This is a genomic window from Cognatundibacterium aquatile, from assembly GCF_014699135.1.
Classification (GTDB): Bacteria; Pseudomonadota; Gammaproteobacteria; order Burkholderiales; family Burkholderiaceae_D; genus Undibacterium; species Undibacterium aquatile.
Genome location: NZ_JACOFT010000003.1, coordinates 403,700 through 519,042, shown reverse-complemented (window position 1 = coordinate 519,042; position 115,343 = coordinate 403,700). Strand labels below are relative to the sequence as shown.

General features: G+C 50.6%; 100 protein-coding genes and 1 riboswitch (2 of these 101 running past the window's edge). Of the genes, 41 read left to right on the top strand and 59 right to left on the bottom strand.

Annotated elements, in window-relative coordinates; translation table 11 throughout:
• From H8K26_RS10835 to H8K26_RS10805, 7 genes are all read right to left on the bottom strand, one after another.
• A protein-coding gene (locus H8K26_RS10835; RefSeq protein WP_190479436.1) for a sodium-translocating pyrophosphatase crosses the window boundary here: on the bottom strand, window positions 1–354 show its 5' end (the start). It extends 1,815 nt beyond the left edge of the window; the window shows 354 of its 2,169 coding nt (coding positions 1–354); it begins with the start codon at window positions 352–354; its stop codon lies beyond the left edge, outside the window.
• A 151-nt stretch (window positions 355–505) separates the two neighbouring features.
• Complete coding sequence (adk, locus tag H8K26_RS10830; RefSeq protein WP_186896750.1) at window positions 506–1,162, bottom strand: adenylate kinase; 657 nt, start codon at window positions 1,160–1,162, stop codon at window positions 506–508.
• Window positions 1,163–1,364: 202 nt separating this feature from the next.
• Window positions 1,365–2,120 (bottom strand): 3-deoxy-manno-octulosonate cytidylyltransferase, encoded by a 756-nt coding sequence (gene kdsB, locus H8K26_RS10825; protein ID WP_190479434.1) that lies wholly within the window; start codon window positions 2,118–2,120, stop codon window positions 1,365–1,367.
• 12 nt (window positions 2,121–2,132) lie between these two features.
• Complete coding sequence (locus tag H8K26_RS10820) at window positions 2,133–2,318, bottom strand: Trm112 family protein (RefSeq protein WP_186883146.1); 186 nt, start codon at window positions 2,316–2,318, stop codon at window positions 2,133–2,135.
• Window positions 2,299–3,342, bottom strand: coding sequence for a tetraacyldisaccharide 4'-kinase (lpxK, locus tag H8K26_RS10815; protein WP_190479432.1), 1,044 nt, complete (start codon window positions 3,340–3,342; stop codon window positions 2,299–2,301). The genes H8K26_RS10820 and lpxK overlap by 20 nt, the downstream gene beginning before the upstream one ends.
• A 141-nt stretch (window positions 3,343–3,483) precedes the next feature.
• Window positions 3,484–3,933, bottom strand: a complete 450-nt coding sequence (locus H8K26_RS10810) for an ExbD/TolR family protein (protein WP_190479430.1) — start codon at window positions 3,931–3,933, stop codon at window positions 3,484–3,486.
• A 2-nt stretch (window positions 3,934–3,935) separates the two neighbouring features.
• A complete protein-coding gene (locus H8K26_RS10805) occupies window positions 3,936–4,541 on the bottom strand; it encodes a MotA/TolQ/ExbB proton channel family protein (RefSeq protein ID WP_186883143.1) in 606 nt (201 codons plus the stop codon).
• A gap of 1,145 nt (window positions 4,542–5,686) precedes the next feature.
• Here H8K26_RS10805 and xseA point away from each other — a divergent pair.
• The 3 genes from xseA to H8K26_RS10790 all read left to right on the top strand — a co-directional run bounded on the left by xseA (window position 5,687) and on the right by H8K26_RS10790 (window position 8,907).
• The gene (xseA, locus tag H8K26_RS10800) at window positions 5,687–7,051 is read left to right on the top strand and encodes an exodeoxyribonuclease VII large subunit (RefSeq protein WP_190479428.1); all 1,365 of its coding nucleotides are present in this window, start codon (window positions 5,687–5,689) and stop codon (window positions 7,049–7,051) included.
• 187 nt (window positions 7,052–7,238) lie between these two features.
• Window positions 7,239–7,817, top strand: coding sequence for a superoxide dismutase [Fe] (sodB, locus tag H8K26_RS10795; RefSeq protein WP_186883141.1), 579 nt, complete (start codon window positions 7,239–7,241; stop codon window positions 7,815–7,817).
• Window positions 7,818–8,034: 217 nt separating this feature from the next.
• The gene (locus H8K26_RS10790) at window positions 8,035–8,907 is read left to right on the top strand and encodes a DMT family transporter (protein WP_186883140.1); all 873 of its coding nucleotides are present in this window, start codon (window positions 8,035–8,037) and stop codon (window positions 8,905–8,907) included.
• A gap of 59 nt (window positions 8,908–8,966) precedes the next feature.
• Here the strand turns inward: H8K26_RS10790 and H8K26_RS10785 are convergent, their stop codons facing one another.
• The 3 genes from H8K26_RS10785 to H8K26_RS10775 are packed head-to-tail and all read right to left on the bottom strand — an operon-like array spanning window position 8,967 to window position 11,130.
• Window positions 8,967–9,899: an ABC-2 transporter permease gene (locus H8K26_RS10785; RefSeq protein WP_190479426.1), complete on the bottom strand. Its 933-nt coding sequence runs from the start codon at window positions 9,897–9,899 to the stop codon at window positions 8,967–8,969.
• A complete protein-coding gene (locus H8K26_RS10780) occupies window positions 9,896–10,753 on the bottom strand; it encodes an ABC transporter ATP-binding protein (RefSeq protein ID WP_190479424.1) in 858 nt (285 codons plus the stop codon). Before H8K26_RS10780 ends, H8K26_RS10785 begins: the two co-directional genes overlap by 4 nt.
• On the bottom strand, window positions 10,750–11,130 hold the full coding sequence (locus H8K26_RS10775; protein ID WP_190479422.1) for a GntR family transcriptional regulator: 381 nt from the start codon (window positions 11,128–11,130) through the stop codon (window positions 10,750–10,752). The genes H8K26_RS10780 and H8K26_RS10775 overlap by 4 nt, the downstream gene beginning before the upstream one ends.
• A gap of 384 nt (window positions 11,131–11,514) precedes the next feature.
• Between H8K26_RS10775 and H8K26_RS10770 the strand changes: the two genes are divergently transcribed.
• A complete protein-coding gene (locus H8K26_RS10770; protein ID WP_190479419.1) occupies window positions 11,515–14,205 on the top strand; it encodes an alpha/beta hydrolase family protein in 2,691 nt (896 codons plus the stop codon).
• A 288-nt stretch (window positions 14,206–14,493) separates the two neighbouring features.
• Window positions 14,494–14,805 carry a hypothetical protein gene (locus H8K26_RS10765; protein WP_186883135.1) on the top strand — a complete coding sequence of 104 codons (312 nt, stop codon included), beginning with the start codon at window positions 14,494–14,496 and terminating at the stop codon, window positions 14,803–14,805.
• Window positions 14,806–14,828: 23 nt separating this feature from the next.
• Here the strand turns inward: H8K26_RS10765 and H8K26_RS10760 are convergent, their stop codons facing one another.
• Window positions 14,829–15,866 carry an AraC family transcriptional regulator gene (locus H8K26_RS10760; RefSeq protein ID WP_190479418.1) on the bottom strand — a complete coding sequence of 346 codons (1,038 nt, stop codon included), beginning with the start codon at window positions 15,864–15,866 and terminating at the stop codon, window positions 14,829–14,831.
• Window positions 15,863–16,777 (bottom strand): GGDEF domain-containing protein, encoded by a 915-nt coding sequence (locus H8K26_RS10755; protein WP_190479416.1) that lies wholly within the window; start codon window positions 16,775–16,777, stop codon window positions 15,863–15,865. The genes H8K26_RS10760 and H8K26_RS10755 overlap by 4 nt, the downstream gene beginning before the upstream one ends.
• A 345-nt stretch (window positions 16,778–17,122) precedes the next feature.
• Here H8K26_RS10755 and H8K26_RS10750 point away from each other — a divergent pair, with 345 nt between their 5' ends.
• The 3 genes from H8K26_RS10750 (at window position 17,123) to H8K26_RS10740 (ending at window position 24,198) form a co-directional block, all read left to right on the top strand.
• Window positions 17,123–19,681 carry a TonB-dependent receptor gene (locus tag H8K26_RS10750; protein WP_190479414.1) on the top strand — a complete coding sequence of 853 codons (2,559 nt, stop codon included), beginning with the start codon at window positions 17,123–17,125 and terminating at the stop codon, window positions 19,679–19,681.
• A 196-nt stretch (window positions 19,682–19,877) separates the two neighbouring features.
• A complete protein-coding gene (locus tag H8K26_RS10745; protein ID WP_223826966.1) occupies window positions 19,878–21,773 on the top strand; it encodes a phytase in 1,896 nt (631 codons plus the stop codon).
• Between the two features lie 265 nt (window positions 21,774–22,038).
• The gene (locus H8K26_RS10740; protein ID WP_223826965.1) at window positions 22,039–24,198 is read left to right on the top strand and encodes a metallophosphoesterase family protein; all 2,160 of its coding nucleotides are present in this window, start codon (window positions 22,039–22,041) and stop codon (window positions 24,196–24,198) included.
• Between the two features lie 78 nt (window positions 24,199–24,276).
• Here the strand turns inward: H8K26_RS10740 and H8K26_RS10735 are convergent, their stop codons facing one another.
• From H8K26_RS10735 to nagZ, 4 genes are all read right to left on the bottom strand, one after another.
• A complete protein-coding gene (locus tag H8K26_RS10735) occupies window positions 24,277–24,432 on the bottom strand; it encodes a DUF3096 domain-containing protein (RefSeq protein WP_186896764.1) in 156 nt (51 codons plus the stop codon).
• Between the two features lie 226 nt (window positions 24,433–24,658).
• Entirely contained in the window at window positions 24,659–25,153 is a 495-nt protein-coding gene (locus H8K26_RS10730; protein WP_190479410.1) for a glutaredoxin family protein, read from the bottom strand.
• Between the two features lie 213 nt (window positions 25,154–25,366).
• A complete protein-coding gene (locus H8K26_RS10725) occupies window positions 25,367–27,784 on the bottom strand; it encodes a PAS domain S-box protein (RefSeq protein WP_190479408.1) in 2,418 nt (805 codons plus the stop codon).
• Between the two features lie 463 nt (window positions 27,785–28,247).
• A complete protein-coding gene (gene nagZ, locus H8K26_RS10720; RefSeq protein ID WP_190479713.1) occupies window positions 28,248–29,705 on the bottom strand; it encodes a beta-N-acetylhexosaminidase in 1,458 nt (485 codons plus the stop codon).
• 108 nt (window positions 29,706–29,813) lie between these two features.
• On the opposite strand from nagZ, the gene H8K26_RS10715 reads away from it, so the two are divergent.
• A complete protein-coding gene (locus H8K26_RS10715) occupies window positions 29,814–29,996 on the top strand; it encodes a hypothetical protein (RefSeq protein WP_190479406.1) in 183 nt (60 codons plus the stop codon).
• Window positions 29,997–30,056: 60 nt separating this feature from the next.
• Here the strand turns inward: H8K26_RS10715 and H8K26_RS10710 are convergent, their stop codons facing one another.
• The 4 genes from H8K26_RS10710 to H8K26_RS10695 are packed head-to-tail and all read right to left on the bottom strand — an operon-like array spanning window position 30,057 to window position 33,850.
• Entirely contained in the window at window positions 30,057–31,067 is a 1,011-nt protein-coding gene (locus tag H8K26_RS10710) for an SIS domain-containing protein (protein WP_190479711.1), read from the bottom strand.
• Entirely contained in the window at window positions 31,060–32,166 is a 1,107-nt protein-coding gene (gene nagA / locus H8K26_RS10705) for an N-acetylglucosamine-6-phosphate deacetylase (RefSeq protein ID WP_190479404.1), read from the bottom strand. The genes H8K26_RS10710 and nagA overlap by 8 nt, the downstream gene beginning before the upstream one ends.
• Window positions 32,163–32,897, bottom strand: a complete 735-nt coding sequence (locus tag H8K26_RS10700) for a GntR family transcriptional regulator (protein WP_190479403.1) — start codon at window positions 32,895–32,897, stop codon at window positions 32,163–32,165. The genes nagA and H8K26_RS10700 overlap by 4 nt, the downstream gene beginning before the upstream one ends.
• Before the next feature lie 26 nt (window positions 32,898–32,923).
• On the bottom strand, window positions 32,924–33,850 hold the full coding sequence (locus H8K26_RS10695) for a glucosamine kinase nucleotide-binding domain-containing protein (protein ID WP_190479709.1): 927 nt from the start codon (window positions 33,848–33,850) through the stop codon (window positions 32,924–32,926).
• Window positions 33,851–34,154: 304 nt separating this feature from the next.
• On the opposite strand from H8K26_RS10695, the gene H8K26_RS10690 reads away from it, so the two are divergent.
• The 3 genes from H8K26_RS10690 (at window position 34,155) to H8K26_RS10680 (ending at window position 38,594) form a co-directional block, all read left to right on the top strand.
• On the top strand, window positions 34,155–34,901 hold the full coding sequence (locus H8K26_RS10690) for a YoaK family protein (RefSeq protein ID WP_190479707.1): 747 nt from the start codon (window positions 34,155–34,157) through the stop codon (window positions 34,899–34,901).
• A gap of 384 nt (window positions 34,902–35,285) precedes the next feature.
• Window positions 35,286–37,385, top strand: coding sequence for a TonB-dependent receptor (locus H8K26_RS10685; RefSeq protein ID WP_190479401.1), 2,100 nt, complete (start codon window positions 35,286–35,288; stop codon window positions 37,383–37,385).
• 78 nt (window positions 37,386–37,463) lie between these two features.
• Window positions 37,464–38,594 carry a PepSY-associated TM helix domain-containing protein gene (locus H8K26_RS10680; RefSeq protein WP_223826963.1) on the top strand — a complete coding sequence of 377 codons (1,131 nt, stop codon included), beginning with the start codon at window positions 37,464–37,466 and terminating at the stop codon, window positions 38,592–38,594.
• Between the two features lie 189 nt (window positions 38,595–38,783).
• Here the strand turns inward: H8K26_RS10680 and H8K26_RS10675 are convergent, their stop codons facing one another.
• The 3 genes from H8K26_RS10675 to H8K26_RS10665 form a co-directional block, all read right to left on the bottom strand.
• Window positions 38,784–39,098, bottom strand: a complete 315-nt coding sequence (locus H8K26_RS10675; protein ID WP_186896771.1) for a hypothetical protein — start codon at window positions 39,096–39,098, stop codon at window positions 38,784–38,786.
• Window positions 39,099–39,377: 279 nt separating this feature from the next.
• Entirely contained in the window at window positions 39,378–41,063 is a 1,686-nt protein-coding gene (locus H8K26_RS10670; protein ID WP_190479396.1) for a peptide chain release factor 3, read from the bottom strand.
• A gap of 144 nt (window positions 41,064–41,207) precedes the next feature.
• Window positions 41,208–42,110 (bottom strand): substrate-binding periplasmic protein, encoded by a 903-nt coding sequence (locus H8K26_RS10665; protein WP_190479394.1) that lies wholly within the window; start codon window positions 42,108–42,110, stop codon window positions 41,208–41,210.
• Between the two features lie 342 nt (window positions 42,111–42,452).
• Between H8K26_RS10665 and H8K26_RS10660 the strand changes: the two genes are divergently transcribed.
• Together H8K26_RS10660 and sppA are read left to right on the top strand one after the other, a co-directional pair.
• Window positions 42,453–43,466, top strand: a complete 1,014-nt coding sequence (locus H8K26_RS10660; RefSeq protein WP_190479391.1) for a S1/P1 nuclease — start codon at window positions 42,453–42,455, stop codon at window positions 43,464–43,466.
• A gap of 24 nt (window positions 43,467–43,490) precedes the next feature.
• Window positions 43,491–45,347 carry a signal peptide peptidase SppA gene (sppA, locus tag H8K26_RS10655; RefSeq protein ID WP_190479389.1) on the top strand — a complete coding sequence of 619 codons (1,857 nt, stop codon included), beginning with the start codon at window positions 43,491–43,493 and terminating at the stop codon, window positions 45,345–45,347.
• Window positions 45,348–45,428: 81 nt separating this feature from the next.
• On the opposite strand, the gene H8K26_RS10650 is transcribed toward sppA, so the two are convergent.
• The 4 genes from H8K26_RS10650 to H8K26_RS10635 all read right to left on the bottom strand — a co-directional run bounded on the left by H8K26_RS10650 (window position 45,429) and on the right by H8K26_RS10635 (window position 50,279).
• Window positions 45,429–47,129: a long-chain-fatty-acid--CoA ligase gene (locus tag H8K26_RS10650; protein WP_190479388.1), complete on the bottom strand. Its 1,701-nt coding sequence runs from the start codon at window positions 47,127–47,129 to the stop codon at window positions 45,429–45,431.
• Window positions 47,130–47,478: 349 nt separating this feature from the next.
• Entirely contained in the window at window positions 47,479–48,705 is a 1,227-nt protein-coding gene (locus H8K26_RS10645) for an acyl-CoA dehydrogenase (RefSeq protein WP_190479386.1), read from the bottom strand.
• Between the two features lie 65 nt (window positions 48,706–48,770).
• Window positions 48,771–49,535, bottom strand: coding sequence for an SDR family oxidoreductase (locus H8K26_RS10640; protein WP_190479384.1), 765 nt, complete (start codon window positions 49,533–49,535; stop codon window positions 48,771–48,773).
• A gap of 9 nt (window positions 49,536–49,544) precedes the next feature.
• The gene (locus H8K26_RS10635; RefSeq protein WP_190479382.1) at window positions 49,545–50,279 is read right to left on the bottom strand and encodes a histidine phosphatase family protein; all 735 of its coding nucleotides are present in this window, start codon (window positions 50,277–50,279) and stop codon (window positions 49,545–49,547) included.
• A gap of 94 nt (window positions 50,280–50,373) precedes the next feature.
• Between H8K26_RS10635 and H8K26_RS10630 the strand changes: the two genes are divergently transcribed.
• Window positions 50,374–51,279, top strand: coding sequence for a LysR family transcriptional regulator (locus tag H8K26_RS10630; RefSeq protein ID WP_186883113.1), 906 nt, complete (start codon window positions 50,374–50,376; stop codon window positions 51,277–51,279).
• 147 nt (window positions 51,280–51,426) lie between these two features.
• Here the strand turns inward: H8K26_RS10630 and H8K26_RS10625 are convergent, their stop codons facing one another.
• The 10 genes from H8K26_RS10625 to rpsP form a co-directional block, all read right to left on the bottom strand.
• Window positions 51,427–52,110 carry a hypothetical protein gene (locus H8K26_RS10625; protein ID WP_190479381.1) on the bottom strand — a complete coding sequence of 228 codons (684 nt, stop codon included), beginning with the start codon at window positions 52,108–52,110 and terminating at the stop codon, window positions 51,427–51,429.
• A gap of 505 nt (window positions 52,111–52,615) precedes the next feature.
• A complete protein-coding gene (locus tag H8K26_RS10620) occupies window positions 52,616–52,954 on the bottom strand; it encodes a DUF3579 domain-containing protein (protein WP_186896781.1) in 339 nt (112 codons plus the stop codon).
• A gap of 450 nt (window positions 52,955–53,404) precedes the next feature.
• Entirely contained in the window at window positions 53,405–53,575 is a 171-nt protein-coding gene (locus H8K26_RS10615) for a GNAT family N-acetyltransferase (RefSeq protein WP_190479379.1), read from the bottom strand.
• Between the two features lie 3 nt (window positions 53,576–53,578).
• Window positions 53,579–53,956 carry a GNAT family N-acetyltransferase gene (locus tag H8K26_RS10610; RefSeq protein WP_190479377.1) on the bottom strand — a complete coding sequence of 126 codons (378 nt, stop codon included), beginning with the start codon at window positions 53,954–53,956 and terminating at the stop codon, window positions 53,579–53,581.
• 48 nt (window positions 53,957–54,004) lie between these two features.
• Window positions 54,005–54,955, bottom strand: coding sequence for a CobD/CbiB family protein (locus tag H8K26_RS10605; RefSeq protein ID WP_190479375.1), 951 nt, complete (start codon window positions 54,953–54,955; stop codon window positions 54,005–54,007).
• Window positions 54,956–55,073: 118 nt separating this feature from the next.
• The gene (locus H8K26_RS10600; protein WP_190479373.1) at window positions 55,074–55,742 is read right to left on the bottom strand and encodes a CoA pyrophosphatase; all 669 of its coding nucleotides are present in this window, start codon (window positions 55,740–55,742) and stop codon (window positions 55,074–55,076) included.
• A 97-nt stretch (window positions 55,743–55,839) separates the two neighbouring features.
• Entirely contained in the window at window positions 55,840–56,223 is a 384-nt protein-coding gene (gene rplS / locus H8K26_RS10595; RefSeq protein WP_186883107.1) for a 50S ribosomal protein L19, read from the bottom strand.
• A 127-nt stretch (window positions 56,224–56,350) separates the two neighbouring features.
• A complete protein-coding gene (trmD, locus tag H8K26_RS10590; protein WP_190479371.1) occupies window positions 56,351–57,097 on the bottom strand; it encodes a tRNA (guanosine(37)-N1)-methyltransferase TrmD in 747 nt (248 codons plus the stop codon).
• A gap of 25 nt (window positions 57,098–57,122) precedes the next feature.
• Window positions 57,123–57,665, bottom strand: coding sequence for a ribosome maturation factor RimM (gene rimM / locus H8K26_RS10585; RefSeq protein WP_190479369.1), 543 nt, complete (start codon window positions 57,663–57,665; stop codon window positions 57,123–57,125).
• A 13-nt stretch (window positions 57,666–57,678) separates the two neighbouring features.
• On the bottom strand, window positions 57,679–57,930 hold the full coding sequence (rpsP, locus tag H8K26_RS10580; RefSeq protein WP_110255824.1) for a 30S ribosomal protein S16: 252 nt from the start codon (window positions 57,928–57,930) through the stop codon (window positions 57,679–57,681).
• A gap of 169 nt (window positions 57,931–58,099) precedes the next feature.
• Between rpsP and H8K26_RS10575 the strand changes: the two genes are divergently transcribed.
• Window positions 58,100–58,516 carry a hypothetical protein gene (locus H8K26_RS10575; RefSeq protein ID WP_190479367.1) on the top strand — a complete coding sequence of 139 codons (417 nt, stop codon included), beginning with the start codon at window positions 58,100–58,102 and terminating at the stop codon, window positions 58,514–58,516.
• A 66-nt stretch (window positions 58,517–58,582) separates the two neighbouring features.
• On the opposite strand, the gene H8K26_RS10570 is transcribed toward H8K26_RS10575, so the two are convergent.
• From H8K26_RS10570 to ugpQ, 7 genes are all read right to left on the bottom strand, one after another.
• Window positions 58,583–60,373, bottom strand: coding sequence for an acyl-CoA dehydrogenase (locus H8K26_RS10570; RefSeq protein WP_190479365.1), 1,791 nt, complete (start codon window positions 60,371–60,373; stop codon window positions 58,583–58,585).
• A gap of 147 nt (window positions 60,374–60,520) precedes the next feature.
• Complete coding sequence (locus tag H8K26_RS10565) at window positions 60,521–61,453, bottom strand: electron transfer flavoprotein subunit alpha/FixB family protein (RefSeq protein ID WP_190479363.1); 933 nt, start codon at window positions 61,451–61,453, stop codon at window positions 60,521–60,523.
• A gap of 103 nt (window positions 61,454–61,556) precedes the next feature.
• On the bottom strand, window positions 61,557–62,309 hold the full coding sequence (locus H8K26_RS10560; RefSeq protein WP_186896787.1) for an electron transfer flavoprotein subunit beta/FixA family protein: 753 nt from the start codon (window positions 62,307–62,309) through the stop codon (window positions 61,557–61,559).
• A gap of 457 nt (window positions 62,310–62,766) precedes the next feature.
• Entirely contained in the window at window positions 62,767–62,994 is a 228-nt protein-coding gene (locus H8K26_RS10555) for a sulfurtransferase TusA family protein (RefSeq protein WP_186883101.1), read from the bottom strand.
• A gap of 478 nt (window positions 62,995–63,472) precedes the next feature.
• A complete protein-coding gene (gene alaS / locus H8K26_RS10550; protein ID WP_190479361.1) occupies window positions 63,473–66,088 on the bottom strand; it encodes an alanine--tRNA ligase in 2,616 nt (871 codons plus the stop codon).
• 225 nt (window positions 66,089–66,313) lie between these two features.
• A complete protein-coding gene (locus H8K26_RS10545) occupies window positions 66,314–66,643 on the bottom strand; it encodes a hypothetical protein (RefSeq protein ID WP_186883099.1) in 330 nt (109 codons plus the stop codon).
• 141 nt (window positions 66,644–66,784) lie between these two features.
• Window positions 66,785–67,531 (bottom strand): glycerophosphodiester phosphodiesterase, encoded by a 747-nt coding sequence (ugpQ, locus tag H8K26_RS10540; RefSeq protein ID WP_190479359.1) that lies wholly within the window; start codon window positions 67,529–67,531, stop codon window positions 66,785–66,787.
• 43 nt (window positions 67,532–67,574) lie between these two features.
• On the opposite strand from ugpQ, the gene H8K26_RS10535 reads away from it, so the two are divergent.
• The 6 genes from H8K26_RS10535 to H8K26_RS10510 all read left to right on the top strand — a co-directional run bounded on the left by H8K26_RS10535 (window position 67,575) and on the right by H8K26_RS10510 (window position 74,587).
• Window positions 67,575–68,816: a CaiB/BaiF CoA transferase family protein gene (locus H8K26_RS10535; protein ID WP_190479357.1), complete on the top strand. Its 1,242-nt coding sequence runs from the start codon at window positions 67,575–67,577 to the stop codon at window positions 68,814–68,816.
• Between the two features lie 166 nt (window positions 68,817–68,982).
• Window positions 68,983–70,125, top strand: a complete 1,143-nt coding sequence (locus H8K26_RS10530; protein WP_190479356.1) for a sensor histidine kinase — start codon at window positions 68,983–68,985, stop codon at window positions 70,123–70,125.
• Window positions 70,122–70,925 (top strand): LytR/AlgR family response regulator transcription factor, encoded by an 804-nt coding sequence (locus H8K26_RS10525; RefSeq protein ID WP_190479355.1) that lies wholly within the window; start codon window positions 70,122–70,124, stop codon window positions 70,923–70,925. Before H8K26_RS10530 ends, H8K26_RS10525 begins: the two co-directional genes overlap by 4 nt.
• A gap of 43 nt (window positions 70,926–70,968) precedes the next feature.
• Window positions 70,969–71,445 carry a GNAT family N-acetyltransferase gene (locus H8K26_RS10520; protein ID WP_190479353.1) on the top strand — a complete coding sequence of 159 codons (477 nt, stop codon included), beginning with the start codon at window positions 70,969–70,971 and terminating at the stop codon, window positions 71,443–71,445.
• A 58-nt stretch (window positions 71,446–71,503) separates the two neighbouring features.
• Window positions 71,504–72,379, top strand: a complete 876-nt coding sequence (locus H8K26_RS10515) for a sulfurtransferase (protein ID WP_186883348.1) — start codon at window positions 71,504–71,506, stop codon at window positions 72,377–72,379.
• Between the two features lie 147 nt (window positions 72,380–72,526).
• On the top strand, window positions 72,527–74,587 hold the full coding sequence (locus H8K26_RS10510) for a M13 family metallopeptidase (RefSeq protein WP_190479351.1): 2,061 nt from the start codon (window positions 72,527–72,529) through the stop codon (window positions 74,585–74,587).
• 92 nt (window positions 74,588–74,679) lie between these two features.
• Here the strand turns inward: H8K26_RS10510 and H8K26_RS10505 are convergent, their stop codons facing one another.
• Window positions 74,680–75,249 carry a flavodoxin family protein gene (locus H8K26_RS10505; RefSeq protein WP_186883092.1) on the bottom strand — a complete coding sequence of 190 codons (570 nt, stop codon included), beginning with the start codon at window positions 75,247–75,249 and terminating at the stop codon, window positions 74,680–74,682.
• 262 nt (window positions 75,250–75,511) lie between these two features.
• Between H8K26_RS10505 and H8K26_RS10500 the strand changes: the two genes are divergently transcribed.
• From H8K26_RS10500 to H8K26_RS10490, 3 genes are all read left to right on the top strand, one after another.
• Window positions 75,512–76,429 carry a LysR family transcriptional regulator gene (locus H8K26_RS10500; RefSeq protein ID WP_186897147.1) on the top strand — a complete coding sequence of 306 codons (918 nt, stop codon included), beginning with the start codon at window positions 75,512–75,514 and terminating at the stop codon, window positions 76,427–76,429.
• A 40-nt stretch (window positions 76,430–76,469) separates the two neighbouring features.
• Complete coding sequence (gluQRS, locus tag H8K26_RS10495; protein WP_190479349.1) at window positions 76,470–77,360, top strand: tRNA glutamyl-Q(34) synthetase GluQRS; 891 nt, start codon at window positions 76,470–76,472, stop codon at window positions 77,358–77,360.
• A 62-nt stretch (window positions 77,361–77,422) separates the two neighbouring features.
• Window positions 77,423–77,878 carry a hypothetical protein gene (locus H8K26_RS10490; protein ID WP_190479347.1) on the top strand — a complete coding sequence of 152 codons (456 nt, stop codon included), beginning with the start codon at window positions 77,423–77,425 and terminating at the stop codon, window positions 77,876–77,878.
• 69 nt (window positions 77,879–77,947) lie between these two features.
• Here the strand turns inward: H8K26_RS10490 and H8K26_RS10485 are convergent, their stop codons facing one another.
• The 6 genes from H8K26_RS10485 to H8K26_RS10460 form a co-directional block, all read right to left on the bottom strand.
• Entirely contained in the window at window positions 77,948–79,378 is a 1,431-nt protein-coding gene (locus tag H8K26_RS10485; RefSeq protein WP_190479345.1) for a multicopper oxidase family protein, read from the bottom strand.
• Between the two features lie 24 nt (window positions 79,379–79,402).
• Window positions 79,403–80,830, bottom strand: a complete 1,428-nt coding sequence (locus H8K26_RS10480) for a TolC family protein (RefSeq protein WP_190479343.1) — start codon at window positions 80,828–80,830, stop codon at window positions 79,403–79,405.
• Window positions 80,831–80,945: 115 nt separating this feature from the next.
• Window positions 80,946–81,347, bottom strand: a complete 402-nt coding sequence (locus H8K26_RS10475; protein ID WP_190479341.1) for a hypothetical protein — start codon at window positions 81,345–81,347, stop codon at window positions 80,946–80,948.
• A gap of 45 nt (window positions 81,348–81,392) precedes the next feature.
• A complete protein-coding gene (locus tag H8K26_RS10470) occupies window positions 81,393–82,655 on the bottom strand; it encodes a sensor domain-containing diguanylate cyclase (protein ID WP_190479339.1) in 1,263 nt (420 codons plus the stop codon).
• 8 nt (window positions 82,656–82,663) lie between these two features.
• Window positions 82,664–83,719 (bottom strand): ABC transporter substrate-binding protein, encoded by a 1,056-nt coding sequence (locus H8K26_RS10465; protein ID WP_223826962.1) that lies wholly within the window; start codon window positions 83,717–83,719, stop codon window positions 82,664–82,666.
• Between the two features lie 298 nt (window positions 83,720–84,017).
• Window positions 84,018–84,407, bottom strand: coding sequence for a DUF4260 domain-containing protein (locus tag H8K26_RS10460; protein WP_190479334.1), 390 nt, complete (start codon window positions 84,405–84,407; stop codon window positions 84,018–84,020).
• Window positions 84,408–84,440: 33 nt separating this feature from the next.
• Between H8K26_RS10460 and H8K26_RS10455 the strand changes: the two genes are divergently transcribed.
• Entirely contained in the window at window positions 84,441–84,632 is a 192-nt protein-coding gene (locus tag H8K26_RS10455; protein ID WP_190479332.1) for a hypothetical protein, read from the top strand.
• A 179-nt stretch (window positions 84,633–84,811) separates the two neighbouring features.
• Here H8K26_RS10455 and H8K26_RS10450 read toward each other — a convergent pair whose 3' ends face one another.
• Window positions 84,812–87,070: a putative bifunctional diguanylate cyclase/phosphodiesterase gene (locus H8K26_RS10450; RefSeq protein WP_317889267.1), complete on the bottom strand. Its 2,259-nt coding sequence runs from the start codon at window positions 87,068–87,070 to the stop codon at window positions 84,812–84,814.
• 309 nt (window positions 87,071–87,379) lie between these two features.
• Here H8K26_RS10450 and H8K26_RS10445 point away from each other — a divergent pair, with 309 nt between their 5' ends.
• From H8K26_RS10445 to H8K26_RS10430, 4 genes are all read left to right on the top strand, one after another.
• Window positions 87,380–87,598 carry a hypothetical protein gene (locus H8K26_RS10445; RefSeq protein WP_190479330.1) on the top strand — a complete coding sequence of 73 codons (219 nt, stop codon included), beginning with the start codon at window positions 87,380–87,382 and terminating at the stop codon, window positions 87,596–87,598.
• A gap of 693 nt (window positions 87,599–88,291) precedes the next feature.
• Window positions 88,292–88,582, top strand: coding sequence for a co-chaperone GroES (gene groES, locus H8K26_RS10440; protein WP_186883080.1), 291 nt, complete (start codon window positions 88,292–88,294; stop codon window positions 88,580–88,582).
• A gap of 50 nt (window positions 88,583–88,632) precedes the next feature.
• The gene (gene groL / locus H8K26_RS10435; RefSeq protein ID WP_186896804.1) at window positions 88,633–90,282 is read left to right on the top strand and encodes a chaperonin GroEL; all 1,650 of its coding nucleotides are present in this window, start codon (window positions 88,633–88,635) and stop codon (window positions 90,280–90,282) included.
• A gap of 438 nt (window positions 90,283–90,720) precedes the next feature.
• Window positions 90,721–92,703, top strand: coding sequence for an OPT family oligopeptide transporter (locus H8K26_RS10430; RefSeq protein ID WP_190479328.1), 1,983 nt, complete (start codon window positions 90,721–90,723; stop codon window positions 92,701–92,703).
• Window positions 92,704–92,754: 51 nt separating this feature from the next.
• On the opposite strand, the gene H8K26_RS10425 is transcribed toward H8K26_RS10430, so the two are convergent.
• From H8K26_RS10425 to H8K26_RS10415, 3 genes are all read right to left on the bottom strand, one after another.
• Entirely contained in the window at window positions 92,755–93,468 is a 714-nt protein-coding gene (locus H8K26_RS10425; protein ID WP_190479326.1) for a tRNA-uridine aminocarboxypropyltransferase, read from the bottom strand.
• Between the two features lie 59 nt (window positions 93,469–93,527).
• Window positions 93,528–94,421, bottom strand: a complete 894-nt coding sequence (locus H8K26_RS10420) for a TIGR01777 family oxidoreductase (protein WP_186883076.1) — start codon at window positions 94,419–94,421, stop codon at window positions 93,528–93,530.
• A gap of 160 nt (window positions 94,422–94,581) precedes the next feature.
• Window positions 94,582–96,660, bottom strand: a complete 2,079-nt coding sequence (locus H8K26_RS10415) for a TonB family protein (RefSeq protein ID WP_190479325.1) — start codon at window positions 96,658–96,660, stop codon at window positions 94,582–94,584.
• A gap of 250 nt (window positions 96,661–96,910) precedes the next feature.
• On the opposite strand from H8K26_RS10415, the gene H8K26_RS10410 reads away from it, so the two are divergent.
• Window positions 96,911–97,870, top strand: a complete 960-nt coding sequence (locus tag H8K26_RS10410; RefSeq protein WP_223826961.1) for a 4-hydroxyproline epimerase — start codon at window positions 96,911–96,913, stop codon at window positions 97,868–97,870.
• Between the two features lie 123 nt (window positions 97,871–97,993).
• The gene (locus H8K26_RS10405) at window positions 97,994–98,560 is read left to right on the top strand and encodes a response regulator (protein WP_186883074.1); all 567 of its coding nucleotides are present in this window, start codon (window positions 97,994–97,996) and stop codon (window positions 98,558–98,560) included.
• Here the strand turns inward: H8K26_RS10405 and H8K26_RS10400 are convergent.
• Window positions 98,550–98,708 carry a hypothetical protein gene (locus H8K26_RS10400; RefSeq protein ID WP_190479323.1) on the bottom strand — a complete coding sequence of 53 codons (159 nt, stop codon included), beginning with the start codon at window positions 98,706–98,708 and terminating at the stop codon, window positions 98,550–98,552. The two genes, H8K26_RS10405 and H8K26_RS10400, sit on opposite strands and share 11 nt — an antisense overlap.
• Here H8K26_RS10400 and H8K26_RS10395 point away from each other — a divergent pair.
• From H8K26_RS10395 to H8K26_RS10375, 5 genes are all read left to right on the top strand, one after another.
• On the top strand, window positions 98,707–101,460 hold the full coding sequence (locus tag H8K26_RS10395; protein WP_190479321.1) for an MASE3 domain-containing protein: 2,754 nt from the start codon (window positions 98,707–98,709) through the stop codon (window positions 101,458–101,460). The two genes, H8K26_RS10400 and H8K26_RS10395, sit on opposite strands and share 2 nt — an antisense overlap.
• Window positions 101,461–101,732: 272 nt before the next feature.
• Window positions 101,733–102,233, top strand: coding sequence for a chemotaxis protein CheW (locus H8K26_RS10390; RefSeq protein WP_190479319.1), 501 nt, complete (start codon window positions 101,733–101,735; stop codon window positions 102,231–102,233).
• Between the two features lie 62 nt (window positions 102,234–102,295).
• Entirely contained in the window at window positions 102,296–103,960 is a 1,665-nt protein-coding gene (locus tag H8K26_RS17740; RefSeq protein ID WP_190479317.1) for a methyl-accepting chemotaxis protein, read from the top strand.
• Window positions 103,961–104,126: 166 nt separating this feature from the next.
• Entirely contained in the window at window positions 104,127–106,274 is a 2,148-nt protein-coding gene (locus H8K26_RS10380; RefSeq protein WP_190479316.1) for a sensor domain-containing protein, read from the top strand.
• 66 nt (window positions 106,275–106,340) lie between these two features.
• Entirely contained in the window at window positions 106,341–107,918 is a 1,578-nt protein-coding gene (locus H8K26_RS10375) for a methyl-accepting chemotaxis protein (RefSeq protein WP_190479313.1), read from the top strand.
• A gap of 61 nt (window positions 107,919–107,979) precedes the next feature.
• Here H8K26_RS10375 and ylqF read toward each other — a convergent pair whose 3' ends face one another.
• Entirely contained in the window at window positions 107,980–108,912 is a 933-nt protein-coding gene (gene ylqF, locus H8K26_RS10370; protein ID WP_186883067.1) for a ribosome biogenesis GTPase YlqF, read from the bottom strand.
• 354 nt (window positions 108,913–109,266) lie between these two features.
• Between ylqF and H8K26_RS10365 the strand changes: the two genes are divergently transcribed.
• Window positions 109,267–109,704: a hypothetical protein gene (locus H8K26_RS10365; protein WP_190479311.1), complete on the top strand. Its 438-nt coding sequence runs from the start codon at window positions 109,267–109,269 to the stop codon at window positions 109,702–109,704.
• A gap of 51 nt (window positions 109,705–109,755) precedes the next feature.
• Window positions 109,756–110,127 carry a DUF2798 domain-containing protein gene (locus H8K26_RS10360; protein ID WP_317889266.1) on the top strand — a complete coding sequence of 124 codons (372 nt, stop codon included), beginning with the start codon at window positions 109,756–109,758 and terminating at the stop codon, window positions 110,125–110,127.
• A gap of 166 nt (window positions 110,128–110,293) precedes the next feature.
• Here the strand turns inward: H8K26_RS10360 and H8K26_RS10355 are convergent, their stop codons facing one another.
• Both H8K26_RS10355 and H8K26_RS10350 read right to left on the bottom strand, forming a co-directional pair.
• A complete protein-coding gene (locus tag H8K26_RS10355; RefSeq protein WP_190479309.1) occupies window positions 110,294–112,666 on the bottom strand; it encodes a S53 family peptidase in 2,373 nt (790 codons plus the stop codon).
• Between the two features lie 60 nt (window positions 112,667–112,726).
• A riboswitch (cyclic di-GMP riboswitch) is annotated at window positions 112,727–112,813 on the bottom strand.
• Window positions 112,814–113,182: 369 nt separating this feature from the next.
• Window positions 113,183–114,121 carry a histone deacetylase family protein gene (locus tag H8K26_RS10350; RefSeq protein WP_190479307.1) on the bottom strand — a complete coding sequence of 313 codons (939 nt, stop codon included), beginning with the start codon at window positions 114,119–114,121 and terminating at the stop codon, window positions 113,183–113,185.
• Window positions 114,122–114,263: 142 nt separating this feature from the next.
• On the opposite strand from H8K26_RS10350, the gene H8K26_RS10345 reads away from it, so the two are divergent.
• The gene (locus H8K26_RS10345) at window positions 114,264–115,184 is read left to right on the top strand and encodes an AAA family ATPase (RefSeq protein WP_190479305.1); all 921 of its coding nucleotides are present in this window, start codon (window positions 114,264–114,266) and stop codon (window positions 115,182–115,184) included.
• Window positions 115,185–115,211: 27 nt separating this feature from the next.
• A protein-coding gene (locus H8K26_RS10340) for a DUF58 domain-containing protein (protein ID WP_190479303.1) crosses the window boundary here: on the top strand, window positions 115,212–115,343 show its beginning. 852 nt of this gene lie beyond the right edge of the window; only the first 132 of its 984 coding nucleotides appear in the window; its start codon is at window positions 115,212–115,214; its stop codon lies beyond the right edge, outside the window.

Below are 115,343 nucleotides of genomic sequence, written 5' to 3'. Positions count from 1 at the left end.
TTCATTCATCCCTTTGGTCGCGGCCTGCGCGGTACGCACGTTCGCCCGTACCGATACATTCATGCCGATAAAACCACAGGCACCCGACAATACCGCACCGATCAGAAAGCCGCAGGCAGTTGTCAGCCCTAGCCCGGGAATCGCGGCAATCGCAATGAAAAGGATCACGCCCACCAGTGCTATCGTGCGGTATTGTCGTGCCAGATAAGCCGATGCACCTTGCTGTATCGCCGCCGCGATTTCCTGCATACGCGGTGTGCCAGCGTCCTGCTTTAATATCCAGCGGCGCGACAGCAAACCGTATAGCACGGCAATCATGCCGCATGCGATCACAAACCAGAGACTCGTTACCATGGTGACTCCTCCTGTTGTTGTAGTTGTCAGACAGCGTCATCTGAGGCGTATGCTCAGAGACGACAGAAAAACTCAGTACATGACCAGTTCAGGCACAACAGGAGCAGAGACGAAAAAAAGCGGACATATTGTCCGCTTCCTCTTACTCCTCTTATTCCGCTAATGCAGCGAAGGCGCTGTCGCGTATGGTCTCGACTGGCCCTACTCCCGCAATCTTGCGGTATTTAGGCGCGCCGGGCTGACCTGATTTCGCCCAGTCACCATAATAGCCAACCAGCACTTCTGTTTGTTCGTGATAGACAGACAAACGTTTTTTAACGGTTTCTTCTTTATCGTCGTCACGCTGTATCAGATCTTCACCTGTCACGTCATCTTTCCCTGCTACTTTTGGCGGATTGTATTTAACATGATAAGTACGACCTGAACCCGGATGCACACGACGGCCGCTCATGCGGTCAACAATCGCTTCATCAGGAACATCGATTTCCAATACATAATCAATCGCGACACCAGCTTCTTTCATCGCATCGGCTTGTGGCGTTGTACGCGGAAAGCCATCGAACAAGTAACCGTTTGCACAATCGCTTTCTTTCAAACGATCTTTGACCAGACCGATAATGATGTCATCAGAAACCAAACCACCTGCATCCATGACTTTTTTTGCTTCCAGACCGAGTGCGGTACCGGCTTTGACTGCGGCGCGTAACATATCGCCTGTCGAGATTTGCGGAATATTGAATTTTTCTTTGATGTAATTAGCCTGCGTGCCTTTACCAGCACCTGGCGCTCCTAACAAAATAAGACGCATTTTATTTCCTAAGACGAGTTTGAATTTGCTTGCACGCTCGCAAGGGAGCATGCGGAATCTTTTTTAATTTACTGCGTAACACTACGGAATTGTTTTTCTTTTAGTAGTAATAACACAGAATCTTTTCACGAAACTTACCACAATTTCAGGGCTTATTGCTGTCTGAATATGAAATCAATCCAGAGTTCATCAATGTTTTAGCTCATTTTCCTGAAAAAATACGACGAACCCGTTCCAGATCTTCCTGCGTATCCACACCGGCTGCCGGGCTATCCTGCGTCACGTGCACCGCAATCGGATATCCATGCCACAGCACGCGCAACTGCTCCAGCGCCTCGATCTGCTCCAGAGGCGAGATATCGAGTTGCGGGTATTGTTGTAAAAAATCATTGCGGTACGCATACAGACCGATGTGGCGTAGCGGCGTATAGCCAGCCGGCAAATGATCACGACTCGCGGCAAACGCATCGCGATGCCAGGGGATTGTTGCACGCGAAAAATACAAAGCGCGGCCAGATTTATCCAGCACCACTTTCACCACATTCGGATTAAAAACTTCGGCCACTTCGTGCAAGGGATGTGCGGCGGTCGCCATCGGTACCTGCGCATTCACCAGCGCAGCGGTTGCTGCAATCAGCGCCGGGTCGATTAAGGGCTCGTCGCCCTGCACATTCACCACTACCGCGTCCGCGGGCAACTGCATGCTGGCGGCCACCTCAGCAATCCTATCCGTACCAGATGGGTGATCCGGGCGCGTCATGCACACAGGCACACCGTGCGCCTCGCAGGCAGCGACAATATCGGCGTGATCGGTTGCCACCATGATCGCACTGGCACCGGATGCCAGCGCACGTTCGGCAGTGCGCACCACCATCGGTTTACCAGCGATATCCGCGAGCGGTTTATTTGGCAGGCGACTCGATGCCAGTCGCGCCGGAATAATGGCGATAAAACTCATACGGCGCCCCGTTCAGCGCGCGTCGATTTCTTCTTGCGTCAGGGTGCGCGCCTGATCTGTCCACATGACAGGAATATCGTCACGCACAGGAAACGCCAGTTTATCGGCATAGCAAATTAATTCTTGCGCAGCTTTGTTGTACACCAATGGTCCCTTGCAGACAGGACAAACCAAAATATCAAGCAGGCGAGCTTCCATGCTTTTTCTCCGAAATCATTTGAAGTAGATCTGCTGCAAATGTGCCGCCGAGTTGCGCCTCAACAGGCACAACCCAGATGCGGGCATCGTTTTGCAATGCAGGAATTTGTCGACATTTTACTGCATCCTTTTCCGTGATCAGAATGCAATCGGCAGCGATGGCCTGAAAAGTCGCGGCATCGAAAGCGAAATGATCCGGCAACGCCACGCCTTCACATTGCAGACCCGCGTTGACCAGCGTAGTAAAAAAACGTTGCGGATGACCGATGCCAGCAACCGCGCACAAACGCTTTGCAGCAAAATTGGCGAGGGGCTGACGACATTCCGGCTCCGCCAATTGATACGCCTGTTGCGCCTGTAATTGCATGCGAACCGCGTCAGCAGGAATACCGGGCACCGCTGCGGCGCTGATCTCTGCGGGCGCATTGAGGACGGTGAAATCACGCCTTCTTTGTACCGGTTCGCGTAAAGGGCCCGCAGGTAACATCCAGCCATTACCTGCACCACGCTGATCGAACAACATGATTTCGATATCGCGCGCCAGAAAATAATGCTGCAAGCCATCGTCGGCAATCAGGATATCGACGTCCGTATGCGATGCCAGCAATGCCCGCCCCGCAGCAACGCGATCCCGCCCGACAGCCACCGGAACACCCGTCCGTTGCGCGATCAACAGCGGCTCATCGCCGACCTGGGACGCAAGCGCGCCCGCCGTCAGCAGCGTCACGTTATCGGCTTGCGCCCCATAGCCACGCGAAATAACGCCGGGCCGATAACCCGCCGCCTGCAATTGCTGCACCAGCCAGATCACCAACGGGGTTTTGCCAGTGCCACCGACATAGATATTGCCAACCACAATCACCGGCACACTGAGTTTCGCTTGCGGTTTGTAACCCAGCACAAACAAGCCGAAGCGGAACGTGACAATCAGCTGAAACAGTCTGGACAGCGGCCACAACAAGCACGCCACGACGCCGCGCTTTTGCCACGCCTGCAACAGCCAGGATTCCAGCCAGACCCGCATCTTTCTTCCTCTGCTAAAAAACAAGCGGGGAGTAAGATACTCCCCGGTAGTATGCTATTCAAAAATGAAATTGTCCGCTAAAACATTGGGGTTGTGGGCATCGTATTCACATACTCCCCAAAATCAGCACCCCGGAGAGGCTTATTTGCTGCGGCTTCCAGCCTGGGCTGCGAATGTCACTTTGGCTAATCCGGCGATACGCGCCGCTTCCAGCACATCGATCACCGATTGGTGCGTCGCCGCCCGATCTGCATTGATGATCACAACGGGCTCAGCCTGCGCGCCAGTCGAGCCCTCGGCCAGCGCTGCACTGGCATGCCGCAAATCCTCGGCCAGCGTCGCAGTATCCAGAAAAGAAACCGCCTGATTATTGATCTTGTAGCGCCCTTGCGCATCGATACCGATATCAATCTGATTTGGCTTTTCCTGTGCTTTTTCGGCGTCTGCAGTTGGCAGTGTGATCTGTAATTCGGTGAAACGGCTATACGTTGTCGTCACCATCAGAAAAATCAGGATGACCAGCAGCACGTCAATAAACGGGATCAGGTTAATTTCAGGCTCGTCCCTGCCCTTTCCTTTACGAAAGTTCATATTTACTTTCTGGCGCTATGCACGACATCAACGAATTTGACTGCCTGTTGTTCCATATCGACCACGAGACTGTCCACCAGGGCTCTGAAATGACGATAAGCGACCAGCGCCGGCATCGCGATCAGCAGACCAAAACCCGTGTTGTACAAGGCAACCGAAATACCATGCGCCAATTGCGCCGGATTCGCGCCCGTCGCCGTTTGTGAACCGAAAATTTCTATCATCCCGACCACTGTGCCGAACAAGCCCATCAATGGCGCCAATGAGGCAATCGTGCCCAGTGTCGTCAAGAACCGCTCCAGCTCATGTGCGACCGCCGCACCAGCTTCTTCGATGGACTCTTTCATCACTTCGCGTGGCGCGCTGACGTTGCGCAAACCCGCAGCCAGTACTTTACCCAGAGGGGAATTGCCAGCGAGCTGCTGTATTACTTCCGGCTTTACCTTACCCGACTGATACACCCGTATCACTTCATCGAGCAGGGTCGATGGCAGAATTTTATTGCGGCGCAAGGAAAAACTGCGCTCAATAATCAGCGTTAAGGCGATCACGGAAGAGATCAACAACAGATAAATAGGCCAGCCGGCAGCTTGAATGATGGCGAACAAAGCGCACTCCTAGTAGGTTCAGAAATCCAACCCCGCAATGTAGCGCTTTGTGTGCTGACGGGCAAGGGCACTGATGAAAAAAACGACGTCTGTGCATATCTCCCATGTTTTACACAAAATCTGTGCGCAAGCTTGTGGATAAGTATGGCATAGCACCGTAAGCCTTTGAAATAAAAAAGATTTCCGGTAACGCTCAAGAATTAGGCAACCTTGATCAGGGTAAATACCGGGTTTTCCCGGCCATATTTTTTCTTATTTCTGCACACTTTATGTGGACAAGCTTGTGCACAAGCGCTGCGAAACAAGTTAAGTCCATGATTTATAAATAGATTAATCTTCTGCAAATTATTTAGGCAAAGTGCTTTTTTTCAGCCATTTTGCTCAAAATAACAGCAAGCCTGTACGCGCAGTGGACAACTCCATTGTTTTGCACAAATTATGTGGACAAATTTGTGCAGAATGCTGAAAAAGAGCTGCAATTAATTGATTTATATAGATAAATATAATCAGCTTAAAAATTGGGCAAATCAGGTTTTGAGGCTGTTCATTAGCTTTTTATGATCACAAAACCGAAAGTATCCGGCCTCTGCAGAGGATAACTCTGACTTTTTGCACATTTTTTGTGGACAACATTGTGAAAAAGACTGGGGAATCATGTTAACTCCATGATTTATATCAACTATTTTATAAAGCCTGTTTTTTAAGCACACGCTAAAAAGACGAGATCGCAAAGAAATAATTACTTACAAAGCAAGTTTTTCTGTGAATAAGTCCATTTTTCTCACATTTTTTGTGGACAAGACTGTGCAAAAGGAAAAGAAAACGCACTAACTCCATGATTTTATTCAGAAATACTGTTCTGCATAAAATATAAGCAAAACCTGCTTCCCGCCACTGCGTTGAAGATACCCACAGTTTATGCACTTATTCTGTGGATAAGTTTGTGCACAAGCCTTGTATCGTTCTGTAACTCCATTGATTTGTAAGGATTTTTTCATATTGCCTGATTTATTTGCAGGGAGATTGATAATAAAAATCAAGGACTTATATTCAGAATTTGCATTTCTTTTGACTTATTACTGTCGTAATGACATGCTGGTGACCGCCACAAGCTTCTGTGGACAGCTTTTTTGATTGTATGCCTCATGAACACTGATTCCCGCCCTTCAAACTCAATTGCGACAAGCGCTGTCATCAGTGTTTCGGCGCTTAACAGCGCCGTAGCGCAATTATTGGAACGCAATATCCCGCTGACCTGGGTTTCCGGCGAAATATCGAATTTCACCCGCGCCAGCTCTGGACATTGGTATTTCACCCTCAAAGACAGCGAGGCTCAGGTGCGTGCCGTCATGTTCCGGGGTCGTGCACAATATGCCGATTTCCAGCCGCGCGAGGGCGATAAAGTCGAGGTGCGGGCGCTGGTGACGCTGTATGCGCCGCGCGGTGATTACCAGCTAAGCGTGGAAGCGATACGTCGTGCCGGGGTCGGCAACCTGTATGAAGCTTTTTTACGTCTGAAGGCGCAGCTGGGCCAGGAAGGCTTATTTGATCAGGAACGCAAACGTCCGCTGCCGGTGTTTCCAAAAACCATAGGCATCATCACCAGCCCGCAGGCAGCCGCATTGCGCGACGTGCTGACGACATTGCGCCGTCGTGTGCCACATATTCAGGTCATCCTGTATCCGACGCTGGTACAAGGCGAAGGGTCTGGCGCCAAAATCGCGCAGGCGATAGCCACCGCTGCCGCACGCGAAGAATGTGATGTGCTGCTGGTCTGCCGCGGCGGTGGCAGCATAGAAGATTTATGGGCATTCAATGAAGAAATCGTCGCACGCACCATCGCCAACTGCCCCATGCCAGTGATCGCGGGCATTGGCCATGAAACCGATTTTACGATTGCCGATTTCGCCGCCGATATGCGCGCAGCAACGCCGACGGCAGCGGCAGAGCTCGCGGCCACACCACGTGCCGACTGGATCGCCGGGTTAGAACAGCAACAACAACGCATGCAAAGAGCAACGCACAGACAACTCGCGACCCAGAATCAGACGCTGGACTGGCTTTCACGCCGTCTGCTCAGCCCGGCAGCGGCGATTTCATTAAAACGACAGCAATTACAGCATTGCCTGCAAAGTTTGCGTTACAGCAGCGGAATTCCCTTGCAACGTTCGCGCCACGCACTGACACAACTAAACACGCAACTGAAAAACCAGCGCCCTGATGTGAATTCGGCACGTACACAGGTAAACGAACTCCGGCATCGCTTGCAGCAATGCCAGCGCCACACGCTGTCACAGCAACGCCAGCAACTGAGCGCGCTGCAAACACAGCTGGAATTACTGAATCCGCAACGCACGCTGGATCGTGGATACGCGATTATCCGCGACCACAAAGGCAAACTCCTGCGTTCAACACACGAGTTGCACCCGCAGAGTCTGGTCAACATCCGTCTGGCAAACGGCAGTGCTGACGTGGGCATCAGCAGCGTCCAGACCAGTCTGGATCAATGAGAGCAAACCGGGCGACCCGATGAAGTTGATAGCATAGTCTGAACTGGCCCATGCTATCTGGCGGCACAGACGTAATCCGGAAAACCACACGGCGGCGCTGCAAGCTTTTGCACAAACGCTTACAATGGCTGTTTTACCCGTTCGTCGTTCAAACGGAACCCACTGAAGAAAACTAAAAGGACACATCATGGAACATACCTTACCGGCATTGCCCTATGCATTGGACGCTCTGGCTCCGCACATTTCCAAAGAAACACTGGAATATCACTACGGCAAGCATCACCAGACTTATGTGACCAACCTGAACAACCTGATCAAAGGTACGGAATTCGAAAATTCCACGCTCGAAGAAATCGTTAAAAAATCTTCCGCCGGCGTATTCAACAATGCTGCGCAAATCTGGAATCACACTTTCTACTGGAATGGCCTGAAACCTAATGGTGGTGGCGCTCCTACTGGTGCACTGGCTGACGCGATCAACGCAAAATGGGGTTCTTTCGATGCATTCAAAGAAGCCTTCAATAAATCAGCTGTCGGCAACTTCGGTTCTTCATGGACATGGCTGGTGAAAAAAGCTGACGGTACATTAGATATCGTCAACACATCGAATGCAGCGACACCGCTGACAACAACAGACAAACCACTGATCACTTGCGATCTGTGGGAACACGCTTACTACATCGACTACCGTAATGCCCGTCCAAAATATCTGGAAGCATTCTGGGCGCTGGTTAACTGGGATTTCGCTGCAGCGAACCTGGCGTAAGTTACCGTGTTACCGGGTCTGTTCTGACATCAGTCGGAACAGATGAAAAAAACCTGTGCATGTTTCGGCATCACAGGTTTTTTTTCATCTATGCCCAAAATGCTTTATGCGAAGATATAGAAAAATGGTCGCCAATATCTGGTAGCGACGCTCGCATCCAACACCCGGACAACAACGCAAAACCATTAAACATCCACCCTGAACGAATGAATCTCGTATGCAATCAAACCAGAGCTTGTTACTGAAATCTTTGCCCGCCATTTTCATCTTTATCTGGGCGTCCGGTTACGTGGTCGCCAAGTATGGTCTGCCCTATGCAGAGCCGCTGACGTTTTTATGCATGCGCTATCTGGGCGTGGTCGTTATGATGCTGACGCTCGCCATACTCATGCGTGCACCGTGGCCCGCCCGCAAAGACCTGTTACCGATTGCCATCGCGGGCATACTGATGCAAGCCTTGTATCTCGGCGGTATCTGGTGTGCCGTCAAACTCGGCATGCCTGCTGGTGTGGCGGCGCTGATCGCTAATATCCAACCTATTCTGACAGCGGTCATGGGGCCGTTCATCGGCGAACGCATCCGTGGCAAACAGTGGCTGGGGCTGGCTTTCGGTATCGCTGGCGTGGGTCTGGTCGTGGCGAACAAAATTTCTGTCGTCGCTTTGTCACTGACCAGTGTCAGTCTGGCCGTGATGGCCTTATTTGCGATGACGATAGGTACGCTGTATCAGAAAAAAACCTGCCCTTCGTTTGATGTGCGCACCGGGCAAGTGATTCAATTTGCGGCGTCGCTGTTAGTGACCGCGCCATTTGCATGGATGCTGGAAACGCAAACTATATTATGGACACCACAATTTTTCGGCGCACTTGCATGGTCTGTTCTGGTGCTATCCGGTATTGGTATCTCCGTTTTGTACATCATGATACGGCACGGCGAAGCAACCAAAGTCACCAGCTATATGTATCTGGTACCGGCCGTCACCGCTGCGATGGCGTGGCTGATGTTTGGTGAGCAATTCACCCTGACCGCGTTAGCAGGAATGAGTATTGCGCTGGCAGGCGTGGCCTTGGTCGTCAGACCGGCACGCTGACATAAAAGATTAAAAAATCAAAAGGCCTGAAACCGATGTATTTCAGGCCTTTTTAACGATCACTCGCGGTAAGTCCGCATACGGATAGCACCGTAAATAAATAATGCACCGACCAGCACTCCGCACCAGATATTCAGATGCAGGAATGTATCCCAGCTATCCGTTGGTGCTGAACGCACGATAGAATCCAGCGCATTTTTAAACCCGTTATGCTGCTTGAGTAATTCAGCATTCAATAACCAGCTGAATGGCAAAAGACTAAATAGCAAGCGCCCCAGCCACAAATAGACAAAAGAATCGAGCGTCATATTCAACGATTTGCAGAGCAGAACCAGCAACAAAAAGACGGCGACCGGCCCCAGTACTGCCCACAAACCGACCCGCTTGGTCAGCACGCTGGAGACCAGTAACAACCAGCCCACCGTTGGTAATGACCACAAAATAAACACCGGAAAAACTCTTAAGGTATCAAGAACCGGCGACCAGAGTCCTGCATGACTGAATACCGATAAAAACAGCCAGCGCCCTTGTAAAGCATGGCCGATGCATAAGATGCTTAACGCCAGAATATTGGAAATGATTGAAGCGACCAACATGAAAAGAGGAATCGCCAGCACTCCGAACAACACTTTGGCCATCACCGTTTGCGCGTCAGAGACCGGCAAAGATTTCCAGAACAGAATACTGTGGTCTTTCCTTTCCTCACTCAGGGCTCCGGAAAAATACGAGTACATGAAAAAAATCATGGCAACGCAAAAACCAAACATCCGCCCTGCCAGGCTATGTCCGGCAATGCCATCCACTTCGTTACTCAGTTGCTCGGCTGTCAGTACAGCACCAGGCAAGATACGGGATGCGCCAGGGTCTTGCATCACGATGGCAGAAATAATTGCGGATACGACAGATAAAGCTATCAGGATCAAACCCGTCCGGATAAATAACTGACGGCTCTCCCACCATTCCCGCAATAATAAAAACTTCATCGTTTTCATACTTTCCCCCCCTTCATCATCGCCACAAATAAGTCGGCAACACTCGGTTGTCTGGTTTCTCCAAATTGAGCCAATTGTTCACGGTTGACACCGTCAAACAACATCGTTGTCTGCCCAAATGTTTTCCGTTGATCGATAGGCTGCAAGGCTTGCGCACGATCGACAAATTCATCACGCACAATCAATTCGATAAAACGACGCTCCAGTTCCTCCATACTGGATGAGAGGCGAATTTGCCCATCCTGGACGAACATGACATCGCTGAGTACGTGCTCGATTTCCTCGACCTGGTGCGTGGTGATGATGATGGTTTTGTTCTGATCAAAATAATCTTCCAGTAAATCCTGATAGAACTGTTTGCGATAAAGAATATCCAAGCCCAGCGTCGGCTCATCCAGCACCAGCAGCTTCGCATCAATCGCCATCACCAGTGCCAGATGCAGTTGCACCACCATACCTTTCGACATGGATTTAACTTTCTGTTGCGGTTGCAATTTGGTCTTTGCCAGAAAACGCTCCGCTTTCGTACGATTGAATTTCGGATGCACGCCCTCAACAAAATCGATTGCCTGACGTACGGTCAGCCACGAAGGTAATATCGCCACGTCAGCAATAAAACTGATTTCCTGCATTAAGGCGTCACGCTCACTGCGCGGATTCAGCCCCAGTACCTGCATTTCACCGTCAAACGGGGTCAATCCAAGTATGGCTTTGAGCGTCGTCGTTTTGCCGGAACCATTTGGCCCGATCAGACCAACGATGCGACCAGCCGGAATCTCAAAACTGATATTGTCCAGAACACGCTGCTTACCGTATTTTTTACAAAGATTTTTTGCGGAAACCACGACGCTCATGATTCATCTCCTTTAGTCTGGCCGCGTTTCATTTGCGCCAGCAATTCATCTGCGCCTATCCCTAAACGGCGGATTCGATCCAGCATGGCTGGCCATTCTTCTTCGATAAAACGCTGCCGCTCGGTCGCCAGCAATTTGTCTGATGCACCTTCCGTCACATACATACCTATTCCCCTGCGTTTTTCCACTAAAGATTCATCGACCAGTTCCTGATACGCCTTCGATACCGTGATCGGATTAATCTGATAATCCGCAGCAATCTGTCTGACAGAAGGCAAGGCATCGCCTGGTTTCAGAACACCGTCCAGTATCATGGCTTGCACCTTCTCCTTCAGTTGCCGATAGATCGGCGACTGATCATGCCAGTTGACACTCATATTCCCTCCTCATTTTCATTGACTGCACCAAACGCGATGCCGTCATCCATTCAGCTTCGATATATCGCTACATTCACACTCCACTTCGACATGAATTAGTGTTGTAGTTAACTATAACACCAAAACAATAAGCATCAAGAACTTTTGATAACTTTTATTCTCAGCAATTTCGCGCATCCCAAGCCAAATGAAAGGAACCAGATAAAAATAGTTATATCTGCCAGGAACTCTGTCCACAGGTGCAAGTCTATGCAGTTCGTCTGCAAAATAGATGTCTCTTTTTGCATGTGGAAAATGCAGATACATCCTGTATTTTTCGCATCAGAGAGCAACTGATCAGTTGCTCTCTCCGTTCCAATCTATAAAAAAATGAAGGCAAGTGCTATGTTTCCGAAATTTATCCCCCTCAGTATTGCCCTTGCATGCTCAGGCGCAGCGCTGTTACCGCAGCAAATCGCCCATGCTGCGCCGGCCAGCAATGTCGTTGCTAAAGCCGCCCCTGCCGAGCTGACATTGGAACAGGTTTTTCGTGCCAAGCCCTACGCCGGGCAGTCTGCGAAAGTGATCAGCTTCAGCCACGATGGCCGCTACCTTGCTTACGTCTGGAATCCGTTTAATGAAATCGGCTCTGATTTGTATGTGCACGATACACAAACAGGTGAAACCCGCCGGATCACTTCTCCAGCACTGATGAAGACTTTCGATGCACCGGAAGTGTGGGATCGATTCGAGAAGAAAGCGAAGCAAAAAGAAAAAGAAGAAACAGAGCGTCAGGCAAAAGCAGAAGCCCACGCGGCTTATCTGCGTGGCGAAAAAGTCAATCTGCAACAATGGGAAGAAGCTGGCTTAGAAGAAGTGAAGCGTGAGCTAGCCGATAAAAAAGCCCGCGATGCGAAGAAGAAAGCCGAAGCTGATGCCGAATCCGCAAAAGAAAAAGCGGCTGAAAAAGCAGCAGCAAAAACCAGTGGCACGGCCGATACTGCGGTAGCGAAAGCGGACGACAAAAAAGACAGTAAAGCCGATAAAGACAGCGACAAACAAAAAGAATTATGGGAACTACGCGATGAACTGAAAAAGAAAATCGCCAAAGAAAAACTGAAACCCAGTGACCTCTATCCCGGTGTCGATTATCTGGTCTGGGCAAATAAAAAGAATGAACTGATATTCCAGTATCGCGGCGATTTATTTCGTCTGCAGGCAGCCAGCGGCAAGGTAGAAAGGCTGACGCAAACCGATAAAGCAGAACGCATCGTTGCTTATCGCGCGGACGACAAAGGCTATATCTATATGGATAGCACGAGTCTCTACAGTGCCGCCTTTGACAACAGTGCGATTCGTCAGTTGAATCGCGAACTGATCCATCCCGATGATGCAGAGAAAAAATATAGCATCGCCAACACGGTGCTGAGCGAAGATAAACAATGGATGGCGATCTCCGCAGTGGCACCCGATGTCGACGAAGAAACCGGTAAAGTGAAACCATCTTCTGAGCGTCAGGTTGAAATCATGAATTACAACGAGCGCTTTGCGACAGCAAAAAAAGTGCCGCGCGAAGTCTCGGATGACAAGCGCAAAATCCCGGCAACGGCCTTATACATTCGCCGCGTGACCGATACATCTGTCCGTCAGCCACAACCGGTATTCACTAACAACGGCGGCGATGTCTGGTTTGAAATGAGTAAAGTCAGCTGGGCGAAAGATGGCAGTCGCTATACATTTTCAACCTGGGAACGCGAAAAAAATCTGCTGCGCATTTATGTAGGTAAAGCAGAAGAAGGTGTCAAGCCAGCACTGGTGTTTGAACGTCGCGGCAATGTCGGCCATGAAGTCGTGAATGTGCTGGAGCCAAAATTTACTCCTGACGGAAAACAGTTGATCGCGGTACTTGACGAGCAGGGATATCGCCAGCCCTACATCATCAGTACCGATAACAGCAATGGCAGCGGCAGCGCTAAAGCCATTCTGAAAGGTGATTTTGAAGCGCATCAGATTATCGGCTTTACACCCGACAGTAAATCGATGTTCGTGCTGGCAAATAAAGACGACTTCGCGTCAATGAATGCATACAAAGTCGATATCGCCAGCGGAGAAATGAAAGCGCTGGGACAAACCCGCGACTTCCATCGTGCCAGCGATGTTGCCGACAGCGGCGACAAACTCGCCAGCGTTGCAGGCCAGTGGTCAAACCGTCCGGAATTAAAACTGATCGACGTGAAGACCAGCAAAATCACACTCCTCACGCAAAGTCACGATCCTCAGTGGCAAGCGATTGATGTACAACAACCGGAACGTTTCAGTTTCACCAACCGCCATGGCGACCAGATACAGGCGTATGTTTTCAAGCCAGCGAACTGGAAAACCAGCGATCTGCGTCCCGCCATCGTGTACACCTACGGCGGCCCGTTGAATGACAGACACATCATTGAAACCGACAGCTTCCAACAAACGGCCTATATGTTTGGCATGTATATGTCGGCAAAAAATGGCTATGTTACGGTTGCCGTTGATCCGCGCGGACATTCCAATTACGGTCGCAAATTCAGCGATGCAAACTGGGAACAGGCTGGCAAACCGCAAACCGAAGACCTCGAAGATCTGGCGCAATTCATGCAAAAAAACTTGGGTGTTGATGGCCATCGTATCGGCCTGACAGGATGGAGTTTCGGCGGTTTCCAGACCCAATACACGATGTACACCAGCCCGGACACCTTCGCTGCAGGGATTGCAGGTGCAGGTCCGACCGAATGGGAAAACTACAACAGTTGGTACAGCGGTCGCACCATAGGCAAGACTGAGCGCAGCAAGCCTAATCTGCGCAAATATTCTTTATTGCCACTGACAGCGGGGTTGAAAAAGCCACTGCTGCTGGTACACGGCATGCAAGATCCTAACGTGCTGTATCAGGACACGGTGAACGTCTATCGCGCACTACTGGAAAATGGGAAAGAAACGCTGGTCGATCTTTTCCTCGACCCGGATGGAGAACATGCGCTGGGCGGTGCAATCAAAGCCAAAGCTTGGCACAAAAAATATGAAGCCTTTTTCTTGCAACATTTAGGCTCAGGAAATAAATAAAACAGATAAATCTGAGTGACGTTGACTGAGACAGTTACACGCATCGTCACTCTGTTTTCTCGTACTCCCGCGCAATGCGGGAGTTTTTATTGGGCAACGCATACTGCATTTTCGCAAGTACCAAGTGTCTATGTCTTCCCAGACACAGCGTACGCTGATCTGTAATGAGCTTTTACGATCAATATCGTTACGGCAAATTGGAGAAATTATTACCGTTGTGAACGACACTGATACACGCAATAATCGCTTACACTTTACTCTCGAACAAGACGCTATAAGAAAGTCACTATGAACGCCTTTTCACAATATATGTATTCTGTCCTGCGCCAGGTAACGCAGGAATTCCGCCAGTTCGCATCGAAATGTGCGCTGGCGATGTTGCGTACACCGCTGCCGCGTATTTTCGTCATCTGTATCGCGATTGCTCTCGCGATCAGTCTGATTCCATTTGTACTGAGCTTATTTGTGCTGTTTGTTTTACTGAGAGTATTTCTCGGCCTGCTCAAAACACCGCAGCAAAATCACACTTACGATCAGCAGACATCTCAGTCTTATCAGCAACAACGGATTTACATCAAACGTCTGCGCCGGGATGAATAAAATCGACACGGCGCCATAACGACTTAAATCCATTTCGCCAGATCGGCATGCATACCTTCCCGGATTAAGCTGGGTGTCAGGCCAGTCCAGCGTTTAAACGAACGACGGAAATTATTCGCGTCGTGAAAGCCAAGATGCTGTGCCACCGCCTCATTGTCGATTTGCTGCGTTAAGAACAAATGCAAAGCAGCATGTGATCGCACCTGGTCTAACTCCGCCTGAAAATGCGTGCCGTGTTTTGCAAGATAGCGTTTCAGCGTCGCAGGGCTGCAGAAAAATTCCTGTGCTGCCTGATCCAGCGTCGGTGCACAGCGTATGTGTTTTAAAAGATAGTCGTACAGTGCATTTAATAAACTGGGCGTATTCTGTTTTTGTTCTGCGACACTCGCTTGCAACGCCAGCTTAACCGCCACCGGATTGCCGCGCGGCCATCGTCGGTCGAGCATGTCTTCTTCAATCAGCATGGCATCAAAGTGGCAATTGAATTTCATTTCCGATCCCAGATGTACTTCATATTGTTCGATGTAACGCGGCGCCCTCCGGTTAAAACAAAAGCGCCATGGCAAGCGCTCCCCACTCAGCCAGCGACACATAGCGACCAAAGCGGCCATGTGCATCTCCGTTAATACCGAACGCTGTGCCGGGGCTCCATAACTGTCCATCCAGTAAACGACAACCCAACCTTTACCACGCTTGAGTCTGGGGCACATTAAGGGCGATAGTTGCGTTGCGTATGCAATTAATATCTCGAGTGCTTCACGCAAACTTCCGGCGTGTAATAAAGCATGACTGACACCGTCAATATGACCCGGCAACATCTGCTCACCGATTAAAAAGCTGGTGTCGTTGGCATCCAGGGCTTTAGTCACGTTCATCAGTAAGCGTAAATATTGCTGCGGGCTGATCATCCTATGTGCGTCTTCGGTTGCCGCGATATCGATGCCTGTATCGAGCAATATCTTCGCTTCGCTTACTTCCCGGTTACGGGCAAATTCGATCAGCATCGCCGGATGCTGACGCATAGCGATACGCGCATCACTTATGTGGTGATAAGCAATCATGCTGCACAGGTGTGATTAGCGGTCGCCAGTTCTGAAGGCGTCGCCCCGGGACAGTCAATTCCACGGCTGAGTTCCTGCAACAGACTGTCTGCATCTCCGTCTGATGCAGCGCAGGTATAGCGCAAACCAAGCTGCACCAACTCGCGTTTTGCGAAATGACGCATTCCCTGCACCATCTGGCACAAATGTTTTGCCAGCTCATCAGCATCTGCCACAGTCGTTTCAGGCATGACAATCGCAAAACGATCACCGGCATAACGACACAGCACATCTTCATTTCTTAAATTCAGCAGCAGCATGTGACTGACCGCTTGCAGCACGCGGTCGCCTTCATGCTGGCCGAACTGACGATTAATCTGATGAAAGGAATTGATGTCCAATAAGACGACGGAACAAACCGCCGCGGGGTGATTTTCTTTTTCCAGACGGATTTGCAAGCGCAGATAATCCGCATCACTGAGTTGCGTCACTCTGTCGTACGGTTTGTGTTCTCGAAATAAGCGTTCACGCTTTTGTAAATGTTCATTCAGACTGAATTGCTCTATGCGCCAGTAATACATACCCGCCGTCAAAATCAGCATACCGCCTAAAGTCAGGGTGTCTTCCAGCCAGTTATCCCAGACATCCTCCTTGGGGATCGCAAAAAACTCATCCATACAATCAGCCCAGGAACCCAACATGATAGAGGCGAGGCCAAGCGCCAACAGCAGCGTGACCCGCCCTTTAGGCCGGCTGCTAAGCGTCATCAGCAGCCAGACACCCGCCATGATGGCAGTGCCGCCTTCACCGACAATATCCATCCAATGCCATTTATAGAACGGTTTGAGTACACCGACATAAGCGTACAAGCCACTCAAAGCGATCAGCGCGACGATACTCGCCAGAATCAGATTACGATGTAAGTGCAGCATGCAAGTCCCCGGATAAAAACTGGCGCGAGAATAACTGGCCTGTATGACAAATTCATGACATCAAAATCAATGACCAGCATTGCTGCAGCAAAAAACAACAGGGGTGCAAACAGCTCACGTATTACAGCAAAAAAACAGCGAATTCATCTCTACACTCTTTGCCGTCCCCGGTTACAGCGGCAATGACAGCGATTAACAACGTCAACGCAAGTCAATTCAGCTCATTTTTCCTCGTCGTCGCATCGTTTCCTGGACTATGCCTCTTTCTGTCTGATTCCTGTCATCGAAACGACATATTCGGGCTCCAGAATCCGCTCATTCTTTTTACTGATGAATGACAAAGAAATGAAAACCCGACAAAGACCTGCTGCATACTTTTCCAACCCTGACGTACAGGCAATCTTCCGCCTGTCGGCACTCACCATCGGCGTTCTTGGCCTGATCAGCACAGCGCAAGCGAACGACATCGCCCTCGCTGCTGCCAGTGATGTGGTAATCAGCGGGCAACGCGTGAGCATGCGCAAAGCCATTGAGGCGCAAGAGAAAGCGAATAACATCATCAGCGTCATCAGCAGCGACGACATAGGCAGTCTGCCGGATAAAAATGCAGCAGAAGCGCTTGCCCGCCTGCCGGGCGTGTCAGTACAGCGCGATCAGGGCGAAGGCCGCTATGTGGTTGTGCGCGGTCTCGGTGCAGATTTAAATGCAGTGACGATCAATGGTGCACTGGTGCCTTCGCCGGAAGCGAGCCGGCGTGCTGTCGCACTGGATGTGCTGCCATCGGGTCTGATCCGCTCTCTGGAGGTAACTAAAACCCTGCGTCCCGATCAGGATGCCAACTCACTCGGCGGTTCAGTAGAAGTCAAATCGCTGACAGCATTCGACATGCCGGGGAAAACACTGACTGTGAATACCGGAGCAAGCTACGATCAGGTAACCGGAAAAACCAGCCCAAATGCGGGCGCATTGTGGGCTGATCGCTTTCTGGACGGGAAACTGGGCATTGCTGCCGGCATCAGCGCTGAGAAACGCAGTTTTGGTTCAGACAACGTAGAAACTGGCGGAGCATGGGATAACAACCGGCTCGGAGGCATTGAATTCCGCGATTATCTGCCGGAACGTGAACGCCATGCTTATGCTCTTAATCTTGATTATCGCGCATCCAGAGAGCAGCAATATTATCTGCGCAGTTTCCTCAGTGATTTCAGCGATGACGAGGTACGCGACCGTCTGACTGTCAGCAATTTCAGCGGTGGCAGCATCAGCGAAAGCAACACCTCGACTGCGCGCGCAGAGCGCCGCCTGCGGCAACGTAAATATACGCAACAGATCAGTTCTTTGGTTGCAGGTACAGAGCAACACATCTCAGGCTGGAAAATGGAGGCCGCCGCAGCGTCTAGCCGTGCAACCGACGATACGCCGGAATCAATTAATGATGCACGGTTCAGAGGTACAGCTAACTTTGCCGGCGTGGGATTTACGGATAGCCAGTTACCGAAACTGATTGCACCCGCAAGCCTGTCTGATCCAGCCAGCTACGGATTAAATGCGATCACATTACAGCAGCGCTACTCAAAGGATACCGAGCAGCATGCGCAGCTGGATATGAGTCGCAAACTGACATTCGATCAGCTGGAATCCACCTTAAAATTCGGCGCGAAAGTCAGTCGTCGCGAAAAGACCAATGATACCGATCAATGGACTTATAACAGCAGCAAAACCACCAGCGGAAATTATTGGGGTACCGGTTCTACTTCTCTCAGCAGTTTTGTTCAGGGCACGCTGGAATATCCATTTACGAACATTGGTGCAGCTATCAGCCCAGCTCTGATCCGCGCCCGTATTGCCGGACTCAACCGGGCGAATGCAAAACTCGCGCTGGAGTCCGCGATCAATGACTTCACGCTGAATGAAGATATCGATGCAGCCTATCTGCAGAATACATTTGATTTTGGTCACTGGAATATTCTTGCCGGCGCGCGAGTTGAGCGTACTAAATTTAACGCAGCAGGAAGCCAGGTCAGCGGCAGCACCATCCAGCCTGTTACTCGTGAGCGCTCCTACACCAACTGGTTACCATCGCTGCATACACGCTATGATCTGGACAAACATACCAGCGTGCGCGCTGCCTGGACAAGTGCCGTGGTACGTGCGAATTTCAGCCAACTGGCACCCGGCATCAATCTCGCCAGCAACACAGAAGCGACGATAGGCAATCCAGATCTGGCGGCCTTGAAAGCATCGAATCTTGATCTGGGTATCGAGCGTCAGTTAGCGCACGATGGCGTCGTATCCGCTTACCTGTTTCATAAAGATATTAAAAATTTCACTTATACAACCAACCTTGCTGGCACAGGTCAATGGAAAAACTATACGACAGCAACTTCATACGCGAACGGTGACACGGCCAGCATTCAAGGAATAGAGCTCGCGTATTCACAACCGCTGCGCATGTTACCCGCCCCCTGGAAATATGTACTGATAGGCGCCAATGCGTCGTTTACCAATTCTGACGCCAATATCAGTCGCTTCGATGTTGCCAGTGGTAAAACGCTGGCACGCAGCATACGTTTTCCAGGGCAGTCGAAACGCGTGATGAATCTGATGCTGGGCTATGAACATGGCGCCGTCAGTACGCGCCTCGCGTTGAATTACAAGTCACCGTATCTGCTGGAACTCGGCTCCGATATTCTGCGGGCGGATCAGGATCGCATCGTTGAAACCCAAAAACAGCTCGATTTTTCTTTGTCATATCAGTTAAACAAACGCTTCCAGTTAGTGTTTGAAGCGACCAATCTGAACAATGAAAAATACTATGTTTATCAAGGGTCGCCACAATACAACGCGCAATACGAACAATACGGACGCACCTATAAAGTCAGCCTGAAAGCCAGCGTCTTTTAAGGCTCAGCAACACAGCATGCCTGAGGGCTTCTGTGGCGGGACTTCTCCGGGTGTGCCCGCCGGAGAAGTCCGCGCAGCGCACTCGCCAGACATCTCCTTTCCGTGCTTTTACGCAGTCTGTGAACGCGGCATTCCTTTTTATTTTTTCATTTTATTTATGCGTACTCTTTCTCTACAAGCTCATCTGCTGCTGGCTTTGAGCTTACTTACACTGTCACCGTTGAGCAATGCTGCGTCGCCGGCTCCGTCACTCCATACATACGCGAAAGATGTGCCGGTAGCACTTCAGCGGGCACAGGAACTGGTGAGATTGCCGGATGGCGGCTGGCTGATGCTGGATAAAAACAGCCTGCGCCTGATGAGTGCCGACGGCACGGAACGAGCACGCTTTCCCGTGCGGGCAAAGCATCTCGATACCCGCCCGCATCCACAAGGCGCATATGCGATGTTGCTGGAAGCAGAGACTCAACGCAGCCTGCCTTTTATCGTTGATACACATACCGGCGAATTGCTCGCCCAACCAGCACTGCCATCGCCGGCATTCGCCCTCGAAAGTAGCTGCCTGTATCGTGATGCGCAACAACAGGATCACGTATTTTTGATCGGTAAAGAAGGAATCAGTGAACAATGGATACGCTACGGCAGCAGCTTTCAACTGCTACGCAGACTTGCGTTGCCACCACATATTCGTCATTGCCGCAGCGATGACACCCAACATACCCTGTATGTCAGTACCGCAGAAACAGGTGTATGGGCAGTCAGCGCGGATGCCGAAAATTTATTGCATCACTGGCCTGTTGAAACACAGCGTACCGCAGTAAAAATCTCCGAAGGTGCGTCGACAATCGTTGCCTTAGCGGGCGGCGTCGCAATCGTGGACGAACAAACGCAGCAACTGCATCGCTACCATCAACAAGGAACGCATTGGGAAAAATTAGCATCCCAGCCGCTCCAACAAAGCAATCTCAGCAAGCTGGCACGGGCGACCTCAACGAAGAAAATTACAACGACTACCTCATCTGAGTTGCCTCTTTTGCTGAGAAAAAACAGTGCAACCAAGGCTTGGCAGATGCACACCATTTCCTGGAATAAAACCCCTTCAACAACCGATAACAGCATCATTATTGCAGCCGATGCACAAACTGAGGTTGTCGCCCGCTACGGCGACGCGGCTGATGATCCGGCGATTTGGGTACACCCCTCAGACCCGGCGCAGTCACGCATTCTTGGCACGAATAAAAAGCAAGGTTTGCTGGTCTATAACCTGCAAGGAAAGCAATTGCAGTCGCTGGAAAGCGGACGCCTGAACAATGTTGACGTACGCCAGAATATCCACTTCGAAAACACCGATGAACAGCAGCGTTTCGATCTCGCGCTGGCAACACAACGCGATGACAACAGCCTGGCGTTGTACACAATTGCAAACGATGGCGAAGTACGTGAAGCGGCACGTCTACCAACTACGCTGGAAAAAATATATGGGTTTTGTCTGTACCGTCCGCAAAGCGGAGGACTGGAAGCATTCGTCAATGACAAAGATGGACGTTATCAGCAATACCGGATCAGATACATCGACGGAAATTTCAGCAGTCAGTTAGTACGGAGTTTTAAACTCGCGACACAACCTGAAGGCTGTGTCGTCGACGATCAGCGTGCACGTATTTTTATCGGCGAGGAAAAACATGGCATCTGGGTCACCTCAGCCGACGCAGAGCAAGCGGCGATATTAGATCTGGTGATGCCGGTCGGGAAGCAGCTGGTTGCTGATGTCGAGGGTCTGGCGCTGTATCAGGGGAAAAAATCGTCGTATTTACTGGTATCAAGCCAGGGAGATAACAGCTATCTGGTGCTCAATGCGCAACCGCCATACCAACTGCGAGGAAAATTCCGTATCGGTACCAATCTGAGCGCTGGTATCGACGGCACTTCGGAGACTGACGGCATTGAAGTCAGTTCTGCCTACCTCGGATCACATTTTCCCAAAGGCATGCTGGTCGTACAGGACGGCTACAAACGTTTGCCGGATGGGCCGCAGAACTTCAAATACGTTCGCTGGGAATCAATCGCTGACCGCTTGCATCTGGAAGACTGAATATGGAAACGATCTCAACAATTATTTCCGCAACGATTGCCACAACCATCCACTCACCCGGGAGTATCTGACCTCAGCCATCCGCTTTGACTGTTGCAATTCACCCTGTGCCTGACGGATGAGTCACAGGCTTGTCATTAAGCAACTTTACAATCGGATGACTGAAATTACTCTGTTTTTTCCTTTCTTACGGACCGCTTTCAGTTTTTCTTCTGGCATCTGATCCGTCCTGATGCGTCACTCAAAAAATTTAACAGGAATTATCATGGCTCTTCATTTTTTAAATGAAGGCAAAGCTGCAAAGCATTTGCTTTCATTCTGTTTGCCGTTGGCACTGATCGCTTGCGGTGACAGCAAGGATGCCGCAGTACCGGCACCTGCTGAAGCGGACACACCGGCCGTGGCTGTAATGTCGGACGTGCATTTTGAAAATGTCTACGGCGATCTTAAAAATCCCAAGTTTTCCGGCATCCCTACCGCTGACGGCAAGTTTGCGACTATCCGTACCATGTATGCGCAATTGACTTCGACCCGTCTTTTCAACGAAAACTATTTCGCCTTCCGTGGTGCGCTGGATGATGCGTATGCGCGCGGCATACGACTTGTCGCTTTATCCGGCGACTATTCCGATGATGCCCAACCAGTCAACATTGATGGCATCGCCGCGATACTGAAGGAATACCAGGCAAAAGGCATGCGCTTCTTCATCGCACCCGGCAATCACGATCCTAACGAGCCGTTTGATAATGACGAAGCTGGCAAAAGCGATTTTCTGACGGCGGAAGGTAAAGAACAAAAAGTGTATGCCGTCAATTATTCCGGCTGTAAATCTCAGGATGCCAGCGTCGCCTGTACCAATCAGTTAATGGAACTGGGCTACGAAAAATTGATCGCGCAACTCGGTGAATTTGGCTATATGCCGAACAAGGCTGACGTGTATTGGGAAACCCCGTTTTCCAACTATGGCAACACAGCCTACAGTTATGATGCAGCGCTCACCAGTGCTGACGTCAAAAACCGCCAGTTTGAAATTTGCGCTGAAGGTGAAGGCGGCAGTTATAAGGCAGATGGTGAAAAAAATCTTGGTAAAGCTTTTACCCGATGCACCAGCATTATTGATTCCAGCTATCTGGTGGAGCCGGTTAAAGGTGTCTGGTTATTGTCGATAGACGCGAATGTGCATATCCCTAACAGCGCGTTTGATCCGGTCAACGCCAAAGCATTCAAAGGCTTTGATGGCGCAGGTAATGCGGGCTGGAACAAAGTACTGACGCATAAAAAGCATTTGCTGGCGTGGATCAAAACCGTCACCGCCCGCGCCAAATCGCAAGGCAAACGCCTGATTGCGTTCTCGCATTATCCAACCATGGATTTCTACGCAAACCAAACCGACGCCATGAAAGCCGTCTTCAAATCCGGTGCCTTCCAGGTCACGCGCGTGCCAGATGCAGCCACAACAACGGCGCTGGCAGCCACCGGTATGCAGTTGCACATGGGCGGTCATATGCATTTCAATGGCACCAATGATTACAAAGATGCGGCCGGCAATTATTTCGTCAACGTGCAGTCGCCATCCTTAGCGGTATTTGGTGCGTCGTACAAGGTCGTCAAATACAAAGATCAGGACATAGTGGACATTGAAACAGTGTCCCTGAACAATGTGGCGCGCTACAACGAGCTCTTCAAGTATTACCAGACCGAATACGATTATCTGCAAAACAGCAACCTTGCTTCTGATATCAGCAAACGCTGGAGCAAGGATATTCTCAACACCAAATCCTATGGCGAATTTACGCGCTACTATTTTGGTGAGCTGTCACGTCTGCGCTTCATGGATGATTACTGGCCGTGCGAAATGAAAGAAGCAGCGACGACGCTTGACGCAAAGCAGATGTTGATTCTGTCGCAGTTGCAGACTCAGGTTACTTTCGCCCAATTGAAAGATGTACCGGGAGTTCTGCCATTGACAGCAAACTGTATGGCGAAAGGCAGTGTCAGCGGCACGCCGGTATCCGCCAGCCAGTTGACTGCTGACTGGGCGGTGGCGACGACCAAAGCGGCCGCATTGGCAACCGCGGCCGGTTATAAACTGGATGATTTTGCCAAAATCACGGCGTATGAATTCTATGGCGACTTCCACCGTACCGTGTACGCCGGTGAGCTGGCCTTGCGTGATATGGGAACAGACCGGGTCAAACAGTACAAGGTCTTGATGAATGCCTTCCCTGCCAATCCGACGGCAATCACCATGTTAAGTAAGCCATCAGACCAGAACGCTGTCAACGTGCCGTTCCAAAATCAATTCAAGCAAGTATTCAGTATTCTCAAAGGCCTGGGATCAGGAAAGCCAAGTGATCACTTCACTGTCAATTTCAAAACCCAGACACTGACAAACAGTAATACCAGCTCGGCCAGCTTTAACTAAGACTGACTATTCAGTATCCCCGTTTGCTTCGCGGCAAACGGGGATTTTTTTATTTAGTATTCGTGTGAATGATGTTCTTCAGAACAGATGAAAGCGCCCCAGACCCAGTATGCCGACCAAGCCGACAATAATCAGGTACAAGGCGACAATAAAGCTGACTAATTTCGGTTTAACCAGAATACAAAGACCTGCAACCAGCGCCAGTACGGGCATAAGAGAAAGATGGATATTCATGAATAATCTGTCGAAAATAAAAATAGTAATGAGAGGCCGCTTAAAAATCTGCGCAATCAGCTCAAGCCTGACCTGCTGAGCGATGGCACAGAGAGAGCATAGTAACGTGCCTTGCGTTGACCCGACAGGAAAATCAGAACGGCTTACAGACAACGTTTCTCAGGTGCGACATTCTGTTTATTGTCATGAAAAAAACAGCACAACGAGCGTCTGCACTGCCGTCTGACTAATCCCGGTTTGCGAAGAATGCGTCGTAGCCTTCCTTCGAAAAGCCCTGCATACGCTTAGTGCCGGACAACATGAGCGGCACGCCCCGACCACCACGAACCTCTGCAAATGCGACCTTGCCATAGTTGGTGTCGATATCCACTTCCCGATAAGAAATGCCTTTTCCTGCCAAATAGGACTTCGCTTTTTTACAATATCCACACCAGGAGGCCGAATACAGAATCAAGTCTTTACTCGCGAGAGCAGAATCTGTCGCAGGATTTATTCCTGCTTTTTTCAGGCGTTCAATCTCAGATAGAGTCGATGCAGGAATATCACTGGCAGGCTGATCCTTAAATTGCATCACTTTCTCCAGCCGCCCTTCTCTCGGCTGCTGGTCACTGAATACAACTCGCCCGTCAGGTGTCACCGATTTGTATATCGTGCCGGTCAGAGCGCCATTCAAAGAACAACAAAGCAAACCGACGATACATAAGGGGATCAGTGTACGCAAAATTATTTCTCCTTCGATGGACTTCAGATGAATAACGCGAGCTAATTTCTGGTCAGTGTCACTTTGTGCGTGCGCTGAAAACAGAACGCCGCTCAGTGAAACACACATGGAGGGACTACGTCAAAAAAAGTGAACTCCTGATTCGACAGAACATGCTGGCTTTTCGGCATGTGCGGCATTTGCTAGATGTGCAGATGATGCCGACGGTTTGTATTATCGCGCCGTAAACAAGGCATTGTTCGTATCACCCGGTACCGTATCCGTATGGGGTGCGGTGAGTGGCAGATAAATGATGAAACGTGTGCCTGTGCCAACGATGCTCTCGACTTCCAGCTTTCCACCCAACATTTTTATGACGATATTGTGAACGATATTTAAGCCAAGGCCAGTGCCGCCACGCCCCATTTTTGTCGTATAAAAAGGATCAAAAACACGCGACATATGCGCCGTTTCTATGCCTATACCATCGTCAGCAAAAATAATTTTTACCTTATCCGGCCCGATCAGTTCGGCATGAATAGTCATCGTGCCAGATGATCGTCCCTCGAAAGCGTGTGTGACTGCGTTATTAATCAGATTCGTGACAATCTGTTCGAGCGCACCGGGAAAACTGTCCATCTTCAGTTTTTCCGGAATGTCGACATGGAGTACAAACGGTGTCTTACGCAGCATCGGTTGCAATAAACTGGTGACATCGTGAACCACTGCCCGTAAATCAAAAGGACGACGTTGATCAGATACCTGATCAGCAGCCACTTGCTTGAAATTAATCACCAATTCGCTCGAACGGTTAAGTCCGCGTAACAGTATCCCCATGCCTTGCTCAGTGTCCTGCAAGTATGCTGCGAGTAAAGAACGCTTTAAGCTGCCATCATCAAAAGCGCTGGTAATCTCGCGGGACTTTTCCATCAGCGTGCTGGCAACCGTCAGGCAATTACCGATCGGTGTGTTCAGTTCGTGCGCGACAACAGCGACGACATCGCCAAGCGCGCGCAATTTTTCCGAGCGCAATAACTCGGTTTGCGCCATTTGCAAATGTCCCATCGTCGAAGCGAGTTCATGATTCGCCAATTCCAGCTCTGCGGTTCGTTGTTGTACCCGTGATTCGAGTTCACTGTTCAACTGATTTAAGGCTGCGCGCGCTTCAATCTGCGGCGTGATGTCGCGGGCAATACCAAGGTAACCGGTAATTTCCTGATCGGCATTGGTCAGCGCCGTCACGCTCAGAGATACATGAATTTTTTTACCGTACTTGGTAATGTAAATCCAGTTGCGTGTCTCCATGCCATACATAGTGGCAATGGTTGAAAAAATATCGATACCGGAAATCTCACGCCCGAATTTTTGTGATAATTCACGGCCGCGCTGTTCCAATTCATCGGCATCATGAAAATCTGCCGCATGTAACTGGCCGACACTTTCGTAAGCACGGTAACCCAGCATTTTTTCCGCGCCACGATTAAAGATCGTGACCAGCCCTTCTTTATTCGTCGCGATAATTGAAATTTCTGAGGCCGCATCGAGTACGGACTGCAGATCGCGTCGTGCGGCTTCCACCTTAGTTTCAGCCTCCAGACGATCGGTGATATCCTTACAGATCGCAACGATGTGTCTGGCACCGTCAACCTCAACGATAGCAGCAGACAGCAATCCAGATTTGAATTGGCCGTCCTTGGTCTGCATTTTCCCCTGAAAATCACTCACCATTCCTTGCACGGCGATCATACTGGTCCAGATTTTTCGCTGTTCCGGATCTGACCAGATACCCAATTCCAGTGACGTTTTTCCTATTGCATCTTGCTTGCTATGACCTGTGAGTCTTTCAAATCCGGCATTCGCATAGAGTATGCGGCCAGTATCAAACTGACTCAACGTCATATAGTCAGGCACGGCTTCGAACACCGCCAGCAGGCGATTAGCCGTTTCGCGCTGCTGCTGCTCGCTATGCCGGAGTGCAGCAATTTCGTTCGCCAGTTGATCACTCATTACATTCAGTGCATGACCGACGACACCGATTTCATCCTGACCCGTGTACTGAACTTTTGTATCAAACTCTCCGGCCGAAATAGCATTGGCAGCGGCTTCCAGTTGTCGTAAATGGCGGGTCAGCCACAACCCCAGTAAAAACAGGAAAATCGTCGAGAGTACGACTTCGAAAAAAGAGATCAGAACGGATTCTTCAAATAATTTTTTTTGTGCGTCCTGGACAAACCGGGTTGATAATCCAAATACCAGTTCACCATGATTGATGCCGCCAGACACGATGGGAACGCGCACATCCTGCCGGTCGCTGGCAACGGGCAATTGCAATGCATCGCTGGTGGCGGGCAAGGATTTAGTCCAGCCTGAATGCAGTATCAACTGATGTTCCTGACCGAACAACAAAAAATAATCGACGCCATGTTCATGTGTACGGAAAATATCTCGGATGGCGCCGTAATCTTTTTGCGCCAGCGATGGTGGGATTGCTGTGCTGAGTAAATGCGACATTTCCCGCGCCCGCATGTCTGTCAGTTGCGATAAATTTCTTTCATTGAACCGCAAGCTGTTTCCGACAAGGATAGACAGCATCACAACTTCGACGAGCACGCTGACGAGAATCAGCTTCCAGCGCAAAGACAGCTTCAACATTACCTCGCCTGCTCCACACGGGTGTCAGGCGCGCCCGCTTGCAAGCAAAACGACAACGCGAAAAAAACAGCATGACTGACTGGCGTGCATTTAGATACCGGCATCAGCGGCGTGTGGAATTCCATCGACATCATTAAGACCTTGTCTCCTTTGTCTGCCCGCTATGCCAGCCCCCTCTGATCTGAGTCAGAGGTCAATTCGTCAGGAAGCGAACAGCACATTTATTTGCAGGTATTGCTGCATATTATCCGATAGCAGTTCGCTTTTGCCGATCAGCGCAGGGGAAAAATGACATTCGTTCACATGCGGTGTTCCTGATGCAACAAACCACCTGCTATCCGTAAGTTTAGCGTCAGCATACGGTGAATTTCAGATCGAATATTCAGACCAAATGATTTGCGGAATACCGGCTTTTTGCATTGATATTCCACAATGCTTACTCCGATCTGAACTAAGTCTATGTTCAGTGTCGCTTGCCAGCAATATCCACAGGAATGCGTCCTTGCGCACTGACGTCACCAGCCAGCCACGCGCGCACAGCTTCGATTGCAGGTGATGCGAAACCGTAAGTGATCAGCGCAGGAGCCTGAATATCGAGCATGTGAAATGGATTCCACAACACCAGATGCAGATCCGGCTGCCACGACTTGCGCGCTGACTCACCATAGCGTATGCGCACAGTGGAAGCGAGGATGACGAAGCGATCATCCTGCGGCAGACTGTGCCAGTCAAAGTGCGCTGCGTCGCTGAAAGTCACGGTCTCGACATCATATAAACCGGCCAGCATGGTCGCCACTTTGTCGGCACGGATACCCGATTCAGAAACGCCATCGCTGACCGCATCGGCACGAATCACCAGACGCACCCGGCTGCCCTTTGCGGGCGGCTGCGGATCACCGGTGCTGGTCAGGCCGCGCTGCCACGCATGCGCCATCAACAAGCGATCGGCAGCATCGGTCTGATAGTCCGTGTCGATACACGGATAAGCGTCAGTCAGTTGCCGTATGCGCTGCAGTTTCTGCTGTACTGCCTGGTAAGAAATCTGCCCCGACAGTATGACTTCAGTCAGTGCTGCCAGCGTTTCGGTTTGCGCCTCGCGGCTGCCGATCGCCATCACCATATCGGCACCGGCCAGCAATGCTTTCACCGCCGCATTGCCGACGCCGTAGCGCCCGGCAATCGCCTGCATATCCATGCCATCGGTAATCACGACGCCGCGATACTGCCACTGCTCGCGCAATAAATCCGTCAGTATCGTCGGCGACATGGTCGCCGGATTGTCGGCATCCAGCGCCGGATAAACAATATGCGCCGTCATCATCGCCGGTGCGTTGCGGCTGACAGCGATCTGGAATGGCGCGAACTCCATTGCCTGCAATTCGGCCAGCGATTTATTGACAGTCGGCAGCGCACGGTGGGAATCAACATTGGTGTCGCCATGCCCGGGAAAATGTTTGACACAACACGCCACGCCTTCGGACAGGCTGCCATCCATCCACGCCAGCGCCAGCGTGCTGGCACGCTGCGGATTGGCGCCGAATGAGCGCTCGGCAATCACTGGATTATCGACGTTATTATTCAAGTCCAGCACCGGTGCGAAATTCCAGTTGAAGCCCAGCGCCTTAATGCCACGGGCAACCGCTGCACCAACCTGATAGCACAGATCAGCATCGTCACTGGCCCCCAGCGCCATGGCTGATGGTGGCTGTGGCACCCAGGTTGGCCGCACGACTGCGCCGCCTTCCTGATCGAGCGCGATCAGCGCTTCCGGCCCCATCACAGCGCGCAGATCGGATGTCAGCTTTTTGAGTTGCGCTTCGTCCGTCATATTATTGCGGAACAGGCAAACCGCACGGATATGATGCTCGCGCAAAAATTGCGCCAGACTCTCATCCATATTGGTGACGCTGATGCGCACCATCACCAGTTGCCCGGCCAGACGCATTGCTTGGTCCAGACTCAGCGGCGCGGTATGAGGATGTTGCTGATCAACAGGCAGGGCAGGATTGGTATTTGTCATAGGTATCTGGTGGCTGGTGTTACTGATGTTGCTGATGTTGCTGATGTTGCTGATGTTGCTGATGTTGCTGATATTGCTGATATTGCTGATGTTACTGCTATTGCCGGTCTTGTTCCGACCCGGCACATGCGCCTGAAGATGGATACTCCCCCTGTTTTTATACAAAACACCCCTATTGTCAGCATAGAATAAGGGGCTTAAAACATACTGGGGGGAGTATATATATGGCTCTAATCCGATGATTTCGCTGATTTAACTGGTTCTGGTCACTTTGCTCAAATGGCGCGGCTGATCAGGATCCAACCCACGCGCAACCGCCAGTTGCGCCGCCATCACATAAAACGCCTGAATCGCGACGATGGGATCAAGATCCGGCGTCGCTCCCACGGGCAGAGTCAGGTTGCGTTCGCGTACATTATCTGGCGCGGCCAGCAACACATCGGCGCCGCGGCCACGCATGTCTTCTGCGAGCCGGATCAAACTTTCCTGTGCCGGGCCGCGGGTCGCCAATATCAGCAATGGATAACCTTCATCGATCAAGGCCATCGGGCCATGTTTGATTTCTGCGCCACTGAACGCTTCTGCCTGTATGGCCGAAGTTTCCTTGAATTTCAACGCTGCTTCAAGCGCCACCGAAAAACTGATACCGCGGCCGACCACCATCATGCGTTGCGTCGGTACCAGCACATCCAGCGCTGCCGACCAGTCTGTTTTGCTGGCAGCATCAAGCGCGGCGGGTAATTGTTCTATCGCGTTCAGCAATACCGCATCGTTTTGCCAATGCGCGACCAGACGGGCTGCCGCCACCAGCGAGGTGATGAAACTTTTGGTGGCGGCCACGCTGCGTTCCGGCCCTGCATGCAAAGGCATCGTCCATTCTGCTGCCGCCGCTAATGGTGAGCTGGCATCATTCACCAGCGCCACCGTGGTCGCCCCGGCATCACGGAAATAGCGCATGGGTTCAACCACATCGGGGCTTTGTCCCGATTGTGAAATCGCAATCGCCAGCGCATCGTTGACCTGCAAAGGCGCATGATTCAAGGTCACCAGTGACAGCGGCAACGATGCGACGATACGACCCAGACGCGCCATGATCAGATACGCCGCGTAATTGCTGGCATGATCAGAACTGCCGCGCGCAATCGTCAGCACCGACGACGGTGGCTGCGCCCGCAAATGCGCCCCCAGCTGTGCATAACGATCGCCATCGTGCGTCAGTTGTATGGCGACCTGTTCTGCTGAAGCACAGGCTTCTTTAAGCATTTGCGAATTCAATCTTTTCTCCTTCGGTATAAACGGCCAGCAGTTGCAAGTCCTGATCAAGTACGACGATATCGGCAAATGCGCCCGGCGCTAAGCGGCCACGTTCAGGCAGCCCGAGATAATCAGCGGCATAGGTGGAAACCCGGCGTGCAGCGTCATCCAGCGTCAGGCCTATGCTGACCAGATTGCGCAGAGCCTGATCCATCGTCAGCGCACTACCCGCCAGCGAACCATCGGCCAGACGCACACCGCCCAGACATTTATGCACACGTTGCCGCCCCAGCATGTATTCGCCATCAGGCATGCCGGTGGCGGCGGTTGAATCAGTCACGCAATACAAATACGGTATCGCTCTTAATGCGGCTTTAATCGCGCCCGGATGCACATGCAGCAGGTCGGGAATAATTTCTGAAAACTGCGCATGCGCGAGCGCTGCGCCGACCATGCCGGGCGCGCGGTGATCAAGCCGTGACATGGCGTTGTACAAATGCGTAAAGCCACTGGCACCGTTCTCCAGCGCGGCGACCCCTTCTTCATAACTGCCGGTGCTGTGACCGAGCTGCACCCGTATGCCCAGCGCCGTTAACTCGCGCACCAGCGCCAGATGGCCTTCCATTTCAGGCGCTAAGGTAATCAGTTTGATGGCCGCAATCGCATCAAGCGCCTGCACCTGCGCTACCGAACCTATGCCCGCAAAGGCAGGCTGGGCACCGAGTTTGCCCGGATTGATATACGGCCCTTCCAGATGCACACCCAGCACGCGTGCGGTACCGGCGGGACGCTGCTGTATCAGCGGTTGTATTGCACTCAACGCTGCCTCAATATCGCTCAGCGGTGCGGTCATGGTGGTTGCCAGCAAACTGGTGGTGCCGTGTTGCGCATGCAGGCGGGCGATGGTTTCGACTGCATTTCCCGCTTCCATCGTGTCTTTGCCACCGGCACCATGCACGTGCAGATCAATGAATCCGGGCAGGATGTAATGCGCGGTTTCGCGCAGCGGTGCGCTCTGGATACGCTGTATCTTTTCGCTGAAATTGATCGTGCCGTGTACCCAGCCATCCGGCGTGAGTATCTGTCCGTGTAATTGCTGATCGCTCATCTGAATAACTCCGCGACAAAATCGTAATAATCACTGCGGCAATACGAATGCGTGAGTTCGATTGCGGTGCCATCTTGCAGATAACCGATGCGGGTAATGAACAACATCGCTGCGCCGGGTTTGATATCTGCGAGGTGTGCCTGTTCCGCGGTCGCATTGATGGCGCGGATATGCTGCAAGGCGCGTGTCGGGGCGCAATGATGGGCATCGAGATAGCCGTATAAACTGTCCGTCACCAGTTGCGGCTGCGGCATATACGCCGCCGGAATAGTGGTGGTTTCTATCGCCATAACCACATTGTCTGCGGTGCGTAAGCGCTTCAGGCGCGAGACCGCGGTATTCGGCGATAAACCCAGCGACAAAATTTCCTCCGGTGAAGCGATGCCGCTTTCACGTTGTATCCAGCGCGAACCGGGCACAAAACCACGCTGACGCAATTCCTCGCTGAAGCTGGTGAGGCGGGATAAAGGTTGTTCCAGTTTCGGGGTGATGTAGGTGCCGGAACCATGTCTGCGGCTCAACAACCCACGCTCGCATAACATCGCCAGCGCCTTGCGTGCGGTGACACGCGAAATTTCCAGCGTCTCTGCCAGCAGGCGCTCGGATGGCAAAGCCTCATCTGGCTGCCAGCGCCCGCTTTGTATGCCTTGTGCCAGCTTGTTCGCCAGTTGCAGATACAAGGGCGTGGCATTGTCGCTATCAGGTTTGAAATCGCGCAGGGAAGACAGCATGTCGCCTCGATCTTTTCAGTATGGATTCAGGTTGAACGTAAATGTTGTTGCAGCAAAATCAGTGCACCGCTGGCAGAATCGCCCAGAGGCGCGCGTACCCTTTGCCGCAAGGTATCCGGCAGAAACGGCATCAGCGCAGCGGCCAGCCCGCCGCACAGCGCCAGCGGCAATGTATGTGTGGGATCAAGCGCATCCGCAATCGCCTCTACTTCGCGCCCGGCATCAAGCAACATGCTGCGGGCGAACGCTGATTCTGCCGCGTGTTGAAAGACCAGCGGTGCCACTTCGGCATAACGGGTCTGGTTCGCCTGTGCCAGCCATCGAAAGACGGCATCTTTGTCGCCGCCGCAGTGGGCGTATAGCGCATCGGCAAAGCGGCTAGTGGCGGCACGGCCGTCCAGCACGCGTTGCAGATAATTAACGGCTCGCATTCCCAGCCACGCCCCGCTGGCTTCATCGCTGACAGGAAAACCCCAGCCGCCGACTTCACGCCGTTGTCCATCGCTTTGCAAAACCTCACCGACACTGCCGGTACCGAGTGCAATCACAGCGCCCGGCGCACCCTGATGCGCACCAATCAAGGTTGTACCAGCATCGGTTTCTGTCAGCAACAGCGCAAAGCCGGGATTAAGCGTCTTCAGCTCGGCGGCCCATTGCGCATTATTCACGCCAGAAAGGCCGCATGCTATAGCGATTACAGACAAGGCCGGGAGCGCCAGATTTGCCTGTGCAAATGCATAATCGATGGCCAGCAGAATCGCATCCCATGCCTGTTGACGGCCATGCGCAAGCGCTGAAGGCCCTGCTATGCCGCGTGCCAGTGGCTTTCCATCTGGGTCTGCCAGCACGACCCGCGTACCAGTACCGCCACCATCGACGCCGATCAGGTAAGCGATTGCAGGTGCTGTGTCACAGCACGGTTTTGTCTGCGCTTTTGTCTTCGCTTGTGTCATCAAGAGTTTGTTCATCCTTTTTTGCGGCACGCTGAGAAACGGGTTCCTTCAGCCGATCCGTATTGCGCGTATGCAGAAATTCCGGGCTGAGATTGCTCCACTGAAAAACAAGGTACGAATGTAATTATTTTCATAGTGGTCGTCAATAGGTATTTAAGTGGTATTTCAATTAAGCACAAGCTAAGCATCATCTTTTTCTATTAGCAATGCACACACCGTGCCAGAACATTCACAGCACGCCCCTGTGTCGGTTACACTAAGACCAGGTTTTCATCACTTAAGGCCGTCTGCGATGCCCATCTCCATTCCGATTAATTACCTCGCCAAACTGACATCTCCCAAAAGAACGCCGCGCTCGAATATGCATCTGGGCATTACCCTCGCCTGTATTGCCGGTGCGGTGAATGCTGGTGGCTTTCTAGCCGTCGGCCAATACACGTCGCACATGTCAGGCATGATTTCGAGCGCCGCCGACGATCTGGTATTGGGAAAATTTATTCCGGCGTTTGCGTCTATCTTTATGCTGATTGCATTTGGCTGGGGCGCTGCCTGCACCTCGCTGATGGTGAACTATGCAAAACGTAATCACATGCGTTATATGTACACCCCGGTGCTGCTGCTGGAATCGGTATTGTTGCTGGTGTTCGGTCTGGTCGGCACAGAATTACAGGAACACGCGGTCGTGACGGTTTCTTTCACAACAGTGCTGCTGTGTTATCTGATGGGCTTGCAAAACGCCTTGATTACCAAAATTTCACGGGCCGAAATCCGCACCACGCATGTGACTGGTCTGGTGACTGACATCGGTATAGAAATGGGGAAACTGATTTACTGGAATAAAAATAAAGACGAGCTGCATCCCGAGCAGGAAATCAACGCGAATCTGCAAAAACTGCGCCTGCACTTGCGCTTGGTCATCGCATTTTTTATCGGCGGCATTCTCGGCGCAACCGGTTTTAAACATGTCGGTTTTATTTCTACCGTGCCACTGGCCATCGCGCTGATCATCTTATCCCTGGCACCGAATATCAAAGAACAGCTGAAGCAATGATGAAGTCATTAACTAAAGCCCCCCTCACGCCAGACATATATCCAGGAATGTTCAGTAGCTTGAATACAAAAAAAATGAGATAAAAAGTCAGAGAAGAAGTGCGCAAAAAAGTGTATAAAAAAATGAGATGCGCACACTGACAAACGCTATAAAAGCCACTCCCATCCTACCTAAAAATTTCCTGCCACCAACAATTCCACGCCTGAATCAATAAAACAACACGCACACAATCATTATTGCGAATCATTCTCATTTGCGTTAATATATTCAGCACTTGCTCTTGCTGAATACCCCATCAGGTCGATTCCCGGCTACGTCGCGTTTATTCGCCAACGCAATGTAAGAAGCAGCAACTGTGTAACGACGATCTCTCTCAATTCCGATATGAAGAACTTTCAATTAAAAACGATTGCCGGCATTCTGGCTGGTGGGCTATTTTCAAGCTATGTGCAAGCAGACAATCAACTGCCGGAAATTCAGGTAAAGGTTAAAGCCGAAAAAACAGAGCAATACGATGTTACTGAAGCCAGCAGCGCAACCAGACAAAAAATTGCTCTGCGCAATATTCCACAAATTGTTAACGTCGTGCCAGACATCGTCATGCGCGAACAAAATGCCAGCTCGGTTCAGGACGCCTTGCAAAATGTGGTCGGGCTCAGCTTCAGCGTTGGTGATGGTCAGCGCGATCAGGTCGCCATTCGCGGCTTTACCGCCATTTACGATCAGTACATCGACGGTATCCGCGATGACGCGATGTACTTCCGCGATTTATCGAATATTGAACGTATTGAAGTGCTGAAAGGCCCTGCATCGGTGTTGTATGGCCGTGGTTCTGCCGGCGGGCTGATCAATCGCATCACCAAAAAGCCGCAAGCGCATCCGGAATCTGAGGTTGCACTGAGTCTGAGTTCACAAGGTCAGAAGCGCACTAGCTTCGATGTGGGCGGCGCCAGTGAACAACTGAATTTCCGTATTAACGGCGCGCTGGAAGACAGCAGTAATTTCCGCGATCAGTTTTCACTCAAGCGTCAGGCTGTTGCACCTTCTGTAACCTGGCAGCTGAGTCCTGCAACACGCATCACGGCTCAAGCCGACTATCTGAAAGACAAACGCATCGCAGATCAGGGCTTACCAGCCTACCGTGGCCGTCCCGTAGATGTCCCTGTCAATACCTTTTATGGTGCAGCAAATGCGAGTGATGTTGGCTATGTGCAATCAGATGTCGTCAGCGGCACAATTACCCTCGACCATACAATTAACGAGAGCCTCTCGCTACACAGCGCGATCCGCTCTTATGATTTCAAACTTGACAGAAATTACACCGGTATCGGTGACATTAAAGACGGCGCAACACCGACGGTATCCATCGGCCAATCCAAGCGATTACGTAATGAGAACGGCACTTACTGGCAAACCGAGTTATCTCAAAAAGCGCAATGGGGTGACACGCGCCATCAGTTGATGTACGGCGTGGAATTAGGGGCACAAGACAAAGAAGAAATTCTCTGGAGCCGGAATAACGTCGCGACCTACAATTTATTCCAGCCGGTCAGAGTCAATTTAGCGGCAATGCCGACGACACTTGTTCCGGGAACCAATACATTGAACCGCTACGAGTTTGCTGCGGCGTATGTGCAGGATTTGATCAGCCTGACGCCACAATGGAAAATTCTGGCAGGTCTGCGCTACGACAGTTTGCGCCAGAATCGCGATGACCGCACTTCAAAGAATCTGGATCAATCTCGCCAGGATAATAATTTCGCGCCCCGACTTGGCTTTGTCTATCACGCCAGCGATGCGTTAAGCTTTTACGCCAGCAATAGCACCTCATTCCAGCCACTGGCCGACACCTTTACGATACGTACCAACACCGACAAGCTAGAGCCAACGAAAACGACGAATAACGAGATAGGCTTAAAGCTCGACATCGATGCCAAAGCAAGTCTGACACTCGCCGTATTCGACATGCGCCAGAATAACGTACAGGTACAGGATCCGCTGAATAAAAATGCTTCTCTGCCTGTCGGCAAACAAGGCACGAAAGGTGTAGAACTGCAGTACACAGGCGAGATCGCCAAAGGCTGGGACATACTCGCCGGTTATGCCTACATGCGCGGTGAGATTCTCGAATCCACAGAACTCACCAGTGCCGGCACACCGTTCAAAGGCAATACCTCAGCACTTACGCCGAAACATAGCGCCAACCTGTGGCTGAAATATACAATCAATCCGGCATGGTATGTTGCCGGTGGCGGACGTGCAGAATCGGCACGTTATGCGTCGCCGGACAATCTCGTTACCTTACCGGGCTACACCGTTATTAACCTGGCAACCGGTTATCAGGCCGGAAAACTGGAATTCAATGTCAGCCTGCGTAATCTGTTCAATCGCCGTTATTTTGTCGCCGCTCACAGTGGCGCGAATGACTACAATATGCCGGGTGAAAGCCGGGGTCTGTATATGACGACACGCTACCGCTTTTAACACGCAGACGCGTTGAAATAATCTCCCCCAATCAAACGCACCGCAACCTTGCGGTGCTTTTTTATTTATTACATAGCCATGTCGTATAAAAAAATTTTCCGACGTCTGCACTTATGCTTTGCAATGACGGCAGGCCTCTTCTTTGTGCTGTTGGGACTAACCGGCAGCGTACTCAGCTGGCGGCATGAAATTGATCAGTGGCTCAACCCCGGATTACTGACTGTATCGGCAAATACTCAGAAAGCGCCGCTCGCACAACGTCCTGACGACCTGCAACGTTTGCTGGCAAAACTTTCGGAAACACAAGCGTCCGCACCGAGCCGTATCGAATTGCCGGAAGATAACCAGCATGCGATGGTCGTCTGGTATAAATTAAGCGCTGACAAAGAAAAAGGGGTATCTCGTCAACTCATGCTGAATCCTGATACCGGCGCCATTCTGGGTGAGCGATATTGGGGTAAGAGCGGCTTCAGCCGTGAGCAAATCATGCCAACAATTTTTCATTTGCATCATTATTTGCTGGCAGGGGAAACTGGGAAATTCATTTTATCGATCGCAGCCATCATCATCGTTATGCTGAGTTTATCGGGCATTCTGCTCTGGTGGCCCAAAGCACGCTGGCAAGCGCTGCGACAAGCATTAACCACAGGTAAATTCGTCAGTTGGCGCGCACTGAATTTCCGGCTGCACCGGGCGGCAGGGTTTTACTTTGCACCTGTGTTTCTTACTCTTGCAATAACGGGAATCTACTTTAACTTTCCCCAATGGATAACGCCGCTGATCGCGCAGATCATGCCCATCTCGACGCAAGTCAAAAAAACTGAGCAGACATCTGCAGAAAATCGAGCACTCCCCCTTCACCAAGTTTTATCGGTCGCACAACAACAATTCCCTGCAGCAAAAATGACCCGTCTGACTTTTCCGGCAAAATCCGCAAACGTGCTGGAAGTGCGGATGCGCCAACCCAACGAAGTCAGAAAAGGGGCAGGGTCTACCCGCATCGCTATCGACATGCGTGACGCCAGCATATTACAAATCACAGATGCGGAGCGACTACAAGGCGGGAACTTAGTATTGAACTGGTTTTTCCCCTTACATACAGGAGAAGCATTTGGAATTGCGGGCAGAATTTTTATCAGTCTTACCGGGATAATGCCGCTGCTGTTTATGCTCAGCGGAATATGGTTGTGGCTACGACGTCGCAGCTAAGTCTGAACGATACAGGTGAAAAACACATACAAACAATAACCGAACCATTAGTAAACAACTGCCTTTGCTCTGCATCAGATGACATCTGGTACCGCATCTTTTGCAGAGCAAAGAGCAGAAAAACATTAGACGAATTAGGTGATCCAAACAATTTTACTTTTCAAAGCAGAAGAGTATGAATTGTTGTGCTTAAAAAGACGGCAAATCCTGCAAGCGGATGCCATCACTGCCATTTGCATCACCGCATAGCCCGCGCATACCATCTTCGTACAGCACACCGGTCACTTTCTCGCCCAACACGATGCCATGATCGCCATGGAATTTCGTCACCACCTCATCGCCATTGGCAATGGTATCCCAGACCACACCGACATCAACCTCCTGTGGATCATCCACGATCGCCGGTGGCATCACCTGCCCGCCTTTACTTCGTCCCCAGCGCACTTTTTCAATACGCTTGCCACTGTCATCAAACCTGACTGCTTCAATAAAGAATAATGCCATGATGAATCTCCCTGACGATGAATCAAAAAACGGAAGTCAATTCGATATTTCAGAAGGGTCGTCCGCAGCATACTCTGCCGCAGGCATACCGTTTGCGATATGCAGGTGGAATAGTAGCAAATAAAAACGCGATTTCAACTCTCGTTATCAGTCTCAATAACAAAGCGGCTCGCAAAGGAAAAAACCTTTACGAGCCGCATCAGAATTGAGTCTTTGCTATTGATCTGTGTTTACTTTGTATCGAATTTTTATCTGCTCACCAAATAGCAAGCCGTCGCTTTAACCCAGCTTCGCCGCATGTTCGCGGGTCGCGTGGAACGTGACACCAGGCCAGCGTTCTTGTGTGAGTTTCAGATTCACACCAGAAGTCGCCAGATACGCCATGTTACCTGCCGCATCAAACGCGATGTTCGCACCGGCAGATGAGCGTTCAAAATCAGCCAGCATTTTTTTGTCGTCACAAGTAATCCAGCGCGCGCTGCTGATGCTGGTGCCTTCAAATACAGCATCCACGCCGTATTCATTTTTAAGGCGGCTGGCAACAACCTCAAACTGCAAGACACCGACCGCGCCCAGCACAAGATCACTGCTGACGACCGGCTTGAATACCTGTACCGCGCCTTCTTCACCAAGTTGCTGCAAACCTTTTTGTAGTTGCTTGATTTTCAGCGGATTCAGAATACGTGCAGTGCGGAAAAAATCCGGTGCGAAATATGGAATACCGGTAAATTGCAACAGTTCGCCTTCAGAAAAACTGTCACCGATCTGCATGTTGCCGTGATTCGGTAAGCCGATGATATCGCCCGCATACGCCTCTTCCACTTGTTCACGCGAGGACGCCATGAAGGTCACGACCGACGACACTTTAATCTCACGGTTCAGGCGCAAATGCTTGAGCTTCATACCGCGCTCGAAGCGGCCGGAACACACACGCAAAAACGCAATACGGTCACGATGCGCCGGATCCATATTCGCCTGAATCTTGAATACAAAACCGGAAAACGCCTGCTCGGTCGGCTCGACAGAACGCACGGTGGCATCACGTTCGCGTGGCGGCGGTGCCCAGTCCAGCAAGGCATTCAGAATTTCACGCACACCGAAGTTATTAATCGCGGAACCGAAGAACACCGGCGTCTGCACACCGGCCAGGAAATCTTCCAAGCTGAACGGATGCGATGCGCCATGCACCAGTTCCACTTCCATCTTCAATTGTTCGATTTCCAGCGGGAACATCTCCGCCAGACGTGGATTATCGATGCCTTTGATAACTTCAAATTCCTGATCCGCACGCTCGCTGCCCGGCGTGAACAACAGAATTTCATCGCGTAGAATATGGTACACACCGCGGAAGGTTTTTCCCATGCCGATAGGCCAGGTGACCGGTGAACATTGAATCTTTAAAACCGATTCCAGCTCATCCAGCAATTCCAGAGGATCGCGGGTTTCCCGGTCCATCTTGTTGACGAAACTGATAATCGGCGTATTGCGCATACGGCAAACGTTCAGCAGTTTGATCGTTTGTTCTTCCACACCTTTCGCCGCATCAATCACCATCAGCGCAGAGTCCACTGCCGTCAACACGCGATAGGTATCTTCAGAAAAATCCTGGTGACCCGGCGTATCGAGCAGATTCACAACGTGATCGCGGTATTCAAACTGCATGACGGACGAAGCAACCGAAATACCACGTTGCTTTTCGATTTCCATCCAGTCCGAAGTCGCATGGCGACCGCTCTTACGCGCCTTGACCGTACCAGCGAGTTGAATCGCGCCGGAAAACATCAGCAGTTTTTCTGTCAGCGTCGTTTTACCCGCATCCGGATGGGAAATAATGCCGAAAGTGCGACGACGCTTAACTTCGCGGCTGATCAGATCTTTTGACGCAGCATGGCCTTGCGTTGTGTCCGCCGCTGTTGCCGATGCGGATTCTGGGATGTCGTCTGTGGATTCGTGGTTGGTAGTCATTGCAGATGCCGCAAAAATGGAAGAAAAACACGCAAGTTTAGCTGGTATTGAGAATGAAGTCGAATACGCATCCGCTTTGCAGATCAGAATCGCCTTAGTTTTGCCAGACTTACACCAGCACAGCTGCGGTAGCAGTCCTGCAACTCATGGCCGGAACCATAAGCCGGGTCGATGTAAAGGCATTTTTTCCAGACTCAGAAACGGATTACGCAAGGTGATGACAGTACGGGACTTCAAATTTGCATTTTTAATCGCATCCTGATTGGCCCGCTGAAAAATTTTTTCAAAAGTGCCGTTTTTAATCAGCTCTTCCAACCCGCGTTGTATATCCTGAGCCATTTTTGGCTCGCGTGGACTGACAAAAAAATACAAGGCGGATGGGTAATACAAAACGATGTGCTTATCAATCACCAGGTCGAGAAAGGGCCGCTGATCAAGCTCATTCTGAATTTCAAAAACAGCGCGTGGAAAATAATCAAAACGTCCGGCCTTCAGCATCGTAAATAAAGGGTCATAGGAAGCAGATGTTTTGACTGGCAAACCATTATTTCTCAGAATCGCGACATCGGGCCAGTCCATTTCCTGCCCGGCGCTGAAAGCACTCAGATCTTTCAATGTTCTCACTTCGCGAAAAATCTCTGCATCCGCCGCTCTGACCAGCGCCAGACGCCATCCCAGCAAACCTTTGTCGATAGGGATGCGGATAGGGATCAGTTGTGCTTCTCTCTCATCCGTGCTCATCGTCCACAGGATATCAACGATTCCATTTGGCGACGTCAGTTCATAAATAGCCCGGGCCTGCTGCATCGCGACCTCACTCGCCTGCAACTGGTACGGCTGACCGCTCGCCTTCACAGCATGCCGGAGAATTTCCAACACATAGTCTGCATGCGGGTCGGCATTGAGTGAGACCAGAGGGTAGCGGATCAATGCTGTTTTTTTCGCCGCATCTGCCGCACTGGCAAGCGGTATCGCCAGAAACAGGTTCAGGATCAGTAGCGCTATCGTAGATATCCATGACAACAGAAATAAACAACGTTGTTTCATGCTTGTCTGCTTTCTTTAGCAAAAACCAGGAACAGCAATTATTTTTCAACACGAACACAGTAAGGCTGCCCGCCGTCTGCACCCCAGAGATGATGCTCCAGTGTAGTCGGGCGATGCTGACTTGTGTCAATCATCAATGCAAAGGCTGGTAGATATTTTGATATTTTTTATTACCCACATCAGGGGTAAAACCGCATTCCCGGTCCAACAGAAAAACAAAAAAAGAAAGTTCACGCAGCAAACAACAGCCGTGATCTGAATAAAATTTTTGCAGTTTGCTATACCCTCGTCATCTTTGTGTACTACCATTGATGCTATTTTCCCAACCCTATCTGAACCTCTATGAAAAAGATATTCATTTCAGCCATGATGTTATGCGCGACCAGCCTGCCGCAACTCAGTTTTGCCTGGGGTGCCGATGGTCACCAGACGGTCGGGGCGATTGCTGATCAATTACTGAGCGGCACCAAAGCCGGTGCCCAGGTCAAAGCTCTGCTCGGTGACAACACGCTGGAAAAAATGTCGGTCTGGGGCGACTGCGTTAAAGGCATTTCGCCTGAAAAGGATTATGCGTACACATCAGCCGGGCGCTATCCGGAATGCGCACCGTTTGAAAATCCAGCCGGCATCGCCGCAATGGCCGATTATGTCCGTCGCAACAATACGAATTGCAACCCGGCTTTTGATGAAGAAAACTGCCATAAGCAATATCACTATGCCGATGTCGCTCTGCAGCACGATCATTACAAAACCGGCTATGTCGGCACCAGCGATCATGATGTCGTGAATGCGATTCGTGCCGCTGCGCTGGTCTTGCAGGGGAAACCGCAGCCTAAGCCATTTGCATTTAAAGATAAGCAGGAAGCACTGGCCTTACTGACGCACTATGTCGGCGATATTCATCAACCGCTGCACGTAGGTTCGGTATTTCTGAACGCGGAAGGCAAGATCGTCAATCCGGATGAAGGCGAGTACGACCGTGGCAGCAATACCGTCGGCGGCAATGCTTTGCAGTGCCCTTGCGGCAATCTGCATTCTTTATGGGATGATTTGCCGCAGCAATTTAAACGCGGCCGCATGAATGAAGCATTAACCAAAAAAGCGCGCACGCTGAACGTGGCAAAAGCACCGCTGGAACAATTACCTGCCTTGTGGGCAGATGATGCCGTCAGTGACGCCAAAAAATTATTTGCAGGAACACAGTTCAGCAAAAGCACACCGAATCAGCGCGGCAACAGCTGGTCTATCGCGCTGCCGCTGGAATATGAAAAAACCATGGTCAGCATGAAAGAAGATGCCTTAGTGCGTGCAGGTGCACATCTGGCGCAGATCTTACAAACTGTCTGGCCAGAATAATCACTCCGCTACCAAAGGACTACTATGAGTTTCTCTCCATTTCGCTGGATAGGCCAGGGCTTCCGATATCTGTGGCGCGCGCTGGATTTCAGCCGCCGGGTTTTGTTGAATTTGCTGCTGCTGGTATTTTTCATCGCGCTGCTGATCGGCATTTTTTCCGGTGGAGTCAAAAAGCTGGAAGACAAGACCGCCCTGATTCTGGATTTCAAAGGGGCGCTGGTTGAACAACACTCGGGCAATGCCCGCGAAGCTTTGCTCGCTGAAGCACAGGGTAACGCTAAAAAGAGTACGCAATTGCGCGATATACTGAGCGTGCTTGATAGCGCCGCCAAGGACGACAAGATACACAGCGCCGTTCTGCTGCTTGACGATATGGGTGGCGCTGGCTTGCCGATGTTGCGTGAAGTCGCAGCGGCGATTGACCGCTTCAAAGCGTCCGGCAAGCCCGTGATTGCATGGGGTTCAAATTTCGATCAGCGTCAGTATTTTCTGGCGGCACATGCGAATCAAGTTTATCTGCACCCTATGGGTTCCGTGATGATGACGGGCTTCGGCCGCTATCGTAACTACTACCGCGATGCGCTCGATAAAGTCGGTGTGACCGTCAATCTGCTCAAGGTCGGTACCTACAAAAGCTTTGCCGAGCCTTACATTGCGAACGAGCCATCGCCAGCCGCAATGGAAGCCGATACTTTCCTCTACAACGCGATGTGGAAAACCTATACCGACAATGTAGAGAAAGCACGCAAACTGCCTGCCGGCAGCATCATGCAGGGCATTAATGAACTGCCTGAACAAATGAAGGCCGCAGGCGACGACAGCGCCAAACTGGCGTTAAATCTGAAGCTTGTCGATGGCTTGAAAACCCGCGATGAATTGCGTGATCTGATGCTGAAAAACGGTGCCAGAGACGAACAAGGTAAAACATTCCGTCAGATTGCCTTTGACGATTATCTCGCTCGTCAGAAACCACAGCTATTCGGTAACGCGGTTGGCGTTGTGGTGGCTTCCGGTGAAATCAGCGAAGGAAATGCGACCGCGGGTTCTATCGGTGGTTTGTCGACATCGAAACTGATCCGCAAAGCGCGGGAAGATGACAGTATCAAAGCCATCGTCTTGCGTGTTGATTCGCCTGGCGGCAGTGCTTTCGGTTCCGAGTTAATCCGTCGCGAGCTCGAGCTGACGCGCAAGGCTGGTAAGCCGGTTGTCGTTTCCATGGGTAACGTTGCTGCATCAGGCGGTTACTGGATTTCCATGGCGGCCGACGAAGTGATCGCTGATGAAGCGACTGTCACCGGTTCTATCGGCGTGTTTGCGATTCTGCCGACCGCAGAAAAAGCGCTCGATAAACTCGGCGTGCACACAGGCGGCACCACGACCACTTGGCTGGGCGACGGTTTTAATCCTTTGCGTCCGCTGAGTCCGAAATTCGGTGAACTGGTACAGAGCAGTATCAATCACATTTACTCGGAATTTACCGGTAAAGCCGCAGCCGCCCGTAAAACGACTCCAGAGAAAATTGATGCTGTCGCGCAGGGACGTGTCTGGACTGGTGCGCAGGCAAAAGAACGCAATCTGGTCGATACCGTTGGCAGCTATTCCGATGCCTTAAAATCGGCTGCGAATCGCGCCAAACTCGGCAGCGATTTCCGCGTCAGTTATGTAGAACCGGAAATGTCGAAAGTTGACCGTATTTTTGATTTGCTCGGCTCACAAACGACCAAAGTACTGCAACAGCAATTCAAAGTCGCACTGGTACCGACCGGCGTACCACCGGCAGCAGCATTGCAAATGGCATCCGAACTGAGCTGGCTCGCCGACATCAATAAAGACGGCAAAGGCTATACGGCACTGACGCATTGTCTGTGTACGAATCCTTAATCTAAGGCTAGGGCTAAGCGACAGAGCATATAAAAAAGGGAGCAATCGCTCCCTTTTTTTATGTCGCTTTACATCGCAGTTTTATGCGGCAACGCGTTTCTTCGCTTCTTCATCGTAGAGCTCTTTTTTCGACAATTTGCCGACCGGCGTTTTCGGCAATTCCGGGCGAATTTCCATCGCCTGCGGCATTTCATGTTTGCCGAGTTTGTCTTTCAAAAACTCTTTCAACACATCGAAACTAAACGGCGTCTGTCCTGCTTTGAGTTTGATAAACGCTTTCGCTGCCTGACCACGATATTCATCGGGAATACCGATCACACTGACTTCCGCGACCGCCGGATGCTGGTAAATCGCTTCCTCGATATTGCGCGGATAGACATTGTAGCCGCCCGATAAAATCATATCTTTGGTGCGGTCCACGATGTAGATGAAACCGTCTTCATCCATATAGCCAACGTCGCCGGTACGGAAATAGCCGTCGGCGGTAAACGCATCGCGGGTTGCATCTGGCTTGTTCCAATAGCCTTTCATGACGTTCGCTCCGGCAACGCAGATTTCGCCGCGTTCACCTCTCGCCACAAACGTGCGCGGGTCATCGATGCTGGCAAATTTAAAGCGTATGCCCGGTGTCGGCAAACCGCAGGAACCTGCTTTACGCACACCGGAAACAGGCGTGAAAGTGCCAGTCGGTGAGGTCTCAGTCATGCCCCAGCCTTCCAGCAAAGTGCAGCCGGTAATACTCTGGAATTGCTGCAACACCTCGGCAGGTAAAGGGGCGCCGCCGGAATTACAGAATTTGAGCGAACGCAGATCGAAGTCTTTGATCTGCGGATAATGAATGATGGCGGTATACATCGTCGGCACCCCGGGAAATACCGTAATTTTTTTGGCTGCCAGATCCTTGACCACGGCTTCCACATCAAAGCGGGTATGCAGCACAATTTCTGCCCCGAGGCGGATACCGAACAACATATCCACCGTCAGCGCATAAATATGGAACAGCGGTAACACCGCCAGCAAACGCTCTTTGCCTTCTTCTAACAAGCGTGGCTCGGTCTGCGTGGTTTCTACGATCTGGCTGCAGGCAGCGGTCAGATTCGCATGGGTCAGCATCGCGCCTTTCGCCAGCCCGGTGGTGCCGCCGGTGTATTGCAAGACCGCGATCGTCTCGACAGGATCGGTCGCAGCCACGGCCGTGTACTGGCCATCATTCGCCAGCAAATCAGCAAACAACACATGTTGTGCATCCTGCGGAATCGTGCACAGCTGCGCAGCTTTATCGAGGTTAGCGCGCACCGCTTCAGGATACGGTGTCATTTCAGCGATATTGCCGACGATGAGTTTTTGCAGGCGCGTATGTGTCAGCATTTTCGCCATCTGTGGATACAGCATGCTCATGTCCAGCGTCACCAGCATATCGGTATGGCTGTCTTCTATTTTATGTTCCAGCACTTTTTCGGCGTCGAGCGGCGAGTAATTCACGACCGTGCCGCCAGCCTGCAGAATCGCAAAAAAGCTGATCACATAATGCGGCGTATTCGGCAAAAACAAACCGACATGCACGCCTGGCTTAACGCCAAGCTGCTGAAATCCTTTGGTCGCCTGATCGACCAGTGTCTGCAATTCACGGTAGCTGGTTTTCTTGCCCATGAATTCCAGTGCGGGTAAATCCGGCCAGCGGGCAACTGCATCATGCAGCAATTGCGGCACGCTGCTGAGTGTTAATGCGGCATCCCAGTGTACGCCCGCAGGGTAAGAATTGATCCAAGGTGTGTCGCTCATTTTTGTCTCCTGAATAATGGTTTTTTTGGAAAATTAAGCACAACAGATCGTCGGAGGCATGAAAAATACTCCCGGGGAGTATTTTTTAAACCCCTTTATTTATGCTGAGAATAAGCTGTTTTTTAAAGATACTCCCCTAAAATTCATAAAAATACGGTTTGAATACAGTTTCAATACAGATCGGCTACCGATAGATGCCGGATTTTTGCAGGCGACGCTATGAACGACAAAAGACCGGAAAAACCGGTCTGTGTCACTGCCGCAAAAGTAACGACAAATGCAACGATCAATGCAGAAAAAAATTCCGCCACCGCTGCGCTCCAACCTTCGCAGTGGCAGCGGAATATCGTCACTTCGCAGGCATATATTTTTTCAATTCCATTTTGCCGATCTGGTTACGATGTACTTCGTCCGGGCCATCGGCAAGGCGCAAGGTACGCGCCTGCGCATACGCATACGCCACACCGAAATCATCCGACACACCGCCACCGCCATGCGCCTGTATCGCCCAGTCGATCACCTGACAAGCCATATTCGGCGCAGCGACTTTAATCATCGCGATTTCTTTGGCTGCCGCTTTATTACCAACGGTATCCATCATCTGTGCGGCATTCAGCACCAGAAACCGTGCCTGATCAATCAGGATGCGGGCATTGGCGATGCGCTCCAGCGTCACACCCTGCTCGGCCACCCGCTTACCGAAAGCAACCCGGCTCAGCGAACGTTTGCACATGTCTTCCAACGCGCGCTCTGCCAGACCGATCAGGCGCATGCAGTGATGTATGCGGCCAGGGCCAAGACGCCCTTGCGCGATTTCAAATCCACGGCCTTCACCTAGCAACATATTCGATGCCGGTACGCGCACATTTTCAAACAAGACTTCGCCATGACCATGCGGCGCATCGTCGTAACCGAACACCGGCAAGGCGCGCAATATCGTCACGCCCGGCGTATCGCGCGGCACGATGATCATCGATTGCTGCTTGTGCCGGTTTTCATTCTGCGGATCGCTTTTGCCCATGAAAATAAACACTTTGCAGCGTGGATCATTGGCACCGGACGACCACCATTTGCGACCGTTGATCACGTAATCGTCACCATCGCGGACGATAGAAGATTCGATATTAGTCGCATCGGATGAAGCAACACCCGGCTCGGTCATTGCGAAGCAAGAACGGATTTCGCCGTTCAATAACGGTGTCAGCCATTGCTGCTGTTGCGCAGGCGTGCCGTAACGCGCCAGCACTTCCATATTGCCGGTATCGGGTGCTGAGCAGTTAAACACTTCTGCTGACCACAAGGAGCGTCCCATGATTTCGCACAATGGTGCGTATTCCAGATTCGTCAGACCCGCGCCCTGATCAGATTCCGGCAGAAACAAATTCCATAAACCAGCAGCGCGGGCTTTGGCTTTCAGTTGTTCGACAATTTTTGTCGGTATCCACACGTCGCCCGCCTGACGGTTCGCGGCGATTTCACCGAAAAATACTTTTTCATTCGGATAGATGTGCTCGTCCATAAACGCGATCAGACGTGCTTGCAACTCTTTGACTTTAGGGCTGTACTGGAAATCCATGATGATCCTCTGATATAAAGAAAATCTGCGATGCCTGAAGCATCCGATTTGATTAACTGATGACTTCAGCTGACTAAGTAACCGCCATCGACATTGATGCAGGCACCCGTCGTATAGCTTGACGCGTTGGAAGCGAGATACAACACGGTTCCCGCCATTTCATCCGGTTCGGCAATGCGTTTCATAGGAATCCGGGTCAGGGCTTTTTCCAGAATCGCCGGATTGTGGAATAAAGCGGAAGCAAATTTAGTATCGGTCGCACCCGGCAGCAATGCGTTCACACGCACGCCCATCGGCGCACATTCCTGCGCAAAGGATTTGGTCATCGCAATCACCGCTGCTTTGGTAATCGAATAAATACCCTGCATCGCGCCCGGAATAACGCCATTCACAGAGGCGACGTTGATGATGCTGCCGCCGCCATTTTTTGCCATCAACTTCGCGCCCGCGCTGCACATAAAGAAATAGCCGCGGATATTCACATCCACCGTTTTTTGAAATGCACCGACATCGGTTTCCGTGATGTGGCCGAAATGCGGATTGGTCGCCGCATTGTTCACCAGAATATCGAGACGTCCATGCGCCGCAGTGATGTCAGCAAACAAGGCATCGATCTGCGCCATTTCACCGATGTGACAAGCACGTACCTCTGCCGTGCCGCCAGCAGCCACAATCGCCGCCACGACGGACTCACAGGCTTCCGCCTTGCGACTGGACACAATCACATGCGCCCCGCGTGCGGCCAGCGTTTTTGCAATCGATTCACCAATCCCCCGGCTGGCACCGGTGACCAGTGCGACTTTGCCACTCAGATCAAACATGTCTGTCATTCTTTACTCCTAAACGTAGGTAATGCTTTTCGGGTTATTCAAGACTTCGAGATGAGAAAAATTATTCAGATACGCGAGCGCCAGACGCACTGGCCGCTCCGGCGTTGCAGTCTGTACGTGCAGCCGGGTTACGGCGCTGTTGACCAGCGACCAGTTGAGTTCGGCAAAACGGGGATCGGGAAAACCCAGCACATGCTGGCAAATCGCAGAAATCGTACCGCCGGAAGTGAAAATCGCAATGTTTTTGGCGCCGTCGTCCAGCGCTAGTTGCCGTTGCAAGGCCTGCACACAGCGTGTTTGAAACGCCCGCCAGGTTTCGCTGTAATCGGCATCGTGGTGCCCGGAAACCCAGCGTGCGACGGCTTGCGAAAAAATATCCTGAAACGCTTGCTTGCCGTTCGGCGTATGCATCAGAAAATGTTTGACTGCGGCCGGATCATCGAACTCCGGCACATGACGCGCCAACACTTCATGGTGGTTGTACTCATTAAAATCAGCGTCGGTGTGCCATGCTGAGGTGTCGGTCTGGCTCGCCTCTTGCGATTGCAGCGTGGATATACAAGCGAGTGCCGTTTGCTGATGACGTTGCATGCCGCCGGTAACGATGCGGCCTATGTTCAACTCACGCTGCGCCCACCAGCGTCCCAGATGTTGCGCCTGTTGCTGCCCCAGATCAGAAAGCTGATCGTAGTTCTGACTGCCAAACGATGCCTGCCCGTGACGTACCAGGTAAATCTGTGCCATTGTTTCCTCGTTGTGCCAACTATCTGAGCACTGAGTGTAAGACGACGGATATAATTGATCAAATGAATAGTTATTATCAAACACTATTAATATCATGCATATATCCAGAGTTGATCTGAATCTGTTTACCGTTTTTGAAGCGATTTACAGCGAGGGCAGCGTAACTCGCGCCAGCCAGCAACTGCATCTGACCCAGCCCGCGATCAGCCATGCGCTGAATCGTCTGCGGCAGATGTTTGATGACCCGCTGTTTGTGCGGCAAGGACAAACCATGGTCTCGACGCCACTGGCGCGCAGCATCATCGAACCGGTGCGACAGGCCTTGCGCGGCTTAGAGATGACACTGACCGACAATGGCAATTTCGATCCGGCGCAAGCGGTGAAGCTGTTCAATCTGGCTTTACGCGATGTGCTTGAATCGACGGTTTTACCGCCGCTACTGGAACGCATTACACAGCAGGCACCTGAAATCAATCTGGCCGCAATCCAGGTCGAACGACGTGAGCTGGTGAGTGAGCTGGCAGCAGGCACATTAGATCTGGCAATCGATATGCTGCTGCCCTTGCCGAATGAAATCCGGCGCCAGCAAATTTCACGCGACACGACCGTCGTGCTGGCGCGCCATGATCATCCGCTCATCAAAGGTAAGCTGGATCTGGATACCTATTTGCAGGCCGAACATATCCTCGCCAGCTCGCGTCGCAAAGGAATGGGGTTGGAGGATTTCGAGCTCAGTCGCTTGGGATTGCAAAGAAGAATACGGCTGCGCTGTCAGCATTATTTTGCTGCTTGCCGGGTTGTCAGTCAGACCGATTTATTACTGACCATGCCAGAGGGTTATGCGCGTATTGCGAATCAGCAATTTGGCAATCAGATTCTGCCATTGCCCGTCAGCATGCCGTCGTGGGATGTCTATCTGTACTGGCATCAGAATGTGGAACATGATCCCGCCAACCGCTGGTTACGCGAGCAGGTGATCCAGTCGGTATCGGGGAAATGAGATATGTTTTTGTGCTTGACGTACTGATTTTAGTGATCAGGCAAAACATAAAACAGATGCCGACGCACCGTAAACAATCTGCGATGAGTCGGCAACAGCAAAGAGCAGCTTATCTAGCCTCAGGATATCAATTTGAAGATACTGACATTAAAATCCAGACGCACTTTTAAACACACTACCACCCTGTGCGGTGACAACGGAATTTGTCGTATCAAAGTAAATCAGTATGCCTCTGATGCCATTGTCATACGACATCCAGGAGTTGAGCGTATAAGTCGCGCCCCGCTTGGTTGAGCCCGGCAGGTAAGTACAACCTAAGGTCTGGTTAACTTGCGCCATCGTCATACCAACGGTAATACGATTGTATCTGTCGAGATTGATATTCGCAGACGTGCAGGTTGCTGAAACCGTACCCGGTTGCTGTGGCGTAAAACCAAAACGCACCAATGGCATGACCGTCCCATTTGGCAATTGCAAAGTGGCAGTCGTCGTACTGGTAAAGTTAATCACCACTGAACCTACCGCATCGTTAGTCACTACCGCACTTTTGTACTGCCCATTTAAAGTCTGACCACCGCCGTACGAAATCCACTTACCCTGATATAAAGTGTCAGACGTCATCGGGGCTGGACCTGAGACGTACCAGACTGGTGTGCCGGCATTGTCATACATAAATCCAGCCATAAACATGGAGCCATTTTGCACTTCAATCGCAAAACCGCGACCACTTTCCGCAGGATTCCACCACCAGCCATTTTCCGGCGGAGTAGCGCCAGCTAAACCCGCGCTCAAGAGCAGTGGCGCGATCATTGCGACTTTCAGCATTTTCATTACACGACTCAGCATATAGTTACTTTCATTAAATGACTTGATCAAATCCTTGCAGGGCTGATGCAATACGGACATGCGATTGCCAAGAGTCACCTGAAAGAAACCACTACATTTTATCTAGTTATATTTTTATACATAATTGATACTTTGTAACCAATAATTACAAGGAAACAATGTTATGACGCAGACAGAGAGTGAAAGCTCGGCGGAAGCGGTATCGTCCGGTAACAAAATCCTGAATGCCATCAAAATACAAAGAGGCTCAGGACAATGACGAACTGCGAGAAACGAGAAAATAAAAATTGGAAAGGAATGAAGAGCAAGACAGCAAAGAAAACTTTGCACCTTAAAAGAGTCACAACAGAGTAGGACTACTGAGCAGTGTCGTACGCAATGCCGATCACACAAGCACCACGTTCACGATACCACGGACAATGGCAGGGGGAAAACAGAAGAAAAAAAGACGACGCGGTGGCGTCACAGATCGATGTATAGCACTGATAACTTATTTGCCGGCTGGCGGCTCATCAGGTAACAAACAGGCATCGATGATTTGCAAATCATTGTCTTTCGCAAAATTCACCACGAAATGATATGCCAACGGTTCAATATCACGAATCGCTTCGTTCACCACAACAGAACGCACGCCATTTAAAAGAATCGGGCGAACATAAGGTGAGTATTGCAGATGCGAATGCCGTCCACCGTCCGGGCTGAAACAGGACATGGCGCCGCAAAGACGCTCCGCCCAATCGCTGGGGCGAAATTGTTTTCCATCGCTGGTGATTCCCTGGATGAAAAACTCGCGTACGGGCTTATGATGAGTTTTTTTTGAATCGGCCATGTGCTCGGCTCGCTATGAAGCAAAATAAAAAAGCATCAATGCCATTATGTGACACTAAGCTTTCAAAATACATGAGTATTATATCTTATAGAAGACTTGGATCGAAACCTGAGCGTCAGATAAATATCCAAACAGGCCAACCATGATCACATCACCTCTCAATATAGTGCATTTTCAGCGATGTAAACTTTACAAATAGATACAGTCACGTCGTCAGGGTGTAACGTTTTATTAGCACCGCGGCCATTTATTGTAAAAAGCAACCAGATTCCGGGCATATTCTTTTTGCGTATCGGCATTAACAAGGCTGCAACACCGTCTGGAATAAAAGGACAACAGACCCTCATTAAATCCAGACTTCATGCTAAACAGGAAAACAAAAACATGTCAGAAATTTGGTGTCACACTTAAAAACGACGTCAGAACGACAGAAAGTGTGCAGGTGCGTGGCTAGGCTTGGATCAGGCAAGAGGCCGCACGTACTTCGCCGGGAATTAATGAATATACTGCCGCATCAACACTATTTCCGTTCAGATGCAGGCGGTTGCGCGCCAGACACTCAAGTTGCGCACCGACCTTATCGGCAACACGACGACTCGCCAGATTAGCGATGGCAATCACCAATTAAACTCTGAGCAGTCGTAATTCTGTAAAAGCGTATTGGGTAAGAAAGGACGCTACCGTTGTGGCAATGCCCTGCCCTTGCCAGCGAGGTGCTACCCAGTAACTGAGATTACCGCGCTGGTGGATGCGGTCTATCATATTGACGCCTGCCGCGCCTAACAGTTGGCCTGACTCTTTATCGAACACACCAAATTCATAGCCAGTCTGAAATGCCCGCTCTTGCGCGCAGACCGCGAACCATTCCAACGCTTGCTCTTCTGTGTATTGACGGTCACACCATCCCATCCATGGATCTGCATTGATCGCAGATTCTCGTGCAATGGCGGCAAATGCGGCCGCATCATTTTTTTCCAATGCGCGTAAGAAGATATCAGGCATGTTTCATTGTTTCATCCGTCGCGAACAGATGTGACCACAAAATGGCAATCAGACCCAGACTGAAAACGACAATAATGCCAGCAGCAACATCCACAACAATAGCGCACGCCAGACCAGACCGACGACGCTTTGCAGCGCACGTGGCGTTGCTTCGCTTCCCGGCTGACTTTCCAGCTCGAGGCTGTCAACGTCCACCGCCGTTGCATCTGCTTGCAACACCATGGCTTTTTCTTCGGGCTCACCTAATCGCAAACCCAGCGCACCACCGCCTGCGGACAAAATAATACCAACCGCCTCATCCGACCAGCGATCAGCATAATTGCGCCACGAATACACCGCGTCTTCAAAATTGCCGACAATGGCAAATGCGACGGCAGTCAAACGAGCTGGAACCCAGTCTATCCAATAGAATACTTTTGCAGCATAAACACCGAACTCTTCATTTTTCATATGCTCAGGCTCTGTCCAGGCATGTGCAAGATATTCGGCAACGCGGTACATCACAGCACAAGCCGGCCCGACAGGCATCAGAAACCAGAAAAACACCCCGAATACATTACGGTGCGTGGCGATGAGTGAACGCTCAACCGCAAGGCGGGAAATCTCCGATACATCAAGATCACTGGTATCGCGGTGTATCCAGTCCGCCAGATGACGTCTGGCAGCATCCTCGTCGCCCGCGCTGAGGGCCAGTTGTATCGAGGTAAAGTAATGGCTGTAACGACGGAATCCCAGCGTCAGATAAACAATCACCACATTCCATGCAAATGCGGCAAACGGGCTCAGACGCAGACAAAGCCAGTAGATCAAGGCGGTCGGAATTGTCAGCGAGCCGACCACAATCCACCAGCCCAGTCGGCCATGGGCAACCTTACCAGCATTGAACGAGGCTTCAATTTTATTTGCCAGCGCCTGTATCTGTGCATAGATAGGATTATCTGCACGCAAGGGTTTGAGTTGCTCAAAAAGGAGGGCAAACAAAATAGAAATAAATGTCATGATAGGCTGAACTAGATTCGCAGTCAGGCGACTGTCTTAGAAGAATTTACCGGTGCGGCAAGTGTAAACCGATTTCCCCAGATTATGAAGCTTTGTTCCTCCGAGAAATGCGTTCTCGTCATGCTCGCAGAAAATGAAACAGATTACGCAACATGCCAGCAGTCGCCCCCCAGATAAATCTGTCCTGATAAGGCATCGCATAAAACATTCTGCTCCCGCTTCCATCCGGCATTTGAAATACACGTCGCTGGTGGTGACGCGCATTCATCAGAAATGCCAACGGCACCTCAAATACAGAAGCAACTTCACCGGGATCAGTGACCGTGTCAAAAGGCGGCTTGACTAAAGAAACGATGGGGCTTACCTGATAACCCGTACCAGTTTTATAGTCGGGTAAAGCCCCCAGAATATCAATATGGGAACGCGGCAATCCAACTTCCTCTTCAGTTTCACGCAAAGCGGTTTCAGCAGCACTGCCATCAGCGATTTCAAAACGCCCGCCCGGAAAACTGATCTGCCCGGCATGTTGCTGCAAATGTGCGGCACGTTCGGTCAATAACAACGTCAGTTCTTTTTCACGCATCACGATGGGTATCAGTACTGATGCCGGACGAAATATCCGTCCTACCGCCATCAACTCTTCGTTATTGGATTCCGGAGTCCATATCGGAGGACTGGAAAAACGCTGCCTTAACCACTCTGGTGTCAGCCTATCCGCTTCGATCGCAGCCTCATCAGCAATCGAATGAATCGGTAAATGCTCGGGAGTCAAAATCAATTTAGTCACGGAAATAAACTCTTATTCGCTTAGATTTTATTTTTCAATACAACATAAAAAAAGGGACGCCGAAGGCATCCCTTTTTTGTTACGGCATAAACAGATATTACTCTGCTTTCGCTGCTGCAACTTTACGTGCTGGCAATTTCTCTTTAATACGAGCAGATTTGCCTGAACGTTCACGCAGGTAGTACAACTTAGCGCGACGTACGTCACCGCGACGTTTGACTTCGATAGAAGCGATCAGTGGAGAATACAACTGGAATGTACGCTCAACGCCTTCACCAGAAGAAATTTTACGAACGATGAAGTTGGAATTCAAACCACGGTTACGGCGGGAAATAACAACACCCTCGTAAGCCTGTGTACGTTTACGTGTACCTTCAACAACGTTAACGCTGACAACAACAGTATCACCTGGCGCAAAGTCAGGAATACTTTTACCGAGACGAGCAATTTCTTCTTGCTCTAATTTTTGGATCAGATCCATTTTTATACTCCGATAACCATCTTGCCGACGCTGCAGACATAGTCTGACTTCTGCCCGGTAGAGGATGGGGTTTAACATGCGAACCCAATAGGAACGCTCTTTTACATCCCTGCATACGCAAGGAAACTTACAAACTACTCAAAAATTTTTCATCTGCCCGACTGAGCAAACCTGCTTGCCGCGCGGCTAAAATCAAATCAGGACGTTTCAAGGCACTTGCTTCAAGCGCTCGCTGGCGTCGCCATTTTTCAATTTCAGCATGATTGCCGCTCATCAACACAGTCGGTACAGTTTGCTGCTCAAATATCTCAGGTCTGGTGTAGTGTGGACAATCCAGCAAACCATTCACGAAACTATCTTGCACAGCAGAATCATCATCGTGCAAAACACCCGGAATTTGGCGAATCACAGCGTCCATTAACGCCATCGCGGGCAATTCTCCACCCGATAATACAAAATCGCCGAGGCTGATCTCTTCATCAACGCAAGCATCCAGCAGTCGCTGATCAACCGCTTCATAGCGGCCACACAGTAAGACAACACCGGACAACTCAGATATCTGCATAACCCGCTGATGAGTCAGACGCGAACCTTGCGGTGACAGATAAATCACCTTAGGAGCTGGTTTGGCTAGTGCCATCTGACGCGCTTTTGCGGCTTCAATCGCCGACTGCAACGGCTTAGCCAGCATAACCATACCCGGGCCACCACCATACGGACGATCATCTACAGTACGGTGACGGTCAGTCGTGAAATCACGCGGATTCCACAGTTTCAACTCGCACTTGTGCTGCTCAAATGCCCGTCGTGTGACGCCCGATTGTGTAATGGCGCCAAACATTTCGGGAAACAGCGTGATGACATCAAACTGCATGCAAATGCCTTCTGATTGCATCGTATTAATAATCTGTACCCCAATCAACCTGAATTTTGCGAGCAGCCTGATCGACCTCTTTGACAAAATTATCGACAAAAGGGATCAACTTTTCATGCTTTTGCAATTCAGATTCCGGCACATCGGCAGCAGCAACCCGTAGGATAGGGTGAGCACCATTATCCATCAGATCACGAACCACGCCGAGACTTTCACCCTGCAAATTCTCGACCGCCAAGCCCATCAAATCCTGCCAGTAAAACTCTCCCTCAGACAAAGCTGGGAAGTGTTTACGTGATATTTTGATGGTCGCACCTTTCAGTGCCTCAGCAGCATTCCTGTCTGGAACGCCCACCAGTCTTGCAACTACATCTTCGCCATGAATTTTTGCTTCAAGGCGACTAACATCGTGTAAATCTGGTTTATCTATCCACCAGGTTTTAGCAGACAACATGGCATCAGCATCTGGCGAATAAGGACGAATCTTTACCCACCCATGAATACCAAATGCTCCCGAGATATAGCCCACCAGGACCAGATCTTCAGGAACATGAACTTCAACTGACATTGAGAGCAAACTATTAAGCTGCTGCTTTGCCAGACTGAGCTACCAGACGAGCAACTGCCGGAGACAATTGTGCGCCAACGCCTTGCCAGTAAGCCAGACGATCAGCAGCAACACGTACTGTTTCTGCATTGCCAGTTGCTACTGGATTGTAAAAACCGATACGCTCGATAAAGCGGCCATCGCGACGATTACGGGAATCAGTTGCAACGATATTGTAAAAAGGACGCTTTTTTGCGCCACCACGAGCTAAACGAATAACGACCATAATATTTCCAAAAAAATTGTTCTAAACGCGGAAAAAGCTGTAGATTATAGCCCGTCCAAAACAAAACAAGCAAGGACTATCAGAGATATGTGCCATAAACGTGTTGATTAGGATACCAGTCACCACGTCAGCTACAATCATTCATCTCATAAGATTTAAGAAAAACCTGATGATAACGGCACACAAGAACAAAACGTTCACTACGTTACTGGCAGCACTGGCTGGCAGCGTTGGTGCGCACAGATTTTATTTGTTTGGCAAAAGCGATTACTTGGGATGGGCACATCTCGTCAGTTTACCCATTTCAATCCTGATCAGTCATTTGTACTTCGGCTCACAACCGCTACTGACTTACAGCCTGTTTATTTTGTCATTCTTAATTGCTTTACTCGAAGCACTGGTGACAGGACTGACACCCGATGAAAAATGGGATGCCAGACATAACCAGAATTCAACGAAAACTAGCGCATCATCCTGGCCACTGGCACTAATACTGGTCTTAACCACAGGCATCGGCGCTATCGCTCTGATAGGTGTCATTGCCCGTGCATTTGATCTGCTATATACAGGTGGGGCCTACGGCTAAGTCAGATCAGCAATAAAAAAAGGACTCAGAAATGAGTCCTTTTTTTGGGTTCTGCGTCAGATGAAATCAGAACTGATCTTCATTCAAGGCGAGCACTCCGGCACTACCATCAACGATAGCAGACCGTAATCCTTGAGCAGCAGACAGGATATGGTCAGCGAAGAATCTGGCAGTAGCGATTTTTGCCTGATAAAAAGCCGCGTCACCGGACGCTGATTGCAGCTTCTGCTGTGCGATCAATGCGGCACGCGCCATCTGCCAGCCACCCAGCACGATACCGGCCAGCTTCAGGTACGGCACACTACCCGCAAATACGCCTTTGATGTCTTGCTTGAAATTGGCAACAACATAAGCAACGACGTCCTCCAGCGCAGCAGAACCAGCCGCCAATTGCTTTTGAATCGCCAACAACTCAGGCTGATTGGTAGCAGCTAATGCAACTTCCGTTTCACGAATACGAGCAATTAACGCTTTCGCTGTCGCACCGCCATCACGCGCCGTTTTACGACCAACCAGATCGTTGGCCTGAATTGCCGTCGTACCTTCGTAAATCGTGAGGATTTTGGCATCACGGTAATGCTGTGCCGCACCGGTTTCTTCAATAAAGCCCATGCCGCCATGCACCTGCACACCTGTTGATGTCACGTCCAGCGACATTTCTGTCGACCAGCCCTTGACGATAGGAACCAGATATTCATACACAGCCTGATTGGCTTTGCGAGTCGCTTCGTCTGCATGGTGATGCGCAATATCACTCAACCCGGCCGCCACATACGCCAACGCACGCGCACCTTCGGTCTGTGCACGCATAGACATCAGCATACGACGCACATCCGGATGATTGATAATCGCTACTGGACCAGCGGAGCCAGCCAGATCACGCGATTGGACGCGGTCTTTGGCGTACTGCACCGCTTTTTGATACGCACGCTCTGCCACACCGATACCTTGCATGCCCACGCCGAAACGTGCCGCATTCATCATGATGAACATGTATTCCAGACCGCGGTTTTCTTCGCCGACCAGCGTACCAATCGCACCGCCATGGTCGCCGAATTGCAACACTGCCGTCGGGCTGGCTTTAATGCCCAGCTTATGCTCGATCGAGACACAGTGTGCGTCATTGCGAGCACCCAGACTGCCATCAGCATTGACCAAGAATTTCGGTACGATAAACAGGGAGATACCTTTCACACCTTCCGGTGCATCCGGCGTGCGAGCCAGCACCAGATGGACGATATTTTCGGCCATATCGTGCTCACCATAAGTGATGAAAATTTTGGTGCCAAAAATTTTGTATGTGCCGTCACCTTGAGGAACTGCACGGCTGCGAACCATCGCCAGATCTGAACCCGCCTGCGGCTCAGTCAGGTTCATGGTGCCAGTCCATTTGCCTGAAATCAGATTTTCCAGATAAATTGCTTTTTGCTCATCACTGCCCGCAGTCAGCAGTGCTTCAATCGCGCCGTCAGTCAACAATGGACACAGTGCAAACGAAATGCTGGCCGAGTTCAGCATTTCTATGCATGGTGTAGCGACCAGCTTAGGCAAGCCCTGACCACCAAATTCCTGTGGATGCTGCACGCCCTGCCAACCTGCTTCGCCGAACATCTTGAATGCTTCTTTAAAACCTTTAGTGGTAAAAACCTGTCCGTCCTGCCAGTAACTCGGCGCTTTGTCGCCTTCCCAATTCAGCGGTGCAACGACCTCGCCAGCGAATTTTGCATTCTCTTCCAGTACCGCTTCTACAGTTTCAGATGTTGCATCTTCACAACCGGGTAAAGCATTCACTTCCGACAAGCCCGCAAGTTCGTTCATCGCGAACAGCATGTCTTTCACAGGTGCGACATAAGTCATAACATTTCCTAAAGATAGAAAAGAAAAAAGGACAGAATCAGCAATGTGTCACAACAACAAAAACACTGCTGTCAATGGCGCGACAAACCACTCATTCTGTCCAGTCTGGGCCGGTTAACAAATTAACGGCCCGCGAATTCATTAAAATCAGCCTAATTCAGCAACCAGTTGTGGCACGATTTCAAACAGATCGCCAACGATACCGTAATCAGCGACAGAGAAAATCGGTGCTTCCGGATCTTTGTTGATTGCGACAATCGTCTTGGAATCTTTCATACCCGCCAGATGCTGGATCGCGCCAGAGATACCAACGGCGATATACAGTTGAGGCGCAACGATCTTACCGGTCTGACCAACCTGCCAGTCGTTAGGGACGAAGCCCGCATCGACTGCAGCGCGAGATGCACCCATCGCTGCGCCGAGTTTGTCTGCCAATGGTTCCAGCACTTTGAATGCATCCGCAGAACCCATACCGCGACCACCGGAAACGATGATTTTCGCAGCGGTCAGTTCAGGACGATCAGACTTGGCAACTTCACGCGAAACAAAAACTGATTTACCAGAATCAGCAACTGCCGAGATAGTCTCAACAGCCGCTGAACCACCAGTTGCTGCAGCAGCGTCAAAGCCGGTTGTGCGGACAGTAATCACTTTCACAGCATCGGTGGATTGCACGGTTGCGATTGCATTACCTGCATAAATCGGGCGCTCAAATGTGTCAGGAGCATCGACTTTGGTAATTTCAGAAATCTGAGAAACGTCCAGTTTAGCGGCGACGCGTGGCAGGATATTTTTGCCGTAAGCGGTTGCCGGAGCCAGAATATGACTGTAACCAGCAGCAACAGCCAATACCTGCTCAGCGACGTTCTCCGCCAGGCCATCAGCAAAATGTGCTGCGTCAGCGTGCAAAACCTTGCTGACGCCAGCGATTTTCGCTGCTTCTGCAGCTGCAGTACCGGCATTCGAACCAGCAACCAGTACATGAACATCACCGCCGCATTGAGTCGCGGCAGTAACGGTATTCAAAGTGCTGCCCTTGAGGCCAGCATTGTCGTGTTCAGCGATGACGAGTGTAGTCATGATGTTTTCCACTTAATAAATCACCAGAATGCACTCTGGTGAAAAAATTTGTAAATAAGATGCGATAAAGCAAACTGTCGGTGAATCAGCTGCAAGCAGTTGATCAACCGATGACTTTTGCTTCGTTTTTCAGTTTGGAAACCAATGTCGCCACGTCAGGAACAATAATGCCCGCGCTGCGTTTTGCTGGTTCAACCACTTTCAGCGTCTTGACGCGGGACGCAACATCGACACCCAGATCAGCTGGTTTGACGTTATCCAACTGCTTTTTCTTCGCTTTCATAATGTTAGGCAAAGTCACATAACGTGGCTCATTCAGGCGCAAATCCGTTGTTACGATCGCTGGCAAGGTCAGGGCAACAGTTTCCAGACCGCCATCCACTTCGCGAGTGACTGTTGCCTTACCGTCTGCAACAGTTACTTTGGATGCGAAAGTTGCCTGTGGCCAGCCCAGCAAAGCTGCCAGCATCTGACCTGTCTGATTACAGTCATCATCAATGGCTTGCTTACCCAGAATGATTAATTGTGGCTGCTCTTTGTCGGCCAGCGCCTTGAGCAGTTTTGCCACTGCCAGTGGCTGCAGCTCGGCATCAGTTTCGACCAGAATGCCGCGATCCGCACCGATTGCCATTGCTGTCCGCAATGTTTCCTGACATTGTGCAACGCCGCAGGACACGGCAACAATCTCAGTAACAGCACCAGCTTCTTTCAGGCGCGTTGCTTCTTCGACGGCAATTTCATCGAATGGGTTCATCGACATTTTGACGTTGGCAATATCAACGCCTGTGCCATCAGATTTGACACGTACTTTGACGTTGTAATCGACTACTCGTTTGACTGGTACCAGGACTTTCATAGTTCTGCCTTTTTGTGAGCTAATTGGAAATACAGATGTACTTACTTCTATCGGATTTATTGCTAATTAATGCTAAGTCATGCTGAACAATCAGGTTAACCAAATCGCTGCGCCGACTTTTTGCGCGACACGTACTTTTAAAGCTGATTTAATGCTGATTGACGTATACGTAAAGTAAATCCGTTTGATTATAAATCGAAATGAGAAGATTTCGCACAATTTAGCACGATCGTTCCTTTTTTGTTTGTATTGATACTAGAGCAGAGTATCTAATCAACACCTTTCATGACTTTTTATGCGCATACACCTCACAATTTTTTTTAATTGGGCAGTCAGGTTGCCTTGCTATCGCTGATGCACTACTTAAAATGAAAATAAGCAGTCACTTTAAAAAAGTGAAGAAGCTCAGAATATAAAAAAACCCGCAAAATTTGCGGGTTTTTTTGAAACTTGAGATTTATTTGCGCTTAATAAAATACTCAAATTCGTTACTACTTTCCTGATGCGACAATAATTCATTTCCTGTTTGTTTTGAAAATGCTTTGAAGTCACGAACAGATCCGGGATCAGTTGCAAGTACGTGCAAGACCTCACCGGTAATCATTTCAGCAAGTGCCTTTTTCGTCTTCAAAATAGGCAAAGGACAATTCAGTCCACGAGCGTCAAGTTCTTTATTGAATTGCATGATTTTTCCTGTAGCAGCAAACGATGTAGCTCATTTGCAAAACATTTGACGCACCAATTCTACCGGAATTTTCATTGGCATGGTGCGATGCAGCACACTAACAACATTTACCCTGTTTATTTACTCAAGTTATGCACCAAAATATGGCAAATTGCTTTTTTAAATTTGTTCTATTTTCAAAAAAACATCTTGGCAAAAACAAGGTGAAGAAGAAAATCAGGTGATATCAACGTTAACTAGAATATTAGAATCCAATAGCTAACTTAATGTTTCATCATAGGTGAAATTCAGATATTTTTTAGAAAATAATCTGGTGAAGCAGCGCCCATATCATTACTGTTATTTACCGTTATTGATAAACGAAAGTAAGCGTCAGGTTCACGCATTGAAAATAAAAAAACCGGCACACATGCCGGCTTTTTTTATTGACTAAAATCTACTTTTACATCTGTAGCAATAACTGTAGCGATCTCGACGATCAACCCAGCTTGGCGCTGATCCACTCCGCTACACCTGCGAGCGCATTTGGCAAGCCTGAAGGATCAGTACCACCGGCTTGCGCCATGTCTGGGCGGCCACCACCTTTGCCGCCAACTTGCTGCGCCACAAAGTTAACCAGATCACCGGCTTTCACTTTAGATGTGCTATCTGCTGTCACACCAGCGATCAGACTGACCTTACCGTCGTTCACGGCGGCCAATACAATCGCAGCAGTTTTCAATTTATCTTTCAGCTTGTCCATAGTCTCACGCAAAGCTGTGACGTCGGCACCTTCCAGTGTCGCTGCCAACACTTTAATACCTTTAACATCAACCGCTTTACCGACCAGATCATCGCCCTGACTCGATGCCATTTTGGATTTCAGCGTCGCCAGTTCTTTTTCCAAAGCTTTGACGTGATCTTGTACTTGTCCGATCCGCTGCGTCAATTCTTCTGGCTGTGCTTTCAAGGCTGCAGCCGCTTCATTGATACGGCTGTTCAGACTCTGTACCAGCGCCAGCGCAACTTCACCCGTCACTGCCTCAACACGGCGAATGCCTGCCGCCACACCACTCTCTGCAACGATCTTGAACAGGCCGATATCACCGGTACGGGAAACATGCGTACCACCGCACAACTCGCGGGAAGAACCGATATCCAATACGCGGACTTCATCGCCATATTTTTCGCCGAACAATGCCATCGCACCATGTTTGACGGCATCGTCGTAACCCATCACTTGCGCCCGGGTAGCAGCATTCGCCAGAATTTCACGATTAACAATGGACTCTACCTGACGGATTTCATCAGCAGTCATAGGGCCGTTGTGACTGAAGTCAAAACGGGTTTTTTCAACGTCAACCAAAGAACCTTTTTGCGCGACATGGCTACCCAACACTTCACGCAATGCCTTGTGCATCAGATGCGTGGCTGAGTGATTCCGCATGGTTTGCGCACGAATTTCCGCATTCACTTCAGCCTTGACGTTTTGTACGATCGTCAGGCTACCTGATTTCAATACACCGTGATGACCGAAAACGTCAGCCTGAATTTTTTGAGTGTCTGCAACTTCAAATACCGCGCCATCCAAGCCCATCAATACACCTGAGTCACCGCACTGACCGCCGGATTCAGCATAGAAAGGGGTCGTGTCAAGCACAACGATCGCTTGTTGACCTGCGTTGATTTCATTAACAGCACTGCCATCAACATATAACGCAACAACCTTCGCTTCGTGTTGCAACTGATCGTAGCCGACGAACTTGGTCTTATCGCCGCTGTATTCAATGGCAGTCGCCATTTTGAATTTACCGGCAGCGCGCGCAGTCTGTCTTTGTCTTTCCATCGCGGCATTGAAACCAGCCTCATCCAACACGACATTACGCTCACGACAGATATCTGCGGTCAGATCGAGTGGGAAACCATAAGTGTCATACAAGGTGAACGCAGTTTCACCGTCAAGGTTTTTACCGTCTTTGACGAGTGCTGCTTCCAGAATTTTCATACCGTGTTCCAGCGTCTCGCCGAAACGTTCTTCTTCCGTCTTCAGGACTTGTGCGACACGCTCTGCAACCTCGGCCAGCTCGGGATAAGCGCCACCCATTTCCTTGACCAGATCCGCCACCAGCTTGTAGAAGAAAGGCTGGCTTTGCCCCAGTTTATGGCCATGACGCAAAGCCCGGCGGGTAATACGGCGCAGCACATAGCCACGGCCTTCATTACCAGGAATGATGCCATCAACAATCAGGAAACCAGCGCAACGGATATGATCGGCAATCACACGCAGGGAATTGTTTTCCAGATCGGTACAACCAGTTTCACGCGCAGCCGCCTTGATCAGGTTTTGGAAAGTATCGATTTCATAGTTGGAATGCACGTGCTGTAACACTGCTGACAAACGTTCCAGACCCATGCCCGTATCCACGCATGGTTTAGGCAATGGATGCAGAACACCGGCTTCATCTTTGTTGAACTGCATGAACACCAGATTCCAGATTTCGATGAAACGATCACCGTCTTCATCTGGCGATCCTGGTGGACCACCCCAGATTTCAGGGCCATGGTCATAGAAAATTTCGGTACACGGGCCGCAAGGACCAGTATCCGCCATCTGCCAGAAGTTATCAGATGCGTAGCGCGCACCTTTGTTATCACCGATGCGGATGATGCGTTCTACCGGTACGCCGATCTCGTTTTTCCAGATTTCGTAAGCTTCGTCGTCTTCCTGATAAACAGTGACGGTCAGCTTGTCTTTTGGCAATCCATAAACCGAGGTCAGCAATTCCCACGCATAGTGAATTGCATCTTTTTTGAAATAATCGCCAAAAGAGAAATTGCCCAGCATTTCAAAGAAAGTATGGTGACGCGCCGTATAGCCAACGTTTTCCAGATCATTGTGCTTACCACCCGCACGAACACTGCGTTGCGCCGTTGTGGCACGCGTATAACTACGCTTGTCTTGCCCCAGAAACACGTCTTTAAATTGCACCATTCCAGAATTGGTGAACAATAAAGTCGGGTCATTGCCGGGAATCAGGCTGGATGAACGCACACGGGTGTGGCCTTTAGATTCGAAAAAACTGAGGAATTTATCGCGGATTTCTGACGAGTTCATAGAGAGATAGGCCAAAGCTGAAAATGAGTTAACTTCTGATTATACGGTATAAATTCTGCCTTATAACAGGAGTCAGCGCTGTGAAATCCGAAGATTCGTCAATAAAATAGCGATCGGTGATTGCCATTGCGCCAGCACACAAAACGACTAAAGCTGTTCGCAGACTTTAAAAGAAAAAACCGTCAACGCTGAATGCATTGACGGTTTTTTCTGATAAGGATGATCTTACTGACTGGTTTCAACTTTTCTGGCGTTATGTTTTTTTGTATAAATACGTTTGCTGGCAACATTTTCCTGATGTTCAAGCTTTGCGCGTTCCTGTTTGGTCACAACACCATCAGCCGCGGCAGCCTCTTTGTTTGCTTCAATCTTCGCTTCGCGTTTTTCCAGATTTGCGCTTTCTTTCGCAGTCAATTCGCCATTGCTGATGCCTTTGGCGATCCGTTCCTGCTGACGAGCCTGACGTTTATCGATATTCGGTGTTGCAGTCTGCGCAAACACTGGCGCAACAAAAGCAGTGGCAAGAATGAATGCCGTCATCTGTATCGTTTTCATGTTGTACCTTTCAATATAGAAGCATGTTTCCGGGGAGTGAAATCAATGGGTTGTTCCCATAGACTCCACAACGAAGCGCAAACCTTCAGCGATGACAAGTATTTGTATAGTCATGTAACAAGCGGTAAGCAGACATGAATCTCAGAATCCGGCAGGTATCAGATCAATCCTGTCAGTGCAGAATCCATCGACGCCCCAACGTAAAATTTCCGCTGCGCGCTCGGCACTGTTGACGGTATAGCAAAATAATCCGTATCCAGCATCTTTCACATTTTTTGCCAGCGATGGACTCAGATACTTGTGATTCGTGTGTAGGGATACAGCACCTACTTCCTGCAATTTCGATTTCCAATCCGATGCAATCTCATCCATCAGCAAACCACGTGGAATAGTGGGAGCGGCACGTTTGGCGGCCATCAGGGCAACAAAAGAAAACGAGGAAAACAAAGGCAGGTGCGTTACATCGCTCACAGCTACATCTGCAAATAGTTCAGAACTCCGGTCGGCAACGATATGCCCGGTTTCCTCTTCAAAGCCCGGGGCTGGCTTGATTTCCACGTTCATCCAGATGTCATGCTGACGGCAGAAACGGACGACATCAGAATACAGCGGCACCGGTTCCCCTTTGTAGCAGGAGTTAAACCACGCGCCTGCATCCATTTTTTGCAAATCAGCGGCAAGCGTATCCGCCACATGCCCGCGACCGATGATGGTCCGGCCAAATTCAGGGTCGTGCATCAGCACAGGAACCCCATCCTTTGATAACATGACATCAAATTCCACCGCAGTGAAACCGTGCGCAGCTCCATACTTCATTGCCGCCAGCGTGTTCTCGGGCGCAAGTACCCCGCCCCCCCGGTGCGCAAGAACTTTGGGATACGACCACATATTGATCTCCAGAAAAATATTGCAGACAAAAGGATAATCCAGGATGACAGCGACGTCGCTACAAAAAAAAGCACTCGGCCATATACGCATTCTTGATCTGACGCGTGTGCTGGCTGGCCCCTGGTGTGCGCAGAATTTCGCCGACCTGGGAGCCGAAGTCATTAAGGTCGAACGTCCAGGGAATGGCGATGATACGCGTTCCTGGGGCCCTCCTTATCTGCGTGACGAGAATGGTGCCAATACGACGGAAGCCGCCTACTATCTCGCCGCCAACCGTGGAAAGCAAGCCATCACAGTGGATATTTCCACCCCTGAAGGTCAGGAAATTATCAGAAAACTGGCGGCACAATCCGACGTAGTTCTAGAAAACTACAAAGTCGGTCAGTTAAAAAAATATGGGCTTGATTACGCGTCCCTGAAAGAAATCAAACCGGATCTGATTTACTGTTCGATTACCGGCTTCGGTCAGGACGGCCCCTACGCTCATCGCGCTGGCTATGATTTTATCGTTCAGGGCATGGGGGGGTTTATGTCGCTGACCGGGGAGCGCGACGATCTGCCCGGTGGCGGCCCACAAAAAGCCGGCGTTGCAATTGCCGATCTGATGACCGGCATGTACGCCACTATCGCGGTGATGGCAGCACTGACACATCGGGACCGCACCGGTGAAGGTCAGTACATCGATATGGCTTTGCTTGATGTGCAGGTCGCCATGCTGGCAAACATGAATACGAATTATCTGGCCAGCGGCAAACCGCCGGTACGCTGGGGCAATGCCCATCCCAACATCGTTCCCTATCAGACATTCGCTACGTCCGATGGGCATATTATTGTCGCAGCCGGCAATGACGGCCAATACAAAAAATTTGTCGCGGCAGGTGGCGAAGAACAGCTTGCGACTGATGAGCGCTTCTGCACGAATCCAGCGCGCGTGGCAAACCGTGAGGTACTGATTCCATTGCTGGCGGACATGGTGAAACGCAAATCCAGACAAGAGTGGATAGCGCTGCTGGAGGACGCCGGTGTTCCGTGTGGACCGATTAACCGGCTGGACGATGTGTTTAATGACCCTCAGGTAAAAGCGCGCGGTATGCAGATTACCTTGCCGCATCCAAGCGCCGGCAGCGTGAAGTTAGTTGGTAGCCCAATGAAACTATCGGCCACGCCACCGGATTATCAGTCGCCGCCGCCATTGCTAGGGCAACACACGGATCAGATTTTAAAATCCGTGCTTGGATATGACGATGAACAATTGAGTCAACTTAGGCAGCGCGGCATTATCTGAAGCAGATGACCTGACATGAGGCGAGAATCCGTGCGGTATTTCGCGCCAGATAAAGCGGGCTTGACGACAGATTCTGTACTCTCCATCGCAATCAGATGTCCGACCCCGCTTGTGCGCGCTAACATCAACTCCGGACAAAATATTGCATCAGATACTCAGCGCAAAAATGATAACGCCATCAATTCCTAAGCCAAAGAACAGCAACTCACCTGACCAGAAGCCTTGCGCAGAAACGCAGCTACGGAAATTTCTGCAGGATCTGCCACGGCTACTGCTCATCAATGCCATCTGCACACTGATCGTCACCTATGTGATGCGGACACACAGTCCCTTGCTGCAAAGTTGGGTATTTTCCAATTGCATAGGATTCAGTTGCTATGCGCTGGTACGAATCATCCAGCATTTATTCTGGCGTACACGCAAACCGCAGCCATTCTTTTTTTTCCTGGTCTGCTTGCTCATTACCCCACTGGGATTTGTCGCAGGATCAACGCTTGCTGCCGCTATTTTTTCCTATCCGCTGCTGAGTATTTTTTCAATGCAATGGGCATACTTCAGCAGTTTCATCGGGCTGACCATGGTCATCAGTCTGATTTCGGTCTGGTCGTTCTGGAATAAAGCAAAAATATCAGAACTGGCCGCGGAAGCGGAGGCAGAAAAAGCGAAATCTTCCGCGATAGAGCGACAGGCCTTGCAAGCGCAACTGCAAATGCTGCAGGCTCAAATAGAACCGCATATGCTGTTTAACACACTGGCTAATCTGCAAGGACTGATCGCACTTGACCCACCACGCGCGCAACATATGCTGTCGCAGTTGATTGTGTATCTGCGCAATACACTGAGTGCTTCCAGAGCAGAAAAAACCACCTTACAACAGGAATTTTCTCTGATCGAAGCCTATCTGGAGCTGCTCGCGATACGTATGGGAAAACGTCTGACTTATACCTTATCTCTGCCATCAGAGTTGCGGGAACAAACCATCCCACCCATGCTTTTACAACCGCTGGTAGAAAACGCGATCAAACATGGGCTGGAGCCAAAAATCAACGGTGGAAACATTCATGTTGCAGCAGAAAATGATGCGCATTTTCTGTATCTGACCGTTAAGGATACCGGTCTTGGATTATCTGCGCCTCATGCGGCGTCGCCAGAAACACATCACGCCGGGCTGGGGCTTGGCAATATCAATCTCCGTGAACGCCTGCAAGCACTCTTTGGCCCATCAGCCGCATTCACATTAGAAGCAAATCAGCCGGAAGGCGCGATTGCACGGATTTCTATCCCTTTAATCCTACATACATCATTATGAATATACGCGCCCTGATTGCTGAAGATGAAGTCATACTCTCACTCACCCTGCAAAAAATGCTGGAAAAACTCTGGCCAGAATTAGTATTGTGCAGCGTAGTGGAAAATGGTGTTGAAGCCGTGCGGGAAGCCTTGCATCACGCACCGGACATTCTATTTCTGGATATTAAAATGCCAGGTAAAACCGGCTTGGAAGTCGCACAGGAACTGGCAGAAGAATGGCCGGAAAACCGCGCGTTCCCTTTGATCGTCTATGTGACCGCTTACGACGAATTTGCGATTCAGGCATTTGAACATTCGGCGTCAGATTATGTACTCAAACCAGTCAGTGAAGAACGTCTCAGTAAAACAGTGCAGCGTCTGCAGATGCGTCTGACTGACCAGTCGCAAAGCGGCACAGAACTCGAACGCGTGCTGGGACAATTGCGCAGCTTAATGCCAGATCACATGACCGCCAGTGGCTCTGCTGTGCACAAACCTTTGCATATGATACGTGCCGCCGTTGGTAATCAGATCCGCATGATTCCGGTCGAAGACGTTTTATATTTTGAAGCGACAGACAAATACATTAACGTTGTCACCAAAGAACATTCATCACTGATCCGCAGCAGCTTGCGCGAATTATTGCCGCAAATTGATTCCGATGTGTTCTGGCAGATCCATCGCAGCACCGTGGTTAACAGTAAAAAAATTCTCGCCGCCCACAAAGATGAAAGCGGAAAAATGACACTGAAATTGAGGGATAGCGATGATAAGCTGACCGTCAGCAGAGTTTATTCACATTTATTCAGGCAAATGTAATCGCCATCGCAATACTTCAACTTTGCCTAATTCCCTAACACACATGACTAATCAACTCACTCAACTACGCTGGCAATTATCAGCTTTTTCAGAATTCAACCCTGAGCAGTTACACAAGGTGTATCAGGCCAGGTGCGCCGTATTTATCGTTGAACAAAATTGCCCGTATCAGGATATTGACGGTAAAGATCCGCAATCCCATCATCTTGTAGCCTGGGATGACAACGGTGACATTGCCGCCTATTTACGCATAGTTCCTCCCGGCATCAGCTATGCAGAACCATCGCTGGGTCGTGTTCTGAGTACGCAGACATCGCGCGGGACTGGTGTAGGAAAAGAATTGATTGCGAACGGCATCAAGGCACTGCGCCAGCTTTATCCAGCTGCCTCTGTGCGTATCGGTGCGCAAGCCTATCTTGAGAAATTTTATGCCAGCTTCGGCTTTCAGACAGTTTCCGATATCTACCTCGAAGACGAGATTCCGCACCTGATCATGTTGCTGCCAGCAAGCGACCACTGAATTCAACTATAATTGAGATAAATCAATGACTTACTGAAAATGAGTGAATTCTTCTATTATGCCGGTCGCACAGTTATCCCCAGAAACACCTTACGTCAATATCTCTGCTTACAAATTTATCACCTTCAACGACACCGCTGAAAAGCGGCAGGCGTTTATTGATAAATGCCAGGAACTCAATCTCAAGGGTACCATTCTGCTGACGCCGGAAGGCATCAATATGTTCCTCGCAGGGCTGCGCCATGAGATCGACGCTTACATGGACTGGTTGCATAGTGATCCAAGATTCGCCGACATCGTTGCCAAAGAAAGTTACTCTGATCGTCAGCCGTTTACCAAATTGCTGGTCAAGCTGAAAGCAGAAATCATTACCATGCGCATGCCGCTAATCAAGCCCGAAGAAGGCCGGGCGCCCTCAGTCGATGCGCAAACTCTGAAACGCTGGCTGGATCAGGGCCATGACGATAACGGCAAGCCGGTCGTGATGGTCGATACCCGTAATGATTTTGAAGTCGATGTAGGCAGTTTTGATAATACGATCGATTATCGCATCACCAAGTTCACGGAATTCCCGGAAGTCATCGCTGCCAATCGTGACGTGTTGAATGACAAAACCGTTGTGACCTTCTGCACTGGTGGTATCCGTTGCGAGAAAGCGGCAATTCACATGCAAAACGTTGGCTTTGAAAGCGTGTATCAGCTGGAAGGCGGCATTCTCAAGTATTTCGAAGAAGTCGGTGGCGATCATTATCACGGCGATTGCTTTGTGTTTGACTATCGTACCGCACTGAATCCGCAGTTAGAGGCTACAGATACCAAGCAATGCTTTGCCTGCCGTGCCGTCGTCACACCGCGTGAACAACTGTCGCCGTGGTACGTCCCCGGTAAATCCTGCCCTCACTGCAAAAAAGAATCAGCGCAGACCCAAGCTTGATAATTCCGTTTTTCTTCATAAAAACTCATTTGACGCAAGTCCGTTAAATGAGTTTTTTTCATTCCGGGTCTGAACTTCCGGCGTCACACCATGTCACAATCGCGCTACATTCTTTTCATCTATCCACAATACAAACGAGACTAATCCATGAAACGTTTTTTACTGAGTACTCTCGCCCTTAGCCTGTTGTCTAACGCCGTTTACGCCGCCGAACCAGCCGCTGCACCAACAACTGCCGTCGCATTTACACTCGGTTCCGGGATCATTCCGCGTAATTTTGAACCAACGACTCGTGGCCAGGATAATTTTTTCAGACATGCGCAAGGTGGCTGGTTAAGAGCCAATGAAATCCCAGCCGACAAATCAGACTGGGGTTCCTTCATGGAAGCCCGTGAAAACGTACAGCGACAATTGCACGCGCTGATCAGCGATGTCGCTAAGGACGATAAAAATCCTGCCGGCACAGAAAAACAGAAAATTGCTGATCTTTTCAACAGCTTCATGAATGAAGAAAAGTTGGAAACGCTGGGTGCAGCGGCACTGAAATCTGAACTCGACACCATTGCAGCAGTGAAAAATAAAGAGGGGCTTGCCGTACTTTTTGCTCAGCTTCAGAAAATCGGTGTCACTACCCCGTTCCGGGTGCGTGTTGAACAAGACAGCAAGCAATCCAGTCAATACATCGTCGATATCGCACAATCAGGATTAGGCTTACCGAATCGCGATTATTATCTGAAAACCGACGACAAGAAAATGAGCGATATCCGCGCTGCTTATCTGACGCATGTGGAAAAAATACTGACACTGGCAGGCGATAAAGATGCTGCAGTAAATGCGAAGCAGGTACTGGCGATAGAAACGGAACTCGCTAAAGCACAATGGACGAATGTGGAAAACCGCGATCCGCTCAAGACCTATAACAAAATGACCGTATCAAAACTCGATACGCTTGCGCCGGGCTATCAGTGGAAATCCTATTTCCAGACTAACGGTATCGCCGGAAAAGCAGATCAGGTTCTGGTACAGCAACCAAGTTATCTGAGCGGATTCAGCCATGCACTGAAAAGTTTTCCTTTATCTGCCTGGAAAAGTTATGCCGAATGGCAACTGCTGAGTGCCTACAGCCCCTACTTGTCCAGCGCATTTGCGAATGAAAATTTTGCCTTCCGTGGCACCACGCTGGCTGGTATCAAAGTCAACCGCACACGCGAACAACGCGCCGTTGCATTGACAGATCAGATGCTGGGCGAAGCCGTTGGCAAGCTGTACGTTGAAAAATATTTCGCCCCAGAAACCAAAGTCCGCACGGAAAAAATGGTGAAATATTTTCTGGCAGCATTCAAAGACAGCATAGACTCTCTGGATTGGATGAGCGCCGAAACAAAAAAACAGGCACAGATAAAACTCTCAAAAATCAGCGTCAAGATTGGCTATCCTGAGAAGTGGAAAGATTACTCCGCAATACAAATCAGTAAAGATGATCTGGCTGGTAATCTGAAACGTATCCGCAGCGCGGATTTCGAAAAAAACGTGAAGCGATTGGGTACCCCGGTTGATCGCAGCGAATGGCATATGACACCACAAACCGTGAATGCCTATTACAGCCCGGAAATGAATGAAATCGTGTTCCCGGCAGCGCGTTTGCAAGCACCGTTGTTTAACGTCGAGGCAGAAGATGCGGTTAACTATGGCGCGCTCGGTATTTCAATTGGTCATGAAATCAGCCATGCCTTTGACGATGCCGGATCACAATACGATGGTGACGGCAACTTGCGTGATTGGTGGACCAAAGAAGACCGTGAAAAATTCAACCGCAAAACCAAGGTTCTGGTTGAACAATACAATGGCTACAGCCCGGTTCCAGGTCATTTCCTGAATGGCGAACTGACGCTGGGTGAAAACATTGCGGATAACGTCGGTATCGTGATGGCCTTAAAAGCTTACCGTCTGTCACTGGAAGGAAAGCCATCGCCAATTCTGGATGGTTGGTCAGGCGAACAACGTCTGTTCCTCGGTCTTGCACAGGCGCGCCGGAGCAAATCCCGCGAACAACGTGCGCTCGCCCTGATTAAGACTGACCCGCATTCTCCGGGTGAATTCCGCGTCAATGGCAGCCTCAGAAATAACACAACATTCTATGACGCATTTAACGTGAAACCGGGTGACGGCATGTACCTGCCGGAAAACAAGCGCGTCAGTATCTGGTAACTGAATCTGGCAACTGATCTGGTAACTGAGAAACAAAAAAAGTCCGCTGTTGCAGCGGACTTTTTCATATACGATCAAATAAAAATGAGCGATTAACTAAATTTTTTCGCCACTTCGGCAATACGCTGACCAAACAATTTTGCCGTTTCCAGATCACCTGGCAATGGACCTTCTTCCGGTGAAGAGTCTGATGGAGATTGCGTCATCAGACCACTGAAACTACCGACATAATTAACATCGTTGCGTTGCGCAGCTTTACTGTTCGACGGCATCAGACCAGTACCCACCCAGATCATAGAATGCTGCTGTGAGAACGTGAACAGATATTGCAACGTGCTTAGTTTGTCGCCATTCATCGTTGCGGAGTTAGTGAAACCCGCTGCAATCTTGTTTTTCCATTGCTGGTGATACCAAGGCTTGGATGACGCATCGGCAAATTTCTTGAATTGCCACGAAACGGTGCCCATGTATGTCGGCGAGCCAAACACTATCGCATCTGCCGCAGCAAGGCTGGCCCATTGTGCTTCGGTGATATTGCCCTCGGCATCAATCAGTATCAATTCTGCTGCCGCGCCATTGGCGGCAACGCCCGCCTGCACCGCTTCAGCTGCTTTGGTGGTGTGTCCGTAACCTGAGTGATAAACAATCGCTACTTTTTTCATGTCATATTCCTTTTGGTTCATTAGGTTCATTAAAAATCATCCGCATCCATGACAACCGATGAAGCTCGTCAACAATCTTTTATTCCGATGTTCAAACCATCGTCAGCACATGGCCGATCAGCATCAAGCAAGCACACACAAAGCCAGCCCGGATAAATCTGTCTTATTCAAAATAATTGATGCCGCACCTGCACTATATACATGCAGGGTAAGCAAGATAAGGGTAAAATTTTCTACACATCATTCAAATTAATTGAATAAAATGAATCTGACGCTGGAAGCCTTACAAATTCTCGATGCCATCGCTCGCAAAGGCAGCTTTGCCGCAGCTGCAGCTGCGCTGGATAAAGTGCCGTCGGCAATTACTTACAGCATACGCAAACTCGAAGAAGATCTGGATGTCTTGCTGTACGACCGGCGGGGACACAGAGCAAAACTGACCAGCGCTGGCGAAGAGTTGTTAACTCAGGGCAGAAACTTATTGCATGCGGCACAGGATCTTGAAAATCGCGTCAAACGCGCAGCGAGCGGCTGGGAAGCAGACTTTCATATTGTGATCGATGGCATCATCCGCTTTGAAGATCTGATCCCCTTAATTAAAGAATTTGAACAACAAGGCTGCGGCACCCGCATCCGTATTTCACAGGAAATTTTATCCGGCGTCTGGGAAAGTCTCATCACCGGGCGCGCCGATCTGGCCATCGGTGCCGCATACGATGGCCCCGATGCCATCCGCATGCAGGGAGAGTTTCAGACCCGCTCACTTGGCAACATTGATTGGGTGTTTGCGGTTGCACCCGAGCACCCTTTAGCCAACGCGACGGAGCCACTCAGCCATGCAGTAATCTTGGAGCACCGCGCCGTTGCGGTTGGCGATACCAGCCTGACACTGCCATCAATGACAGCGGGCTTATTGAGTGGACAGGACACACTGACCGTGCCGTCAATACAAGCAAAACTGTCCGCGCAACTGGCAGGCTTGGGTTGCGGGCACTTACCGCGAAGAATTGCTCAACCTTATTTGCAGTCGGGCATGCTGATTGAAAAGAAAACCAACGCCAATCGCCTGCTGGGTAACAACCGCATCGTATGGCGCAGTACAAATAAAGGTAAAGCTCTGCAATGGTTTTTACAAAAACTGAATGACCCGATAGTGCAGAAAATGTTGATGGGTAACTGACGTTGCGCTGAGCCATACTACAAAATGAATTAGACCGAACATGTCTGCTACGACTGATTACATCGGGCGTTTTGCGCCCTCCCCGACAGGCCCGCTGCACATGGGCTCACTGGTCGCCGCCATGGCGAGTTACCTCGACGCTAAAGCGCATCAGGGCACATGGCTGTTACGTATAGAAGATCTGGATTTCGACAGAAATGTCGCCGGTGCAGATCAGCAGATTCTGCAATCACTGCAACGTTGCGGTATGCAATGGGATGGAGAGGTCGTCTGGCAAAGCCAGCGTCAGGATTTGTATGAGGCGGCATTACGACAGTTGGGCGACTATGTTTATCCCTGTGCCTGTTCACGCAAGGAAATCGCTGACTCACGCCTGCGTCTCGGCGATACCGCCAGTCAGATCTATCCGGGCACATGCAGACATGGCATCGCTCCGGGAAAAACGGCGCGCGCATGGCGCCTGCGTGTGCCTGAACCGGAACTAGGCATCATCTGTTTTGAAGATCGTTTATGCGGTTCGCAAAGTCAGAACCTGGCAACGGAAGTCGGCGATTTCGTTTTAAAGCGCGCCGATGGTTTCTGGGCGTATCAGCTCGCCGTTGTCGTTGATGATGCGGCGCAAGGAATCAACCAAATTGTGCGCGGTGCCGATCTGATCGACTCCACTGCGCGTCAGATATATTTGCAAGGCTTGTTGGGTTTACCGACACCCAGTTACCTGCACGTTGCCGTGGTCACCAATGCCAACGGTGAAAAATTATCGAAACAAACCGGCGCACTGGCATTTGATCGCGGCGATAATGACTTATTACATGAAGCGTTACTGCCCGCCGCGCGTTTTCTGGGCTTGCAGCTCAGCCCTGCAAGTAATCTGCATGAATTCTGGCAGCAGGCAGCGATGCTTTGGGCAAAAAAACTGCATATCGCATAGATTCAGCACTGTATTTTGCGCTCCCTTATTCACCCATATCCACCTCTGTTGACTCATCCACCATGCCCACATTAAGCATCCTGCAACGCAGTCTGATCGCCATCGTTCTGTTCATTCTCGCTCTTGTTTTCAGTATTCCATGGGGCTTGTATTATCTTGGTCTGAAAGATATCGACGGTAAGCCAGACTTACCGGCACACATGATCTCCGGTGACATGCAGCAAAAAATCTGGGCCGAGTCCGGCTATGAGGGGCAGCCTGAATCAGTCGCATTAAATCCGGTATCGTATATTTTGTCTGCAGCGGGACAAGACGCGCCGCCGCCGGTGACTTTGTTTGCGTGGCGTGTCGCTTCCTCGTATCAACGCCAGCATCATGCACACGAGGGTGTCATGTGGCAGCAGCTATCCGGCGGTGCGCTGACGATATGGCTGAGCAGACACTGGACGATAGAACAGTTACTCTCCAAGGTGGCCGAGCTCGAAGAAAAAAAACCTCAGACCAGCAAAGCTGACTGACGTTTTGGGAAGCGCATTGATCCTGTTCTGCATGATCAAAATATGGATTCACGACCAAGCTTGCGCATATCAGTGTCCGGCGTGCCCCTTGGGTTTCACGACCTGCACCTCGATTTCTTTTTCCGCAGATGCTGGCGCGTGATGATGGTGCATACCGGCATGATCGGCAGCAGCAGGTCTGACTGGTTCACCTAATCCCGCGGCATCTCCCTGGTATTCATACGCAGCAGTTCCTTTCGGATGCACATACCAACCCGGATCTTTGTAATCACCCGGCTTCTGATCCTTGCGTACTTTCAGAACGCTGAACATGCCGCCCATTTCTACTCCACCAAACGGGCCCTCGCCTGTCATCATCGGCAGGGTATTTTCCGGTAAAGGCATTTCCATCATGCCCATATCCGCCATACCTTTATCGCCCATCGTCATATATGCCGGGATCAAGCGATTGATCTTGTCGGCAACATCTTTATGATCAACGCCTATCATGCTCGGCACACTATGTCCCATCGCATTCATCGTGTGATGGCTTTTATGGCAGTGTAATGCCCAGTCACCCTCTTCATCCGCAATAAATTCGATCTGACGCATTTGCCCGACGCCGATATCGGTCGTCACTTCCGGCCAGCGCGCAGTTTTGGGAATCGCACCACCGTCGGTACCGGTGACCGTGAACTCATGTCCATGAAGATGAATCGGATGATTCGTCATCGTCAGATTACCGACACGGATTCTGACTCTGTCATTTTTGCGGACGTTCAGGGTATCGATGCCGGGAAAGACACGACTATTCCAAGACCACAAATTAAATTCCGTCATCGTCATAATGTTGGGTCGCGATGCGCCCGGTTCGACGTCATAGGCATTGAGCAAAAAGACGAAATCCCTGTCCACATCTGCGATCAGTGGATGTTTATTTTTTGGATGCGTGATCCACGAACCCATCATACCCATTGCCATCTGCGTCATTTCATCCGCATGCGGGTGATACATGAATGTGCCCGGACGACGGGCGACAAATTCATACACAAAGGTTTTACCTGGTTGAATCGCGGGTTGTGTCAAACCGCTGACGCCGTCCATGCCATTCGGTACACGTTGCCCATGCCAATGCACACTGGTGTGTTCCGGCAAGCGATTCGTCACAAAAATACGGACATGATCGCCTTCCACCACCTCTATCGTCGGCCCCGGGCTCTGACCGTTATAACCCCATAAATGTGCTTTCATTCCGGGTGCCATTTCCCGCACGACAGGCTCAGCAACCAGATGAAATTCCTTCACCCCATTTTTCATTCGCCAAGGCAGCGTCCAGCCATTCAAAGTGACAACAGGATTATATGGACGTCCATTACCTGGCACTAAAGGCGGCATGGTATCCGGGCTGGTTTGTGTCGTAATTTCTGGCAATGCGGCCAACGCGACTTTACTCACAGCGCTGGCTGCCAGTGCGCCACCGGCGATGCCGGCAAATTTGAAAAAGTTTCTTCTTGAGTTCATTTTTATTCCTTCTCAATTCCGTTATCAGTGCGCAGCGGCTGATTCATTGACGTTGTTAGTGCCACTCACGCTGATACGTTCGGGCCGCCCGATCAGCGATGCCTGCAAAGCGGCATCTGCGAGCCAGAATTGCTGTTCAGCGTTAATCGCCGCCATCACACTACTGATCTGCTCTCGGCTATCCGCCAACAGATCAAAAACACTGATGAACATGCCGTTGTAGCGGAGTTGATTTTCCTGAGAAATGCGTTTGCGCAAAGGCAGAATTTCATGTTGATAGTGATGTGCAATATCGTAACTGGTGCGATACGCCGAATAACTTTCACGCAACTCAGAGGCCGCGTTACGCACAATATTTTCGAGACGATAACTGGCTGCCAGCGTCGCTGCATTCATCGCATCACGTTGCAATTGTCCGCTGTCAAACACAGGCAGACGCACGCCGATTTCCACGCCTCGTTTTACATCGCTGGTTTTACTTGCATTATCAAAAATCGTATTACGCTTTACCGTGAGTTCGATATCCGTCAAGCTGGTCGCCAGCGTCAAACCTTGCTGCTTTGCGACGGTATCCAGTAAGGCTTGCGCCATACGGACATCGAGGCGATTTTCAGTCGCAACTGCAGCGATTTTTTCAGCTGGATAAACGGCTGCCGGCAAATCGGGCAGACGCTCGGGCAAACGCAAACGTGCCAGCTGATCGCTTGTCAGTCCCAGCAAGCGCACCAATCCCTCGCGAGCCGCTGTATTGTTGTGGCGCGCTGCAGCCAGTTGTGCGACAGCATCCGCATAGAAAGCGCGCTGTCTGGCGGCTTGCAACTGATTGAAATTACCTGCGCTGCGCATACGTTGCGCCAGTTCAGCACCGGCCTCAGCCGCGTCACTGACTTGCATCGCATAACTCAGGATTTGCTGCGCAGCGACTGCCTTTACCCACGCTGCCCGCACCTGCGTGATCCGATCAATCACCTCACTGCTGAACTGCCATTGCGCCGCCTCTATTTTGCTTTGTGCAATCGCGTTTCGGCGCGGTAAGGTCAGTACGTCAAGCAAGCCAAAACTGATCATGCGCACAATTTCAAGTTCATCGACAAAACGGCTACGCTCGATACTGAAGAGCGGGTTAGCAATTCGCCCTTGCTGTGCGGCATTCGCCCCGCTTGCCCAGTATTGCGCAAGCATGGCCTGGAATGCCGGGCTATTCGTCAGTGCAATCTGCACTGCTTCGTTTTGTGAAATCGGTTCTTGAAGCAAACGATCCGCCGTCGCTTGCAAACGGGATTTTTGTTCGGAATTAAACGCTGGTTTCAGCGATGATTGTGTGAACGCAGAAAACTGCTGATTGATTTGATCAACAGATTGTTCCGGTTCAAAACTGGTGCAGCCAGCCAGCAACATGGCTGACACGAATGGAAGTACAACACCAAAAGAACTTGGTAAAGGTGGCGACATGTCGTCCTCGTTAAAAAGTCAAATCTGACCTGATACTCTCAGGCATAGTTGAACTCAGTATTGTCGTGCCTAAAACATGAAGTCTGGCAGCAATCAACTGAGTTACAAAAACAATTTAAACGGGAAAATGTTTAGGCGGACGTTCCAGCGCACGCGCAGGAGCTGATGAAAATGAGTGAAAATCAAGCGGAAACACCGTGATCGTGCCGGGTGAACAGCATTGATCCGCTTGCTGCAGTAGTAAGGCGATGCCAATGCAGCAAGGTGACGCCCCTTTGCAATGATTCTGGGTATCGGGCTTCACTATGTGTGCATCCTGCGCAGATACCTGCTGGCTTTGCTTCATCGTATCGCAATGCACAGGACGACTCACAGTATCGTTTGTCTCTGTACCTGATGCCGTTTGCGTACTATTTCCATGCACAAATGCCCACATGCCAGTGGCTGCAAAGCCTTGCAAAGGCAGCAGCACCAGCATCAGACAAATCAACAGAAAACGCCAGGAACCAGATTTCATGAATGAGAACTTACCATAATTCAGTCTGCGCGACCACCGACGACATCAAAGTGACTCCACATCCCGCGTCACACGGCCACTCACCGGCTGCACCTGATTGCGGCCCAGCGATTTTGAAAAATAAAGCCATTGATCAGCACGTTGAACCAGTGTCTCCAGCGTGTCATCTGCCAATCTTTCGGCAACACCGAAACTGGCGGTGATATTCAGATACTGCCCATCCGGCAAAGGCACCTTCAGATCGCGTTCGACGTTCAGGCGCATTCTCTCGGCGACCTCAATGGCAGCCGGAAGCGAAGTCTCAGGCAAGATAATCAGAAATTCTTCGCCACCATACCGTACCAGCCAGTCGATTTCCGCGCGCAACTCTCTTTGCAAGGACTCCACGAAAACGATCAGCACATCATCACCGACAGCATGGCCATATTGATCATTCACCGACTTGAAAAAATCGATGTCGCAAAACACCACAGCCAAATCCCGCTCATAGCGTATCGCTCTGTGCATTTCGCCGGGCATGCGTTCGTTGAAAAACAAACGGTTATAACAGCCGGTCAGAACATCCGTCACCGATAGTTTTTTTAATCTGTCCATCGCCTGTTGTAGCTGGGTAGTCCGCTCTGACACCAGAGCATCCTGATTTTCTATGTGTTTCTGCAAACGATCCTGCATAGTGCGGAAACCATCCACAACCAGATCAATTTCATTGTAGACGTGCCGCGGCCCGAGCTCTAAATCAAGGCGCGTAGCTATTTTATTTGCCTGAAGATTTTTGACGAAATCGGCTAATTGACGCATAGGACGTTCAAGATCACGTCGTAAGATTGTGAAGACAGCAGCAAAAATAAATACCGTAAGTAAGAGCACTTCAGCGAGGACAATAAAAAAGCTGCGCATCACCTCATGACGTAATACGCTGCGATCAACAACTAATTCCATCGTTCCGACACGCGGACCAACACCGTCCGGCGCCGGAATATCAAACATCAGATGTTCATCTGAAATTGATTGCCCACCATTTCCACCGACAAACTGTTGCCCAGTGCTGGCCTTGATAACAACATAAGCAATATTCGTGTTTTTCGTCAGCAAAGAAATCTGCTTGTGTATTGCCTGTAATTCGATGTCCCAAATCGCCAGAGATAACAAGGGGATATGCGTGTTGGCAACGTCCCTGATGGTCATATCAAAGTTACGCTCTATCGCTCTGTAATTCAAATAGGCTTGCAAACTGCTGAACAGCAAAATACACAGAATGACCCATTTAAACACCCGCCGGAACAGCAGGCTTGCAATAGGTTGTGACAATCGGAGTTTCATTGATGTTTTTCGACCTGCGTTAATATCTGCCGAAAATTAAAGTCGTATTTTTTTAACTTCGGATTCAGCACTTTACTAAATTTTTTAAAATCAACCTGGCTAAAATCGAGTCTGCCAAAATGACGCTGAAATCTGCGCGCCTCATCCTTGCTAAAAAGAATAAACATAGAACGATCCAGTTCCAAACCTTCATCTTTGAAATCTTTACCATGATGATAGTCATACAGCATTACAAGACCAAAGGCACCAGCGATAAAATGCCCGCCAGCCAGAGCAGTCAGACTACCCGATTCCAGCGCAGCCAATGCCTCAGATGAAGTATTGACAGCACTGAAGTAAGCATCCTTGCCTGGTTGCCCGCCTTTATTTTTCCAGCTGTCCATCGCACCGAATGCCATCAGATCACTTCCTGCCCAGATCAGCCTTGCCTGGGGGTGGCGCTGAAAAAGCCACTCACTCTGTTCCTGCGCTTTGGCGCGACTCCACTCTGCATACACTTCCTGATCAACCACCACATCTTTTGCTTCGGCGACCGCACGGCGCATACCTTCATTGCGTTTAAGTGAAGCCGGCGTAGAACGATCTCCGGCAATCGCCAGCATGTGCAGACGACCGTCTGATCCCAGCAGTTGATTTTGCTGCCCGTGTTGAATCAGCGCCCGCGCTGTCAGATAGCCAGCCTCTTCTGCGCGTGGTTCAAGTGAACCCAGCCATCCCGGAAAGTGTAGTCGCGGAACAGTGGCAAGCAGACGCTCACTTTGTTCGCGCAAACCGCTGAATGCCAGGAAAGTCTTGATATTGGCTGCATCCAGAATGCGGATGACTTCAAATCCCACGGCATGATCATTCGACAGAATGACATAGTCCGGCCGGTCTTTCACCTCACGGGCTGCCAGCTGTTTTGCCTGCGTCAAAGTATTGAGGTGATTACGGTTGGCGTACAGCACTTCCAGCCTGACATCCAGATCTTTCGCTGCGGCCAACATACTATTGCTTGCCGTCAGCCAGTAGATTTCATCCGGCTTCCCGGGATTCAGAAATGTAACCGACATCGCAGCGGCGTCACAGCAAAGGAAATATCCCAGACTGAGACTAAAAATGATCACGCTGCGAAGCCAACACATATCTTCTCCCGAAATAAAACCTAGTCAATGCCTATCTGCACAAAATATCGGCACAAAAGCGGGCGATCATCATGCTTCCAAACCTCTATTGCACAATGCTTTGCTGTGCAGACACCGTTGCATAGAAAAGCAAAGTCTGCCGCCTCTTGTGTCCGTTGTGCGTCGCAGATAATTGAACACAACACAAAAAATTTCATAGGCGATCATTTGCGAACATGCCGACCTTTCACCTCGGATCAGATTGAAAACCAATTCTGCCTAAGTGCGTCATGTTGAAATCACCCGGATATTTAAGACCATAGCCCAACGCCCGGTCAAAACCTATGTGTGCGCACCAAATCACACCCGCACAAGAGAACACTGGTAACGCGAACAAGAACCCGGCGACGAGGCAAACAATAGCGCCGGCATAAGAATGCGCCGCGTTGTAAGCGACGGCACCAACACGTGATCCGAACGCATATCCAAGCAGAGAAAGATCGGGCGCAAGAAAGTACAGTGCGAAACATCCCCAGCTAAAATCAGGTGCTGGATAAAAAAAGATGGCGGCAGCGAGCACGCATATCCCTTCCAGCCGCAGAATCCAGCGCACTGCGCCAGTTGTTTCACCCGCCATATCACTCCCCTGACCTGTTCCTCTGAAGAAGCTATGTCAGTTGCACGCGAACGCGCCGCAAGTCTTAGCTTCAGCATTATTCAAAGCGATTCAAAAACCGGACGATATGCCCGGTTGCCGGAACTTTCCTCGTCACCGTATTCACCGCTGGTGAAAGCGGCGGTGCAAGTTCTCTGGATTATTATGTGGAAGCATCTGGCCGGTGCCGGGTTGTTGATCCGGTGATCGATAAACTGACGATGGCGGTGGAATGCTGAAGTTGACTGCTGAAAGCTGAGATTATAAAACACTTCCGCGGCTCAAAGCGGAGTAGTCCGAGCAACATCGACGTTATGCATGCCAACGACGTGCCAGAAAATGATCGATGGCGGACTATCGACGGTAGGATATTTCTTCCGCTGACATCAATGAATTTTCACTGGTGACGAACAGATCAATGGTATGTTTTCCGCAGCGACGGGTCTGGAAATGTAATACCCCTGCAAATAGTGGCATCCCATTTTCTGTAGCATACTGATTTGCTGTTCTGTCTCGACCCCTTCGGCAACCAGTTCCAGATCCAGATTGTGTCCCATCGCAATAATGATGGAAACCAGGCTTTGGTGTCGCGCACTGCTTTCCAGCGCCATCACAAATGACCGATCGATTTTCAGCGTATTTAAATGAAACTGTGTCAGATAACTGAGCGATGAATATCCGGTGCCAAAGTCATCCAACGACAATCGCACCCCCATCGCGCGAAGATGATTTAAGGTCGTTCTCACATGAGCGCCATCGTCGATCAGCACACGCTCGGTCAGTTCCAGTTCAAGCTGCGCCGGATTTAACTGATTTATTTGCAGCGCGCGCTCCACATAGGTAATGAATCGTGTGTCGAGCAACTGACTCGCCGATACATTGACACACATGGTCAGATGCCCGCCACTGCCCTGCCATTCCGCCAGTTGCCGACATGCCTGATTGAGTACCCAGGTGCCGATTTCGACTATGATGCCGCTTTCCTCTGCAATCGGAATGAAATGATCCGGCGAAACATTATTAAGTGTGCGGCTGTTCCAACGGAGTAAAGCTTCCACCTTATCAATTCTGCCCGTTTTCGCGTTCGCGACCGGTTGATATAAAAGATAGAGTTCATCGGAAGAAATAGCGCTGCGCAACGCGGTATCAATGACCGCCTCCCGCGCATGAGAAATCATGCTGGAAGAAAAAAAGCGCAGTTGATTCCGCCCCGCTTTTTTTCCGTCATACATCGCGATATAGGCGTGCTGAATAACGGTGTCGGTATCGGTACCATGTTCAGGAATACATGTAACGCCAATACTTGCCGAGAACTGTATGTTTTGCTGCAACAAAGGTATTCCGCTGGTCAGTATCTGAAACAGATCGTCGCCGCAGAGGGCTGCTGTCTGTGCTGCGGAACCGGGCTCCAGGCCATACATCGCAATTGCAAACTCGTCGCCGCCGAAACGGGCGGCCAGGCTGTTATCTGGTAACGCGCGCTGTAATCGCCCCCCGATTTCCCGCAGCAACTGTTCACCGGCGAGGTGCCCGAAGGAATCATTGATTCGTTTAAACCTGTCGATGTCCACCAGCAACACAGCGCACTCTTGCCCCTTTTCCTGCGATTGTGCGATCACCCGCGCCAGCTCCTGGGAAAAGCCATGACGATTGAATAGCCCAGTCAGATCATCGTAGTGCGCAGCCTTGTGCAGTATCGCCTCTTTTTGTTTGCGCTCGCTGATATCCATCATCTGCACCATGCAGTAAGGACGCCCACGTTCATAATAGGGCGAGGAAATCAGCTCTAAGGGTACTTGTCCTTTGTCTGGCAACAAAACAACAATATTCTCGACCAAAGGATAATTGCCGGCCGCAGCGGTGAATCGTTTGAAATAGCTCTTGACCGCATGAGCATCCAGCCCGTTCACGTGGTTCACCACCGGCGAGCCGGCCATGCCTTTCGTTGAGGAATATCCAAGCAAACGCGCGCCGCGTTCGTTAATGACATGAATGATGCCATCCATGTTCAGTATCAACAGGCCATTACTCAGACAATCAATGGTACTGGCGTAACGTTCACGTATTTTTTCGAGTACCGCATAAATCAGACAAAGCGTTGACGATGTTTTGACGATTAATCCAAACATGAACCAGACGTCCAAACGGTCGGGGATCAGGTTCAGCACCGTGAGCAAATTGTAGCCACCGCGAATGATTAAAATCATCCCCAAAAGACGAAAGTGACGCTGCATGTACAACACACGGATGCCGGACCACAAAATCACGGTGCCAAGCAACATCTTCGTTGTTGCCTCTCTCATGGCTGGCACGTTGAAAAAAAACAGTGTGAGAAGAAGACAAAAAAGTGCAGATACAGCCGCGATAGGCATGACATGCTTACGGCGCAGATTGCCGATGAAATATTCGGTGCCTGCCCAGAATCCGCTGATACTGATGGTCAGCAAACCGGCAGAAAGCAAAGGATTCAGCTGTTGCGGCAATTGCTGAAATGCCAGCCCACTGCCACAGGTAATGCCAGCCTGACCTGCGGCCCAGAACAGCGCATGCCAGTCATCGCGCTCATGTAGCCACGGCAGAATCATGGTGATGATCAGAATGACATCGACCACCAGTGAAAAAATAATAAATGTCTGAGTATCCACGTCTCTCTGTGCATTTCATTGTAGTAAGCAGCAATTGACAGAACGTAAAACCGGTCTTGTTACCACAAGAAATATCCGAACTGTGTTTGATCAGAAAATGAGCTTTCTGAATTTTCCCGGCGCATGTTCGTGCATTGAAGGCTCTTGCCCCCATATTGTCAGAAGTCAACCGGAAAATGAAGCTGGCGAGCGGAAAAGCCTGATATTAAAAAGTACCTTAGTTTCAAAGCGTGCGTATTTCAAAGCGTGCGTATACTAGACAATTAATTTCCACGTGACAACATTTCACGATTCGCATGACTCTTCCTGATGTCGCCTTTGACGCGTTTTCATGCACATGCCTATCCACATTCCAGACACTGGTTGCAGCCAAAACTACGGCATACACCGATAGCGCCAGCCCATCATACACTGACAGATGACGCCGCGCCCTCCAACGCAGGTTTTATCGTTCGCGACCACAACAACGCCCGAAGCCATCACACCAGCCGCAACACAGCAAGCCTGTATGGGCAAACAGCATGGTAAAGAAAAAGCGAAAATCCGCATACTCCCCCCTGTTTTTAGCAAAACACCCCAAATCTCAGCAGAAACATTGGGCTTGTATACATACTCCGGGGAGTATATTTTCCGGGTTTTGAGGGCATGGAACACGCCTAAGGCTGCCTGACACCGCCGGGCACAAAAATACATCGCGCCCATCTGCTTAAAGCGGTCAGTGCGTGAAGAAGGGGAAATCAAAACATGGAATAGGTTTGCCGCGCGGATGCACCTGCCCTAATCGCCTATCAGACTGTTGGCAAGAGCTTGCCGGGCTTGTTATGTGGACGTTGAAAATGATAACCAGCCAAAAGCGTTGCTAAGCCTATGATTTTTAAAATAAAACTGCTTTTTCAACATTCTTCCTTGAAAAAACTTAACCTCGTCCATACAATTAGCACTCCACACAAGAGAGTGCTAACAATGTTAAAATCGACTGGTTTCAGCATTGCAGGCAACTTAGCCGCTGTTAGCGTCGCGGCTCTTGTGCAGCACATGTATGTGTGACGTAAGGGGCTTGAAAGTGGCGAACACTGACACCATCTACGGCGCACATTTTTGTTTGTTTGCTGATGGGACTTATGCAAATCAGGTGATGCTTCAATGTCATTCTGTCTGAATTTGTGATGAGCCCCGTTTTACTTCGGTAGTTTTACTTTTGTAATTATTTTAGGAGTTAATATGAATCTTCGTCCCCTGCACGATCGCATTATCGTCAAACGTCTGGATCAAGAAACAAAAACTGCATCCGGTATCGTTCTGCCTGACGCAGCAGCTGAAAAACCAGATCAAGGTGAAGTATTGGCCGTTGGCGCTGGCAAGCAGTTGGATAACGGTTCGATCCGCGCACTGGAAGTGAAAGTCGGCGACCGCGTTTTGTTCGGCAAATACTCTGGCCAGGCTGTCAAAGTTGACGGCAACGAAGTGCTGGTCATGCGTGAAGAAGATATCTTCGCGATCGTACAGAAGTAATTCTTTCCCTGTAGCACTATAGAAATCCACAAGATTCTGGAGAAAATAACATGGCAGCTAAACAAGTAATTTTTGGCGATGACGCACGTGCGAAAATCGTTAATGGCGTAAATATTCTGGCAAATGCAGTAAAAGTCACTCTGGGCCCTAAAGGCCGTAACGTTGTTCTGGAACGCTCTTTCGGCGCGCCAACAGTAACTAAAGACGGCGTTTCTGTTGCTAAAGAAATCGAACTGAAAGACAAGCTGGAAAACATGGGCGCGCAGCTCGTGAAAGAAGTGGCTTCCCGCACTTCCGACAATGCTGGTGACGGTACAACAACAGCGACCGTGCTGGCACAAGCCATCGTTCGCGAAGGTTTCAAATACGTTGCAGCGGGTTTCAACCCAACAGACTTGAAACGCGGTATCGACAAAGCAGTAACCGCTTTGGTTGCTGAAGTCAAAACACTGTCCCGCCCAACGACAACCAATAAAGAAATCGCTCAGGTTGGTTCTATCTCTGCAAACTCTGATGCTGACATCGGCGACATCATTGCAAACGCAATGGATAAAGTGGGCAAAGAAGGCGTGATCACTGTTGAAGATGGCAAATCCCTCAACAACGAACTCGACATCGTTGAAGGTATGCAGTTTGACCGTGGCTACCTGTCACCATACTTCATCAATAACCCAGAAAAACAATCCGTGATTCTGGAAAATCCATTCATCCTGTTGTTCGACAAAAAAATCTCGAACATCCGCGATCTGCTCCCAGTATTGGAACAAGTGGCTAAATCCGGCCGCCCACTGTTGATCATCGCTGAAGATGTTGACGGTGAAGCACTGGCAACTCTGGTGGTTAACAACATCCGTGGCATCCTGAAAACTGCTGCTGTTAAGGCTCCAGGCTTTGGTGATCGTCGTAAAGCGATGTTGGAAGATATCGCTATCCTGACTGGTGGTAACGTGATCGCTGAAGAAGTCGGTCTGACACTGGAAAAAGCAACTCTGACAGATCTGGGTCAGGCGAAACGTGTTGAAATCGGTAAAGAAAACACGACAGTGATTGACGGCGCTGGTCAGGCTATCGCTATCGAAGCACGCGTAAAACAAATCCGCGCGCAAATCGAAGAAGCAACTTCTGACTACGACCGTGAAAAACTGCAAGAACGCGTTGCCAAACTGGCAGGCGGCGTTGCTGTGATCAAAGTCGGTGCTGCAACTGAAGTTGAAATGAAAGAGAAAAAAGCGCGCGTTGAAGATGCTCTGCATGCAACTCGTGCTGCGGTTGAAGAAGGCGTCGTTCCTGGCGGTGGCGTTGCTCTGTTGCGCGCTCGTGCAGCAGCTGGCGTGATCAAAGGCGACAATGCAGATCAAGAAGCTGGTATCAAGCTGGTGTTGAAAGCAATCGAAGCACCATTGCGTGAAATCGTTGCAAATGCTGGTGGCGAACCATCTGTTGTGGTTAACGCGATCATCAACGGTTCTGGCAACTACGGTTTCAATGCTGCGAATGACACCTACGGCGACATGATCGAAATGGGTATTCTGGATCCAGCAAAAGTAACACGCTCTGCATTGCAAAATGCAGCGTCTGTTGCTGGCCTGATCCTGACTACTGACGCTCTGGTTGCTGAACTGGCTGAAGACAAACCAGCTGGTGGCATGGGCGACATGGGTGGTATGGGCGGCATGGGTGGTATGGGCGGCATGATGTAATACCGCTTGCTGCTCAGTTTGAGCTGCATACTAAAAAGCTCTGCAATCATTTTGCAGAGCTTTTTTCATTTCAGCGTGCAGCATATTTTTGGGGAAAATAAATAACCAGAATTTCCTTCTTCGTTGCGAATGTCAATTCTGCTTTCAGTACTGCTTTCATTCCCTCTTCCTTTCACTCGTCTCCCCCGCCAACATCCTGCTGCTGATACCTCTGGCATCCGCTCTGCTGCGTTACGTCAAGAATCACCGTGAAGGCAATCTACGTTCAACGATATTTGTCGTCACACATCTTGACAGCAAGATTGATGACTCAGATACTGCGGCATCTGAAAAATTATTTTCATTATTTCGACATCAGCGTTGATAAAACTGGCAAATACCTATGCCCGTCATCTGCACGCTGATGCGGTTGGTATCCTATTTCATCCCGGAGACATAATGGCGCTGCAACAATTATCTGAAGAGCAGGTACGCACCTGGACCCGAGCTCAGAAAGACGAGTGGTGGTTCAACAATATTTATCGTGGCGACATGCCACAGCTGACATTTCGTTCAGCACTGACTGGCTTTTTATTAGGCGGCATTCTGGCCGCGACAGCGCTGTATATCGCCGCTAAATCCGGTGTGAATATCGGCGTTGGCCTGACTTCTGTGATCCTGGCCTTTGCCCTGTTCCGGATTTTGTCCAAAACCGGTATCGCCAAAGACTTTACCGTTCTCGAAAATAACTGTGCGCAATCAATCGCTACTGCCGCAGGCTATATGACCATGCCGATGGTGGCCCCGATTACCGCGTACATGCTAGTGACAGGGAAAATTATTCCCTGGTGGCACATGATGATCTGGATGGTGGTCTGTTCGGTACTGGGTGTGCTTGTCGCTTTTCCATTGAAACGCCGCTTCATTAACGAAGATCAGTTGCCGTTTCCAGAAGGCCGCGCCTGCGGCGTGGTGCTCGACACTTTATATTCCGGCGATGGCAAAGAAGGCATGCGTCAGGCCAAACTGCTGGGTCTGACGACGCTGTTTGCTGGCGCCTATCAGTTCCTCATCAGCGACGGCTGGATGAAACTGCTGCAATTCAAACTGCTGCAAATGGATAAATGGGCTGGTATGAAAGAAGCCTGGCATCTGCAGGAAAGATTTGATGAATACTATTACATGGCAGCGGTGAAATTTGATTTATGGATACCAAAAATCCTGGGAATCGATTTCCGCACACTGGGTTTGCGCTTTACCGTCGATGCCGCGATGTTTGGTGTCGGTGGTTTGATGGGTATCCGGGTTGCCAGCAGTTTGTTGTTCGGCAGCTTGCTGAATTTTGCTTTACTTGGCCCCTTGATGATACAAAAAGGCGATATCGTCGCGCGTATCGCTCCCAGTGGTAAAGTCGTACCGATTTCCCGCGTCGAAATTCTGAATCAATGGGGTCTGTGGTGGGCGGTATCGATCATGGTCGTCGGTTCTATCGTCACGCTGGCAGCGAAGCCTGAAATTTTTACCAGCTTATTTAAATCTTTCGGTAAAAAGAAAGGGATCAGCAGCAACAACGATTTGCTGAAAAATATCGAATTGCCGCTGATGATTTCCTATGTCGGCATTCCTGCTTTCAGTATGCTCGGCGCATGGCTGAATTTCAGCTTTTTCGGCGTGCCTATGGTATTGACGTTTGCTGCTTTACCCTTAGTTCTTCTGCTGTCTGTGATTTGTGCAAACTCGATGGCACTGACATCCTGGACACCAACCGGCGCGCTCTCAAAAATCACCCAAATCACCATGGGCGCGATCGACAGAGTCAACCCAGCAAGCAACATGATCCCTGCCGGGATGACCGCCGAAGTAGCATCGAATGCTTCTAACCTGTTATCCGACATTACACCGGGTTACATGCTGGGTGCAAAACCTCGCCAACAGGCGATTGGTCACATCATCGGCATTATCTCTGGCGCACTCGCTTGTGTGCCGATTTACTACCTGCTGTTCTTACCTGCGGATGCTCAGGGTGTGCGCGACACGGCAAGCATCGTCAGCGACCAGTTTTCGCATCCATCCGCAATGCAGTGGAAAGGCATGGCCGAACTGATTGCCAAAGGCATCAGCAGTTTGCCGACGTCAGCCGTCATTGCGATGGTGATCGCCGCTATCGCTGCGGTGGTCATCGAAGGCGCTAAAATCATCACCAAGGGTAAAGTTCCATTGTCAGCAGTAGCGATTGGTCTTGGCGTTGTCTTACCACCGGATGCCTGTCTGGCGATGTGGATAGGTGCAGCCGTATTCTGGTGGATGGGGCGCAAGCATACCGAGAAAGGTACGACTGGTCATCAATTCTGGGTCGAAGGCTGCGAGCCTATCTGTGCCGGCCTGATTTCAGGTGCGGCATTGATGGGGATCGGTAATGCGATCATCAATGTGCTGATGTAATAACTGAAGTATTGATATATTAAAAAAGCCCCGCACGATGCGGGGCTTTTTTTATCTGAGGTTTGCCGGAATACTGCCGAGCTGCTGATCAACGAAACCATCAAATGCCTGCAGCAAACATTGATATTTGTCTTCGTCGTTTTCCAGACGCATCAGCGCATAAGCACAGGCTTCCAGACTCGATAATTGATCTGCTTTGTGCGCTTTACGTATCCGGTAATGCGATGCAGGCATCTGCTCCAGACTCAGACGTGGCAGCGCTTGCAGTAAAGGATTCAGGTACAGCATTTTGCGGCTTTTACGCCAGGTCGCATCGATAATGACCAGGCGTAGTCCTTGTATTTGCTCACTCTCCTGATATTTTTCTGCCACAGGCAAGGCCAGATCTGCGGCTTCGATGAGAGACGTATCAGGATAGAGCAACACAGGCCGAATTGCCGCTACAGGCCACGTATCGATTGAGACATCCGCCATCGCATCTGTCGTCGTATTGGCTGGTGCATCGGCGGGCGCATACAATGCCCGCATCAAGACATCTCCGGCGAAAATCTCGCCCGTCAGAACACGTGAATGCTGCAAACATAAATCCAGCAGACGTATGCTGCCTTTCGCGTTATTCACTTCCAGAGGATGCTGCAGTATCAATACTTCTACCCCGTTATTCACAGGTACTATCCAGTTGCAGATACAAGCTGATTGCGGACGGAGGCAGCGCAGACAAATCGCACGTTTACTTGATGCTGTGGAAATCGCAGAAAAATTCATGCAATAAGACTGTTCATGTCAATGCGCTACAGACTGAACTGATCGATGCGAGATATCGCTCAAAGTAAATCATGCAGCGCTTCCGCCAGATACGGATACTGAAATTCGTAACCCAACTCAGCAACGTGCATGGGCTGCACGCGTTGCCCGCCGGTCAGTAACTCTGCCATGTCGCCCATCGCCAGTTTGAGCAGAAATGCCGGCGCAACAAACAGCGCGGGGCGGTGTAAAGCAGCGGCCAGGGTCTGGGTGAATTCGCGGTTCGTTACCGGATGCGGTGCCACCATATTGTAGGGTCCAGCTGCATTTTTATCGTCCAGTAAATAGCGCACGATGGCCACGTAATCCTGCACATGAATCCAGCTCATCCATTGTTTGCCATCAGCAATGCGCGCGCCCAGAGCGAGACTGAATGGCAGATGCATTTTCTTCAGTATGCCACCGGCAGCGTCCAGCACCAGTCCTGTACGTAAGATGCAAACGCGGATTCCCATGTCTGCCGCCCTGTTTGCAGCCGCTTCCCAGTCGGCACACAGATGAGCGCCGAAATCTTTAGCCACAGCGGCCTGCTCACTGAACAACTGATCACCGCCATTTCCATAAATGCCCACCGCAGAACCACTCAGAAAAACTTCAGGCTTGAAATTGGCGGCAGAAATTTTTTGCAGCAGCTTTTCAGTCAGGGCGATCCGGCTGTCACGTAAAACTTTTTGCCGGGCGGAGGTCCAGCGTTTATCGACGATAGGTTCGCCAGCAAGATTAATGATGGCATCAAACTCGGTATCGACATGATATTCATCCAGCGATTGCATCGCATGGACGGCATTACCACACAAAGATCTGACCGTTTCGGGATGGCGGCTGAACACAGTCAGCACATGTCCGTGATCAAGTAAGGACGAGCATAAACGGCGGCCGATTAACCCGGTACCACCTGTGATCAGAATACGCATATCAGCCTCGTTAAATATTTTTCATCAGAAGACCTTGCATCACTTTTCCATCACCGTTCTCAGTTCACAGCGCTGAACAATCAGCGCCGAACGGAATAACTGCAAACAGCAATGGCAGTGATGAAACAAAAGTGCGTCAAAGAATCAGCTTCGTCGGCGATCAGCGCAACTCTTCGAGTATGCGCAAACCATCATCAAAATTCCATACACGACGCACTTCTATCACGTCATATTGTGCAGCGATATTCGGTGGAAATGCAGCGTACTTGGCGTTGATGCGAACAATATTGCGCACAGCCTGATCCAGATCAGCTCGCCCGCTTGATCGGTGTATCGTAATTTCCTCAACACTGCCGTCGCTGCGGATCGCCACGGTGACGACAGGATCGCCGCGCGCTTTATCGCGTGATGTCTGAGAAAAATTCAGATTCCCGTTTCTCTCGATTTTTTGCTTCCAGCTATCGATGTACATACGCAGTTGGATATCTTTTTCCGCACTGCCTAACACACTGCGACGGCGTGGCCGTTCTTCAGTGTCGGCACGCGGCAATGGCGGCGTGCCACGCAACAAATCTAAGCCACGCGCCTGTTCGCGCGAACGGTTCGCCAGATCGCTGCTGAGTAAGCTTTGCGGCAAAACAAAAGCAGCAGTCTTGTCGCCACTTCCCGCAGCATTGCTGGCAGTTGATCCTGCAGAATTACTGTGGCTACCGGACACGCTGGACTTGCCAACGGCACTATTGCCATCCGCCTTGCCAGCGGTGAGCGGATGATCATTTGCATTCGCCAGCTTATTCGTACCATCAGCTTTTGCCGCGGTGATGGCAGCCTGTTCGCGCTCACGTTGCTGCGCCAGCGCCTGTTCAGCCTGTTGGCGAGCGGACTCGGCGCGCTGTTTTTCAAGGCGCTCTTGTTGCGCTTTTTGTTGAGCCTCTTGCGCTTGTTGCTGCACTTGTTGCTGCGCCCGTTGTTCTGCCAGTTTTTCCATTTTCTGGCGTTCCAGCAATTCCTCATTTTTTGCCTGAGCAATTTGCCTTTCCATCTGCTGTTGTTTGCGCAACGCCTCTTCGCGTTGCCGCTTCAATTCTTCCTCGCGCTCCTCTGCCTGCTGACGCGCAGTGAGCATGGCGGTCTGGCGCTCTTTGCGTTGTTGTTCGCGCTGAACAAGCTCAGCCTGCATTTGCTGCTTCAGGCTGTCATCGACAAGTTTCATATTATCGATACGTTGCAACGCGGTTGCCGCCAGGGCACTGGCATTGGCTTTGCTGGCTTCTTGCAAAATACGTTGCTGTTGCTGCTCGGCTTCATGCTGTTGCTGTGCTTCTTGCTGTTTCAGCGCCAACGCAGCATCAGCCTCCGTGCGCACTGCTTCAGCTATTTGTTTGCGGCTGGCCTCTTCCATCTGCTTCACACTTTGCTGCGTGGATGCAGGTGCTGCAATTTTTTCTTGCAACAATTCTTTCGTCGCCTGCAGTATTTTTTGTTCGCGCCGTTCACGCTGCTGCGCGTCCGGCTCAAAGCGACTGACCGCGACCGGCGGCAGATCAGTCAGCTCTTCAACTGACTGGCTTACTGGGTCAGGAAACATTTTCTGCTCTTCATTCTGCGTAAGTTCTTTTTTACTTTCTTCCGGATCACGAACCGCGACGCTGAAAGTGTCGTTTCTGAAATTATTCTGAGTAATAATGTCAGGCACATCAACCGCGACAACCCGTGGCGGACGTGACATAGCAACAGGTGTCCGGGTCACCGATTTTTTCGCTTTCGCGGCTTTGGTGCGCGTTTTTTTCTCCGGTGCAGCGACGCTGGCAACAGCAATCGACGGTGCCAGCAACTGTATGCCCCGCGGCGCCGTTGATTTCGGCGCGTCAGTCATTGCCGGGGCCGGCGGAGAAGCAAGCGGAGCCGCAGAGACCGCGGGCTCCTTTGATGGCGAAACGGTGTTCGTTTCAGCTTTTAGGTTTGCACTTGCTACAGGGTCAGAACTGGTCACCCCAGCAGGTGAGGCTGTCGTGGCTGCCGCAGGAACAACATCCGCGATTTGCACACTGAGTTCAGGTGTTTCTGCCCGGCGTTTATCCCAGGGTACTTCGAGACCCGGTAAGCCGACACCCGGTAAGCCAAACTGCAACGACAGGATGAATGCATGCACCAACAAAGAAATCAACAAGCCGCCAGTCAGGCGTTTTTTAATCTCATCAGGCAATTGATGTTCAGTTTTGGCTGGAAACAGATTCATGCAGCAGATAGTGGAAAATTCGGCTAAATTGCAAGTTAATCAAAAACCGGGAACTGGCGATGCTGTCTTATGATGCGCTCGTCGCCAAGCCTCATTATCGCATGCTCAGCAATCCATATTGTTGCAGATTCTGACCTGAGAATTGCAGGCGTTTGCCGGAAAAAAAATTAACGTCCCGGATAAAACAAACGTCAGGCATTTATACTATGGCACCATACCATCACTGATATCCGCACGCAGAAAGAAACGCATGTTGAAAAAAATCTCCCTCATTGATTCTCACACCGGTGGCGAACCCACCCGCATTATCGTCGGTGGCGGCCCCGACTTAGGCAGCGGTTCACTCACTGAACGTCTGCAAGTTTTTCGCGACAAGTTTGACCACTATCGCAGCGCCACCGCCTGCGAACCGCGTGGCTCAGATGTCGTCGTCGGTGGACTGGCCTGCACACCGGCAGATCCGTCTTGTGTGGCAGGGATAATTTTCTTTAATAATGTCGGCTATCTCGGCATGTGCGGTCATGGCATGATCGGTTTTGTCGCAACTCTGGCCCACCAGGGAAAAATCCAGGCCGGACAGCATCGCATAGAAACACCGGTCGGTATCGTGAATGTTGAGTTACATGACGATCACAGCGTTACCGTCCACAATGTTCCTGCTTATCGCTACAAAAACGCTGTCAGCGTAGATGTGCCGGGGATAGGCAAAGTCTGCGGCGATATCGCGTGGGGTGGCAACTGGTTCTTCCTGATCAATCAGCATGGGCAAGAATTGCATCTGTCGAACGTCGAGCGCCTGACCGACTATGCATGGCGCGTGAGACAAGCATTGGAAGCCAGCCAGATTACGGGCGAGAACAATGCGCTCATCGATCATATTGAATTGTTTGGCGCCGCGACCAAAGAGAATAATCATAGCCAAAACTTTGTGCTCTGCCCCGGCAAAGCCTATGACCGTTCGCCTTGCGGCACCGGCACCAGTGCCAAGCTGGCTTGCCTCGCGGCAGACAATAAACTGGCTCCGGGCGAAGTGTGGCGTCAGGAGAGTATTATCGGCAGCGTCTTCGAAGCGTCGTACCAGTTGCCAGCCTCGCCTGAGCGTCAGGCAAGCGGACAGATATTGCCGAGCTTACGTGGAATGGCCTTTGTCAACATGGAGGCAGACATACTGCTGAATGAGGAAGATCCGTTTGTCTGGGGCATACGCTGATACGTTTGATCATTGCATTCAAAGCACGCTGACAGAGGCCTACTTAAACATTATTTTTATTTTCCAAAATCAATAAAGTGACATAATTGGGCACATCTGTAAATTATCGAATTAATCGTTTTTATGACTGAAGACTACAAAAAGAAACCTTACCTGACGCCGAATGAAGTCGCGCAATGGATGATGGTGTCGCCAATTACTGTACGTAGCTGGGCACAAAGAGGTTTATTGCAGGCCGAAGTCACGCCGGGTGGACATCGTCGTTTTCGTCTGGAAGAAGTCGAACGCTTTGCCCGTCAATGGAATCCCGCCGGAAACAAGGGGCCACAGCGAATTCTGATCGTCGATGACAATAAGGCTTTCGCTGGCTTCCTGATGGAATTACTTGGTGAAGGCGAACAGCCTATGGTGGTCGAAGCCGCCTACGATGGCTTTGATGCAGGCCGTAAAGTGCATACTTTTTCCCCGGATATTGTCTTGCTCGACCTGATGATGCCGGGCATCAAAGGTACCGAGGTCTGCCGCCAGATCAAAGAAATACCGGGGCAAGCCAATGTCAGAATTATCGCCATGAGCGGATATCTGAGCCCGGAAAACGAAGCGGAGCTTCTCTCCGTCGGTGTCGAATGCTGCTTTTCAAAACCTATCGATACTGCACGTTTGTTTCAGGTCATAGGCTTCAACATCTGACCATGTCAGAATAGGCTTCATACATCGATACACTCGCCATCGATGATCTTCTTTCTGCTTCGCTTGAATTATTCTTACGGTCATACCGACGATGAATAAAACTGATGCCACGATGAACGTTGAATGGACGCTGAATGAATGACATCATGCTCATCTCTGGAGTCGACGCAAAGCGCCAGCTGTTAAGGCGGCAGCTATATCTGGTCGCGGTCTTTGCCGCCTTATTTTTGCTGGCGATGTTTTTGCCTCTGACGGATATTCATATTCCGCACCAGTATTATCTTCCTCTGCATACCTTGCTGGAATTTGCGGCCATTCTGTTTGCATTTCTGATTTTTGCGGCAGTCTGGCACACACCGGAAAAAGAAGTCTCCACTTCCCTTCTGCTGATCGCCGTCACTTTACTCGCCGCTGGCTGGCTCGATTTTGCGCATGTCATGTCCTACAAAGGAATGCCTGATCTGATCACGCCATCCTCGCCACAAAAGTCGATTGCTTTCTGGCTTTTTGCGCGGATACTGTTTGCTGGCATTATTTTGTTCATCAGCTTTTTCCCCAATCTGCATCCGCCCGGACGGCGCTTCAGATATACCGTACTGGTCGCATTCAGCGTCATTAACCTGGGGATTTTGTGGCTGGTCTTTTTTCAGGAAAGCAGCCTGGTCATTACATACAATGAAAACACCGGATTAAGTCAGTTCAAGATCGTCACTGAATGGCTGATCACCGCAGCACTGTCCGTCGCAGCCTTCCGTTACTATCGTCTCGCGCGCGCATCTGGTCAGGAATTTTCAACACTGATGTTCGCGGCGATTGCCATCGCGGCGATGAGTGAATTTTTTTTTGCAGACTACGTCGTCATCAGTGACACATCGAATGTCATCGGACATTTTTACAAGGTCGTCAGTTATGCGCTGATTTACCGCGCGATGTTTGTAGTGATTGTGCGCAAGCCATATCAGACGCTGGCGATGCATGCGGAAACAGTACAAAAAATCAATGAAACCTTGCGTTCACAGGCAATGGCACTGGAATCCTCCGCAACGCCGATTTTTCTTACCGACGAAAATGGCTTACTGCGCTGGAGAAATCCGGCGTCACGCGCCATTCTTCCCCCGGATGCATCGGAAGTCGCTGGGCAGGCCTGTTTATTTTCAGCACCGATCACACCAGACCCCAGGATCGCAGCAGAATTAAGAAAAACCGTAGAAGCGGGGCGTATCTGGCGCGGCGCGATCACCATTACCCGAAGTAACGGCGAAAGCTTCATCATCAATCGCACCGTCACGCCGCTGCTGAACGACAATGGGATCATTGAGGGTTATGTTTCGGTTGGTGAAAATGTGACAGAAAGCACGAAAGCTTTATTGCGGCACAAGCGCGTGCTCGATACCGCGATTGATGGCTTCGTCATCGTTGATACCAAAGGAGATCTGCTGGAAGTCAATGAAGCCTACGTAAAAATGTCCGGCTATTCCATGGAGGAATTGCTGACGATGAGCATCAGTCAGTTACATGTTATGCAGAGTGCTGAAAACGCCCAAAATCATCTGCAAAAAATCAGGACACAATATCGCGATCAGTTTGAAACACATCATCGCCATAAAGACGGTCATATTTTCCGTGTTGAAGTTTCCGTAACTTACGATCCGGAATCCAGGCATTTCTTTATTTTCACGCGCGACATCTCTGAAAGAGAGAAGGCGGAATGCGTCAAGCAGGAACTGGAACGGCAATTGCAGCAGTCGCAAAAGATGCAGGCGCTGGGGCAATTGACGGGCGGCATTGCGCATGATTTCAATAATATTCTGGCCGCTATTCTTGGCTATTCCAATCTGGCGCTGGAACGCTTCGTGCCGGATAAACAAAGCAAACTGGCGATCTATCTGAAAGAAATCATCACGGCCAGCGAACGTGCACGCGATCTGATCGCAAAAATGCTGACCTTCACCCGTACGCAGGCCAGCAGCAGCGTGAATCTGATGTCTCCCGCCGCGGTCATACAGGAAGTTGTGGCGATGATGTTACCGTCGCTGCCTTCCAGCATACAGTTACAGAGTCATATCGAAGATGATCTGTGCATCCGTATGGACGCAGGAGAATTAAGCCAGATCCTGTTGAATCTCGTCATCAATGCGCGCGATGCGATTGATACCCATGGCGTGATTGACATTCATCTGCATCAGACAGAGTTACACGGAGAAATCTGTGCCATCAGCCAGCAACGGCTGTCCGGGACTTATCTGGCAATTGATGTCTCTGATAATGGTGCAGGTATCTCACCGGAACACATGTCACGCTTGTTCGATCCTTTTTTTACGACCAAGGAAGTGGGCAAAGGAACCGGGCTGGGTTTGTCTATGGTACAGGGCATACTGCGGCGCTCGGATGCCCATATTTTGGTGGAGTCCGGTGCTAACCTCGGAAGCCGCTTCCGGCTTCTGTTTTCCATCGTTCCGGCGTCAGAATGCAAATCGCCAGCCGCAAAAAATTCCAGTGCAGTCGGTGTCACCGGAACCGGACAACGCATCTGGGTCGTGGATGACGAACCCGCCGTCGGCGGATTTCTGCGGGAATTGCTCGAAGGTGCCGGTTATCAGGTGGAACTATTTACCGATCCGTACAAGGTGATGAATGCACTTGCCAACGAAGAGATTGCCATCGACTTACTGATCACCGATCAGACTATGCCAGGCATCACTGGCGTGACCCTGGCCCGCTACCTGCACAGCATGCAACCCGATTTACCAGTGATACTGTGCACTGGATACAGTGATGGCTTAGACCGCAATGAAGCCCTTCGCAAAGGAATAAAGCATTACTTCACCAAGCCGGTTGCCGCGGCGGACTTACTGAAAACAATTGCCGATATTTTCGCGCACAATCACAAGAAACATTGATGTAAAACAATGCACACTTTGCAATCCTCTGTCCACTTGCAAACAACAAATCGATAAATTCGATTGACTCGATATAATTAATCAGATTAACATTTCCACCTGGAAATAATTTCCGCGCTCTCATCACATTGATGGTGCGATTCTGATCCGATATTTTCTCAACAGGTCTGCCAGCGAAACGCCTCTTTGTCTCAGGTGAGTAACCTGCTTTTGCCGCGAGAACGCTGATCAGATAAAAAAGAAATCCCTTTCAATGAATGCGAAGGATAGTGATGCAACTGACAGACAATAACAATGCCACCCCGAATCCCGTCGCCGGGCTGAGTTCACTGGAGTTTCTGGCATTCACACTGGGCAAAGAAGAATACGGTATTAACATTCAGCGGGTGCAGGAAATTCGCGGCTACGAGGCGGTGACACGGATTGCCAATGCGCCGGACTTTATCAAAGGCGTGATAAATCTGCGCGGGGTGATAGTGCCCATCGTCGATATGCGCATCAAATTCAATCTGGACAATCCGGCCTACGATGAATTCACCGTTGTCATTATTCTTCACGTCTGCCAGCGTGTGATAGGCATGGTCGTCGACAGTGTTTCCGACGTCATCAATCTGGTGCAAGAACAAGTCAAGCCAGCACCCGATATCGGCTCGCTCAATACCGGCCATTTAATTGGCGTCGGCACATTAGATGACCGCATGCTGATTCTGATCGACATAGACAAACTCATTTCCAGCGGTGACATGGGTTTAATAGAACAGCTCTCTGAATAATCTTCGCCACCGGATGAAGACAGACGAGCCCGTATCACCTCACTCACCAGAAGAGAATACAAATGAACATGAATATGAAAGTCGGCACAAGATTAGGCATAGGTTTTGGTATCGTCGTGATGCTGTTGATCGGTATGACCTTGTTTGGCGTTAATCGCATGAGTTCACTCAACGACGGCACCAGTCTACTGGTCAACGACCGTTACCCTAAAGTGGTGCTCGCCAATGAAATACTTGATGGAATTAATTTCAATGCACTTGCAATGCGAAATTTACTGATCACTGAAGATCCTGAAAAAATTAAAGCAGCGCTCAGCGAAATTAAATCTAACGTTACCCGTGTCGGCGAAAAAATTGCCCAGCTCGACAAAACGATTTCAACTGAAAAGGGTAAGCAGGTTTTCAATGAGGTGAAAGAAGCTCGCAGTAAATATGTAGTGACTCAAAACGAATATCTGAAATTAATCAGCGAAGGAAAAAAACAGGAAGCGGGTGAATATCTGTTGTCGTCTGTCGTACAGGCTCAGACTGCATATTTTTCTCAGGTACAAAACCTGATCGCGCTGATTGGCACCATCATGGTCAAAAGTGGTGAAGATGCCGAGAAAAATTATCAGAACAGCAGAAATATGCTGTCGGGCATCGCGATCATCGCGATCCTGCTGGCGTGCGGCTTCGCTTACTGGACAACACGCAGCATTACCCTGCCCTTGAATCAGGCGGTGCAGATTGCCCGCACGATTGCCGATGGGGATCTCACCAGCAAGATTCAAGTCGAATCCAGCGATGAAACTGGGCAGTTGTTGCAGGCGCTGAAAGACATGAATAGCAGCCTGGTCAGAATCGTGGCGCAGGTCAGAACAGGAACCGACACTATCGCTTCCGCTTCAACACAGATTGCTGCCGGTAATCTGGATCTGTCATCGCGCACCGAGGAACAGGCCAGTTCATTAGAAGAAACCGCCGCATCGATGGAAGAGCTGACCAGTACCGTCAAGCAGAATGCAGATAATGCGCGTCAGGCAAATCAACTCGCAGCAGAAGCGTCTGATGTGGCGATCAAAGGCGGCGATGTGGTCTCTGAAGTCGTCAGCACCATGTCATCCATCAATAATTCGTCGAAAAAAATCGTTGATATCATCAGCGTCATTGATGGCATCGCATTCCAGACCAACATTCTGGCGCTCAATGCCGCTGTCGAAGCAGCGCGTGCTGGCGAACAAGGCCGTGGCTTCGCCGTCGTTGCCAGCGAAGTCCGCAATCTGGCTCAGCGCAGTGCTGCTGCCGCGAAAGAAATTACGGTGCTGATCGGTGATTCTGTCGATCAGGTGTCGGCAGGTACGCTGCTGGTCAATAAAGCCGGCACCACGATGAGCGAGGTCGTCAGCAGCGTTCGCCGCGTCACCGACATCATGGCGGAAATTACCGCAGCGAGCCATGAACAAAGCACAGGCATAGAACAGGTCAATCAGGCCATCGCACAGATGGATGAAGTGACGCAACAAAATGCGGCGCTGGTTGAAGAAGCGGCGGCAGCAGCGGCCAGCCTCGAAGATCAGGCAAGCAATCTGTCAGAATTAGTCGATGTATTCCGGATAGACAGCACACAGATCGTGGCAAACACAGCCAGCTCAGCCAGCACGGTGGCATCGCACACGCAAAAAGCCGCTACAGCAGTCCGGCGTACTATGATGCAGAATCCGGCAAAACGTCTGACTAACACTTAACTATCCTGGCCGGGGCTCGCCCTTCACACGCGATGCTCCGCAACTGATCATAACGGAACTCCGGAGAAACGCAGCATGACAGCGCCCCCCTCCGGTTCAATCGTATCGCATGAAGAAATAAACTATACGAGGTGAATGTGATGGCCGGACAGAACAGAAGCTGATCATGATAGCCAGACTGCTCAAGAAAATACCTGTCGCTGATACGACATCATCAGCGCCAGCATCACTGCCCTCGCACGCCATCAACAAACCGGAAAATACAAGGCCAGGCAGTTTGCTGCAACCGTATGCAGACAGTATCGTCGCCAGCCTGAATGTGGGGCTCATCATTATCGATGAAGCTCTGCTGGTGTTGAGCGTGAATGATGGCGTCTGCAAAATCCTCGGACTTGATCATGCCAATCAGATGGCAGGCCAGCATTTGCGCACACTGTTACCGGCTCTTGAATCTCCACAGGTGTTACATCCGTTTCTGTCGGGTAAAACAGGAAAACGCTATCTGAGTATTCCTCACGAAAAAAGCCAGTTGCGCATCACCCTTACAGATATCGTCGGCGACCATGCGCAACAACACTCACTGATCACAATCGAAGACATCACCGAAGAGCACCGCTTACGTGAAGAGACTCTGGCTAATGCCGCCCACCACCGCAATCAGGCATCGCTGCTCGATAAAGCCAGCGACGCGATTATTGTCATTGGTATCAATCATCATATTTCGTATTGGAATAAGGCGGCAGAAAAGCTATATGGCTGGACGTGCAACGAAGCGCTTGGTAATTCCCCGGAAAATTTATTGTGGGATGATGAAGCAGCGTTTAATGAAGTAACACGTCTAACGATAGAAGACGGTGAATGGCGCGGTGAAATTTCACAGCGACACAAAGATGGCACACCATTCGTTGTGGAAAGCCAGCGCACGCTGGTCAGGGATGAAAACAAGCGGCCAAAATCGATTCTTATTATTAATACCGATATCACCGAGCGCAAAGCGACTGAAGAAAAAATCCGTCATCTGGCTTTATACGACAGCCTGACCAGACTGCCAAACCGCATGCTGTTCATGGACAGGCTGAGGCAAGCGATCAGTAATGCCAGCCGTTATCAACGACGATTGGCGATCCTGTTCCTGGACCTGAACCGCTTTAAAGAAATTAATGATACGCAAGGCCACGATGTTGGTGATCAGGTATTGATACAAGTCGCACAGCGTTTTGAAGCAACGCTACGCGGCGAAAAAACACTGGCGCGGCTGGGTGGTGATGAATTCATCATCGTCACCGAAGTTGAAGATCAGGTTGCCGCAGCGATGATAGCCGAGCGTCTGCAACAGACGCTGCTGGCGCCGCTGCGCCTCGGCAATGATCATTTTTCAGTCGGGGTCAGCATAGGTTTATCGTTTTATCCTGAAGACAGCGACAATGCCGATGACCTGATGAAGTGCGCCGACATTGCCATGTATAAAGCGAAAACGACAGGCGCAGGTTATATCGCTTATCAGGCGAAAATGAGTGCCGACCTGAATGAGCAGATGCACATTGCCAGAAATCTGAATCAGGCAATGAATGCGGATAAATTAGAGTTGTATTACCAACCCAAAATCAATCTGAAGACTGGCGAGATTGACGGCGCGGAAGCCTTGTTGCGCTGGAACGATGCAGAGCGCGGCTGGATCAGCCCGGCGCAATTTATTCCGATTGCAGAAGCGCGCGGCATGATGGCGCAGTTAGGCTTATGGGTACTCGAACGAGCCTGTCGTCAGATTTGTGCGTGGCGAACGGCGGGCTACCATTTTCATGGCCGATTGGCGATCAATCTGTCAGCCCAGCAACTCAGCGACCCGGAACTGGCCGACAAAATCCTGCAAACCGTGCGGAACGCAGGTCTCAGTCCGGCATGCATAGAGCTGGAACTGACAGAAAGCAGCCTGATGCATAACGTAGCGCAGTCTATCGATATCATGAAATCGCTGAAGATAATGGGATTTGCTTTATCGATCGATGATTTTGGCACTGGCTATTCTTCTCTTTCCTATTTAAAATGTTTCCCTGTGGACACATTAAAAATTGATATCTCTTTTATTCGTGACATGCTCAATGAGCATCATGACCATACCATTGTTACCACCATCATTGGTATGGCGCGCAACCTCGGCCTCAAAGCGATCGCCGAAGGAGTAGAAACTCCGGAGCAGGCAACAAGCTTGCTCGAGCTCGATTGCGATCACGCGCAGGGATATTACTTTGGTCGCCCTGAACCTGCGCCAATATTTGCCTCACGTTGGCTGCGATGTTCAACGGACATCGCGTGAACTAAAAAAACGGTCGGGCTTAGTATCCGGCTATCCGTCTCCCCTTTACATTCAGAATAAAATACTATGCGTCTTAACACGCCTGTCACCAATCACGAGTACATACTCAGCGATACTGAAACCATTGTCTCCACTACCGATCTGCAAGGCAACATCACCTACGCCAACCCTTATTTCGTTCAGGTCAGCGGTTATACCGAAGATGAATTAATCGGTCAGCCGCAAAATATTCTGCGCCATCCGGATATGCCAGCCGAAGCATTTGCCGATTTATGGGCCACCATCAAAAGCGGGCAGCCGTGGACCGGCATGGTCAAAAACCGCTGCAAAAACGGTGATTTTTACTGGGTGCTGGCGAATGTTACGCCCGTCGTCGAAAATGGCCGTCCGGTCGGCTACATGTCGGTGCGAACGAAACCGGGACGTGAACTGGTGCAGCAAACCGCGGCCTTGTATAAAGAAATCAAAGCGGGCAATCCACGTAAAGTTAAAATCAGTCGCGGCAGCGTCAAACTGACTGGCATCGCTGGTGTGTGGAATACATTGCGCTATCTGTCACTGCAACAGCGCGCCAACTGGAATCTTGGCTTTCTGATTCTGCTGATGAGTGCCATGCTGGTACAGAATCTGTTTTTTAATTCTGAGCCCTCGGGCTGGCTGACAGCCTTGTCAGCGATTGGCATTGTCACCGCGTTCAATTTCTGGCACGCCTTGCATCGCGCCGTGATCGTGCCTTTGCATCAGGCGCTGAAAGCCAGTCAGATCATGGCGGGCGGTGATCTGACGCAGGAGATAGACAGCCACGGTAAAGACGATATGGGTCAATTGCTGCGCGCCTTGCGCCAGTTAAATATCAATCTGTATTCGATTGTCGGTGATGTGCGCCGCAGCTCAGACCAAACCCGTATCGCCACCAGCGAAATCGCCGCTGGCAATATGGATTTATCGGAACGTACCGAATCGCAGGCCGCGGCACTGGAAGAGACGGCTTCCAGCATGAATCAACTGGCCACGACCGTCGATCACAATACGGCGCACGCGGTACAGGCGAACCAGATGGCAGGCGATGCCTCTCAGGTCGCTGACAAAGGCGGCGCCATCGTGTCACAGGTTGTCTCGACCATGAATGACATTAATACGTCTTCCAAAAAAGTGGTCGATATCATCAGCCTGATTGAGGGTATCGCATTCCAGACAAATATTCTGGCGCTCAATGCGGCCGTTGAAGCGGCGCGCGCAGGCGAACAAGGGCGTGGCTTTGCCGTGGTTGCCACCGAAGTGCGGCATCTGGCACAACGCAGTGCGAACGCTGCAAAAGAAATCAAAGATCTGATTCAGCTTTCCGCCGAAAAAATTGATGCAGGAACGTCATTGGCCGGAGCCGCCGGCGATACCATGCGCGACATCATCAGCTCAGTACAAAATGTCCGCAATGTCATGGGTGAAATTGCTTCGGCATCACGCGAACAGAGTGCCGGTATCGCCAAGGTGAATGCCGCCGTCCGTCACATGGATGATGTGACCATACAAAATGCCGCACTGGTCGAAGAAGCTGCTGCTGCCGCCAACAGTTTGCAGGAGCAAACCATCAAAGTCGTACAGGCCCTGGCGGTGTTTAAGCTGGATAAAAAAATACGCCGCTGACACTTGCGGACGCGGCGTAGTCTGAATGGTCTGCCATCGTTACTGCTAACGATGGCCTGGCTTACTCTTGCTCGTCGGCTTCCGGCTCCATGCCGGTTTGTACGCTCTTGCCCTGTCCCAGCAAGACTGGCGGCACATAGGTCGCCAGCAAATGTTCGCGGCTGGCGGGCGTTTCCAGACTGATACGGCCCAAAGCACCGCTGCGGTAATCGAGCAGCAAGGTATGCGAGGCTTTTTCAAAATCCCAGTCGCCGCCCTTGAGTTTATAACCGCGTTTTTGTGCGATGCCTTCGATCACGGCTACCGCATCCATGCCTTCCAGATTAAAGCCGTAGCGTGTCACTAATGACTTCGGATAATGAATCAGCAATTGCTCGGCGAGGAAAGTGGCGATCTCTTCTTCGATCAGCGCATTGATACCGATCGCATGGCTGGCTGCCAGCATCAGGCCGTCGGTAGGATGTTCGATCTTCGGCCACAACATACCCGGCGTATCGGTCAATATCATGTTTTTACCGAGATACAGGCGTTGCTGCGTCTTGGTCACCGCAGGTTCATCACCGACGTTGGCGACGCGTTTTTTCAGCAAGGCATTCATCAGCGTCGATTTACCGACGTTAGGAATGCCCATGATCATCATGCGCAAAGGCTTGGTCGGCACGCCACGATGCGGCGCGAGCTTCAGTGCAAAACCGGGCACCTTGGCAACGTCTGCCGGTTTTTTGCAGCTCATGGCGACCGCAAACACGTCTTTCTGGGCGTTGTAGTAATCCAGCCAGAATTTAGTGGCATTCGGATCAGCCAGATCGGCTTTGTTTAAAATTTTCAGGCAAGGGCGTTGGCGGAAAACGCGCAGTTGCTCCACCATAGGATTGCAACTCGCCTGCGGAATGCGGGCATCCAGCACTTCTATCACCAGATCGGTGTTTTCCATGGTTTCCGCCGCCTTCTTGCGGGCAGCGTTCATGTGGCCGGGGAACCATTGTATCGACATGCGTATTCTTCTTATCAGCAAAAACAAAGCGATATTGTACGGAACTCTGCCCTGCTCCACGCAGAATCTGCGCAGAAGTTTGTGTTTTGCCCCAATAATCTGCATAAATAGGGGGGTATATGCGATTTTTGCCTTAATCTCTAAGTAAATAAAGGGCTTTAAAATATACTCCCCCCAGTATTTTTTGGCCTTATACGGCTGGAATAACGCTATTCTGAGCCGCTGAGCGCAACCGGTACGCTGATCGCTGTTATGTGGCAATGATGCGGCAATGCGTTGGCGGTTTTTCGTTTATATTGTGATATTGCTGGTCAACATCCGGCTGAACCTGTCTTCATCACATCGCCAGGAAAAATGATGCCGTCCACCACCTCTCTGCTGACACGCATGCTTAAACACCTTGCGGCGTTGCTGTGCGCCGCGCTGCTATCCACCAATATCTATGCCGAGACCATGATGAAAGAGCCTGCGAATTCCAGCGATCGCCAGCTGACAGAAAAAATCATCCGCAATTTATCGCCTTGCTTTCAGACTGTCGGTGTGACGCAGGCAGCGGCCCATGCATTTCCGCAAAGCGCCGCCTTGCCGCCGGACAGTGAACTCATCGTGGTGACTGCGATGCCAACGACCGGCCCGAGAATTTCAGACAGCTACCATTACACACTGGCCGTGCACCAGTCACGCCAGCAAGTATTCATCAAACAGGTCGGCGGTATCGGCGGCCTGCAAAAAGTATTCGGCCCGATACCGGTTGATCGTCTGTGCCAACAGGAAGGCAGCGGCGAAAAGTAAATGTCTGCGTCTTTTTCTGTGCTCTTGTAACATAAGCGCACTCTGCATCAGGTGGAAAAACTGTCAGCAGTACGTCCGCCGCAATACCCTGAAAACAAACGCTGTGATGATCTGACTTTGTTGCCAGAGCATCGCCCGAATTTTGGATTTTTTATGCCCTCAACATCACCAAGCAAGCCATCCGGTTTACCCAGACTACCGGCACGTTATGCCGGCATCGTCATGCCCTTCTTTTTGTCTGTCATCATGACCTGCATCGTCTCTGCCATCAGCACTTTGCGCAGCGTCGGTCTGGCGAATAATTTCGTCGCGATGTGGATGGGTTCATGGGGAATTTCATGGCTCGTTGCCTTTCCCGTCTTGCTGCTGATTCTGCCCGTGGTCAGAAAAATGACGGCGATGGTGGTCGCGCCACATCCTTGATGCAGAGGCGCGCTGGCTATAAATTTGCCGGGAAATATCGTTGAACTCAATGCATAGTTCAACTCATCAAAGAGTGAAATAAAAAAACGCCCATGTCTGAATCACATGGGCGTTTTTTGTATCAATCTCATCGGCTGGCATCGTGACGATGCGCAGCCGTGTTGTTTTACTTCGCTGTAATCGTGACTGGCACCGATGCCTGTGCCGTGCGTCCGGCGGAATCGGTCACCACGACTTTCAGGGTATAGCTGCCGGTAACTGGCGCTGGCCAGCTGGCGGTGATCGCCAGACTACTGCTCATGGAAAAACTCATCCCCAGAGGCACGCCGGAAATCGATATCGATACCCAGCTGACGCCCGGATCAGAAATACTGATCTGCCCTGTCAGCGCTTTACCTGCCACACCGGTCATCGCTGGAGCCGTAATCACAGGACCACTGACTACCGCTGCCGACACAACAATGGTGTATACCGCCTGACCGCTGAGTCCTGTTTTGCTGTCCTTGGCGATCGCAGTCACGTTATATGTACCGACTACTGGCGCTGCCCAGCTGACGACACCGCTGGTGCTGACCGCCATACCGGCCGGTGCGCCACTGAGGCTATACGTCACAGGGTTAGCAGCAGTCAGCACGACAGAGAATGACAACGGTGTGCCTGCTTTCGCACTGATCGTGCCGCCCGTCACCACCGGTGCCTTCGCCGCAGCAATCGTGATGTTGTAAACCGCTTTGCCACTCAGCGCTGTTTTGCTATCGGTTGCAGTGACCGTCACCGCATAGGTTCCCGCGACAGGTGTCGTCCATGTCACGACGCCTGTGCTGGCAATCGTCATACCCGACGGTGCACCGCTCAGCGCATACGTCAGCGGATTTGTTGCCGTTGCCGAAACAGTGAAAGTCAATGCTGTACCAACCTGCCCGCTGATCGCAGCGCCAGTCACCACCGGTGCAGTCGGCGCGATTGCAGTTCCTGTCAGCGTGCTGATCAGATTACCGATGTTCGGCGTCCCCAGACCCGTCAGTTGATCGTAACCCGTCTTCGCGTAGCAGCTGGCACAGGTTCCGTCTGAGCCTTTGGTAATGTCAGCAAACGTGCTGGCATACGTTCCCGGCACGGTAGAAATCTGACCATACAACAGGCTGTGTGGCTGGCCCAGCGGGGCTTTTGCCAGTTGCGCGCGGGTCGCATTTGCCACCGCGACGATACCCGCCCATTGTGGCGTCGATAAGCTGGTGCCACCGGCGCTGATCCAGTTGACCGTTGCGCTACCTGGGTTGATGACAGCCACATACTGACCAGTCGATGGGTCCGCATTGAACGCTACGTCGGCGACAGTGCGACGGGCAAGCGTGCCCATGCCGGGAACGCTGCTGTTCTGATAAGCCGGCAAAGCCGTGTAGGCGCTAGTGCCGCCACCAGTACCTGACCAGCCGCTTTCAACCCGCGCGCCGCTGCCGGAATACGTCAGTGAAGTGCCGCCAACCGCCACCACATAAGGCGAAACCGAAGGCCAGCTGACGGCAGCACCGGAATCACCGGTCGCTGCCAGATACGTCATTTTGGCGGCACTGAAAGCAGCATCGACCGACGCTGTCCAGTTACCTTCTGCCGCGCCGAAACTCATCGACACCACGCCCGGCCCCATCGCGTTCGCCAGTTTGACCGCACCGAGTAAGCTATTCAGCGAAGCATCGGCGGCCTCGATCAGAACGATGCGTGCCAGCGGTGCAGTTGCATGCGCCCACTGCACATCGAGTGTGATCTCAGTCGCCCAGCCAGAGTTGTATGCTGGAGCAGTGCCAGTCAGTGTACCGCTTGCGGTGTTGTAGGCAAGCACTAATTCACAAGCGTTGGTCGCCGGTGCTGCCAACGGCAAGGCGCTGGTGGCCGCCAGAGTTTTCGCAGTACAACCAGGCAAACCGAATTTTTGATTAAACGCCGCCAGTTCGGCGGCAACATTCGGATCGTGATACGCATCGACGATATAAATCGTTTGTCCTGCGCCAAGTTGCGCGGCCTGTGCGGCTGTCAGCCCGGTCATGCTTGCAGGCAGAGCTGCAAGACCGTATGCCGCACGGATTTGCGCCGGCGTATAAGTCGATACCACGCTGGACGTGGCTTGCGGTTGTATCACGCTGTTACCCGGTAAAGAGCGCACACGTGCCCCCTGCGCGCCCTGTTGCGCCTGCACTTCCTGCATCGCAGTCACGGTCAGGCCACGATCGGATAATTGCTGAAATTCTTCCGGTATCGCCTGTTGACGCGGCCCCATCAGTGCCGACGCGCTGCTGTTCAACGCATCGATATCGGTTGGCGTATCGAGCAACACAGGGGCAACGTGAAATGTCGGTTGTGCTATCTGCGACGCTGCCGTTTCCGGCAATTGGACAACATCCGCACTGAGTGTCGTGGTCGCAGTCGCAATCGCGGCAGGTGCCTGATTCAGCGACGCATTATCAGAATTACTGCCACAGGCACTCAGCAAGGCAAGCAGACTGGCAGTAAGAATCCGGGGGACAGGTTTGGTGACAGGCATGGGCTCAGCTCTCTGTTGTTAGCGAGGGCCACGCGAAATACCTGATGACATCACAGGATAGTCAGCAACCCCGCTACCGTGGCGCGTCAGCGCTGTAGGCCGGAGGCTTTGCGTCTCTGCCTTTCGACAGATTTGCCCTCAGAATCGTCGCACCGCAAATGCGATACGAATACATACGAATAAAGTAAACGATGCTGAGTGTAAGGAGTATGCCGGCGGAATAACAGCGTACAAATGTTAAAGAAGTTTGAAACGATATCGTCATTGACATCATTTTGTCGCCAACCTGCAACGAAACCAATTTGCAGATAACAGCACGGGCACAACGCCATTCAGAAAGCCACCGGCGTTTTTTATCAGTTACTGAAAAACTGCCGGAAAAACTATCTTTTTAAAGAAAAAAGGGGAGTATCTGCCGTTTTTGCTCAATTGTCCTTACAAACAAAGGGCTTTGCAGAATACTCCCCCCAGTATTTAAAGAGGCAAAACAGCAGAAAAACGATGGCTTGCCGTCATTTATTCAAGATCAGCAAGAACTTTCAAATGCGCAGTCACGCTGCGGGCGAGCGCCGAGAGGTTGTAGCCGCCTTCCAGACAACTGACGATGCGGCCTTTGGAATAGTCTTTCGCGACCGCCATCACCTGCCTGGTCAGCCAGGCGAAATCGGCTTCCGTCAGCCCCAGTTGCCCCATATCGTCTTCGCGGTGCGCATCAAACCCGGCCGAGATAAAAATCATTTCCGGCTGAAATGCGCGCAAGGCTGGCAACCATTTTTCAGTGACCAGCGTGCGGATCACATCGCCATAGCTGTGCGCCGGGACGGGCACGTTGACCATATTACTGGCCGGTTCGCTATCGCCGGAATACGGATAAAAAGGATGCTGAAAAAAACTCACCATCAGCACTTGCGGGTCATCACGGAAAATATCTTCGGTGCCATTGCCGTGATGCACGTCGAAATCAACGATGGCAACACGCTGCAAGCCGCGCACATCGAGCGCATGACGGGCAGCAATCGCGACGTTGTTAAACATACAGAATCCCATCGATTCTTTGCGGCTGGCATGATGTCCCGGTGGCCGTACCGCGCAAAAAGCATTTTCGATTTCGGCATCGATCACCGCATCAGTTGCGGCGATCGCCGCCCCTGCCGCGCGCAGACAGGCACGCCAGGTGTAGCTATTTAAAGCAGTGTCGGCATCGAGTGGAAAGTGATCGTATTCGGAATGTTCGGACGGACAATTTTCGCGTATCCGGTAAATCGCGTCCGCTGTGTGCACCCGCGCTAAGTCACTTTCTTCTGCCGACGGCGCATCGCGGTGATCCAGCAAGGTGCTGATGCGGCTGGCGATCAGTTGGTCTTCTATCGCCTGCAAACGTTCTGGTGATTCCGGATGCCATGATCCCATTTCATGGCGTTTGCAATCTGCATGGGTGTAATACGCGGTTGTCATGTCTCGGATTTTTGTAGATTTAGCTATCAGTTTCACCTTATTTAGCGGCTTTTGCAAATGCGCCTGTCCGGCCAGTGCAGGGATTACAACAAGCCGGTTTAATTCGGCTACACTGTGCGCTGATTTTTACGCGAGGAAATACATGTTTTCCCAATTGCATAAAGTTGCAAAACAAGTCAATAACGTCATTATCGGTAAAGAGCTGCAAATCCGTCAGGCGCTGGCCTGTTTGCTCGCTGGCGGTCATTTGTTAATCGAAGATTTGCCCGGCGTTGGTAAAACTACACTCGCGCACGCTCTCGCGATTTCGCTGGGTCTGAAATTTAACCGTCTGCAATTCACCAGCGATTTACTACCCGCCGATGTCATTGGTGTGTCGATTTTTGACCGCGAAAAAAATCAGTTTATTTTTCACCCCGGCCCGGTATTCACTCAGGTCTTGCTGGCCGATGAAATTAACCGCGCCACACCAAAAACACAGTCTTCCCTGCTCGAAGCGATGGAAGAGCATCAGGTCTCAGCCGAAGGCCAGACGCGCAAACTGCCTGCCCCATTTTTCGTGATCGCAACGCAAAATCCTGCGCATCAGGTCGGCACCTTTCCGTTACCGGAATCACAGCTGGACCGTTTTCTGATGTGTCTGTCACTCGGTTATCCGGATGCGGCGGCAGAACGTGCGCTGTTATTAGGTGAAGACCGTCGCGCTTTGCTGTCAAAGCTGCCAGCATTGATGCAGGCCAGCGAGTTATTGCAGGCGCAGCAGCAGCTCAAACAAATACACACCTCGCCGTCGTTGGTTGATTTTGTGCAGGCGCTGGCACAGGCTACCCGCCAGGGCGATGTCTTTGCCGAAGGCATGAGCCCGCGCGCATCGCTCGCCTTGTTGCAGGCGGCGCGTGCCTGGGCGGCACTTGAGGGGCGTGATCATGTACTGCCGGAAGACGTGCAGGCCATCATGATTCCGGTGATTGCTCATCGCCTGCGCCCGCTTAAATCAGTCAATGGTAAAGCCAGCGCCAGCGCAGATTTACTGGCGCAAGTGATCAAGCGCGTTGCCGTCTGATGTGTACTGAACCGGGAACCGGATGCAATGCTGACCGCTTTATCTGAACGCTGGAAAGCCCGCCTGCACAAGATCATTTTTCTTGAGCATCAACCTGAGAGTGGTGAAGTTTTTCTGAAACAACGCCGCGTCTTCACGTTGCCAAGCAAGGCAGGCTGG

Bases quoted from the DNA above. Each gene is read 5' to 3' on its own strand.
- adk (WP_186896750.1), bottom strand. From the start codon at position 1,162: ATGCGTCTTATTTTGTTAGGAGCGCCAGGTGCTGGTAAAGGCACGCAG.
- kdsB (WP_190479434.1), bottom strand. From the start codon at position 2,120: ATGAGTTTTATCGCCATTATTCCGGCGCGACTGGCATCGAGTCGCCTG.
- H8K26_RS10820 (WP_186883146.1), bottom strand. From the start codon at position 2,318: ATGGAAGCTCGCCTGCTTGATATTTTGGTTTGTCCTGTCTGCAAGGGA.
- lpxK (WP_190479432.1), bottom strand. From the start codon at position 3,342: ATGCGGGTCTGGCTGGAATCCTGGCTGTTGCAGGCGTGGCAAAAGCGC.
- H8K26_RS10810 (WP_190479430.1), bottom strand. From the start codon at position 3,933: ATGAACTTTCGTAAAGGAAAGGGCAGGGACGAGCCTGAAATTAACCTG.
- xseA (WP_190479428.1), top strand. From the start codon at position 5,687: ATGAACACTGATTCCCGCCCTTCAAACTCAATTGCGACAAGCGCTGTC.
- sodB (WP_186883141.1), top strand. From the start codon at position 7,239: ATGGAACATACCTTACCGGCATTGCCCTATGCATTGGACGCTCTGGCT.
- H8K26_RS10790 (WP_186883140.1), top strand. From the start codon at position 8,035: ATGCAATCAAACCAGAGCTTGTTACTGAAATCTTTGCCCGCCATTTTC.
- H8K26_RS10785 (WP_190479426.1), bottom strand. From the start codon at position 9,899: ATGAAAACGATGAAGTTTTTATTATTGCGGGAATGGTGGGAGAGCCGT.
- H8K26_RS10780 (WP_190479424.1), bottom strand. From the start codon at position 10,753: ATGAGCGTCGTGGTTTCCGCAAAAAATCTTTGTAAAAAATACGGTAAG.
- H8K26_RS10775 (WP_190479422.1), bottom strand. From the start codon at position 11,130: ATGAGTGTCAACTGGCATGATCAGTCGCCGATCTATCGGCAACTGAAG.
- H8K26_RS10770 (WP_190479419.1), top strand. From the start codon at position 11,515: ATGTTTCCGAAATTTATCCCCCTCAGTATTGCCCTTGCATGCTCAGGC.
- H8K26_RS10765 (WP_186883135.1), top strand. From the start codon at position 14,494: ATGAACGCCTTTTCACAATATATGTATTCTGTCCTGCGCCAGGTAACG.
- H8K26_RS10760 (WP_190479418.1), bottom strand. From the start codon at position 15,866: ATGATTGCTTATCACCACATAAGTGATGCGCGTATCGCTATGCGTCAG.
- H8K26_RS10755 (WP_190479416.1), bottom strand. From the start codon at position 16,777: ATGCTGCACTTACATCGTAATCTGATTCTGGCGAGTATCGTCGCGCTG.
- H8K26_RS10750 (WP_190479414.1), top strand. From the start codon at position 17,123: ATGAAAACCCGACAAAGACCTGCTGCATACTTTTCCAACCCTGACGTA.
- H8K26_RS10740 (WP_223826965.1), top strand. From the start codon at position 22,039: ATGGCTCTTCATTTTTTAAATGAAGGCAAAGCTGCAAAGCATTTGCTT.
- H8K26_RS10735 (WP_186896764.1), bottom strand. From the start codon at position 24,432: ATGAATATCCATCTTTCTCTTATGCCCGTACTGGCGCTGGTTGCAGGT.
- H8K26_RS10725 (WP_190479408.1), bottom strand. From the start codon at position 27,784: ATGTTGAAGCTGTCTTTGCGCTGGAAGCTGATTCTCGTCAGCGTGCTC.
- nagZ (WP_190479713.1), bottom strand. From the start codon at position 29,705: ATGGTGCGCATCAGCGTCACCAATATGGATGAGAGTCTGGCGCAATTT.
- H8K26_RS10710 (WP_190479711.1), bottom strand. From the start codon at position 31,067: ATGCTTAAAGAAGCCTGTGCTTCAGCAGAACAGGTCGCCATACAACTG.
- nagA (WP_190479404.1), bottom strand. From the start codon at position 32,166: ATGAGCGATCAGCAATTACACGGACAGATACTCACGCCGGATGGCTGG.
- H8K26_RS10700 (WP_190479403.1), bottom strand. From the start codon at position 32,897: ATGCTGTCTTCCCTGCGCGATTTCAAACCTGATAGCGACAATGCCACG.
- H8K26_RS10695 (WP_190479709.1), bottom strand. From the start codon at position 33,850: ATGACACAAGCGAAGACAAAAGCGCAGACAAAACCGTGCTGTGACACA.
- H8K26_RS10685 (WP_190479401.1), top strand. From the start codon at position 35,286: ATGAAGAACTTTCAATTAAAAACGATTGCCGGCATTCTGGCTGGTGGG.
- H8K26_RS10680 (WP_223826963.1), top strand. From the start codon at position 37,464: ATGTCGTATAAAAAAATTTTCCGACGTCTGCACTTATGCTTTGCAATG.
- H8K26_RS10675 (WP_186896771.1), bottom strand. From the start codon at position 39,098: ATGGCATTATTCTTTATTGAAGCAGTCAGGTTTGATGACAGTGGCAAG.
- H8K26_RS10670 (WP_190479396.1), bottom strand. From the start codon at position 41,063: ATGACTACCAACCACGAATCCACAGACGACATCCCAGAATCCGCATCG.
- H8K26_RS10665 (WP_190479394.1), bottom strand. From the start codon at position 42,110: ATGAAACAACGTTGTTTATTTCTGTTGTCATGGATATCTACGATAGCG.
- H8K26_RS10660 (WP_190479391.1), top strand. From the start codon at position 42,453: ATGAAAAAGATATTCATTTCAGCCATGATGTTATGCGCGACCAGCCTG.
- sppA (WP_190479389.1), top strand. From the start codon at position 43,491: ATGAGTTTCTCTCCATTTCGCTGGATAGGCCAGGGCTTCCGATATCTG.
- H8K26_RS10650 (WP_190479388.1), bottom strand. From the start codon at position 47,129: ATGAGCGACACACCTTGGATCAATTCTTACCCTGCGGGCGTACACTGG.
- H8K26_RS10645 (WP_190479386.1), bottom strand. From the start codon at position 48,705: ATGGATTTCCAGTACAGCCCTAAAGTCAAAGAGTTGCAAGCACGTCTG.
- H8K26_RS10640 (WP_190479384.1), bottom strand. From the start codon at position 49,535: ATGACAGACATGTTTGATCTGAGTGGCAAAGTCGCACTGGTCACCGGT.
- H8K26_RS10635 (WP_190479382.1), bottom strand. From the start codon at position 50,279: ATGGCACAGATTTACCTGGTACGTCACGGGCAGGCATCGTTTGGCAGT.
- H8K26_RS10630 (WP_186883113.1), top strand. From the start codon at position 50,374: ATGCATATATCCAGAGTTGATCTGAATCTGTTTACCGTTTTTGAAGCG.
- H8K26_RS10625 (WP_190479381.1), bottom strand. From the start codon at position 52,110: ATGAAAATGCTGAAAGTCGCAATGATCGCGCCACTGCTCTTGAGCGCG.
- H8K26_RS10620 (WP_186896781.1), bottom strand. From the start codon at position 52,954: ATGGCCGATTCAAAAAAAACTCATCATAAGCCCGTACGCGAGTTTTTC.
- H8K26_RS10610 (WP_190479377.1), bottom strand. From the start codon at position 53,956: ATGCCTGATATCTTCTTACGCGCATTGGAAAAAAATGATGCGGCCGCA.
- H8K26_RS10605 (WP_190479375.1), bottom strand. From the start codon at position 54,955: ATGACATTTATTTCTATTTTGTTTGCCCTCCTTTTTGAGCAACTCAAA.
- rplS (WP_186883107.1), bottom strand. From the start codon at position 56,223: ATGGATCTGATCCAAAAATTAGAGCAAGAAGAAATTGCTCGTCTCGGT.
- trmD (WP_190479371.1), bottom strand. From the start codon at position 57,097: ATGCAGTTTGATGTCATCACGCTGTTTCCCGAAATGTTTGGCGCCATT.
- rimM (WP_190479369.1), bottom strand. From the start codon at position 57,665: ATGTCAGTTGAAGTTCATGTTCCTGAAGATCTGGTCCTGGTGGGCTAT.
- rpsP (WP_110255824.1), bottom strand. From the start codon at position 57,930: ATGGTCGTTATTCGTTTAGCTCGTGGTGGCGCAAAAAAGCGTCCTTTT.
- H8K26_RS10575 (WP_190479367.1), top strand. From the start codon at position 58,100: ATGATAACGGCACACAAGAACAAAACGTTCACTACGTTACTGGCAGCA.
- H8K26_RS10570 (WP_190479365.1), bottom strand. From the start codon at position 60,373: ATGACTTATGTCGCACCTGTGAAAGACATGCTGTTCGCGATGAACGAA.
- H8K26_RS10565 (WP_190479363.1), bottom strand. From the start codon at position 61,453: ATGACTACACTCGTCATCGCTGAACACGACAATGCTGGCCTCAAGGGC.
- H8K26_RS10560 (WP_186896787.1), bottom strand. From the start codon at position 62,309: ATGAAAGTCCTGGTACCAGTCAAACGAGTAGTCGATTACAACGTCAAA.
- H8K26_RS10555 (WP_186883101.1), bottom strand. From the start codon at position 62,994: ATGCAATTCAATAAAGAACTTGACGCTCGTGGACTGAATTGTCCTTTG.
- alaS (WP_190479361.1), bottom strand. From the start codon at position 66,088: ATGAACTCGTCAGAAATCCGCGATAAATTCCTCAGTTTTTTCGAATCT.
- H8K26_RS10545 (WP_186883099.1), bottom strand. From the start codon at position 66,643: ATGAAAACGATACAGATGACGGCATTCATTCTTGCCACTGCTTTTGTT.
- ugpQ (WP_190479359.1), bottom strand. From the start codon at position 67,531: ATGTGGTCGTATCCCAAAGTTCTTGCGCACCGGGGGGGCGGGGTACTT.
- H8K26_RS10535 (WP_190479357.1), top strand. From the start codon at position 67,575: ATGACAGCGACGTCGCTACAAAAAAAAGCACTCGGCCATATACGCATT.
- H8K26_RS10530 (WP_190479356.1), top strand. From the start codon at position 68,983: ATGATAACGCCATCAATTCCTAAGCCAAAGAACAGCAACTCACCTGAC.
- H8K26_RS10525 (WP_190479355.1), top strand. From the start codon at position 70,122: ATGAATATACGCGCCCTGATTGCTGAAGATGAAGTCATACTCTCACTC.
- H8K26_RS10520 (WP_190479353.1), top strand. From the start codon at position 70,969: ATGACTAATCAACTCACTCAACTACGCTGGCAATTATCAGCTTTTTCA.
- H8K26_RS10515 (WP_186883348.1), top strand. From the start codon at position 71,504: ATGCCGGTCGCACAGTTATCCCCAGAAACACCTTACGTCAATATCTCT.
- H8K26_RS10510 (WP_190479351.1), top strand. From the start codon at position 72,527: ATGAAACGTTTTTTACTGAGTACTCTCGCCCTTAGCCTGTTGTCTAAC.
- H8K26_RS10505 (WP_186883092.1), bottom strand. From the start codon at position 75,249: ATGAAAAAAGTAGCGATTGTTTATCACTCAGGTTACGGACACACCACC.
- H8K26_RS10500 (WP_186897147.1), top strand. From the start codon at position 75,512: ATGAATCTGACGCTGGAAGCCTTACAAATTCTCGATGCCATCGCTCGC.
- gluQRS (WP_190479349.1), top strand. From the start codon at position 76,470: ATGTCTGCTACGACTGATTACATCGGGCGTTTTGCGCCCTCCCCGACA.
- H8K26_RS10490 (WP_190479347.1), top strand. From the start codon at position 77,423: ATGCCCACATTAAGCATCCTGCAACGCAGTCTGATCGCCATCGTTCTG.
- H8K26_RS10485 (WP_190479345.1), bottom strand. From the start codon at position 79,378: ATGAACTCAAGAAGAAACTTTTTCAAATTTGCCGGCATCGCCGGTGGC.
- H8K26_RS10480 (WP_190479343.1), bottom strand. From the start codon at position 80,830: ATGTCGCCACCTTTACCAAGTTCTTTTGGTGTTGTACTTCCATTCGTG.
- H8K26_RS10475 (WP_190479341.1), bottom strand. From the start codon at position 81,347: ATGAAATCTGGTTCCTGGCGTTTTCTGTTGATTTGTCTGATGCTGGTG.
- H8K26_RS10465 (WP_223826962.1), bottom strand. From the start codon at position 83,719: ATGTCGGTTACATTTCTGAATCCCGGGAAGCCGGATGAAATCTACTGG.
- H8K26_RS10460 (WP_190479334.1), bottom strand. From the start codon at position 84,407: ATGGCGGGTGAAACAACTGGCGCAGTGCGCTGGATTCTGCGGCTGGAA.
- H8K26_RS10455 (WP_190479332.1), top strand. From the start codon at position 84,441: ATGTCAGTTGCACGCGAACGCGCCGCAAGTCTTAGCTTCAGCATTATT.
- H8K26_RS10445 (WP_190479330.1), top strand. From the start codon at position 87,380: ATGTCGCCTTTGACGCGTTTTCATGCACATGCCTATCCACATTCCAGA.
- groES (WP_186883080.1), top strand. From the start codon at position 88,292: ATGAATCTTCGTCCCCTGCACGATCGCATTATCGTCAAACGTCTGGAT.
- groL (WP_186896804.1), top strand. From the start codon at position 88,633: ATGGCAGCTAAACAAGTAATTTTTGGCGATGACGCACGTGCGAAAATC.
- H8K26_RS10430 (WP_190479328.1), top strand. From the start codon at position 90,721: ATGGCGCTGCAACAATTATCTGAAGAGCAGGTACGCACCTGGACCCGA.
- H8K26_RS10425 (WP_190479326.1), bottom strand. From the start codon at position 93,468: ATGAATTTTTCTGCGATTTCCACAGCATCAAGTAAACGTGCGATTTGT.
- H8K26_RS10420 (WP_186883076.1), bottom strand. From the start codon at position 94,421: ATGCGTATTCTGATCACAGGTGGTACCGGGTTAATCGGCCGCCGTTTA.
- H8K26_RS10415 (WP_190479325.1), bottom strand. From the start codon at position 96,660: ATGAATCTGTTTCCAGCCAAAACTGAACATCAATTGCCTGATGAGATT.
- H8K26_RS10410 (WP_223826961.1), top strand. From the start codon at position 96,911: ATGTTGAAAAAAATCTCCCTCATTGATTCTCACACCGGTGGCGAACCC.
- H8K26_RS10405 (WP_186883074.1), top strand. From the start codon at position 97,994: ATGACTGAAGACTACAAAAAGAAACCTTACCTGACGCCGAATGAAGTC.
- H8K26_RS10395 (WP_190479321.1), top strand. From the start codon at position 98,707: ATGCTCATCTCTGGAGTCGACGCAAAGCGCCAGCTGTTAAGGCGGCAG.
- H8K26_RS10400 (WP_190479323.1), bottom strand. From the start codon at position 98,708: ATGATGTCATTCATTCAGCGTCCATTCAACGTTCATCGTGGCATCAGT.
- H8K26_RS10390 (WP_190479319.1), top strand. From the start codon at position 101,733: ATGCAACTGACAGACAATAACAATGCCACCCCGAATCCCGTCGCCGGG.
- H8K26_RS17740 (WP_190479317.1), top strand. From the start codon at position 102,296: ATGAACATGAATATGAAAGTCGGCACAAGATTAGGCATAGGTTTTGGT.
- H8K26_RS10380 (WP_190479316.1), top strand. From the start codon at position 104,127: ATGATAGCCAGACTGCTCAAGAAAATACCTGTCGCTGATACGACATCA.
- H8K26_RS10375 (WP_190479313.1), top strand. From the start codon at position 106,341: ATGCGTCTTAACACGCCTGTCACCAATCACGAGTACATACTCAGCGAT.
- ylqF (WP_186883067.1), bottom strand. From the start codon at position 108,912: ATGTCGATACAATGGTTCCCCGGCCACATGAACGCTGCCCGCAAGAAG.
- H8K26_RS10365 (WP_190479311.1), top strand. From the start codon at position 109,267: ATGATGCCGTCCACCACCTCTCTGCTGACACGCATGCTTAAACACCTT.
- H8K26_RS10355 (WP_190479309.1), bottom strand. From the start codon at position 112,666: ATGCCTGTCACCAAACCTGTCCCCCGGATTCTTACTGCCAGTCTGCTT.
- H8K26_RS10350 (WP_190479307.1), bottom strand. From the start codon at position 114,121: ATGACAACCGCGTATTACACCCATGCAGATTGCAAACGCCATGAAATG.
- H8K26_RS10345 (WP_190479305.1), top strand. From the start codon at position 114,264: ATGTTTTCCCAATTGCATAAAGTTGCAAAACAAGTCAATAACGTCATT.